General features: G+C 45.2%; 91 protein-coding genes and 2 tRNA genes. 51 read left to right on the forward strand and 42 right to left on the reverse strand.

Translation table 11 applies throughout. The features are described from left to right. Positions 1-4 precede the first annotated feature (4 nt). Positions 5-78, reverse strand: a tRNA-Asn gene (locus ACRD7A_RS09715). Positions 79-118: 40 nt separating this feature from the next. Next, positions 119-192: transfer RNA gene (locus ACRD7A_RS09720), tRNA-Asn, on the reverse strand. A gap of 151 nt (positions 193-343) precedes the next feature. On the opposite strand from ACRD7A_RS09720, the gene ACRD7A_RS09725 reads away from it, so the two are divergent. The 6 genes from ACRD7A_RS09725 to ACRD7A_RS09750 all read left to right on the forward strand — a co-directional run bounded on the left by ACRD7A_RS09725 (position 344) and on the right by ACRD7A_RS09750 (position 9,671). Then, the gene (locus ACRD7A_RS09725) at positions 344-1,324 is read left to right on the forward strand and encodes an adenosine kinase (RefSeq protein WP_430811657.1); all 981 of its coding nucleotides are present in this window, start codon (positions 344-346) and stop codon (positions 1,322-1,324) included. Positions 1,325-1,425: 101 nt separating this feature from the next. Next, a complete protein-coding gene (gene kbl, locus ACRD7A_RS09730; protein ID WP_430811658.1) occupies positions 1,426-2,616 on the forward strand; it encodes a glycine C-acetyltransferase in 1,191 nt (396 codons plus the stop codon). A gap of 312 nt (positions 2,617-2,928) precedes the next feature. Continuing rightward, positions 2,929-4,926, forward strand: a complete 1,998-nt coding sequence (locus ACRD7A_RS09735; protein ID WP_430811659.1) for a DUF4954 family protein — start codon at positions 2,929-2,931, stop codon at positions 4,924-4,926. A gap of 18 nt (positions 4,927-4,944) precedes the next feature. Then, complete coding sequence (gene nagB, locus ACRD7A_RS09740) at positions 4,945-5,751, forward strand: glucosamine-6-phosphate deaminase (RefSeq protein ID WP_430811660.1); 807 nt, start codon at positions 4,945-4,947, stop codon at positions 5,749-5,751. 126 nt (positions 5,752-5,877) lie between these two features. Then, positions 5,878-7,713 (forward strand): glutamine--fructose-6-phosphate transaminase (isomerizing), encoded by a 1,836-nt coding sequence (glmS, locus tag ACRD7A_RS09745; RefSeq protein ID WP_430811661.1) that lies wholly within the window; start codon positions 5,878-5,880, stop codon positions 7,711-7,713. Between the two features lie 362 nt (positions 7,714-8,075). Beyond that, entirely contained in the window at positions 8,076-9,671 is a 1,596-nt protein-coding gene (locus ACRD7A_RS09750) for a sulfatase (protein ID WP_430811662.1), read from the forward strand. Between the two features lie 127 nt (positions 9,672-9,798). On the opposite strand, the gene ACRD7A_RS09755 is transcribed toward ACRD7A_RS09750, so the two are convergent. Continuing rightward, a complete protein-coding gene (locus ACRD7A_RS09755; protein ID WP_430811663.1) occupies positions 9,799-11,856 on the reverse strand; it encodes a M16 family metallopeptidase in 2,058 nt (685 codons plus the stop codon). A 75-nt stretch (positions 11,857-11,931) separates the two neighbouring features. Then, positions 11,932-13,263, reverse strand: coding sequence for a M16 family metallopeptidase (locus tag ACRD7A_RS09760; RefSeq protein WP_430811664.1), 1,332 nt, complete (start codon positions 13,261-13,263; stop codon positions 11,932-11,934). A 315-nt stretch (positions 13,264-13,578) separates the two neighbouring features. On the opposite strand from ACRD7A_RS09760, the gene ACRD7A_RS09765 reads away from it, so the two are divergent. From ACRD7A_RS09765 to ACRD7A_RS09825, 13 genes are all read left to right on the forward strand, one after another. After that, entirely contained in the window at positions 13,579-14,094 is a 516-nt protein-coding gene (locus ACRD7A_RS09765) for a DUF6452 family protein (protein ID WP_430811665.1), read from the forward strand. After that, positions 14,069-14,755, forward strand: a complete 687-nt coding sequence (locus ACRD7A_RS09770) for a DUF6048 family protein (protein WP_430811666.1) — start codon at positions 14,069-14,071, stop codon at positions 14,753-14,755. The genes ACRD7A_RS09765 and ACRD7A_RS09770 overlap by 26 nt, the downstream gene beginning before the upstream one ends. Before the next feature lie 9 nt (positions 14,756-14,764). Then, a complete protein-coding gene (locus ACRD7A_RS09775) occupies positions 14,765-15,703 on the forward strand; it encodes a glutaminase (RefSeq protein WP_430811667.1) in 939 nt (312 codons plus the stop codon). A 10-nt stretch (positions 15,704-15,713) separates the two neighbouring features. Then, a complete protein-coding gene (locus ACRD7A_RS09780; protein WP_430811668.1) occupies positions 15,714-16,148 on the forward strand; it encodes a DUF417 family protein in 435 nt (144 codons plus the stop codon). Between the two features lie 46 nt (positions 16,149-16,194). Then, a complete protein-coding gene (locus tag ACRD7A_RS09785) occupies positions 16,195-16,776 on the forward strand; it encodes an LOG family protein (RefSeq protein ID WP_430811669.1) in 582 nt (193 codons plus the stop codon). Positions 16,777-16,839: 63 nt separating this feature from the next. Continuing rightward, complete coding sequence (locus ACRD7A_RS09790; RefSeq protein ID WP_430811670.1) at positions 16,840-17,874, forward strand: DUF4271 domain-containing protein; 1,035 nt, start codon at positions 16,840-16,842, stop codon at positions 17,872-17,874. Positions 17,875-17,922: 48 nt separating this feature from the next. Continuing rightward, positions 17,923-18,672 carry a uroporphyrinogen-III synthase gene (locus ACRD7A_RS09795; protein ID WP_430811671.1) on the forward strand — a complete coding sequence of 250 codons (750 nt, stop codon included), beginning with the start codon at positions 17,923-17,925 and terminating at the stop codon, positions 18,670-18,672. A gap of 67 nt (positions 18,673-18,739) precedes the next feature. After that, positions 18,740-19,141 carry a ribonuclease P protein component gene (gene rnpA / locus ACRD7A_RS09800; RefSeq protein ID WP_430811672.1) on the forward strand — a complete coding sequence of 134 codons (402 nt, stop codon included), beginning with the start codon at positions 18,740-18,742 and terminating at the stop codon, positions 19,139-19,141. Next, positions 19,131-19,400 carry a membrane protein insertion efficiency factor YidD gene (gene yidD / locus ACRD7A_RS09805; protein ID WP_430811673.1) on the forward strand — a complete coding sequence of 90 codons (270 nt, stop codon included), beginning with the start codon at positions 19,131-19,133 and terminating at the stop codon, positions 19,398-19,400. The genes rnpA and yidD overlap by 11 nt, the downstream gene beginning before the upstream one ends. A 169-nt stretch (positions 19,401-19,569) precedes the next feature. Further along, positions 19,570-20,937: an NAD-dependent succinate-semialdehyde dehydrogenase gene (locus ACRD7A_RS09810; RefSeq protein ID WP_430811674.1), complete on the forward strand. Its 1,368-nt coding sequence runs from the start codon at positions 19,570-19,572 to the stop codon at positions 20,935-20,937. Positions 20,938-20,969: 32 nt separating this feature from the next. Next, positions 20,970-21,458, forward strand: coding sequence for a regulatory protein RecX (locus ACRD7A_RS09815; RefSeq protein WP_430811675.1), 489 nt, complete (start codon positions 20,970-20,972; stop codon positions 21,456-21,458). Then, positions 21,439-22,836, forward strand: coding sequence for an LPP20 family lipoprotein (locus ACRD7A_RS09820; protein ID WP_430811676.1), 1,398 nt, complete (start codon positions 21,439-21,441; stop codon positions 22,834-22,836). The genes ACRD7A_RS09815 and ACRD7A_RS09820 overlap by 20 nt, the downstream gene beginning before the upstream one ends. Before the next feature lie 13 nt (positions 22,837-22,849). Further along, positions 22,850-23,239: a rhodanese-like domain-containing protein gene (locus ACRD7A_RS09825; protein ID WP_430811677.1), complete on the forward strand. Its 390-nt coding sequence runs from the start codon at positions 22,850-22,852 to the stop codon at positions 23,237-23,239. A gap of 118 nt (positions 23,240-23,357) precedes the next feature. Here the strand turns inward: ACRD7A_RS09825 and ACRD7A_RS09830 are convergent, their stop codons facing one another. The 7 genes from ACRD7A_RS09830 to galE all read right to left on the reverse strand — a co-directional run bounded on the left by ACRD7A_RS09830 (position 23,358) and on the right by galE (position 31,635). Then, positions 23,358-25,172 (reverse strand): methyl-accepting chemotaxis protein, encoded by a 1,815-nt coding sequence (locus ACRD7A_RS09830; RefSeq protein WP_430811678.1) that lies wholly within the window; start codon positions 25,170-25,172, stop codon positions 23,358-23,360. A 185-nt stretch (positions 25,173-25,357) separates the two neighbouring features. After that, positions 25,358-27,169, reverse strand: a complete 1,812-nt coding sequence (locus tag ACRD7A_RS09835; RefSeq protein WP_430811679.1) for a methyl-accepting chemotaxis protein — start codon at positions 27,167-27,169, stop codon at positions 25,358-25,360. Positions 27,170-27,644: 475 nt separating this feature from the next. Beyond that, positions 27,645-28,697, reverse strand: a complete 1,053-nt coding sequence (gene rfbB / locus ACRD7A_RS09840; protein ID WP_430811680.1) for a dTDP-glucose 4,6-dehydratase — start codon at positions 28,695-28,697, stop codon at positions 27,645-27,647. Between the two features lie 120 nt (positions 28,698-28,817). After that, entirely contained in the window at positions 28,818-29,315 is a 498-nt protein-coding gene (locus ACRD7A_RS09845) for a hypothetical protein (protein ID WP_430811681.1), read from the reverse strand. Between the two features lie 43 nt (positions 29,316-29,358). Continuing rightward, positions 29,359-29,898 (reverse strand): hypothetical protein, encoded by a 540-nt coding sequence (locus ACRD7A_RS09850; protein WP_430811682.1) that lies wholly within the window; start codon positions 29,896-29,898, stop codon positions 29,359-29,361. A 190-nt stretch (positions 29,899-30,088) separates the two neighbouring features. Further along, entirely contained in the window at positions 30,089-30,439 is a 351-nt protein-coding gene (locus tag ACRD7A_RS09855) for a DUF5684 domain-containing protein (protein WP_430811683.1), read from the reverse strand. A 167-nt stretch (positions 30,440-30,606) separates the two neighbouring features. Beyond that, positions 30,607-31,635, reverse strand: coding sequence for a UDP-glucose 4-epimerase GalE (gene galE, locus ACRD7A_RS09860; protein ID WP_430811684.1), 1,029 nt, complete (start codon positions 31,633-31,635; stop codon positions 30,607-30,609). Between the two features lie 491 nt (positions 31,636-32,126). On the opposite strand from galE, the gene ACRD7A_RS09865 reads away from it, so the two are divergent. The 6 genes from ACRD7A_RS09865 (at position 32,127) to ACRD7A_RS09890 (ending at position 36,362) form a co-directional block, all read left to right on the forward strand. Beyond that, positions 32,127-33,050, forward strand: a complete 924-nt coding sequence (locus ACRD7A_RS09865) for an HU domain-containing protein (RefSeq protein ID WP_430811685.1) — start codon at positions 32,127-32,129, stop codon at positions 33,048-33,050. A gap of 191 nt (positions 33,051-33,241) precedes the next feature. Then, entirely contained in the window at positions 33,242-33,790 is a 549-nt protein-coding gene (locus tag ACRD7A_RS09870; RefSeq protein WP_430811686.1) for a hypothetical protein, read from the forward strand. Positions 33,791-33,976: 186 nt separating this feature from the next. Continuing rightward, positions 33,977-34,378, forward strand: a complete 402-nt coding sequence (locus ACRD7A_RS09875; protein ID WP_430811687.1) for a GFA family protein — start codon at positions 33,977-33,979, stop codon at positions 34,376-34,378. A gap of 9 nt (positions 34,379-34,387) precedes the next feature. Continuing rightward, the gene (locus ACRD7A_RS09880; RefSeq protein ID WP_430811688.1) at positions 34,388-35,287 is read left to right on the forward strand and encodes a hypothetical protein; all 900 of its coding nucleotides are present in this window, start codon (positions 34,388-34,390) and stop codon (positions 35,285-35,287) included. 144 nt (positions 35,288-35,431) lie between these two features. Beyond that, complete coding sequence (locus ACRD7A_RS09885; RefSeq protein ID WP_430811689.1) at positions 35,432-35,626, forward strand: hypothetical protein; 195 nt, start codon at positions 35,432-35,434, stop codon at positions 35,624-35,626. Positions 35,627-35,654: 28 nt separating this feature from the next. After that, positions 35,655-36,362, forward strand: a complete 708-nt coding sequence (locus tag ACRD7A_RS09890) for an SIMPL domain-containing protein (RefSeq protein ID WP_430811690.1) — start codon at positions 35,655-35,657, stop codon at positions 36,360-36,362. Between the two features lie 86 nt (positions 36,363-36,448). Here the strand turns inward: ACRD7A_RS09890 and ACRD7A_RS09895 are convergent, their stop codons facing one another. Then, positions 36,449-37,486: a nuclear transport factor 2 family protein gene (locus tag ACRD7A_RS09895; RefSeq protein ID WP_430811691.1), complete on the reverse strand. Its 1,038-nt coding sequence runs from the start codon at positions 37,484-37,486 to the stop codon at positions 36,449-36,451. 211 nt (positions 37,487-37,697) lie between these two features. Between ACRD7A_RS09895 and ACRD7A_RS09900 the strand changes: the two genes are divergently transcribed. After that, a complete protein-coding gene (locus ACRD7A_RS09900) occupies positions 37,698-39,512 on the forward strand; it encodes an AMP-dependent synthetase/ligase (RefSeq protein ID WP_430811692.1) in 1,815 nt (604 codons plus the stop codon). 133 nt (positions 39,513-39,645) lie between these two features. On the opposite strand, the gene ACRD7A_RS09905 is transcribed toward ACRD7A_RS09900, so the two are convergent. From ACRD7A_RS09905 to lysS, 4 genes are all read right to left on the reverse strand, one after another. Further along, positions 39,646-40,224 carry a DUF2179 domain-containing protein gene (locus tag ACRD7A_RS09905; protein ID WP_430811693.1) on the reverse strand — a complete coding sequence of 193 codons (579 nt, stop codon included), beginning with the start codon at positions 40,222-40,224 and terminating at the stop codon, positions 39,646-39,648. Between the two features lie 215 nt (positions 40,225-40,439). Next, complete coding sequence (gene pgi, locus ACRD7A_RS09910) at positions 40,440-42,089, reverse strand: glucose-6-phosphate isomerase (protein WP_430811694.1); 1,650 nt, start codon at positions 42,087-42,089, stop codon at positions 40,440-40,442. 107 nt (positions 42,090-42,196) lie between these two features. Continuing rightward, complete coding sequence (locus tag ACRD7A_RS09915; RefSeq protein WP_430811695.1) at positions 42,197-43,192, reverse strand: NAD(P)H-dependent glycerol-3-phosphate dehydrogenase; 996 nt, start codon at positions 43,190-43,192, stop codon at positions 42,197-42,199. Between the two features lie 86 nt (positions 43,193-43,278). Continuing rightward, entirely contained in the window at positions 43,279-45,000 is a 1,722-nt protein-coding gene (lysS, locus tag ACRD7A_RS09920) for a lysine--tRNA ligase (RefSeq protein WP_430811696.1), read from the reverse strand. A gap of 195 nt (positions 45,001-45,195) precedes the next feature. On the opposite strand from lysS, the gene ACRD7A_RS09925 reads away from it, so the two are divergent. From ACRD7A_RS09925 to ACRD7A_RS09990, 14 genes are all read left to right on the forward strand, one after another. Next, a complete protein-coding gene (locus tag ACRD7A_RS09925; RefSeq protein ID WP_430811697.1) occupies positions 45,196-45,822 on the forward strand; it encodes an HAD family hydrolase in 627 nt (208 codons plus the stop codon). A 68-nt stretch (positions 45,823-45,890) separates the two neighbouring features. Next, a complete protein-coding gene (locus ACRD7A_RS09930; RefSeq protein ID WP_430811698.1) occupies positions 45,891-46,715 on the forward strand; it encodes a hypothetical protein in 825 nt (274 codons plus the stop codon). A gap of 4 nt (positions 46,716-46,719) precedes the next feature. Next, positions 46,720-48,738, forward strand: coding sequence for a helix-hairpin-helix domain-containing protein (locus tag ACRD7A_RS09935; RefSeq protein WP_430811699.1), 2,019 nt, complete (start codon positions 46,720-46,722; stop codon positions 48,736-48,738). A 51-nt stretch (positions 48,739-48,789) separates the two neighbouring features. Further along, positions 48,790-49,236: a C-GCAxxG-C-C family protein gene (locus tag ACRD7A_RS09940; protein WP_430811700.1), complete on the forward strand. Its 447-nt coding sequence runs from the start codon at positions 48,790-48,792 to the stop codon at positions 49,234-49,236. After that, a complete protein-coding gene (locus tag ACRD7A_RS09945) occupies positions 49,236-50,450 on the forward strand; it encodes an exonuclease SbcCD subunit D C-terminal domain-containing protein (protein ID WP_430811701.1) in 1,215 nt (404 codons plus the stop codon). The genes ACRD7A_RS09940 and ACRD7A_RS09945 overlap by 1 nt, the downstream gene beginning before the upstream one ends. A gap of 3 nt (positions 50,451-50,453) precedes the next feature. After that, positions 50,454-54,017 (forward strand): AAA family ATPase, encoded by a 3,564-nt coding sequence (locus tag ACRD7A_RS09950; RefSeq protein WP_430811702.1) that lies wholly within the window; start codon positions 50,454-50,456, stop codon positions 54,015-54,017. A 398-nt stretch (positions 54,018-54,415) separates the two neighbouring features. Then, entirely contained in the window at positions 54,416-54,928 is a 513-nt protein-coding gene (locus tag ACRD7A_RS09955; RefSeq protein ID WP_430811703.1) for a YfiR family protein, read from the forward strand. A gap of 23 nt (positions 54,929-54,951) precedes the next feature. Then, positions 54,952-57,408 (forward strand): TonB-dependent receptor plug domain-containing protein, encoded by a 2,457-nt coding sequence (locus tag ACRD7A_RS09960; protein ID WP_430811704.1) that lies wholly within the window; start codon positions 54,952-54,954, stop codon positions 57,406-57,408. 190 nt (positions 57,409-57,598) lie between these two features. Next, positions 57,599-59,149 (forward strand): glycine--tRNA ligase, encoded by a 1,551-nt coding sequence (locus ACRD7A_RS09965; protein WP_430811705.1) that lies wholly within the window; start codon positions 57,599-57,601, stop codon positions 59,147-59,149. Between the two features lie 311 nt (positions 59,150-59,460). Further along, entirely contained in the window at positions 59,461-61,956 is a 2,496-nt protein-coding gene (locus ACRD7A_RS09970) for a YfhO family protein (protein ID WP_430811706.1), read from the forward strand. A gap of 12 nt (positions 61,957-61,968) precedes the next feature. After that, positions 61,969-62,457, forward strand: coding sequence for a deoxycytidylate deaminase (locus ACRD7A_RS09975; protein ID WP_430811707.1), 489 nt, complete (start codon positions 61,969-61,971; stop codon positions 62,455-62,457). A 33-nt stretch (positions 62,458-62,490) separates the two neighbouring features. Further along, a complete protein-coding gene (locus ACRD7A_RS09980) occupies positions 62,491-64,107 on the forward strand; it encodes a S41 family peptidase (protein ID WP_430811708.1) in 1,617 nt (538 codons plus the stop codon). A 169-nt stretch (positions 64,108-64,276) separates the two neighbouring features. Next, positions 64,277-64,537, forward strand: a complete 261-nt coding sequence (locus ACRD7A_RS09985; RefSeq protein ID WP_430811709.1) for a DUF4834 family protein — start codon at positions 64,277-64,279, stop codon at positions 64,535-64,537. A gap of 136 nt (positions 64,538-64,673) precedes the next feature. Beyond that, positions 64,674-65,354 (forward strand): hypothetical protein, encoded by a 681-nt coding sequence (locus tag ACRD7A_RS09990; RefSeq protein ID WP_430811710.1) that lies wholly within the window; start codon positions 64,674-64,676, stop codon positions 65,352-65,354. Here the strand turns inward: ACRD7A_RS09990 and ACRD7A_RS09995 are convergent, their stop codons facing one another. From ACRD7A_RS09995 to ACRD7A_RS10010, 4 genes are all read right to left on the reverse strand, one after another. Continuing rightward, entirely contained in the window at positions 65,355-66,605 is a 1,251-nt protein-coding gene (locus tag ACRD7A_RS09995) for a DEAD/DEAH box helicase (protein ID WP_430811711.1), read from the reverse strand. Positions 66,606-66,847: 242 nt separating this feature from the next. Next, entirely contained in the window at positions 66,848-68,674 is a 1,827-nt protein-coding gene (locus ACRD7A_RS10000) for an ATP-binding protein (protein ID WP_430811712.1), read from the reverse strand. 185 nt (positions 68,675-68,859) lie between these two features. After that, a complete protein-coding gene (locus ACRD7A_RS10005) occupies positions 68,860-69,888 on the reverse strand; it encodes a radical SAM/SPASM domain-containing protein (RefSeq protein WP_430811713.1) in 1,029 nt (342 codons plus the stop codon). Next, positions 69,875-70,894 (reverse strand): OmpA family protein, encoded by a 1,020-nt coding sequence (locus tag ACRD7A_RS10010; protein WP_430811714.1) that lies wholly within the window; start codon positions 70,892-70,894, stop codon positions 69,875-69,877. Before ACRD7A_RS10010 ends, ACRD7A_RS10005 begins: the two co-directional genes overlap by 14 nt. Positions 70,895-71,195: 301 nt before the next feature. On the opposite strand from ACRD7A_RS10010, the gene dxs reads away from it, so the two are divergent. Together dxs and ACRD7A_RS10020 are read left to right on the forward strand one after the other, a co-directional pair. After that, positions 71,196-73,100 (forward strand): 1-deoxy-D-xylulose-5-phosphate synthase, encoded by a 1,905-nt coding sequence (dxs, locus tag ACRD7A_RS10015; RefSeq protein WP_430811715.1) that lies wholly within the window; start codon positions 71,196-71,198, stop codon positions 73,098-73,100. A 476-nt stretch (positions 73,101-73,576) separates the two neighbouring features. After that, complete coding sequence (locus ACRD7A_RS10020) at positions 73,577-74,014, forward strand: hypothetical protein (RefSeq protein ID WP_430811716.1); 438 nt, start codon at positions 73,577-73,579, stop codon at positions 74,012-74,014. Between the two features lie 314 nt (positions 74,015-74,328). On the opposite strand, the gene alaS is transcribed toward ACRD7A_RS10020, so the two are convergent. Further along, entirely contained in the window at positions 74,329-76,965 is a 2,637-nt protein-coding gene (gene alaS, locus ACRD7A_RS10025; protein WP_430811717.1) for an alanine--tRNA ligase, read from the reverse strand. Between the two features lie 123 nt (positions 76,966-77,088). Here alaS and ACRD7A_RS10030 point away from each other — a divergent pair, with 123 nt between their 5' ends. Further along, complete coding sequence (locus ACRD7A_RS10030) at positions 77,089-78,063, forward strand: M23 family metallopeptidase (RefSeq protein WP_430811718.1); 975 nt, start codon at positions 77,089-77,091, stop codon at positions 78,061-78,063. A 170-nt stretch (positions 78,064-78,233) separates the two neighbouring features. On the opposite strand, the gene ACRD7A_RS10035 is transcribed toward ACRD7A_RS10030, so the two are convergent. Together ACRD7A_RS10035 and ACRD7A_RS10040 are read right to left on the reverse strand one after the other, a co-directional pair. Next, a complete protein-coding gene (locus tag ACRD7A_RS10035) occupies positions 78,234-79,340 on the reverse strand; it encodes a C1 family peptidase (protein ID WP_430811719.1) in 1,107 nt (368 codons plus the stop codon). Positions 79,341-79,510: 170 nt separating this feature from the next. Next, positions 79,511-80,908 carry an aminopeptidase P family protein gene (locus ACRD7A_RS10040; protein ID WP_430811720.1) on the reverse strand — a complete coding sequence of 466 codons (1,398 nt, stop codon included), beginning with the start codon at positions 80,906-80,908 and terminating at the stop codon, positions 79,511-79,513. Positions 80,909-81,954: 1,046 nt separating this feature from the next. Between ACRD7A_RS10040 and hutU the strand changes: the two genes are divergently transcribed. Further along, positions 81,955-83,964 (forward strand): urocanate hydratase, encoded by a 2,010-nt coding sequence (hutU, locus tag ACRD7A_RS10045; protein WP_430811721.1) that lies wholly within the window; start codon positions 81,955-81,957, stop codon positions 83,962-83,964. A gap of 410 nt (positions 83,965-84,374) precedes the next feature. Here hutU and ACRD7A_RS10050 read toward each other — a convergent pair whose 3' ends face one another. The 5 genes from ACRD7A_RS10050 to ACRD7A_RS10070 all read right to left on the reverse strand — a co-directional run bounded on the left by ACRD7A_RS10050 (position 84,375) and on the right by ACRD7A_RS10070 (position 90,021). After that, positions 84,375-85,913 carry a T9SS type A sorting domain-containing protein gene (locus tag ACRD7A_RS10050; RefSeq protein ID WP_430811722.1) on the reverse strand — a complete coding sequence of 513 codons (1,539 nt, stop codon included), beginning with the start codon at positions 85,911-85,913 and terminating at the stop codon, positions 84,375-84,377. Between the two features lie 376 nt (positions 85,914-86,289). Beyond that, positions 86,290-87,717: a hypothetical protein gene (locus ACRD7A_RS10055; protein WP_430811723.1), complete on the reverse strand. Its 1,428-nt coding sequence runs from the start codon at positions 87,715-87,717 to the stop codon at positions 86,290-86,292. Positions 87,718-87,807: 90 nt separating this feature from the next. Beyond that, on the reverse strand, positions 87,808-88,572 hold the full coding sequence (locus ACRD7A_RS10060) for a zinc ribbon domain-containing protein (RefSeq protein ID WP_430811724.1): 765 nt from the start codon (positions 88,570-88,572) through the stop codon (positions 87,808-87,810). Between the two features lie 4 nt (positions 88,573-88,576). Next, on the reverse strand, positions 88,577-89,671 hold the full coding sequence (locus ACRD7A_RS10065) for a Nif3-like dinuclear metal center hexameric protein (RefSeq protein WP_430811725.1): 1,095 nt from the start codon (positions 89,669-89,671) through the stop codon (positions 88,577-88,579). 11 nt (positions 89,672-89,682) lie between these two features. Beyond that, entirely contained in the window at positions 89,683-90,021 is a 339-nt protein-coding gene (locus tag ACRD7A_RS10070) for a MerR family transcriptional regulator (RefSeq protein WP_430811726.1), read from the reverse strand. Between the two features lie 321 nt (positions 90,022-90,342). Between ACRD7A_RS10070 and ACRD7A_RS10075 the strand changes: the two genes are divergently transcribed. Beyond that, the gene (locus tag ACRD7A_RS10075) at positions 90,343-91,461 is read left to right on the forward strand and encodes a CapA family protein (RefSeq protein WP_430811727.1); all 1,119 of its coding nucleotides are present in this window, start codon (positions 90,343-90,345) and stop codon (positions 91,459-91,461) included. 67 nt (positions 91,462-91,528) lie between these two features. On the opposite strand, the gene ACRD7A_RS10080 is transcribed toward ACRD7A_RS10075, so the two are convergent. The 7 genes from ACRD7A_RS10080 to ACRD7A_RS10110 all read right to left on the reverse strand — a co-directional run bounded on the left by ACRD7A_RS10080 (position 91,529) and on the right by ACRD7A_RS10110 (position 97,366). Further along, on the reverse strand, positions 91,529-92,956 hold the full coding sequence (locus ACRD7A_RS10080; RefSeq protein ID WP_430811728.1) for a sodium:solute symporter: 1,428 nt from the start codon (positions 92,954-92,956) through the stop codon (positions 91,529-91,531). 147 nt (positions 92,957-93,103) lie between these two features. Beyond that, positions 93,104-93,490, reverse strand: coding sequence for a hypothetical protein (locus tag ACRD7A_RS10085; protein ID WP_430811729.1), 387 nt, complete (start codon positions 93,488-93,490; stop codon positions 93,104-93,106). 98 nt (positions 93,491-93,588) lie between these two features. Beyond that, positions 93,589-94,620 (reverse strand): ACR3 family arsenite efflux transporter, encoded by a 1,032-nt coding sequence (gene arsB / locus ACRD7A_RS10090; protein WP_430811730.1) that lies wholly within the window; start codon positions 94,618-94,620, stop codon positions 93,589-93,591. A 78-nt stretch (positions 94,621-94,698) separates the two neighbouring features. Beyond that, positions 94,699-95,118: an arsenate reductase ArsC gene (locus ACRD7A_RS10095; RefSeq protein WP_430811731.1), complete on the reverse strand. Its 420-nt coding sequence runs from the start codon at positions 95,116-95,118 to the stop codon at positions 94,699-94,701. A 19-nt stretch (positions 95,119-95,137) separates the two neighbouring features. Next, entirely contained in the window at positions 95,138-95,476 is a 339-nt protein-coding gene (locus ACRD7A_RS10100) for an ArsR/SmtB family transcription factor (protein WP_430811732.1), read from the reverse strand. 124 nt (positions 95,477-95,600) lie between these two features. Continuing rightward, positions 95,601-96,686, reverse strand: coding sequence for a tryptophan--tRNA ligase (gene trpS / locus ACRD7A_RS10105; protein WP_430811733.1), 1,086 nt, complete (start codon positions 96,684-96,686; stop codon positions 95,601-95,603). A gap of 233 nt (positions 96,687-96,919) precedes the next feature. Beyond that, complete coding sequence (locus ACRD7A_RS10110) at positions 96,920-97,366, reverse strand: YqaA family protein (protein ID WP_430811734.1); 447 nt, start codon at positions 97,364-97,366, stop codon at positions 96,920-96,922. 226 nt (positions 97,367-97,592) lie between these two features. Between ACRD7A_RS10110 and ACRD7A_RS10115 the strand changes: the two genes are divergently transcribed. The 4 genes from ACRD7A_RS10115 (at position 97,593) to ACRD7A_RS10130 (ending at position 101,073) form a co-directional block, all read left to right on the forward strand. Further along, on the forward strand, positions 97,593-97,937 hold the full coding sequence (locus tag ACRD7A_RS10115) for a PadR family transcriptional regulator (RefSeq protein ID WP_430811735.1): 345 nt from the start codon (positions 97,593-97,595) through the stop codon (positions 97,935-97,937). Next, positions 97,934-98,908 carry a PspC domain-containing protein gene (locus ACRD7A_RS10120; RefSeq protein ID WP_430811736.1) on the forward strand — a complete coding sequence of 325 codons (975 nt, stop codon included), beginning with the start codon at positions 97,934-97,936 and terminating at the stop codon, positions 98,906-98,908. The genes ACRD7A_RS10115 and ACRD7A_RS10120 overlap by 4 nt, the downstream gene beginning before the upstream one ends. A gap of 36 nt (positions 98,909-98,944) precedes the next feature. Beyond that, positions 98,945-100,426 (forward strand): PspC domain-containing protein, encoded by a 1,482-nt coding sequence (locus ACRD7A_RS10125; RefSeq protein ID WP_430811737.1) that lies wholly within the window; start codon positions 98,945-98,947, stop codon positions 100,424-100,426. Between the two features lie 161 nt (positions 100,427-100,587). Further along, entirely contained in the window at positions 100,588-101,073 is a 486-nt protein-coding gene (locus ACRD7A_RS10130; RefSeq protein WP_430811738.1) for a DUF4252 domain-containing protein, read from the forward strand. 153 nt (positions 101,074-101,226) lie between these two features. On the opposite strand, the gene ACRD7A_RS10135 is transcribed toward ACRD7A_RS10130, so the two are convergent. From ACRD7A_RS10135 to rsgA, 6 genes are all read right to left on the reverse strand, one after another. Then, positions 101,227-102,237, reverse strand: coding sequence for a beta-ketoacyl-ACP synthase III (locus tag ACRD7A_RS10135; protein WP_430811739.1), 1,011 nt, complete (start codon positions 102,235-102,237; stop codon positions 101,227-101,229). 360 nt (positions 102,238-102,597) lie between these two features. Continuing rightward, on the reverse strand, positions 102,598-102,783 hold the full coding sequence (gene rpmF, locus ACRD7A_RS10140) for a 50S ribosomal protein L32 (RefSeq protein ID WP_212188993.1): 186 nt from the start codon (positions 102,781-102,783) through the stop codon (positions 102,598-102,600). Positions 102,784-102,791: 8 nt separating this feature from the next. Continuing rightward, entirely contained in the window at positions 102,792-103,343 is a 552-nt protein-coding gene (locus ACRD7A_RS10145; RefSeq protein WP_430811740.1) for a YceD family protein, read from the reverse strand. Positions 103,344-103,436: 93 nt separating this feature from the next. Continuing rightward, a complete protein-coding gene (locus ACRD7A_RS10150) occupies positions 103,437-104,591 on the reverse strand; it encodes a sensor histidine kinase (RefSeq protein ID WP_430811741.1) in 1,155 nt (384 codons plus the stop codon). 63 nt (positions 104,592-104,654) lie between these two features. After that, positions 104,655-107,456 carry a response regulator gene (locus ACRD7A_RS10155; protein ID WP_430811742.1) on the reverse strand — a complete coding sequence of 934 codons (2,802 nt, stop codon included), beginning with the start codon at positions 107,454-107,456 and terminating at the stop codon, positions 104,655-104,657. A 28-nt stretch (positions 107,457-107,484) separates the two neighbouring features. Further along, the gene (gene rsgA, locus ACRD7A_RS10160) at positions 107,485-108,414 is read right to left on the reverse strand and encodes a ribosome small subunit-dependent GTPase A (protein WP_430811743.1); all 930 of its coding nucleotides are present in this window, start codon (positions 108,412-108,414) and stop codon (positions 107,485-107,487) included. A gap of 294 nt (positions 108,415-108,708) precedes the next feature. On the opposite strand from rsgA, the gene ACRD7A_RS10165 reads away from it, so the two are divergent. After that, positions 108,709-111,714 (forward strand): PAS domain S-box protein, encoded by a 3,006-nt coding sequence (locus ACRD7A_RS10165; protein WP_430811744.1) that lies wholly within the window; start codon positions 108,709-108,711, stop codon positions 111,712-111,714. Positions 111,715-111,716: 2 nt separating this feature from the next. Here ACRD7A_RS10165 and ACRD7A_RS10170 read toward each other — a convergent pair whose 3' ends face one another. Next, the gene (locus ACRD7A_RS10170) at positions 111,717-112,238 is read right to left on the reverse strand and encodes a CvpA family protein (RefSeq protein WP_430811745.1); all 522 of its coding nucleotides are present in this window, start codon (positions 112,236-112,238) and stop codon (positions 111,717-111,719) included. Positions 112,239-112,401: 163 nt separating this feature from the next. On the opposite strand from ACRD7A_RS10170, the gene ACRD7A_RS10175 reads away from it, so the two are divergent. Next, complete coding sequence (locus ACRD7A_RS10175) at positions 112,402-114,951, forward strand: beta-N-acetylglucosaminidase domain-containing protein (protein ID WP_430811746.1); 2,550 nt, start codon at positions 112,402-112,404, stop codon at positions 114,949-114,951. Positions 114,952-115,343 lie beyond the last annotated feature (392 nt).

A 115,343-nucleotide genomic window follows, 5' to 3' on the forward strand; every position in this document is an offset into this window, starting at 1 on the left:
GAAGCTCCCCAGGTAGGACTTGAACCTACGACCTACGGATTAACAGTCCGCCGCTCTAACCAACTGAGCTACTAGGGAAAATAATGTGTTGTGAAGCTTTCGTTTAAGCTTTTTAAAGCTCCCCAGGTAGGACTTGAACCTACGACCTACGGATTAACAGTCCGCCGCTCTAACCAACTGAGCTACTAGGGAATTTTTTATCTTTCAATAAGTTTTGAACTCCTTTTTTGGGGAGGCATTTTCCTCAAATGCGTTGCAAAACTATAAGGAATCTTCAAATTATCCAATATCTTTGCGTAAAATTTTTCGAATAAAATTACATCGTGTCATTAAATGTTTAAGTATGAGTAGTGTATTAGGATTAGGAAATGCCTTGGTAGATATATTAGCAAAGCTGGATGACGATCAATTACTGGCTGAATTGAATTTACCCAAGGGTAGTATGCAATTGGTTGATGAGTCTGCAGCCAATAAGGTAAAGGCAGCTACTGCTCATATAAAAAAGCAACTGGCCAGTGGAGGGTCTGCGGCCAATACCATTCATGGGCTGGCCAGCTTGGGTGTTAAAACCGGTTTTATTGGTAAGATAGGCAGCGATGAGTTGGGCCAGGTCTTTAAAAAAGATATGACGGACCATAATATTACGCCGCACCTGCTTGAGTCACCCACCCAAAGTGGGCATGCCAATGCGCTGATCAGTCCGGATTCGGAACGAACTTTCGCTACCTTTTTGGGTGCGGCCATTGAGCTGTCGCAGGATGATATCGTTGACGAGTTATTTCAGGGCTATCAGTACTTTCATGTAGAAGGGTATCTGGTACAAAATAAAGCCTTGATTGAAAAGGCTTATAAGATGGCCAAGGCCAATGGTTTAATTACAAGTCTTGATTTGGCCAGCTTCAATGTGGTGGAGGACAACCTGGAGTTTCTAACCAACCTGGTACACAATTATGTTGATATTGTTTTTGCCAATGAAGAGGAGGCGAAGGCTTATACGGGTAAGGAAGGTGAAGAGGCCTTGCATCAACTGGCTCAAGGCACCGAGGTGGCTATTCTTAAGCTCGGTAAGGAGGGATCGATGATTAAGCGCGCAAGCGAGTTAGTTCGTGTAGGCATTATTCCCGCCCAAAGCATCGATACAACAGGTGCCGGTGATTTATATGCTGCTGGTTTTCTGTTTGGTTTGTTGCAGAATTTGCCCTTAGATAAGTGTGGACGTATCGGATCTATCCTTTCAGGACATGTAATAGAAGTAGTAGGTCCAAAGATGAGTAAAGATAAATGGGCTGACATTCATGGCCTTATCAACGAAGAGCTGAATTAACACGCATAAAAAATTATGGTTTTTATCATTGTTCATTAACAAGGAGGGCTGTAATTTTGTGGGCAAATTGGAAAATTAAACTGTTTAATAAATAAATTATCATGTACGGTAAATTTCAGGATTTTTTGAGCAAAGAAATCGAGGCCATCAAGGAGTCGGGTCTCTATAAGAAGGAGCGCATTATTACTACGCCGCAGGGGGCTGAGATAAATGTTCAGGGGGGTGAGCCTGTATTGAACTTTTGCGCAAATAACTATCTTGGTTTGTCGTCGCATCCGCGAGTTGTAAAGGCAGCTCAAAAGGCTTTAGATACGCATGGATATGGTATGTCTTCAGTGCGTTTTATTTGTGGTACACAAGATATTCACAAGCAGCTGGAAGCCAAGATTGCCGACTTCTTCGGTATGGAAGATACCATACTTTATGCGGCTTGTTTTGATGCTAACGGAGGTGTTTTTGAGCCTTTGTTCACAGCGGAAGATGCCATCATCTCCGATGAGCTTAACCACGCTTCTATTATCGATGGCGTGCGTTTGTGTAAGGCCGCTCGTTATCGCTATAAGCATGCCGACATGGCAGATCTTGAGGAACAACTAAAAGCTGCTCAGAAACAGCGTTTCCGTATTATCGTTACCGATGGTGTATTTTCTATGGATGGAGATATCGCCAAGCTGGATCAGATTTGTGACCTGGCCGATAAATACGATGCACTGGTAATGGTGGACGACAGTCACTCTTCAGGTTTCATAGGCAAGACAGGTCGGGGTACGCATGAATATCACAACTGCATGGATCGTGTAGATATCATTACCGGAACCCTTGGTAAGGCGCTGGGTGGTGCCCTGGGTGGTTATACTACCGGAAAGAAGGAGATTATCGACATGCTGCGTCAGCGCTCACGTCCTTATCTTTTCTCTAATTCTTTGGCGCCTTCAATTATTGGTGCGGCTTTGGAGATTTTCGATATGTTGACTGAGTCAACTGACTTACGCGACAAAGTGATTTCAAACGCTGAGTACTTCAAAACAAAGATTGTGGAGGCCGGATTTGATATTAAGCCAACAGAGTCGGCCATTGTGGCACTGATGCTTTACGATGCCAAGTTATCGCAAGAGTTTGCCGCCCGTTTGTTAGATGAAGGTATTTACGTTATTGGCTTCTACTATCCTGTAGTACCCAAAGGCCAGGCTCGTATCCGTATTCAGATTTCGGCTGCTCATGAACAACACCACTTAGATAAAGCCATTGCAGCTTTCGTTAAGATTGGTAAAGAGTTGAATGTAATTAAGTAATTTCATCGTCATACGGTGGACGAAGTAATATACAGTGAAGGGTGTTTCGAGAGAGGCTCCCTTTTCTTATTCACTGGCACTTAAGATCTGATGTGCAGCCAGTAATTAGTGAGTAAGGATCATTCCATAGGAATATAGAGGTGTTTCATAAGTATAAGGGCTTTTGTTTGTGACTAATTAGACTTTCTAAACCTTAATTTTTTCGAAGCTTACTTACGATTTTATTGTACTTACCTTTTTTTTCGTTGTCAGGGTGTTTTTGTGGTAAATTCTTTTTTACATTCGTTAATAATTTATCACAACCCATAGATAATGAATGATTATCGCACCCTGAGTAAAAAGGAAATTGAAATACTTGAGCAACGAAATTGCCTGTGCGCCGATTGGCAGTTGGTGGAGGTTAAAGATGGTTTTTGTCCCGAAAACCTCCGAAATGTGAATCTTTCGGGACGCATAAGGTTAGGTGTTTATAATCGTAGCTTTTCCTTTGCCGGCGGAGTGGAGAAGAAAGCTGGTATTTCTAACGCAACTTTGCACAATTGCATTATCGATTCTGATACATATATTAATCAGGTTAAAAATCACATTGCCAATTATCACATTCATTCCAATGTTGTTATCGAAAATGTGGATTCTATTATTACCGAAAAGGAGAGCTGCTTTGGCAACGGAGTATTGGTATCGGCACTGAATGAGGCAGGCGGGCGCGAGATCGCTATCTACGATGAGCTATCGGCTCATACGGCCTATATAATGGCCATGTATCGCCACCGTCCTAAGGTGATTGAGGCTCTTCAGCTTCTGATTGATCAATATAAAGGTGGGGTGTGTTCGTCAATGGGTACTATCGCTGAAGGTGCACGACTCATTAACTGCCGCACGATAATTGATGTGAATATTGGCCCTTATGCTCATATTGAAGGGATTTACCGCTTGTGCAACGGAACAGTGAATAGTTCGTTAGCGGCGCCCAGTTATTTTGGCCCCGGTGTTATTGCCGAGGATTTTATAGCAGCCTCGGGAGCTACACTAAGTGACAGTGCTCTTGTGTCAAAGTGTTTCATCGGGCAGGGCTGCGAGTTGAGCAAGCAATATTCGGCCGAAAATTCCGTGTTCTTTGCCAATTGCCAGGGTTTTCATGGCGAGGCATGCTCGGTGTTTGCCGGTCCTTATACGGTTACACATCATAAATCCACCCTGCTGATCGCTGGATACTTTTCTTTTATGAATGCGGGTAGTGGCTCTAACCAAAGTAACCATATGTATAAGCTGGGGCCCATTCATCAAGGTGTGGTGGAACGTGGCTCTAAAACCACTAGTGATTCCTATGTGCTTTGGCCGGCTCGCATCGGGGCCTTTTCTCTGGTAATGGGTCGGCACTATCGCAATCCTGACACTTCACAACTTCCTTTCTCCTATCTCATTGAGAATAAAGATGAGAGCATATTGGCACCGGGTGTTAACCTGCGCAGTGTGGGTACCATACGCGATGCCCGTAAGTGGCCCCGGCGTGACAAACGGAAGGATACGCGGCTGTTGGACTTTATCAATTTCAATCTTTTAAGTCCTTTTACTATTCAGAAAATGATCAATGGTAAAAAGGTTTTGAAAGAGCTGCGTCAATCTTCGGGTTTCACATCCGAATACTACATGTATAACAATGTAAAAATAACAAATGACTCATTAAAGCGTGGCATTGAGCTATATACCATTGGAGTAATAAAGTTTTTGGGCAATGCGCTGATAAAAAGGCTGGAAGATGTTATCTTTGTTTCTTTAAGTGAATTAAGGAGTAGCCTTTCAAAAACTTCCGATTATGGCAATGGGGAGTGGATTGATATGGCCGGACTGTTGGTTCCCAAGGAGCGGGTAATGACCTTGCTTGATGACTTGCAGAAAGGTGACATTACGGAGCTGGAGCAGCTTAACAAGCGCTATGCTGCCCTGCACGATAATTATTTTGAGTACACTTGGTCGTGGTGCCTCAGGGTGTTTAAAGAAGAGTTTGATCTTGATTTTCAAACTGCCCGCGTGGATCAGATCATGGCCTTTGTGGATCAATGGAAAAAATGTGTCATCGATTTGGATAATATGTTGTATGCCGACGCTCATAAGGAGTTTACCTTGAAAACACAAACGGGCTTTGGTATCGATGGCTCGGAGGAAACACGTATACTGGACTTTGAACAGGTGCGTGGAGAATTTGAGAAACATCCATCAGTGCAAGACATCAGTAATCATATTCGGGAAAAAAGCAGGCTGGCCGAGGAGCTGAAGGAAAGGCTTATCCTCTTGGAACAAAGAGAATAAACCAAAAAATAGATTACTATGCGATTAATTATCGAGCCTGATTATCAGCAGGCATCAGCGTGGACAGCGAGTTACATTGCACAAAGGATTAATAAGCACCAAGGCGACAAGCCTTTTGTGCTGGGTTTGCCAACAGGCTCATCGCCACTGGGAACCTACAAAGAGTTGATTCGCTTGAATAAGGAAGGAAAAGTATCCTTTAAAAACGTGGTGACCTTCAACATGGATGAGTATCGTGAGATACCCCGTGAGCATCCGCAGAGTTACTACACTTTTATGTGGAATAATTTTTTCAGCCACATCGATATTAAAGCCGAGAATACCAACCTGCTGGATGGTCAGGCCGAAGACGTTGAGGCAGAGTGTCAGCGTTATGAAGATAAGATAAAGGAGATGGGTGGTATCGACCTATTTTTAGGGGGTATTGGCCCCGATGGTCACCTGGCTTTTAATGAGCCGGCATCATCATTAAGCTCCAGAACGCGGGTTAAAACGTTAACCTACGATACCATTTTAGCGAACTCTCGTTTCTTTGACAATGATCCCAATAAGGTGCCAAAAACTTCACTTACCGTGGGTGTGGGTACTGTGCTGGACGCCAAAGAAGTGTTGATTATCGTGAATGGCCATAGCAAAGCAAGGGCTTTGCAACATGCTGTAGAAGAAGGAGTCAATCATATGTGGACCATCAGTGCGCTGCAACTGCACCCCAAGGGTGTTATCGTATGCGATGAAGCAGCAACGCACGAATTGAAAGTGGGTACCTATAGTTATTTCAAAGACATTGAAAAAGATAACTTAGCCCCCGAAAGCCTTTGGAAATAACATTGCGGACACTTGTTCGTAAGCTTATTATACACATTTGTTTGAAGAGGAACGCCTATGGTGTTCCTCTTTTTTCGTCTCTGCCGCCTTGTAATGATGCGTTTATAATAAATTAACTCGATAACTATGTGTGGAATAGTAGCTTATATTGGCGGGCGTACCGCGTATCCCATTATTGTAAAAGGCTTACAGCGGCTTGAGTACCGGGGCTATGACTCAGCCGGACTGGCGTTGATTAACAGCGATGTGAATGTGTATAAATGTAAAGGTAAGGTGAAAGACCTGGAACTGCATGCCAGGGGTAAATCCATAGTTGGTACCATTGGCCTGGGGCATACCCGCTGGGCTACTCATGGCGAACCCAGCGACGACAATGCCCATCCGCATATTTCACAAAACGGAAAGTTCATTGTGGTGCATAACGGTATTATCGAGAATTATGCCCACCTTAAAAAGGAACTGGAAAGTCGCGGTTATACTTTTAAAAGTGAGACCGATACTGAAGTACTGGCGAACCTTATCGAGAATATATATTTAAGCAAGGAGGTGAATGCTGAGATGGCCGTTCGTTTAGCACTGACGCGCGTAATTGGCGCCTATGGACTGGTTATTGCCTGTGCCGATGATAAGGAACGGCTAATCGCCGCCCGTAAAGGCAGTCCATTGGTGATAGGGGTCGGTGAGAGCGAGTATTTTCTGGCCTCTGATGCCACGCCCATCGTAGAATATACCGATCAGGTGATTTATATGAACGACGAGGAAGTAGCCATTATTAGCAAAGATAAGATTAACCTGAAAAGCATTCAGAATGATGCGCTCAAGCCTCGTATTCAGAAAATAGACCTTACTATTGATGAGATTGACAAGGGTGCCTATGATCATTTTATGTTGAAAGAGATCTATGAACAGCCCATCTCCATAGCCGATACCTTTCGGGGTCGCATATCCATGGATTACTCAAAAATTTTTCTGGGTGGTATTATGGATGTACTGCCTCAGCTGACGCAGGCGCCCCGTATCATTATTGTTGCCTGTGGCACCTCGTGGCATGCCGGTCTGGTAGGCGAATATCTATTTGAAGAGTTTGCCCGTGTGCCCGTCGAGGTGGAGTATGCCAGCGAGTTTCGCTATCGCAACCCGGTGATTAATAAGGGGGATGTAATTATTGCCATTTCGCAGAGTGGTGAGACGGCGGACACTTTGGCTGCCATTAAGATGGCGCGTGAGCAGGGAGCTATTATTATAGGAATCTGCAATGTGGCAGGTTCGTCCATACCCCGCGAAACGGATGCCGGTGTTTATACCCATGCCGGTGTAGAAATTGGTGTAGCTTCCACCAAGGCCTTTACTTCGCAGGTAACCGTGCTTACCATGATGGCATTGTTGCTGGGTAGGAATAGGGGTAAGCTGGATGCGGAGGACTATAAAATGCTAATTGCTGAGTTAACGCAGGTGCCCGATAAAATACGCACAATTCTAACCGGTGAAGAGGCAATACGCAATATTGCGGCTAGCTACCAGGACGCGACCAATGCCTTGTATCTTGGGCGAGGCTGCCTTTTTCCTGTGGCTCTTGAAGGAGCGCTGAAACTTAAAGAGATTTCCTATATCCATGCCGAAGGATACCCGGCGGCGGAGATGAAGCATGGCCCCATCGCGCTCATTGACGAGAATATGCCGGTTTTTGTGCTGGCCACTAAGGATAATTCCTATGAGAAGATAGTGAGTAATATTCAGGAGGTGAAAGCCCGTAGCGGTAAAGTTATCGCCATCGTTACAAAAGGCGATGAGGTGATTAAGAAAATGGCGGATTATGTGATTGAGGTACCCGACAGTCACGAGGCCGTGGCACCTTTGCTTACCTGTGTGCCCTTGCAGCTCATTTCCTATCATATTGCTGTTATGCGGGGCTGTAATGTTGACCAGCCGCGTAATCTGGCAAAATCTGTTACCGTGGAATAGCAGGCAAAGGCGTTGTAGATACACGGTGCAATTCCATTAAAAATCAAACACCTTGTGCCATTATAATATTATAGCGCATCAATAGCTCTGTGCTTTGTACAGGGCTATTGATATATTTAGCCCTTTTAGGATTACTGTAGTAATAATCACGAATGTAGTTTAATTTGAATAGCGCTGGATGTAATCCGGGGGCATATTAAAACGATATTTTTTTGAACACTGATGGAATTCAATCTTTAAATACGATGGCCTTGGGAAGATACAGGGTGAAAAAGATAATTATAAAATATATTTGTATCACGATGTATCAGTGGATGCCCTTAACAGGCGTCCGCATGTTGAATATTAAATTTTATAATAGAATGAATTTCAGAAATCTAAAAGTTGCACTGATTGGCCTTTCTAGTCTTTTGATAGCCTGCTCTCCAAAGACAGACAAAATGCAGTCTCAGCCTAACGTTTTGTTTATCCTGGCTGATGATCTGGGTTATCGTGATTTAGGCTTTATGGGTAGCGATTATTATGAAACGCCCAACCTTGATCAGTTGGCTCGTGAAGGCGTTGTCTTTACCAACGGTTATGCCGGTTGTCAGGTTTGCAGCCCGTCCAGAGCGAGTATTATGACGGGTAAATTTCCGGCGCGTCATGGCATTACCGACTGGATTGGAGCTCCTTCGGGTGAAAATTGGCGCAATATTGGTCGTTACAATAAATTACTGCCTGCCGAATATGAGCATGCCTTACCGGCTGCCTACACAACTTTACCGGAAGCTCTGAAAGAAGCCGGCTATACAACTTTCTTTGCGGGTAAGTGGCACTTGGGTGGTGAAGGAAGCTGGCCGCAGGATCATGGTTTTGATGTTAATATTGGCGGTTGGCATGCAGGGAGTCCTATCGGTGGCTATTTCGATCCTTACCAAAATCCAAACCTGCCAAACCGCAAGCCGGGCGAGAACCTATCAATGCGTTTGGCCAGGGAGACCGTTGATTTCCTCGCTAAAAATAATTCGGATGAAACCGGACAGCCTGTATTTGCCTTTCTGTCATTTTATGCGGTGCACGGCCCTATTCAGACCACCCCTGAAAAGTGGGCAAAATATCAAGCGAAAGCCAAAGCGAAGGGGCTGGCCGAAAAAGCTTATGAGATGGGGCATTTCTTACCTATCCGTCAGGTACAAGATAATCCGGTATATGCCGGATTGGTGGAAAGCATGGATGATGCCATTGGCTATGTTACAGCTTCTTTAAAAAAGATGGGCCTGGACGACAACACCATTGTGATTTTCACATCAGATAATGGCGGAGTAGCCTCTGGTGATTCGTATTCAACTGCCAACTTGCCTTTGCGTGGGGGTAAAGGCTATCAATTCGAAGGTGGTATCCGCGAGCCTTATGTGATAAAAGTACCGGGTATGGAGCGAAGTGTGTCGAGCTGTGATGTGCCGGTTAGCGGAACTGATTTTTATCCGACTATTCTGGAGTTAGTGGGGGCCGATCTTCGACCCGAAGCGCATAACGATGGTGTAAGTCTTGTACCCTTGTTAAAGGGTGAGCGCATTGCGGAGCGTAGTTTGATTTGGCACTATCCTCACTATGGTAACCAGGGAGGAGAACCTTCGTCTATTATCCGAAAGGGTGATTGGAAGCTGATTTACTATTATGAAGATGAGTACATAGAGCTTTATAACCTGGGTGAAGATTTGGAAGAGCAATATAACCTGGCGTCGCGTCATCCTGAAAAGGCGACGAGCTTACAAAACGAATTGTTCACTTATCTGGATGAGGTGGGTGCGCGTTATCCACAAAAAGATCCTCAGTATGATGCGGAAAAGGAGCAGGCTTATCTGAAGGGTGTGCATGAGCGTTTCATGCCGCAATTGGAGCAGCAGCGTTTACGCTACCTTAATGATGATTACGAGCCCAACAGTAATTGGTGGGGAAGTAAAGTGAATGACTAAATTACGGTAAGATTTTCTGGTAGTTTATTACACGAATATACATATAGAGAGAGGGTGTCCGGCCGGTTTGGCCGAGGACACCCTCTCTTTTTTTAGCAATCTATAAACTATCAATCTAAAACAAATCTTACAAGGCAAATATACTGTCTTCGATGCCTTCGTTCACCGCTATGCTTTCGTAGGTGATGTCGAAGGATTGTGGCCCAACCGACTGGCTTAGTTTATTTGGAAATTTCACTCCTTTTACGGTGATGTATTCGTTGTAAGTAGTGGCTACGCTTCCCTGGGGACTCGTGCTTACCTCTTTCACCTTCAGTCCGCTTTCCCGACTATAGTATACGGTTTTATCCTGACCTGCCGGACTGGTTACTTTCATCTTCACAACATCCTGTCCATCCACATTATCGGCACCCAGGAGTTCCAGCTGGTATCCCAACTCGGCAAATTTTGTTTCAGGGAACAATACTGATTCGGCTTTCATACTTTCCAGCATTTCACCTTCTATCATTTGCTCGCCCATGGGACTTACTACTTTGGCTGCTTCGCCGTTAAATACCTGTTTCGACATGAGGTTGCCCTGCATATAGGTTTCAACACACTGGTGATTGGGTCGTCGGCTGTACATTTTCATACTCAGCGGCATTCCCTGCACATTCATGCTGCCTTCCATTGTGTAATCGGTAACAGCGGCAAGCGCATCGGCACCTCCCAGGGCAGCTATGTAGCGGTCAATCACCTTCTCAGCTGTCAGACCGGCCGGCAGAGGCAGTGCCTTTACAATATTGCCATAAAAATCATACATCTCTACTTTGCCGTCCCTGGCAAATTGTGTCAGGGCATTCTTCATGTTGGGTACATCGCCCACTGCCAGTATGAGTGCACGATCGGGTGTGATGTACTTCTCAGCCATGGCCTTCACGTCGGCCGGTGTTACGGCGTTGAGTCGCTCCAGGTAGGTGACGTAATAGTCTTCGGGTAAATTATATTTCTGAATGTTGAGGGCAAAGCGTGCTACCGTAGCAGGGTCTTCCAGCGATCGAGAGAAGCTGCCTGTTAAAGCATTTTTTATCATCTGTAAGTCTTCCTCGGGAACCAGCTCCGTGCGCATGCGTTCCATTTCATAAATAATTTCGGTGAAGGCACTGTCGGTGACGCTGGTGCGCACATTGGCGCCTGCATTAAAAGAACCAATGAGCTCATCGGATTGCAGGGAAGAATAGGCACCATAGGTAAAGCCTTTATCTTCGCGCAGGTTTTGAAACAGGCGGGCACTGAAAGATCCACCCCCCAATACCTGGTTCATCACGCGGGCTTTAATAGCATCAGGATGACCGGGTTTCAGATCAATATTGTATGACAGTGAGATGGTGGATTGGGTTGAGCCGTCTTTGTTGGCTACTACTACGCGGGGTTGGTCGAACAGAGCCGGTGTGGCATAATTGTGTGATGGCACTTCCTTTGCTTCCCAGTCAGCAAAATATTTTTTTGCCTGTTTCTTGGCCTCCTTAACGCTGATATCGCCCACAATAATCAAATAGGCCACATTGGGTCTGAAATAAGTGTTGTAGTATTCTTTCAGATCTTCAACCTTAATATTGTTCACGGTCTCATCGCTTAATACTTCTCCGTAAGGATGGTTATTGCCATAGCGCAGCACATTTTTAATGTTGTTAGCAATAGCTTTGGGATCATCCTTTTGCGACTTAAGGCTGGTCAGCAATTGCTTTTGTGCCTTGGCCAGCTCTTCATCAGGAAAAGAGGGGTTGTACAGCACATCAGTCATCACATCCAGTAGTTCGGTGGAATGTTTCTTCAATGAACTGGCATACAATCCTTTGTTGTTTGATCGGAGGGTGCCGCCAATAAAATCGATTGCTTCATCAATCTCTGCTTTGGTTTTAGAGGCGGTGCCGCTGGTCATCAAATCGCCGGCAAGACTTGTGTAACCCACCTTATCGCCTTCCAGAATTGGATCAATATCGAGCGATAGAGAATAGGATACCACCGGTACTTTGTTGTTTTCAACAACAAATACACGAAGGCCATTCTTCAGCATGAAGGAGGCCGGCTGTCCAATGTTCACTTTGGGGGCAGGCCCCGGCTTGGGAGGCGTGCTTCTATCGAGTTGGGCGTTTATATTAAAAGCAACCAATAGTGCTAATAAAAATAAAACTGATTTTTTCATTCTAATAGTTTTTGTAACGATCGGCAGACGACCGCTTGTGTTCTTTAAATTCAATACTTCCAGGCTTGCCATGATTTAGTTTTGCTGTGACTTGGGCAGATAATACAGCACTACACGGTTGTCGTTCACAAAGTATTTATTGGCAACGCGGCGGATGTCTTCTCGGGTAACCGCCAGATATTTGTCCAGCTCGGTGTTAATGAGGTTTGTGTTGCCAAAATAGGTGTAGTTGGTGGCCAGGTTTTCGGCACGGCTGGCCAGTTTTATGTTTGATTTCACAAAGGTGTTCTCAAACTGGTTGAGCAGTTTTTGATATTCCCTCTCTGAAATGAGCTCCTTGCGCACGCGGTTCACTTGTTCATCCATAGCTGACTCCAAATCGGCACAGTCCACACCCATATTGGGTAGGGCAATGGCAATGGCTACGCTTGGATCCTGAAAGGGTAAAGCAAAGGAGCTTACCTCCAGGGCTTTTTGTTGCTCGTCAACCAGGGATTTGTATAAACGAGAACTTTGACCGCCGGATAGCAGTGTTGACAGCATATCAAGGGCATAGTAATCATCGGTGCCCATGGCGGGTGTGCGATAGGCATGCAGTATCAGGGGTAGCTGAATGTTGTCGAAAATAGTATCCCGCACCTCGCCGCCTAATGGAGGCTCTGTCATTGTGGGGCGATAGATGTTATCATTGCCTTTGGGTATGTCAGCAAAGTATTTGCTTACTAGGGCTTTAGTTTCCTCCAGTTCAATGTCGCCGGCAATCACCAGAGCTGCGTTGTTGGGTACATAAAACTCCTCGTAGAAATGCTGAAACTCCTCATCTTTAGCGGCTCGTATATGATCCGGATCGCCGATGACTGTCCAGCGGTAAGGGTGTTCTGTAAAGGCACGACTCATGGTTTCCTGCAATAAGGTGCCATAAGGGCGACTGTCAACCGTTTGTTTCTTTTCCTCAATTACCACCTTCTTCTGTGTCTGAATGCCGATGGAGTCGACTTTGGCATGTAGCATGCGCTCCGACTCAAGCCATAAGCCCATTTCCAATTGGTTGGAGGGCAAAATTTCGTAGTAATAGGTACGGTCGTTGGAGGTGTTGGCGTTAAGGGTGCCACCTGCCCTTTCAACGAAGTTAGAGTATTCGCCACGTGGAATGTTTTGTGTGCCTTCAAACATAAGGTGTTCGAAAAAGTGTGCGAATCCGGTACGTTCAGGGTTTTCATTCTTAGAACCCACATGATACATCACTGAAACTGTGACGATGGGCGTAGAGCGATCCTGATGCAGAATCACGTGAAGACCATTGTCCAGATCGTATTCCTCAAAGCTTATTTTGTTGGATTGGGCCTTCGTAAGTCCAATACCGGCAAAAAATAGCATAAAAGCCAGTAGCAAAAATTGGTTCTTCATATTCGTATTTTGATTTTAATTCTGTGCGCTCCCGAGCAATTAGCAGGCCTAAGTGTGTAAGGTATACATATTCAGTAGTTAAAGATAGTAGTAAAGGAGTGAGGTGTGTACGATAATGGACAAGCGTCTGTTCGTTTGCGTACACTATCGTGTTCTTTGTTAAATAAATAATTTTTTTGGAAATGTAGTCGCTTTCTGCTTCCTTCCTGTTATTTTTGCAGCAATGCCTCTCATATTAACAAACACCCTTTCTATGAAGTGGTTCGATTAAGTGAGGGTAGTTTTCTGTCAATGTGTTTGCAAAGGCAGCTGCGTATGATGAAGATAAATTATTTTGTGATGATTCAAAAAATATGGGTGCCCTTGAGCCTATTACTTATCCTGTTTTGCTCCTGCGATGAGAGTAGCTTGTGTTTATCGGGCCAGAGTGCCATACAGGTAGGTTTGTACTCTGCTGCTTCGGGGCAGGAGCGCGATACTACCCTCAGTGGTGTTTACTTGTGGGGTTATGATGATCGGACCCAGGAGGATAAAGCACTGGCCATTGATAGTGTTAGGTTGAGTGCGATGTTTATGCCAACAGATATTAACCGTGACAGTACTACCCTGATCTTTCGCGAGAAGACCGTGGCCAGCGATGTGTCTGATACGCTTTTGTTCATTTATCAGCGTGAGAGGGAATATATTTCCGGCGACTGTGGATTTACCTATAACCTGACGCTAGACACGGTGATTCACAGTTTCAACCTGATCGATTCGGTTGTTATTAGTTATCCTTCGGTTGTTTATAACGAAAATCTTGAAAATGTTAAAATATATATTGAGCCTTAGTCTTGTTTTACTGGGTAGCATTGTGGAGGCACAAAAGGAAGAGGGTGTAACTTCCGGAGCTGAGCAGGCGGCTATTAATAAGGGCAAACCCGGCCTTTCGGTGGGCATCGATCTGGCTCCCTTTATCACACATTTCTTTGCCGATGAGCGCTTCGGTGTGGAGGCTACTGCCCGTTATGCGATTAATAGAAAATGGCAGGTGGCAGCCGAGTTGGGTTACGAGAATGTTGATTACAGCAGTGAAAAGATGGACTACCAGTCTGATGGTAGTTTCATCCGTGCCGGTATAGACTATAACGTGTTTAAAGTGCAGGAGCTGGGTAATAACGACAATATACTCGTGGGGGTTCGTTATGCCATGGCCGTGCAGGAGCATAGTTGTCCGCGTTATACCATAAGCGAAGAATATTGGGGTGATTACGAGGGTTCCTTCGGTTCTTCAACTGTCAACTCTCACTGGGCCGAGTTTGTATTCGGTCTTCGTTCGGAGGTGCTTAAGAATTTTTATCTGGGATGGACGGTACGTCTTCGATCCATTATTAATGTGGGGGCAGACGATGGACTCGAGCCCTATTCAATACCTGGTTTTGGTCGTCGCGACAGGAGCATGAACCTGGGTTTTACCTATACCATTGAATATCATTTGCCTTTTAAAAAATAGGAGGATGGCATGCAGATAACTACGGCAGATACAACCGATTGGCAGGCGGTAATTGAATCTATCGCCCAGGAAGTAAAACCTCTTTTGGCAAGAGGGACGGTAGCGGATTATATTCCTGAATTGGGAACGGTAGATGCCGGGCGATTTGGTATGTCGGTATGTCTGCTGGATGGTCGTATATTTCATACGGGCGATGCGCACACCAAATTTTCTATACAAAGTATTTCAAAGGTATTTAGCCTTACCAAAGCTTTTGCAAGGCTGAAGGAGTCCTTGTGGGAACGGGTAGGAAGGGAGCCTTCGGGCAATCCCTTTAACTCACTGATCCAGCTGGAGCACGAAAACGGCAAGCCACGCAATCCCTTTATCAATGCGGGAGCCATTGTAGTGGCCGATTGTGTGGTGAGTAATACCCTGGATGCCATTAATGATACAATCGATTTTGTGCGGGGGCTGGCCGGCAATAAAAACATCTATATTGATCATGCCATGTTTCGTTCCGAGAAGGCCTACGGGCATCGTAATGCTGCGCTGGCCCATTTTATGAAGAGCTATGGCAATATTGAGTCGGAGGTGGAAGAGGTTCTCGATCTATATTTCGGACAATGTGCCATCTCAATGACTTGTGAGGATGTGGCCCGCGCCTTTTTGTTTTTGGCCAACCATGGTACACATCCCTTAAATGGGAAGCAGTATCTTACAGCGAGTCAGGCCAAACGATTGAACGCTTTGCTATTAACCTGTGGCACCTATGACGCAGCCGGCGATTTTGCATTTCGTGTGGGCATGCCGGGTAAGAGTGGCGTAGGAGGTGGTATTGCCGCCATCATACCGGGCTTGCTGTCAGTGTGCGTGTGGAGCCCGGGATTGGATAAGCATGGAAACTCCAAGGCGGGCACTAAGGCGCTGGAGTTGCTCACCACCAAAACGGGGATCTCAATTTTCTAATCAATACTTTATGCTTTCACAGAGTTTGAAAAAAGTCGGACATTTTATTTTTCGCTATGGACTGGCCATTGCTTTTATTTGGTTAGGTCTGATGAAGCTGAAAAACATGGAGGCTGATTATCTCAAAGAATTGCTAAAGCAATCTTCTTTGTTCAGCTGGATGCTCAAATACATTACCTCCTATACCTTTTCGTTGATAATAGCCTACACACAAATGACTGTTGGCGTGATGCTGGCGCTTAAGCCGGTGGCTCGAAAAGTATCGTTCTGGGGGGGAGTGGTGGCTTGCGTGCTTTTAATCGTAAGTGTATCGGCTCTTTTTACCTCTTCTTATGTGTGGCAACCACCCTATGGTTTCCCCGATTTGTCTAAGTTTGGTCAAAGCTTGTTGAAAGATATCGTTTTGTTGGGTGCCGCATTATGGTGCACAGGTGATTCAGCCTGATGACTGTATGTAAATAAATAGTAAGATTGAATAAAATAATTTCTGTATGAAAAATGTAAGTGTATTTTGTGCTTCAAGCCCTAAAGTGGATACCTGCTATTTCGATGCTGCCGAAGGCTTGGCGGAAGCTCTTGTAAAAGCCGGTTTAGGTGTTGTATATGGCGGTGGCGGCCTGGGTTTAATGGGTGCACTGGCCGATCGTGCGCTGGCACTTGGCGGAAAGGTTAAAGGCATTATACCGCATTTTATGGTAGAAGTTGAATGGGAGCACAAAGAAGTTAAAGATATGCTGCACGTGCAGGATATGGCAGAACGTAAAAAGATGCTGGTGAGCGAGAGCGATGCGGTAGTGGTTCTGGCAGGCGGAGTGGGTACCTTGGAAGAGTTGTTTGAAGTGCTGTCGGCAAAAAAGCTGGGGCAAATAACGCATCCCATCATCTTGGTAAATACCAAAGGATTCTTCAACCCTTTACTTGATATGTTGCAGAAGATGATTGATGAGAATTTTATGCGTCCCGAGCATGGCAATTTACTGCATGTGGTGGATACGCCCGATGCTGTTTGTGAGGCACTGAAAAACCTGCCGGAATGGAGTTCTACAGCCCTCGAGTTTGCAGCTGTTAAGTAAGTACGTGTTTTAGGTGCTAGGGGCGACTTCACTTTTTTAATTACTTTTGTGCAAATGCAATTCATGCGGGAAAACACATACACATATCAGGATCAGCAGACAGTGCAATTGGAGCAAGGGCTTAAGCATGATAGCCTGGCTACAAGTACGCAGCTGCGGACGGCTATCAAGCCGATGGAGGCCGTAAAGCCCCGTTTTGTGCAATCTCCGCGTGTGATAAAACCGCAATATCGCCATTGGACCTCCCAGGATTCTGTTTTCTTCAACCTAAAGGCTGCAACAGCTAATGATAAGGCGGAGCAAGTTACGTTTGCATCTCCCGCACCAGAGTCTCAGGTATTAGTTACACCTAAACAAGCTGATGTACCGGTCAAACCGGCCGCCGAGTTACCACGCGAATCGTATCGCAGCATCAGCGTTCCGGCTCCTGTAACGATCCGACAAGCCACACCTTTTGAAGGGTCCAAAGACTGGCTGTCGGGCTTTATTTTGCTGGCCTTGCTTATTGCAGGCTTCACAAAGTTATGGGCGGGTAAGTATCTTAACGAATTGTTTTCATCGGTTCGTTATCAGCAGTCTGCTACACGCCTGTTTTCAAGCTTTAATATGCAGAATGAGAAACCGGCATGGGCACTGACGGTGCTGTTCTTTTTAACGACTGCCCTGTTAGTGTTTGAATTTGCCATGCTGGGAGGCAGGCAGCCCGAACGTCTCAGTTCATTCTTATTCTTTCTGCTGGTTAATGCCGGCGTTATGGGATATTTTTTTGCTAAAAATACGCTTTACTACTTTGTAGCCGCTGTCTTTGATGTACAGCCGGCAACTAAAGAGTATTTGTTTAATGCCAATATGTTAAGTCGTGTGTTTGGCGTAGTGTGCCTGCCCATTGTTAGTGTAGTACCCTTTATGGATGTGGTGTCGGCCACAATGCTGCTCAAAGGTGGTTTAGCACTATTTATTGTGATGTACATTATCCAATTGCTTCGGGGTGCAAAAATAATTTTACACAGCCCGCTTTCAATATTTTATATGTTTTTGTACTTTTGTGCCCTAGAAATTTTACCCTTGTCAATACTAATTAAGGTAATGATATACTAGGGAATAGTAAATGAGGTAAAGGTTTAGTTGAATTTAAATTGAAAAACATTGAAGATTAAAAGAATCCTGGTTTCACAGCCCAAACCCTCAACACCCAAATCCCCCTACTTTGATTTGGCTGAAAAAAGCAATCTGAAGATTGACTTTAGACCTTTTATTCAGGTAGAAGCGGTACCAGCAAAAGAGTTCAGGCAGCAAAAGGTGAGTATCCTTGATCACACGGCGGTGATCTTCACAAGTCGTACGGCCATTGATCACTTCTTTCGCATTGCTGAAGAAATGCGCATTGCCGTTCCCGACTCCATGAAATATTTCTGTATCTCAGAAGCCACTGCCTTCTATCTGCAGAAGTACATTGTTTACCGGAAGCGTAAGATCTTTCATTCCACCGGTAAGTTTGCTGATTTGGCGGATGTTGTTAAAAAGCACAAAGATGAGACTTTCCTTGTGCCTTTGTCAGATATTCATAAGCAGGAAATACCTACCTTGTTAAACAAGACTAAGGTGAAGTATTCAAAAGCTATTCTTTATCGTACAGTCAGCAGCGACTTGAGCGATCTGAAAGATGTGAATTATGATGTGTTGGTATTTTTTAGCCCTTCGGGAATTGCTTCATTAATGCAGAACTTCCCCGATTTTGTGCAGAACGACACTAAGATTGCTTCTTTTGGACCGGCCACTGCTAAAGCTGTAAAGGATGCAGGACTGCGTCTGGATATTCAGGCACCCATGCCCCAGGCTCCGTCAATGACCATGGCCTTGGAGCAATACATCAAGAAGTATAACAAAGGAAAATAAAAGATACGGCCGTAGGCTGGCTAATCCTCTTTGCCACTGGCGAAGAGGATTTTTTATCTATTACACAATGACACAACGATGCACGCTAAAGAAGCAAGAGCGGCTATGTAGCCGAACGCTTATTCAAACGCTGTTTGATCAGGGACAATCGTTTGTGAAATATCCTTTCAGAGTCACTTATTTGTCCCTGGAGAGTGATGCAGACAAGGCAGTGCTTCAGATGCTGGTGAGCGTATCCAAAAGGCGTTTTAAAAGGGCTGTTAAGCGCAATCGTCTTAAGCGTTTATCGCGCGAGGCCTATCGTTTGAATAAACATGCTCTGGCTGATCAGGTGGAGGCCTCCGGTAAAGGGCTGGCCGTCGCCTTTATTTATCTGCCAAGTGAGATGCTCGATTATAAAGCCGTGGAAAAAGGCATGAAGAAAGCTCTAAAGAAGCTGCAACAAGAAACCGCCGACCATGAGAAATAACAGCGTCAGTGGTTTATTGAAGGCCGTAATCAATGGCATGCGTTCCTTGTTAGTGGCGCAGCTGTTACTGCCTGTTAAACTCTATCAGTGGTTTATATCGCCTGTTCTGGGGGCATCATGTCGATATACACCCACCTGCTCGCAGTACACCATAGAAGCCCTCAAGAAGCATGGACCCTTCAAAGGGCTTTACCTGGCACTTAAGCGCATCCTGAGCTGTCATCCCTGGGGTGGCCATGGTCACGATCCTGTACCTTAGCAAGGGTCGCTATTCCACTGTTTACGAATGATTAGCCTCGATAGCCCGTCTGTTGGTTACTTCGTTCACGCTTTCTCTCATCCATCTCCTCCGTTAAAAAGTATGGGCCCGATTTTTTGGTTCGTATTTTTCGCTGTACTTTTAAGCAACTTACTTAATAACGAGTATCATGTTTTTGAAAAGTATAAACCCGGCCACGGGTGAGGTCATTCGATCCTATGAGGAATTTCATAGTGGAGATATTGATAAGGCAGTAGGCGATAGTGATCGTGCCTTTCAGCAATGGCGAAATGTTCCATTGGATGAGCGCAGCCGACTTTTAAAGGCAGCTGCCGGCATTTTGCGCGATAAGCAGGAGGGGCTGGCCTTTAATATTACAGTGGAGATGGGTAAATGCATTGTTGAGGCGCGTGCTGAGATTGCCAAATGTGCCGGGGTGTGCGATTACTATGCCGATCGGGGTGCTGAATTTCTGAAACCGGAGATGATTGAAACGGAGGCTCAACTTTCGTATGCCGCCATGCGTCCTTTGGGACCCGTACTCGCTATTATGCCCTGGAATTTCCCTTTTTGGCAGGTTTTTCGCTTTGCGGCGCCTGCCCTCATGGCTGGTAATGTATGTTTGCTCAAACATGCATCTAACGTGCCGGGATGTGCCCTGGCCATTGAACAGGTATTTCAGGAAGCCGGGTTTCCCGCTGATGTTTTTAAAGCCTTACTCGTTAGAAGCAGTCGGGTGGAGACCCTTATTGCCGATCGCCGCGTTAAAGCGGTAACCCTTACCGGCAGTACACCTGCAGGCAGGGCAGTTGCTGCTGCGGCTGGTAAATACCTAAAAAAATGTGTATTGGAGCTGGGGGGCAGCGATCCTTATCTAATATTAGAAGATGCTGATTTGCCAAGTGCCGTGGAGGCATGTGTGGCAGGTCGCATTCTTAATGCTGGTCAGAGTTGCATTGGGGCGAAACGGTTCATTGCTGTTGATAAAATTTATGACGAGTTTGCAGCTCTTTTCACCGAGAAGATGCAAGCCATTACCTATGGCGACCCCTTCGATGGCCGTTGCAACATGGGGCCTTTGTCGCGTTTTAAATTTCGCGAAGATATTCACATGCAGGTAGAAAACAGCCTTGATAAGGGTGCTCAGCTACTGGTGGGTGGTGTTCTGCCAGAGGGCGACGGAGCCTATTATCCCGCCACGGTGTTGGGCGAGGTGCGGCCTGGTATGCCTGCATATCACGAAGAATTGTTTGGGCCCGTAGCTGCCCTGATACGTGCTGCCGATGAGGACGATGCCATTCGCATAGCCAATGATACGGCCTTTGGCCTTGGCGCTGCGGTTTTTACCCGCGATATTGAACGGGGACGACGCATTGCTGAGGAAGAGCTGGAAGTAGGTTGTGGCTTTGTCAATGATTTTGTGCGTTCTGATCCGCGTCTGCCCTTCGGGGGTGTTAATGAAAGCGGCTACGGGCGTGAGCTCTCTCATTACGGGATGAAGGAATTTATGAATATTAAATCGATATATGTAAAATAGTCTTGGTGTTCCAAGGCTAAAAGAGGGATTCAATGGATTATCGTCAGGCCATCAATAAGGCGGCAGCCCTGTGCTCGCGTAAGGAGTATTGTAGCGGTGACATACGCAGTAAGTTGCAGGGTTGGGAATTAAGTGATGAAGAGGTGGAAAACGGCTTGCGCTGGCTGGTGGATGAAAAGTTTATTGATGATGAGCGTTTTGCCGGGTATTACGTACGTGATAAATTCATTTTTAACGGATGGGGACGCATTAAAATACGCTATCATTTGCGGGCTAAAGGAATAGATAACTCGCTTATTGATGAGGCTTTAATGCAGCTTAATGAGGCGGACTATGCCGTAAAGCTGGCAGAGTTATTGCAAAGTAAAAGGCGGCACATTAAAAATAAAGATGTTTGGCAAACCAAAGCAGCGCTGCTGCGTTTCGCACAGTCGCGTGGTTACGAGCCTGATCTGGTATTTAGCGCCATCGACCAAATATTAACAACACAAGCCGAAAACCATGATGATGAAACAATCTAAACTTACACTGCTGGCCCTTGTGGCACTTTTTATATTTCCCCTTGGGGCTTTAGCTAAAAGAAAGCCGGCCTGGGTGAAGCAAAGACCCAACGACCCGGCTTATTATATCGGACTGGCCACCGTGGCAAAAAGCGGATCGGCGGTCTCCTACCGTCAGGTAGCCCGTGATGCAGCCCTAAAACAGATGAGCAGCGAGATAAAAGTAAGTATCTCCTCCAATTCAGTGTTGCACAAGCTGGAGAGTGACGCGGATTATAAGGAGGCCTATGAGTCTAAGGTACAGGCATCGGTGCAGCAAACCCTGGAGGGTTACGAGGTGTTGACCTGGGAAAATCGAAAAGAGTACTGGGTAATGACACGCCTATCGAAAGAAAAGTATGCACGCGCGCGTCAGATGAAGCTGGACAGAGCCAAGATGATGGCGAGTGCCTATTTATCGGATGCCCGGAAGGCACTTTCTGGAAACGATGCTTATTCGGCTTTAAACTATCTGGCCAAAGGGGTAATCAGTCTTCGTAATCACCTGGAGGAAGACCTGAACCATAAAACAGTTGATGGTACTTATAATGTGGGAACTGCACTTTTTAGCACTATACAGGATGTGTTGCGCCGTATTGAATTGGTGCCGGTTCAACCCCGTTACCAGATTCGTTTTTCGCAGAAACTAACTGTTCCCATTGGTTTACACGCTTATTTGCGCGATACCAATGGTAGCCGGCATGCCTTGACGGGGCTGCCGCTTAACGCCGCATTCTCCAAAGGAGAGGGGCTATTATCCTTGCAACATCAAACCGATGCCAGTGGTTATACGGCAGTGTCTGTTACCCGCCTGCTTTCTAAGCGCAAGATGCAGGAAATTACTGTGGCTCTTGATTTTAGTACGGTGGTTAATGCTGAAAGCGATCCAGAAGTAAGGCACTTGCTTAGTGTTTTCTTTCCGCAGAAGCAAATGCCCACTGTGGGTATCAGCATCGAAGTGATGAAATCGAAAGCCTACCTATTGAGTACGGAAACTGTTTTTGGAGCAATGGATCAGAAGGGCGTGTTTAGCGGCATGTTAAAGACTGAGCTGAATGAGAACTTTTTTACTTTTACTAGCAATCAGGAGGAGGCGGATTTTGAAGTGACGATCAATACCAACTTTGTTGCCGGCGATGAGCGCAAAGGGCAAGGATATGCTGTTTATACCGTATTTGCCGATTTAAGTATTGGTATTAAAGATGTAAAGGCACAGACTGAGATTTTTACGGATCAGCTGAATGGCATAAGGGGCATGCGGCCTGGAAATTTCGAGTATGCGCTTAAAGATGCCCGTATTAAGCTGATTAATGCTTTTCAACAAGAAATTGAGCCACGACTTGAGCAGGTGGATATGTAAACTATAGTAGGAAATGAGTGTGATGAAGAATGGATGGGTTTGGGTGATGATGGTTATGTTTTGGGTGATGACCGTAAAGGCCCAAAGTCCTGACAGGATTAATGCAAGGCGTTTTTATTCACTGATGCAGCAGCATCCAAAGGCTTTGCTTGTGGATGTGCGCCCTGCCGAGAAGTATAGGGATTATCGGATAAAAGGGGCTTTGCCAGCGCCGGAAAAAAAAGATTTATTGCAGTTGGTAAATATAGTGCCTACGAACGATACTATTTTTCTTTATTGTGAAAAGGATATCCGTACCGGCGCGGCAGCAGCAATACTCGACAGTTTGGGTTATCAACATCTGTATGTCCTCAAAGGTGGCCTCATGAGTTGGCGAAGGAATGGTTACCCCATAGAACATTAGGCAGTGCGATTTTTAGGGTAGTTATTGAATTGGAGTAATTCATGGTAATAAAATAACGGGCTGCATCATTTTTGACGCAGCCCGTTTTATCTTGGAGTTTTCAGTGTTTCACCATAGCTTACTCTTCCACCTTGAAGAAACTGATTACTTCATTGAGTTTTTGCACCTCACGGAAGAAGGACTCGGTGAGCTCCGAGATGTTGTCGGCCGCATCCGCATTGCCTTGCGACACCCCGTCCAGTTCCAGAATGGCATTGTTAATCTGTTTGGATCCTTCGTTCTGTTCCAGGGAGGCGGCCGATATTTCAGCTACCAGGTTATAGGCCTTCTGGATATCGGGGACCAGGCTTTCGAAGATGCTGCCGGCCTTAATGGCGGTGTCTACACCCATCTGAGCTTTCTCACTGATGTCGTTGGCCGACTGACGGCTGCGCTCGGCCAGCTTGCGTACTTCGGCGGCTACCACTGCAAATCCTCGTCCCTGCTCCCCGGCACGAGCAGCTTCTACTGCAGCATTCAGCGAGAGTATATTGGTCTGCATGGCTATTTCATCAATGATTTGAACTTTCTCGGCAATGGTTTTGATGCCTTCCACAGCTTGCTTCACAATGTCGCTTCCATTGGAGGTGTCCTTAAAGGCTTGTGACATAATTTGCTCTGTCTGCTTCGAATTATCAGCGTTCTGACTGATGTTGGCACCCATCTCTTCCATGGAGGCCGATACCTCTTCTGTGGATGAGGCCTGTTGCATAGAACGAGATGACAGCTCGTTGGCTGAATCGGTTAGCTTGGCTCCACCATTGGTGATGAGCTGCGCAGTGAGTTTAGCCTGGGCGATAACACTGCCAATGCGTTCAATCATGGTTTCAAAGGTGCTGGCCAGTTGACCGATCTCATCGTGACGGGCACTCAAAGTAGCATCAATATCTACCTTAAGCTGACCTTGTGCCAGTGCATTGGCCACTTTGTTGATCTGTAGAATGGGGCGTGCCAGTGAGTTGGCAATAAAATAGGCCAGGGCTAGGGCCAATGCCAGAAAGATGCTGCCGATCACCACCGAGAAGTTACGGATGGGGTGGAGCATGCTTACCAGCTCAGCGGTAGGCACGGCCATTACTATTTTATGACCGGTGTTGCCAATGTTCATATAGGCCAGCTCATGATTGGCATCCTTCAGGGTATATTCGCTAATCAGACCGGTGTTGTCGTCATTAATAATTTTTTGTGCACCCGTTCCAATGATGGCCTCCAACGACTGGTTAGTGTCGGCATTGTGCTGGGCTATTTTAACCTGACCCTTACCGTCAATGACCCATAAGTCGGCTCCTTGGCTAAACTTACGACTTGTTAGTATCTGTGCCAGTTCGTCGATGTTAATACCTACACCGGCGGCCCCAAGTGGATTGTTGATGTCGCCCATGAGCACGTTGATAAAAAGGGCTGTTTTATTGAGTTGGGCATTAAAATCAAGATTAGCTTCCAGCTGTTGTCCACTTTTAATAAAGTTATAAAACCAGCTATCATCCTCCTCATCCTGATTGAGTTCATCAGCTAGGATGAAGCCGTTAGTATAAAAATTGTTGGTTAGAGCGCTGGCGGCAAAAGCAATCTCGTAGTCGAGGTCTGTGACCATCTGATCCAGCTTCGATAAATTCATTTCTTTTAATTCGTCATTGGCCTCACGATTTGTAAACCAATTGTTGAGTGTTGGATCTGCCGCCAGCGCTAGTGATGTTTCAATGGCTTTTTCAAATTCGGCGCGCAAATCACTTTGTGATGCTTCCAAAAAGGCGTGCAACTGCTGCTCGCGTATGTCTTCTGTTAGCGTGCGGCTAATGGTTAAATAAAAGGTGAGGCTGATAGCTGCTATCACCATAAAAACGACAGACCCAAAGAGTAGTATAATCCTGGATCGGATGCTGTTAAACTGCATACAACAAATATTATGGCCAAATTGACCGGTTGTTAATAAATGGATAATCTTCCGTGTGTGCGGATTTAGACTATGCTGTGGGTATCATTTGGCAGGGAATAAGTCGGGATACGCTTAAGCCCCAAAAAAGTTATGCTATTATTTCAAAAAAAGTGCTTGAACTGATAATATTTGAGGCTGAACATTTATTCCACTTTAAAGAAACTAATTACCTCGTTGAGTTTTTGTACCTCGCGGAAGAAGGATTCGGTGAGTTCCGATATCTTATCGGCAGCATCGGCATTGCCTTGTGCAACGCCATCGAGCTCTAAAATGGCATTGTTAATCTGTTTGGATCCTTCGTTCTGCTCCAGAGAGGCAGCCGATATTTCTGATACCAGGTTATAGGCTTTCTGAATATCAGGCACCAGTTTTTCGAAGATTCCGCCGGCTTTAATGGCAGTATCTACTCCCAATTGAGCCTTCTCACTGATGTCGTTGGCCGACTGACGGCTGCGTTCGGCAAGCTTGCGTACTTCGGCTGCCACCACTGCAAATCCACGCCCCTGCTCACCGGCACGTGCTGCCTCTACGGCGGCATTCAGCGATAGGATATTTGTTTGCATGGCTATTTCATCAATGATCTGTACTTTTTCGGCGATGGTTTTGATGCCTTCCACAGCTTGCTTCACAATGTCGCTACCGTTGGAGGTGTCCTTAAAGGCCTGCGACATGATTTGCTCTGTTTGTTTTGCGTTGTCAGCGTTCTGACTAATGTTGGCGCCCATCTCTTCCATGGAGGCCGATACCTCTTCGGTGGAAGATGCTTGTTGCATGGAACGAGACGAAAGTTCGTTGGCAGAGCCAGTGAGCTCGGAACCACCATTCGTGATGAGTTGCGCCGTTTGTTTAGCTTGTGCAATCACACTGCTAATGCGGGTAATCATGGTTTTAAAGGTGTTGGCCAGTTGACCGATCTCATCCGGCCTGGAACTGAGGCCTTCGTCAATTTCCACTTTAAGCTCACCTTGTGCCAGTGCATTGGCTACCCTGTTAATTTGCAGTATGGGACGTGCCAGTGAGTTGGCAATAAAATAGGCCAGTGCCAGCGCCAGCACAAGGAAAATAATGCCAATCAGTACAGAGAAATTGCGTATTGGGCGGAGCATACTTACCAGCTCTTCGGTGGGCACTGCCATTACAATCTTATGACCGGTATTGCCAATATTCATATAGGCCAGTTCATTCTCCGTATCTTTCAATTCATACTCGCTGATCAGCCCGTTTTTATTATCACTAATAATCGTAAATGCCCCTTTACCAATGATATTCTCCAGAGGCTGGTTGGTATGCGTATTATGCTGGGCTATCTTAATCTTTCCTTTACTGTCGATGACCCATAAATCGGCTCCTTCACTAAACTTGCGTTGAGTAAGTTTTTGTACAAGCTCGTCAATGTTCATTCCAACACCGGCTACTCCCTGGGGTTTATTGGGGTCGCCCATTAGCACGTTAATAAAAAGACCTGTTTTTTTAAGGTTTTCGTCATAATCCAGGTTGGCTGATACGTGTTGTTGGGCTGCAAGGCAATTGAAAAACCAGCTGTTATTGCTGTCGTTGGGATCCAGGATAGTGTTGAGATGCTCATCCTGCGTCCAGTATTCATTGGTTTGTGCGTTTACGGCAAAGGCATTGATGTAGTTTAAATCTGTTGTGAGTTGCTTAAGCTTGCCAAGGCCGAGTTGTTTGAGTAGTTCATTTTGCTCGTTTTGGCTGAACCATTTCATTAATGTGGGATCGGCTGCCAGCGCCACCGATGTTTCAATCGCCCGTTCAAATTCGGTTCGCAAATCACTCTGTGATGCCTCCAGATAGGTGTGCAGTTGTTGCTCCCTGATATCCTTAGTAATTGTTTTACTAATGGCGATGTAAAACGTAAGGCTAATGGCTGTGATGACCATGAATACGACTGTGCCAAATAATAGCAAAATGCGTGAACGGATACTACTGAACTGCATACGATAAATGTTGCGACAGGTAGAGACCTGTCTTGTTATACACCCCTAATTGTTAATCCCCTTTGCCAAACTAACCGTCTTTTCAAGCTTGGAAAAGGCATTTCCTGGTCTTCCGGCAATGGGCAATCTTACGCCCAAATCGCGAATTGGTTATAATAATTGTAGAATTTATCTAAAATTAATCAATTAAGTTTTGAAAATAAAGTATTTGCTATCTATCAGATTAGCAGTAGAATAATTGACTACATTATTCTGTTGTGTGTTTGTTCAGGTGTGAATTAGGAGTGTATTTGGCATATTAGCCTCTATGGATTTATGCAAATGCATGGCCGTTAAAAAACTGCTTTGGGTAATCTATTCAGCGCGCTTCGTTTTGATATATGCAAAAAAAAGTGACAGCCTACTAACGCATCATGTAGCTAGGCTATCACCTTTTCTATGAGGGTAATTATATGTTATGCTCTTTGTCTTTTTTCTATCTTTCGTTGTATTGGGTCTGATAATATTTTTCGTAGTCGCCCGACAAGATGTTATTCAGCCATGTTTCATTGGCCAGGTACCAATCCACGGTTTTTTCAATGCCTTCTTCAAATTGTAATGAGGGTTCCCAGCCCAGTTCCTTCATCAGCTTGTCGGAGTCAATGGCATAGCGCAGGTCGTGTCCGGCCCGGTCTTTTACAAAGGTGATAAGCTTGGCCGATTCACCCTTTTCACGTCCCAGTTTGGTATCCATTACCTCACATAATTTATAAATCAGCTTGATATTGGTCCATTCGTTGATGCCGCCAATATTGTAGGTTTCGCCCTTTTTGCCACGATGATAGATCATGTCAATGGCACGGGCATGGTCCAGTACATATAGCCAGTCGCGAATGTTTTCACCTTTTCCATAGATGGGAATGGGTTTGTTGTTTTTGATGTTGTTAATGGCCAGGGGAATCAGCTTTTCCGGAAATTGGTTGGGGCCATAGTTGTTGGAGCAGTTGGAGATAACCACCGGCATGCCATAAGTATGGTGATAGGCACGTACCAGGTGATCAGAACTTGCTTTAGAAGCGGAGTAGGGGCTGCGTGGGTCATAGGCTGTTGTTTCGGTAAACAGACCTGTGGCACCCAGGGAACCATATACTTCATCGGTCGATATGTGATAAAATAATTTATCCTCCATATTATCTTTCCAGCTGCTTTTGGCGGCATTCAGTAGATTAACGGTACCCAGTATATTGGTTTTGATAAATGCCAAAGGGTCGCTTATGGAACGGTCAACATGCGACTCGGCGGCCAGGTGTATCACACCATCGAAAGCGTGTTGGCTAAACAGCTTGTCCATGGCATCGGCATCGGTTATGTCGGCTTTGATAAAATGGTAGTTGCTGTTGTTTTCAACATCCTTCATGTTTTCCAGGTTACCGGCATAGGTAAGTGCGTCCAGATTGTAGATTTCGTAGTTGGGGTAGTTGGTTACGAAAAGGCGCACCACATGTGAGCCAATAAATCCGGCACCGCCGGTAATCAATATTTTTTTCATATCTCGCGTTTCATGATGTAAGGCAAAAGTATTAAGATAATTGTCAAGATGCAAAAGAGGCTATCTCACCTGAGATAACCTCTGTACTTAGTTGTAAATGGGCAATATTTTCAAAAAATTTTATAAAGAACCCATTGTGTTATCGCTTTTTTCAGTTGGTTTTAGGCGTTTAAATAAGTAACGTGTTATATAGATGCCGCTGTTGTCGTCCTTACCGCCATAACTTTCTACTCCGGTATTAATGAACGCCAGATCCCATCCGTTTTCAAGCATCTCATTGATTTTTGAAGTCAATAAAGCATCATTTGAGGCAATGTTTTGAAAACGAATTCCACCAATGTTAAAAAAGTTAAGCATTTTTGTTTCGTCGTAGTTTTTAATGCGAATCTCCTGACGATCACTTTTGTTTCTGTCGCCCTTCTCTTCTGTTTGTGTCGTTGTGAATTCCCGGTAGTCTACTTTTGTGTCAGTTGAAATTAATCGTGATCTACCAACTCCATTAGGGACGATTGATTCTATGCTTGTAATAATTTTCACCTCATATTGTGGAGCTACCTGGGCGTTGGATGTAAGTGTAATAGAGGCAAGAGTAAAGATTGTAAGTAAGATTTTTTTCATTGTACTTCGTATTTATCGGTTCTTATGTATAGCTGTTTGATACTTAACTAGTGACTTTTCTGAAATAATAGCGTGTCATGAAAATGCCATTGGGGTCGTTTTTGCTATTACCTCCTTTGGTATCCAGCATCATTTTCATGCCCATTTTTAAAAGTTCTTTTTTTACAGAGAGAGTAGCCATTTTACTCTCAACGCCAGTAGAAACAAAAAATAGTTCCCATCCCTTGTTGAGCATGTCATTTATTTTTGAGGTAACGATGGCGTCATTGCTGGCAACGTTCTGAAATCGAATGCCGCCTTCATTATATAGATTAAGGAGCTTGGTCTCTTCATAGTTCTTAATTCTGATATCTTGTCGATTGGCTTTGTTGCGGCTTCCCTTACTTTTTGACCGGGAAGAAGTAAATTCTTGATGGTCAACATCCAGGTTTGTAATGATCATTCTTGAGCGTCCTGTGCCACTTGGAACAAGTGACTCGACACAAGTGAGTACCTCCACCTGGAAGTTCGGTTGTTGAGCCCGTGCAGCGAAATTTTGCCAAGCCAACATTAAAGAGAGGAGTAGGGTGATTGATTTAATCATCGTTATTAGATTTTATAGTAATTAGGATTGGTAAAAGTATTACTCATCCTGTTTCATAAAATTTAATTTTGATGAACGGGTGTTTATTGTGGGTAAATATAATTCAAAATGAAATTATGAGGCTGGTACAAAAATATTAGAGGCTATCTCAGGTGAGATAGCCTCTAATATTTTTTGTGTGCTTGTATTACTATGCGCCTGCCGGACCCTTATATTCAGCATCGCCAAAGCCGAGTAGAGGGTAGAAGATAAACGGAAGGAATAACAAACCAAGTGTGAAGCCTGCGCCTTTTCCAAAGCTCTTGGATAGCAGGTTAATCATCCAAATGGCAAAAATTAAATTAATGCCCGGAATGAAAAACAGGAGCAGCCACCATCCGGGTTTACCTATTATATCCAGTAATACGATGATGTTATATATGGGCACAATATACGCCCATCCTGGCTTCCCAGCTTTCTCATAAGTTTTCCAGCCACTGGCAATTACTAAAACAATGACTGCCAGATAAAGGAGGCCGCCGAATACACTAATGCTTTCCATTATAGAAATTTTTGTTAATTAGAGATAGTGACATGAGTCACATTGATTGTATAATATTCTGTAAAAATACGAAAAAGCTGTCAGTAGGATACCAACAGCTCTTATTTTATTTCATTACTTGCCTGTTTTATGTGTTGCAGGCTTGTGTGCTATGCAGACGATTGTGCTTATTTCAGGCCTCTTACATTCTTTTCCCAGGCCCAGGCCGAGGCTAAAGTTTCTTCGAGGGTTTTTTCTGCTTTCCAACCCAGCTCATTATTGCCGTATGTTGTATCGGCCCATATTTTTTCAATATCACCGGCACGACGGTCTACAATTTTGTAATTTAAGTTAACGCCGGTTACTTTAATAAAGGCTTTTACCAATTGCATCACTGAGTAACCCGATCCGGTACCCACATTAAAATACTCGTAGTTGTCTTTTGACTTACCATTAAGCATGCGGTCGATGGCTACCACGTGTGCTTTGGCCAGATCCACTACATTAATATAATCGCGAATAGCGGTGCCATCTTCTGTATCATAGTCGTCGCCAAAGATGCTTAGTTCATCGCGCAAGCCGGCTGCTGTTTGCGTGATAAAAGGCACCAGGTTATTGGGTACGCCTACCGGTAGCTCTCCGATAAGTGCCGTAGGGTGCGCGCCAATAGGGTTGAAATATCGTAGGGCAATGCAGTTAATGGCTTCGTTGGCCTTGCAATAGTCGCGCATAATATCTTCACAGATGGCTTTGGTGTTACCGTAAGGCGACTCGGCTTCTTTGCGGGGTGTCTGCTCGGTTACCGGCAGCACGTCGGGCTGACCGTAAACGGTACATGACGAAGAGAATACCATGTGAGGAACCTGATACTTGTTCATGCACTCCAGCAGATTCATCAACGAGCCCATGTTGTTACGATAATATTCAAGGGGTTTCTGTACCGATTCACCCACGGCCTTGAAGGCAGCGAAATGGATGATGGCGGCTATGTCTGAATATTTTTTGAAAAAAGCATCGGTCAAATCTCTTTCCGATAAGTCGAACTGCTCAAATGCCGGACGTATGCCGGTTATTTTTTCAATGTTATCCAATACCTCAATCTGCGAATTGGACAGGTTGTCAACGATAACAACATCAAAACCTCTTTCCTGAAGTTCTACTACCGTGTGCGAACCGATATATCCCGTTCCGCCGGTCACTAAAATTTGCTTTGCCATTGGTGTAGCTTTTTATTAACCTGTATGCACTTTGCTCAGGTTGAACACACAAACAGGAGCATGGCTTACGTTTAAGCATCCTATACACTCGTCACTTATGTGTTCCATCGTTAAACGAGCTGTAAAAATACGAAATCGAATTTAATGCAGGTGGCAAAATACTTTCTAATTTCATGGGTACGGTAATTAATAAAAGTTAAAAGTACTTTTAATATTTCTGGGCAAGACGCCCAGCCATCTACTTCAGTATTTGTTAATAAGATTCAATTGAAGGGTTTTGCTTAGCTTTTGTAGGGGATTTATTAACAGGTAAAGGAATTACTTATTCACAGCAAGGGTTAGGATTGCATTCACTAAATTAGTATCTTAGCGATGTTTTATAGGCTTAGTGTTAATAAGATAAGTCATTATCAACCAAAAGCTAACACCTTGTTAACAGGTGTTGAAACAAAGTTAATATTGTCCGTTGTGGTTTTACTAATTTTGCAGGTATGACAACAGTTGCTCAACACATATCGAATTTATTATACACACATGAGTGTGTGATTATACCGCACTTAGGTGCGTTGGTATCGACTACAGTCAGTGCGCGTATCGATACCGAAACGAATCGCTTTATGCCTCCCTCGCGTGAAATTGGTTTTAATCGTAGTTTGTCGCATAATGATGGTTTGCTGATCAGCACGCTGTCGCAGATAAATGGCCTTAGTTATGAAGCGGCAAGGCAGAGCGTGGATGCTTTTGTTAATGATTTGACGGCGCGCATCGATCGTGGTGAGGTGGGACGTATTGATAAGGTAGGTAGCCTCAAGAAAGATGCCCTGGGTAGTTTGCAGTTTGTGGCCGATAGCTCCGAAGCCTACCTTCCGGAGGCTTTCGGACTGAGTAGTTTCCACTTTACACCCCACGTAACGCCGCAAAAGCTGGTGAGTGAGAATCGGCAGGTGCGTCGCCTACTTCAGCCGGTGGGCTTGCGGCAGATTGCTGCCACCGTGGCCATGGTGGTGGGGTTATTTGCTATCTCACAGTCCCTGGACAATCCGCTGCGTCAGCATAAGGTAAATGCGGCGAGCACGATGCCACTGATTTGGCCTGCTTCATCTGCGATTGAGACTTCGCCGGTGGAAGTGGAGACCACTAGCGTGAGCACTGCCGTAGTTGAAGAAGAGGCTCCGGCCGCAGAGAATATTTATTACCTGATTGCAGGTAGTTTTAAAACGGAAAATCAGGCAAGCCGCTTTCTGCGCATCGTACATGAGATGGGCGAGGAGCAGGCCTTTGTGTTGGCTAGTCCCAATAATCGTTACCGTGTGGCCATTAATGGTTACAGCGATAAAGCAAATGCCGTGAAGGAGTTGAATGCTTACCGCGGCAAAGAGGGTTTTAAAACCGTGTGGGTGCTGACACAGCGTTAAGGAAGTTTGTACTTAAAATAGAAAGGCCGTTTCGGATTACATTCCGGGCGGCCTTTTTTCTTGCTTAAGAAATTGGGGAGAGTGCTACGGGCGTTTGTGTAAAATAACAATAATTTTGTATATTTGCTTGTGCTAGTTGCTAAATTTATACAATGTTAGGTTAAGATATAATTAATTTAAAATATTTAAGAATGAAATTGCGTTTGTTACAATTTGGTCTGGCTGCGTTAGCGCTTTGCTTTTTTAGCAGTTGCGATAATGATGATAATGAATCTGTTGCTGACTCAGTCAACTATATAAAAGTTGCAGAAGAGGAGTATGAGCTTGAAAGCGGTACGTTATTATATGTAGAAGAAACAAGTACACAAAAATACCTGTATGATATTTCTATTACTTCAGAAGGTATACTTGTTGATAAAGCGGATGCAAGTGGGTTGTACCATAAGGGGAATGGTAGTGTTGTATGGTTTACTATGGAATCTGAAAGTAAGGAAGGTATTTTGGCTGGCACTTATGAAATTGGGGATGCCTTTGTTTCGCATGCAGCATATTGTATGGATTGGTTGGATGAGAAATATGATACCGACGAGAATATGTGGGTTAGTATAAATACTGGAAGAATAAGTGTTGATATTAGTGGCGATGTCTATGAAATAACATTAATTGGTGCCGATGCCGAAGGCAATGATGCCAAATGTTACTATAAAGGGAAGCTTCAGTTTTATAGCTTAGAGAACTAAAACAATGAGCCTAACATTGTTTTTTATTCGTGGTGTCAACTAGCATTTATCATATATTGTTTTGTAGCTATAGCTTTCTCTTGTCTGGTTTAACTTTTTACTAAGCAGAAATTAAGTAAGCGTTCGGTATAAAGTTATTAGGGATGTATAAATGTCAATATATTTATTGAAAAATTGATTAGCGCTATGGAGTACTTGGGTTCTTGTTTGTGCAGGGGAAGTAAATTTAAAGTAGTAGGCAACTTCGAATGTTTTTATTTATGCCATTGCCGTTATTGTAGGAAGGATACAGGATCGGCTCATGCTGCCAATTTATTTTCTACCACTGCTAAACTGGTTTGGATAAAAACCGAAACTGAAGTTAAATCTTTTCAAGCTCCCAAAAGTAACCATATAAAAGCCTTTTGTACAAATTGTGGTTCGCCCTTGCCCAATTTGCAAATGGAAGGTAAACTTTTAGTTGTGCCCGCCGGGTGTTTAGATACAAAGTTGGAACAACGACCGGATGCACATATTTTTATTTCCAATAAAGCAAGATGGGATGAGTCGCTGGAAGAAATATGTAAATTTGAGCGTCTCCCCGAATAATTATTGGCAATGAATGGAAAGTATTTTATATGGATATTATTGACAGTCATTTGTTTGTCTTGTCAAAATAGAGCTGAGAAAAAATCAGCTTCAAAGCAAAAGGTGCCGCTTAGTTTAAGTGATCAACTTAAATTGATATCCCCTGTTATAGTTCAATCTCCAAATTTCGATGGGAGTATTCTGCCGTCGTTGGGGCGAGCATTTCCAATACTTAAATTTGCTTCAAAGAAAAGAAATCAAATTACAGATGAGCAAGATTGGTTTGTGCAAAACCAGATTTCCTTGCCTATCTATAAGGTTCCTAATCAAATAAGAAATATCAGTGGCAATCTTCCAAAGGGCATTCCACTGCGCTATAAAGGATATATTATAAGTGATGGTTTTAAATATGACACCTATAATATTTTTTTTTATGGCGTGAATTTTGGTGAAAAAAGATTTGCAATGGTTACAGATGGGGCAAATAAAGAACTTAAGCACTTTTTAGATTTTGAAAATTTCAATTACGCACCTAAAACTAAAATAGGGGATGAAGATTTCGTATTTCAGTCCATACAATGGGCAAGCATAGAGAATAACGTATTATTTATTTCTCATGGCCACCCTACTTATGCAAAAAGTACTTATGGCAAAAATGCATACATATCAGCTATAAATCTGGAGAATTACGAAATTATCTGGACAAGCGAGCCGTTAACCTGTAATTCAACATTTACAATTGTTGATAGCACCATAATATGTGGCTATGGATTCACTGCCGAAACAGATTATCTTTTTGTGCTTGACAAGCATACGGGCGCCAGGGTTCAAAAAATTAGAATTGATAAGGGACCAAGCTATGTCATTCAAAAAGGAAATAAAATATTGGTTAGGACCTATGACTTAGATTATGAGTTTCATCTAAAATAATTGTTGTGAGTATTGTTTTTCATCGATCGCATCAATCATAAATGCCAGGGCGAACCATCAAGGTGCAAGATGTTGCAGCGGTTTGATGAAATTTGATTTTTTACAATCGATCACTATCCGCAAAAAAATGTTAACTTTATGCTTATGTGTAAGTATAGAAACATCCTTATAATTATTGCCTTAGCGCTCATCGCAGTGAATGTAGCCTTTATCGATTATGGTGATCTAAGCTGGTCGGTGAATAAGGGCAGTTACCTGGGAATAGTCTCCATGGTCTTGTTAATCATAAGCATGGTACTCTCCAATCGGCATGAGGAAAGGCACAAAGATCAGAAATAATATAAGCACACACATCAATACACTTCTTATGAAGAACTTAGATTGGATAAAAGCAGCGATGTTGTCAGTGGCGCTGTTAGGCGCTGGTTACTTTGTGGGTAACATGCACAAAACAGGGAAGAAGTATGACCGCTTTGTGCAGGTGAAGGGTCTCTCAGAGCGCGAGGTAGAAGCCGATCTCGCTGTATGGCCTATTAATATAAACCTAGCCGGAAACGATCTGGTGGCTCTAAAAAAGAAAATTGAGGCACAGAATACGCTTGTGTATGACTACTTTTTAAAGCAAGGCTTTAGCGATACAGAGCTGAGTAAAGGCGTTACCACCATTAACGATGCCCATGCCAATCCTTATAATAATGCTCAAAATAGAGCATTTCGTTACATTGCCAAGTCGGAGTTTACGGTGCGCACTGGCGATGTGAAAAAGCTACAGAAGGCTTTAGGAGAATCACTGGAGTTGATAGAAAAAAACATATTGCTCAGTTCAAAAAATGACTGGCGACCCATTGAATACATCTTTACCGGACTAAATGATATTAAGCCTTCCATGATTGAGGAAGCCACCAAGAATGCCCGTAAAGTCGCTGAAAAATTTGCCCGCGACTCAGATTCTGAGGTGGGTGAAATCAGAAAGGCCAATCAGGGTTTGTTTACCATTAACGACCGTGACTATAACACGCCTGAGATAAAGATTATCAGGGTGGTGTCAACCATTGACTTTCAGCTTAAGAATTAGAAGGTTATTTAAGCGAAATTATTTAATTTATCGGATGACTAAACGTATTAGATACCTTAGTCATCCGATAAATTTTGTGACACGCTCTACTCATTTTGTGGTGGAAAGGAAGGATCAACGGCACTGCGGTAGTAACTGCGAAAGCCAGTCACGGCCTCACTCAGGTCAGGAATCCCCAGCATTACATCTCCCTCGGTATAATAATCGCGCGAGTAATATATATTAGAGGTGCCTTCAACAAATTTAACAATCGACATACCGGGTGCCGAGAAGGAGGCTCCGTTAAACTCCCCACTCATGGTCCAGGTAGCCATATACACATCGTTCACCAGTGTTTCATCCTCCACTGTGGTAATCAGGTTGACTGAACCTTCAAACAGACGTGCCAGAAAAGCCGCCATGGTCTCGGATCCATCTATGCTGACGATGGGATCGCGATAGGCGTATTCGGTACTAAGCATTGGCAGGATATTCATCCAGTTTTCCGCATTTATTTCAACCAGATTTCTGGCCACTGTAAGCTGATCGGTACTAAAGAGTGTTTGTGTACTTTTTAACTGGCTTTTAATGGCAGAGGAAGGAGGTGCAAACGGACACTCAAAGGTAGGATCTACTGCACAGCGGTAATAGGTTCTGAAAGCACCAATGGCCTCATCCAACCCCGGTATGGTTACCATTATGTCACCTTCGGAATAATAGTCTCGTTGATAGTAAACCAACTCTGAGTTGGGCATGAATTTAAAGATGGAGATACCACGGGCCTCGTAGGGTACTTCGAGAAAATCGCCTGACATGATCCATGTTGCACAGTAGGTATCGCCGCTCAGGGTTTCGTCTTCCACTATGGTTACAAGGTTGGGTGAGGCCTCTTTAATCAGGCGATTAAGAAACTCGGTCATGTCTTCAATGCCGTTGATGTCAACGATGGGATCATGGTACTCAATATCGTCAGTGTAATAGGGAAGAATGTCATCCACATCGGGGGCTTGCACTTCAAGCAGGGCACGGCCTATGGTCATTCTTTTCTCATAAAGATTAGGAGTGTCGTCGTCTGAACAGCCGGGCGCAATTAGAAGTAGTATCAGACCAAGAAATAGCGTGTAGGCTTGGATAAATTGCTTCATGTTTCATCTTTTTGGAGGTGAATTCATTGTTTTCCCATACAATTTACTTCAAAATATAATTAATGGAAAGTTTAATGGAGATATATTTTCTTGAGCTCTACAGTCTTGTTAGTTATTGAAAAACAGCGATATACAGGGTGGTGATTGAACTTTTAAAAAAATTATATCTTTGTCGATCGAATTTGAGTGGAAAATCCAACAAATCAGATTTATGGAGATAAAAAGGACTTTTGATTTACTTGCTAACCTGAAGCAAAACATCAAGAAAGACGATATACTATGTGCCAAGCGCAATGGCGACTGGGTGAAGTTTAGTGTGCAGGAATATGGCGATCAGGCTCGTTCATTTGGTTATGGCCTGATGGCCAAAGGCTTTAAGAAAGGTGATAAGATTGCCACGGTGTCGAACAACCGGCCTGAGTGGAACTTTGTGGACATGGGTATGTCGATGATTGGCGTAGTACATGTGCCTATCTATCCCACTATTTCCGATGAGGAGTATCGCTACATACTTGAGCACAGCGAAGCGCGAATGCTTTTGGTGTCAGACATAGTGCTTTACCGGCGCCTTAAAGAGATAGCAGCCGACATTGACAGTATCAAAGAGATTTATACCTTCAACGATATTAAAGGGGCACCCAATTGGAGTGAGATCATTGAGTTGGGTGAACAGGAACGCAGCCTGCGTAAGGAAGAGTATAGAGCAATACGCGCCGGCATTAGCGAGGACGACCTGGCATCGATTATCTATACCTCCGGCACCACGGGAAATCCCAAGGGGGTAATGTTGAGTCATAAAAACTTCATCAGCAATATGAAGGATGCATTAGATCGTTATCCGCTAAATCAATCCGATCGTATTTTAAGCTTCCTGCCGCTGTGTCATGTTTACGAGCGAATGATCAACTACCTGTATCAGTATAATGGTTGTAGCATCTATTATGCCGAAAATTTGGGTACCATTGCCCAGGATTTGAAAGACATACAGGCCAATGCCTTTGTTACGGTTCCGCGTGTTATTGAGCGCATCTATGATAAGTTGGTGTCGCGCGGTAATGATCTGTCGGGCTTGCAAAAAGCCATTTTTTTCTGGGCCATGAAGCTGGGCGAGCGTTATCGTGTTAACGGTAAAAACTATCCTTTGTATGCCTTTAAGCTAAAGCTGGCTCGTAAGCTGGTGTTCTCAAAGTGGCAGAAGGCCTTTGGTGGTAAGCTGCGTTTTGCTGTAAGTGGAGGTGCTGCCTTGCAACCCCGCCTGAGTCGTTTGTTTTTTGCGGCCGGCATTCCCCTGATGGAAGGTTACGGACTTACCGAGACGGCACCGGTGATTGCCTCCAACCACACAAGTAGTTCGGGTAACCTGATGATTGGCACGGTGGGCACGGTGTTCGACAGCGTGGAGCTGCGCATTGAAGATGACGGTGAGATATTGGTGAAAGGCCCTAATGTGATGATGGGCTATTACAAAGACCCCAAAACTACTGCCGAGGTGATCAACAAGGAGGGATGGTTTCATACCGGTGATATTGGCACGCTTATCAAGGGTAGATTCTTAAAGATTACCGATCGTAAAAAAGAGATGTTTAAGCTTAGTAATGGCAAATACATTGCGCCTCAGGCCATAGAAAACCTGCTGAAGGAGTCGGATTTTATTGAGCAGGCCATTATTGTGGGCGAGAGTGAGAAATACGCCGGCGCCTTGCTGTCGCCCAACTTTGAATTCCTGCACCTGTGGGCGCACGATCATAAGGTTCATTTTCGCGATAATCAGGAGTTGATACAGCATGAAAAGGTGACGGCTGTTTTCCGTAAGGAGGTAATGCGCTTCAATAAGATGATTGGCAAGCACGAAGAGGTGAAGCGTTTCCGCCTGGTTCATGAGGCCTGGACGTCGCCCACCGGCGAGTTGTCGCCCACACTAAAACTAAGGCGCAGAGTGATTTATAAAAAATATGCTGATGTACTGCGCGATATGTATAACTACGACGAGCACGAAGAGAATAAAGGATCCATTAAGTTCAGTTAAGCAAACGCCGCACATGCCTGAGAATTAGAAGCAGTCTCAGGCGGCGGGATGGGGATCGTTATCGACTTAAACAATATCTCAAACACAATTGGATAGCCTCTTATTATTGATCAAATTTTGGAGGATGAGGCGCTTACTTACCCTTGCGCAGGGGTACTGGATTTTTCTGTGCCAGATGGCGTGTTCTGAACACCCCTGAATTGGCCAGTCGTATGTCTTCCAGGGTGTAGAAGGCCTTGGGGTTAAACTTTTTAATGATTCCGGTTACCTCCGGTAAATCCTTGCGCTTGAGCACGCAATAAATAATATTTACATTGCCCTTACTGCCGTGGGCATTTAGGTAGGTTACTCCGTAGCCTGCCTCGCTTAGGTTTTGTATTAGGTAGGTGCCGGGTTTTTGGGTGACAATTTGTATATTTACATAACCCAGTGCCAGCCGCTCTTCAATTTTCAAGCCCACATAATTACCCATGGCAAAGCCGCCTGCATAGGCCACAAAGTACAGCCAGTTATCCAGGTTCTGCATGATTTTTGACATGGCAAGTAGCCAAATGAGTATCTCGAAGAAGCCCAGTATAGGTGCCAATATCTTTAGCCCTTTTGAAATAAACACGATGCGCAGGGTGCCAATGGTTACGTCGGCCACCCGCGAAAGGAAAATCAGCAGGGGAATGGCAATGTAGGTCACGGTAAAGCTATCGATGGTGGCCATGGTATTTGATCTTGTGTTGGTAAAGTGTTTAACAGAAAAAAATCAACCTCTATCAGGGGATGAAATTAAGAAAAAATATACTGCCTTGCAGCCTCGACCCGGAAAGTAATTTCAAGATCGTAAAACGGTATTAAAAAAGGCCCTGGAATTGCTTCCAAGGCCTGCTTTATACTGTTAGTCGTCTCTGTACTGACTACTTTCGGCTAAGTAATTTATTATTTACGCATGGCCTTATAAGCATTCACCAGACCATTGGTAGAGGCATCGTGCGAGCTTACCTCGTCATCATTCTGCAGCTCGGGCAATATGGCATTGGCCAATTGCTTACCCAGCTCAACACCCCACTGATCAAAGCTGTAAATGTTCCAGATAATGCCCTGAACAAATATCTTATGCTCGTACATGGCGATAAGGGCACCCAGCGTGCGAGGGTTCAGTTCCTTCATCAGAATTGAGTTGGTGGGTATATTGCCCAGGAATACCTTGTAAGGCAACAGTGCCGCAATCTCTGCCTCTGACTTACCGGCTGCCTTCAATTCAGCGCTCACCTGTTCCTCAGTTTTTCCCAGCATCATGGCTTCTGTCTGTGCAAAAAAGTTAGCGAGTAACTTAGGATGATGATCGCTCAGTGGGTTATGGCTCTTGGCTGTGGCCATAAAATCGCAGGGAATCAGCTTGGTACCCTGGTGTATCAGCTGGTAAAAAGCATGCTGGCCGTTGGTGCCGGGCTCGCCCCACAGGATAGGTCCTGTCTGGTAATTTACACGTTCCCCATTGCGGTCAACGTACTTACCGTTACTCTCCATATTGCCTTGCTGGAAATAGGCTGAGAAACGGTGCATATACTGATCGTAGGGTAGTATGGCTTCTGTTTCGGCGCCATAGAAGTTATTGTACCAGATACCAATCATGGCCAGTATCACCGGTAGGTTCTTATCAAAAGCGCTGGTTTTAAAATGCTGATCCATGGCATGGGCACCTTCCAGTAGCTCGCGAAAATTGTCGAAGCCAATGCCGCAGGCAATGCTCAATCCAATGGCCGACCACAAGGAGTAACGACCTCCCACCCAGTTCCAGAATTCGAACATATTGGCGGTGTCAATGCCAAAGGCTGATACGGCTTCGGCGTTGGTTGACAGTGCTACGAAGTGCTTGGCTACGGCAGCCTCATCCTGGGCAGCCTCCAGAAACCACGATTTGGCTGAGTTGGCATTGGTCATGGTCTCCTGCGTAGTAAAGGTTTTAGAGGCAATGATGAAAAGTGTGGTTTCCGGATTAACCACTTTCAAGGCCTCGGCAATGTGTGTACCATCCACATTGGATACAAAGTGCAGGTTTACATTCTTCTTATAGGGTTTCAGCGCCTCGGTCACCATTAGGGGACCCAGGTCAGAACCACCAATGCCAATGTTCACAATGTCGGTAATGGCTTTGCCGCTGTATCCTTTCCATTCGCCGGAAATGATTTTCTCCGAGAAGGCCTTCATCTGATCCAGCACTTGGTTAACGGCAGGCATCACATCTTCGCCATCCACCATTACAGGTGTATTGCTGCGGTTACGCAGTGCAGTGTGCAGCACGGCGCGTCCTTCGGTTACGTTAATGGCCTCGCCGGCAAAAACACTGTCAATGGCACTTTTCAGTCCACATTCCTCAGCCAGTTGAAGCAATAAGCTCATCACCTTGTCATCGATGCGGTTTTTGGAGTAATCCACCAGGATGTCTTCAAAACGCAAAGTGTATTTTTCAAAGCGCTGATTATCCTTGGCAAAAAGATCTTTTATATGCGTGCCCTCGAACTGGGCATAATATGCCTCAAGTTCTTTCCACGCCTTTGTGGTTGTGGGATTAATACCTGGTAACATGTTAGTTGTATTTGTTTGTTTGTATTGATGTCTTTTTGATAAGCTGTCAGCCAATGGCTGATAGCTATTCGCTCGTTGCGTAATCTGCAGGCTTTCTAAGGGCTCTTTTATCGAAGATGTTCCGTCAGCAGGCGTATCTCCATGGAAGGCGATATCTTTTCATAGATAATATTATACACCGCCTCACAGATGGGCATGTTTACCTTGTATTTATCGTTTATCTGGTGGATGCTCTTCACCCCGTAATAACCTTCAGCAATCATCAGCATCTCCATCTGTGCATATTTAACCGAGTAGCCTTTGCCAATCATGGTGCCAAACATGCGGTTGCGGCTAAACTGCGAATAAGCGGTCACCAGTAGGTCGCCCAGGTAGGCCGAACTCTTTATGTCGCGTGTGATGGGGTGCACAGTATCCACAAAACGCTTCATCTCCTGTATGGCATTGGATATAAGTACTGCCTGAAAATTGTCGCCATAACCCAAGCCATGGCAAATACCCGATGCTACCGCCATAATGTTTTTCAGCACTGCGGCATATTCGGTGCCATAAATATCATCTGATATGGTGGTCATGATATAGGGGGTCTTCATCAGACCGGCAAAAGCACGCGCTCTTTTAATGTCTTGGCAGGCAATGGTGAGGTAGGAGAGGCGCTCCAAGGCTACCTCTTCGGCGTGGCAGGGACCACTGATCACCCCAATGGAGGTGGTGGGTACCTCATATTTCTGTGCGAAATATTGGCCGATAATCAGATTTTCATCGGGCACCAGACCTTTAATGGCCGATACTACAAACTTATCGTGCAGCGGCTCTGTCAACTCTTCCAGTGGTACCTTAATAAAGGCCGAAGGAATAGCGAAGATAAGAATATCAGACTGGCGTACAATTTCGTTGATGTCATCGGAGAAGTTGATCCGCTCGGGATTAAACTCAACACTGGTAAGGTAGTTGGGGTTATGCTTACAGCGCTTAAAGGTGTCGATATGATCCCGGTTGCGAAAGTGCCAGTTGATGGATGGAACATTGTTTAATAGCATTTTAGCAATAGCGGTTGCCCAGCTTCCGCTACCGATAATACCTACCTTCGATGACTCATCCATAAATTCTAAAGTTTTGATTAAAAAATAAAAATAAGACAAAAAAGGGAACATTGCCTTCTTTGTCTTATCCGTTTTACTATAATTTATTAAGCTAACCAGGCGGCTACATCATCCTGCGAAGGATTTTTCAAGCCTAGTTTATTCTTTTTGTTATATCCACAAAGATCCTGAAACAATTTTGAAGGTTTTGTTTCCTTGAGAGCATCCACTTTGCTAAAGCCGATCTTACGAATCACTTCTACCCATTCGGGGGCAATGCCCAGCTCGGTGAATTTCTCATCGCTGTCGGGCACAATGCGTTTCTCGGGTCGCATCTGCGGAAAGAATAGTACATCCTGAATGGAGTCCGAGTTGGTCATCAGCATGGTAAGGCGGTCAATGCCAATACCCATACCCGATGTGGGGGGCATACCATATTCGAGGGCACGCACAAAGTCATGATCGATAAACATAGCCTCGTCATCACCTTTTTCCGACAGGCGCATCTGCTCCTCAAAGCGCTCTTTCTGGTCGATGGGGTGGTTCAGCTCCGAGTAGGCATTACAAATTTCCTTGCCGTTCACCATCAGCTCAAAACGCTCGGTGAGTTCCGGATTATCGCGGTGGCGCTTGGCCAGTGGCGACATCTCAACCGGGTAGTCGGTGATGAATGTGGGTTGTATGTAGTTGCCTTCACACTTCTCGCCAAATATCTCGTCGATGAGTTTACCTTTACCCATGGAGTCGTCGATCTCAATCTCCAGCTCGCCACACACAGCACGCAGCTGCTCTTCGTTCATGCCCGACACATCAATGCCGGTGTGTTCCTTAATAGCATCGAGGATGGAGATCCGCTTGAAAGGACGCTTGAAATCAATGGTTTTATCACCCACCTGAAGGTCGGTTTTACCATGCAGGTCAAGGGCAATTTTCTCCACCATCTCTTCGGTGAAGTCCATCATCCACTTATAATCTTTATAGGCCACGTATATTTCCATCACCGTAAACTCGGGATTATGGGTACGATCCATTCCTTCGTTACGGAAATCTTTGGCAAACTCATACACACCATCGAAACCCCCAACGATTAATCGTTTCAGGTAAAGCTCGTTGGCAATGCGCAGGTACAATGGAATATCCAAGGCGTTGTGGTGCGTAATAAATGGACGTGCTGCAGCACCACCTGGTATGGACTGAAGGATGGGTGTTTCCACCTCCAGGTAACCCCGCTCGTTGAAGAACTGACGCATGCTGTTCATCAGCTTGGTGCGTTTGATGAATACGTCTTTCACACCCTCGTTAACAATCAGATCAACATAGCGCTGACGGTAGCGTAACTCGGGGTCGCTAAACGCATCGTACACCTTACCATCTTTCTCTTTAACGATGGGCAATGGCTTAAGCGATTTACTTAATATGGTCATTTCCTGCACATGAAGCGTGGTTTCGCCCATCTGCGTTTGGAAGATAAATCCTTTAACGCCAATGATATCACCAATGTCCAAAAGCTTTTTGAACACGGTATTGTAAAGTGTTTTATCCTCGCCCGGACACATATCGTCGCGGTTCAGATAAATCTGTATGCGTCCTTCCGCATCTTTTAATTCGGCAAAGGAAGCCTTGCCCATGATGCGGCGGCTCATGATACGACCGGCTATCACCACCTCTTTCAGGTTATCTTTCGCCGGATCAAATTCCTGTTTTATCTCAGTTGACAGATGAGTGGTTTTAAATTCTGCTGCCGGATATGCGTTAATACCCAACTTGTTTAGCTCCTCTAAACTTTTTCGTCTGATAATCTCCTGTTCGCTCAGTTCCAAGGTACTCATTCTATTAATCTATTTTTAGAACATTACTAAAATGACAGATTCATCTGCCAACCGTTATATTTTCGCTTATAAAAAGAGAAAAAAGTTTTGCAAAGATAATGGTTTTCATGGAATTTGGCATTTTGCTTATTATATCTTCGTCAGATGTGCGGTAAATTAACGATAAGGGCTACATTTGTTAAAAACAATTCCGATATGTGCACCATTGATTTTTCCAATATTGACGCTTATTTATTTGATTTAGGCGGTGTTATTGTTGATATAAGTCCGCAGGCTGCCATTGATGCCTTTGCTGCCTTGGGGCTTAGCGATTTGGAGTCGCAGATAACACACGGTCATCATCAGGGGCTTTTTAAGCGTTATGAGTTGGGTGAGATCAGCACCGAAGGTTTTATTGATGCGGTGCAGCGTCTGTTGCCGCAAGCAGCGGATCCGCAGCAGATTGTCGCTGCCTGGCAGGCCATGTTGGTAAACCTGCCCAGTGAACGCGTAGCATTGCTGGAACGCCTGGCAAAAAAGCGCCCCGTTTATTTGCTGAGCAACACCAACGAATTGCACCGCAAGGCCTATGTGAGCATGGCCAAAGGTTATGATAATGTTGAAAAGGTCTTTACCAAAGCCTACTATTCCTATGAGATAAAACGGAGTAAGCCCGATGTGGCTGCTTTTAATTATGTGTTGGATGATGTTGTTATACCGCCGCATCGTATTCTTTTTCTGGATGATGCGCCCCTAAACCTGGAGGCTGCTGCCAGCCTTGGTTTTCAAACGTGTAAGGTGGATGCACAGCAAACTATCATTGATATTTTCAACGAAATATAAGCGTGGCAGGGTAAGATGCTTGACTTTGCGGCCTGGGCTTAATAATTTTATTGATCAATCAATAAAAGATGGTCAAAAAGGTCTCAATAGTCAGTTGTTTGCTCACTTGTGTGTTTGTCCTGTCGGCGCAGGTTTCTGACTATGATGGTCCGGTGAACACTGCCCTGGGGCACACAAGGGTATTCGATGAATCGGTATGGGCAGGTTTGAACAATGTGAGTAACCTTGCACATCACAGCCATCTTTCATTGGGCGCAGGCTACCAGTTGCGTTTTAACATGACGGAGCTTAGTACCCGTGCTGCAGTGCTTACCTGGCCTACGCAATATGGAGTGTTCTCAGGCCTTGTTCTGCAAAGTGGTTATTCAAAGAGTAATATCACAAGGGCAGGTGTTTCTTACAGTCGCCTTTTTGGAGACTTTCTCGCCGCTGGTCTTCAGTTTAATTACCTCACTCATCAGGTGCAGGGAGCCCGCAGTGGCAATGCCGTATACACAAGCGCCGGCCTTCTTTTTAGTATTACCCCCAATTTAGATGGCGGCATATTTGTGCATAACCCCGAGCAAGGTAAACTTAACTATGGCGATGAACGCTATGCCTTACCCACCTTTTTTAATGCAGCTTGTCGCTTCCAGCCCTCATCACGTATAATGCTGGTTTTGGAGGTGGAGAAGGATTTGGATAATGATGTGGCCTATAAGCTAGGCTTACAATTGGGTTTCCTCGATCGTTTATTTGTCAGGGGCGGCATCAATGCACAGCCGGTGGAAATGACCTTTGGTGGCGGCTATGAGCTGGGCGGGCTGAGCATCGATGTAGGTTTTGCCCATCATCAGCAACTGGGACTTACCTCGGGTGCCGGAATAAGTTATCGTTTCAACAAAAAACGATGATGCGATGCGGCGTTTTATATTAATAACAATAGTAGTATTAATGGCTTTTACGGGTCGGGCACAGCAAGTGGACGATCTGCAGAAGATGATGGCCGATATGGTAGAGGCCATGGCCGGGCAGCAACCCTTAAACGCCGATTATGAGGAGCTGGTGAATGATTTGATTCGTTTGAGCCAGCATCCGCTCAATCTAAATAAGGCTCAAAAAGAAGACCTGGAGCAGCTTTTCTTCCTCAGCGATTATCAGATCGAAAACCTCTTATATTATCGCTATGTCAATGGGCCGCTCTACTCCGTTTATGAGTTGCAGGCGGTGGAGCAGATGGACAGCATGACGATCGCCTATATGCTGCCTTTTGTGGAGGTAAAACCTTTGGAATATAAACGTAAAATGCGCGTTTATGGCAATGTGATGGGACGTTGGCAAAGCACGGTGCAGAAACCCCAAGGGTATCGGCCAAAGAATGATAGTGTGGCACCGGCTTACGTGGGCGATAAGGCAAAATGGATGTTGCGTGGGCGTGTTTATTTTGGCGACCGTGCCGAGGCCGGCTTTACCCTGGAGAAGGATCAGGGAGAAAAAGCCTTCCCTCACTATTTTCCGGCTGCCGATTTCAGTTCCGCCTTTGTGCAGTTCAGCAAACCATTGCCATTTATCGATATCTGGATAGTGGGAGACTATCGTTTGTCATTCGGTCAGGGGCTAGGCGTATGGACCGATATGGCCTTCTCTAAATCCACCGAAACCAATCAGCTGCGTCGGCGTGCTCGGGGGGTGAGGCCTTACACCTCGGTCAATGAGAGTTCTTTTCTGCGGGGCACCGCCGTAACTTTTCGTTATGGGCGCTGGTCCGTGTCGCCCTTTGTGTCCTACAAGAAGCGCGATGCCGCCCTGCCACCCGACAGCCTGGATGCTGAGATTGGTGCCTTGCGCGAAACAGGGTATCATCGTACCGCAGGTGAAGTAGAAGGACGATATACCATCAATGAAACGGTTTATGGCACACAGCTGTCCTGGCAAAATCAGCTGCTTCATCTGGATGCCGGTTATGTCAACTGGCAGGTAGATCAGCCCATAGCTCCCAAGGATCATCTGCGCGATAAATACCGGTTTAGCGGTGATAAGCAGACAACGGCCTGGCTATCGCATTCTCTTTTTCTGAACCGGCTGATGGTGTTTGGCGAGGTAGCCGTGCAGAGTCAGGGCGAATACGGTGTATTTCAAGGCCTCACCTACAATGCCGGCAGCGATGTGCTTGCCTCCCTGGCTTATCGACGTTACAGCAAAGGTTATACGGCCATCTTGTCCAACCCTTTTTCAGAGTCATCGACCCGTGGTGGTGAATCAGGTGTGTTTGCCGCCATAAGCTTTAAGCCCGCCGCCGGTCTGACGCTTAAGGCCTACGCCGATATTTTTCGCTATGCCTGGTTACGCTACAATGTGTATCGTCCTTCCGAAGGTTTTGAATGGTTTTCGCAGGCTGATTACCGCATCAATGCACAGCATACCATGTACCTCAGGTATAAATCAACCCAGAAAGCCATTAACAGCAGTCATAGTAAAACGGTATATGAGGTGGTGGATTATCAGAAGGAGAATGTGCGTTTGTTTTATGCTTTTCAGCCCAATGAACAGTGGCGATTTCAAACGCAGCTGGAGCAAAGTTTCTATCGTCGCCAGGAGCGCAGTGAGGGCTGGATGGCTTTTCAGGACATCCGGTATAAGCATGATGATTTTCTGTCGGCATCCTTACGCTATGTTTTCTTTGCCATTGATGATTATGAGAGTCGCATCTACAGTTACGAGCCCGATGTGCTTTATGCTTTTACCATACCGGCCTATATGAACAGGGGAACGCGGCTTATTTTTAATATGAATGTGTCGCTTTTGAAAAATCTGCGTATTTGGGGACGCCTGGCGCATACGAGTTATGCTAATCGTGATGATATCGGGTCGGGGTATCAGCGTATCGATGGTAATCAGTTAACTGAGTGGAAGGTGCAATTACAGTATCGATTCTAACAAATCATTACGAATCATTTATTATTTTTACGAATCTCAAAAACCTCTGCAATGGAAACGAAAATAGCAAAAGCCATTGAAGCCTTTTACAATGGGCGTAACTGTGCACAGTCGGTGTTATGTGCTTATCTTGACACTCTTCACTTTGACGAGCCGCAGGCCATGGCCATGGCACTGGGTTTTGGTGGGGGCATGGGTAAGATGCAGACTACCTGTGGAGCGGTTACAGGGGCCTACATGGTAATGGGTTTGCGCAATACACAGGTGATAGATGATGAGTTAGTGCGGAAAAAGGAGACACCCCGCATGATGCAGCTTTTTCGCGATCGCTTTCGCGGATACCATCAAACAGACCAGTGCGTGCACCTTATTGGCTGCGACTTGCGTACAGTGGCCGGCCGGCAATACTTCAAAGATCATCACTTGAAGGACAAGGTCTGCTCAAAGTGTATTACTTCAGCTATTTCCATCCTTGAGGATCTTTTTAAAATTGAATAATGAGAATATTACATACTTCTGACTGGCACATCGGACAGAAACTACATGGCTACGAGCGGGAAGATGAGCATCGTTTGTTTTTCCAATGGCTTAAGCAGTTGATTAATGAGCAGTATATTGATGTTTTGTTGGTGGCCGGCGATATTTTTGATGTGGGCTTTCCGTCTAACAATGCACTGAAATTGTACTATAATTTTCTTACTTCGCTGATTGACTCGCATTGTAAGCAGGTGATTATTACCGGTGGTAATCACGACTATATCAGTACCCTGGAGGCGCCTTCGGAAATACTGGCAGCTTTGAATGTTAGGGTGGTTGGCGGTGCCCGTGAGGAGCTCGCCGATGAGCTGGTGATTATAGACGGACAGGATGACACGCGTTGTGTGGTGGCTGCTGTGCCTTTTTTACGGGATAAAGACCTGCGTCAGACCGTAGCGGGTGAGTCATATGCCGACCGTGTTAATGCCATGAACCAGGGAATTGTAAAGCATTATGAGGCAGTCGCTGAGGAGGCTCGTGCATTTGACTGCCCGGTGATTGGCATGGGCCATCTGTATGTGCAGGGTGCCGGACTGTCGGATAGTGAGCGCGATGTGCACATCGGTAACCTGGCCGGCTTGAGTGTTCAGTCTTTCCCTGCTTCCTTCGATTACATGGCGCTGGGGCATATTCATCGTCCACAGAAACTTAATGAAGAGGGTACCATACGTTACTCGGGCTCGCCACTGCCGCTCAGTTTCTCCGAGCGAAGGGATAATAAGCAGGTGATACTGCTGGATGTAGAACGCAGTGGCGTAGAGGTCATTAGAGTGATTGGGGTGCCCACCTGGCGACGATTGGTTTCTTTTAAAGGCAGCTATGCCGATGTGGCCGAAAAGGTGCAACAGTATCAGGGAGACAACGAGCTGGATGACTGGGGCGAGGTGCAGATAGAAGAGGCGGTGATGGATACAAGTTTGCGCAGTTCTTTTGATGAGCTGGTGGAAGCAAGTAATACGGCCGATAACCGTCTGCAAATAATTAAACCTACCCTGCGTTTTACCGGAGCAATTCAGGATGATGAGCCAAGAAGCACCGACTCTCTCAATGACCTGCAGGTGGAAGATGTTTTTCAACGCTTGATGGACAGCCGACAGGTGGTGAACCAAAGTCAAGTACAACAAACATTTTCCGAACTTATGGACAGCCTTTATCATCAGGGCGAAAACGATTAATGCATGCAATTACTGAAGTTATATATCAAGAATCTGAACTCGCTGAAAGGTGAGCATACTATTGACTTTTGCAATGGCGCACTGGGTCACACCGGATTGTTTGCCATCACGGGACCGACGGGTGCCGGTAAGTCTACTCTGCTGGATGCCATTACCCTGGCTTTATATAACCAGACGCCGCGGAGTGGTGCTGTATCAAAAAATGACATTGCCCAGTTGGGTAGTATCATCACGCGCAATACCAACGAATCGTGGGCTCAGCTCGATTATCAGATTGCTGATGCCACCTATCGCTCGCAGTGGGGCATATCCCGAAACCGTAACGGTAACCTGCGCGATTATTCGCTGGTGTTGTCAAAGCAAGACAGTGATGGTAGCTTTGTGCCACTCGATATTGGTCGGGCTGCGGTGCCACAAGAAAATACCCGCCTTATCGGACTTAGTTTTGATCAGTTTTTACGCTCCATATTATTATCGCAGGGCGATTTTGCCCGTTTCTTAAAGTCCAATGCCAACGAGCGAGGTGAATTGCTGGAGAAGATTACCGGCACCGGTATTTATCGTCGAATAGGGCGTAAGTGTTTTGAGCGCTGGCGCGATGAACAGGAAAAACTTAAACACCTGAAGATTCAACTGGAGGGCATTGAGATTATGTCGGATGAGGAATTGGCAACCCTTAGGGATGAGGTAGCACAGATGAATACACAGTCGACTCAGCTGGAGAGTGCCATCACTCAAGGGCGGCAACAGTATCAGTTATTGAAGGAATATGCCGCATTGCAGGAAAGTCTGAAGGAAATGGAGGTAAAGCAGCAGGAGCTAACCCGGCAAAAAGCAGCTTTTGCCAGTGATGAGCAGCGCTTGAGTAGGCACGCCAAGGTATTGCCTTTAAAGGTTGATTTGGAGGCACTGCAATATCAGAAAAAAAGGCTCGATGAAATTGAGAAAGAGTGCAATGAAACCACGGAGGCACTGAAGTCCGTAAAAACCGAAACGAAACTTACCCAACAGGAACTGAAAGAACTTGGGGCACAGCAAAAACAGCATGCCAATAAACGGGATGCTATGGCACCAAAGATCAAACAATGTCGTCAGCTTGATGAAAATATTCGGGCGCAGCAAGGGGCCATCAGCCGGCAAAAAGAGACCTGTGACGAAGAGGGAAAGGTTATTGAGAAACTGCATAATGCGGTGAAGAAGCTTGCCTTGGGAATCAGTGAGCAGGAGCAGGCGCTGAGTGCAGTACAGACTTTTATCAACAAAAATAAACATTATGAACCGGCTGGTGAGCAGCTGCCCTTGATGCGGCAGCAAAGAGAAACTGTTCTTAGCAGTGATAAGGCTTTTGAGGATAAGCTGCAGGCCCTTGAGCCTTCGCCAACGCGGCAATGCCTGATGGACTACCCTTCTTCTCGTGAGCGTGCCCGTCTGTTGGATGAGGCCATAGGGCAGAGTGAGCAGTTTATCCGGGAAAAATCTCACCTACTTAACAACGATCAGCGGAATGGCGAACAGCGACAGGAGGAGCTAAAGCAATTGCAAAAACAGTTAAGGGCTGTTGAGAAGCTGATAGAGACCCTGATCGAGCAAAAGTCCCTGGAAAAGGAAGTAAATACGCTGGAACAAAATATGACCGACAGTATCGCTGCCCGGAGTGTTTGTGTAGCTGAGAGAAAAACGCTAAGTCAAGCGCTGGAGATGAACCAGAAATATCTGGACGAGTTGAATAGCCGCCGTCAGCGTGAATTACTGGAGGCAAAATACGAAGATGCACGTCGCCTGTTGAAACCCAATGAGGCCTGTCCTCTGTGTGGTTCTGATCAGCATCCTTATGTGGAGCACTATGAGAACAAGGTTGATGAAACGAGTCTACTTCTGGAAGAGCGAAATGAAGAGGGTAAGCAATTGAAAGAGAAGGAAAGACAGTTGATAGAAAAGTCAACGGCATTCAGTGCATCCATCGAAAGTAGTGAGCGGGAAGCAAAACGACTGGCGGAAAGGAAAGTACTTTTGAGTGCTACTCTCGAGCGGGTTCTTCCTGAGAGTCAATTAATGGCCGAACAGCTCAATGATGAGCTTTTACCTGAAAAACGGGAGGATTTGCTGAGTCAGATTAAGAAGGCTGAGGAGCAGATAAAATGGCACGAACGCTTGAGTGTTGCGCGGGCGCGTAATAAAGAATTTGTAGCGCTTCGCGAACAGCTGCTCACGCTTTTGACTGCCAAAGAGCTGTTGGAGCAGCTGCTAAAGCCTTATGGAGCAGGTAGTGATGAGAACTCGCTATCGGCAGATATCAAAAGTATAGAGCGATCGTATCAGCAACTTAAGAAACAGCAGGAAGAGCAGCAAGGTATAGAAAAAGCTTTGGTGGCCATGCAAGCCGATTGGAAGGCACAGAGTGAGCAGTTGAAAACGCGCCTTACAGGTTTTGCCCGATGTGATGCGGCATTAAAAGAAATGAATGGGCAGCTGGAGAATCTGGTTACTCAGCGAAAGGAATTGCTGGGTACACAATCGTGCGATGAGCTTGAACAGGAGCTGAAAAATGCGGCAGATAAGTTGCAAAACGAGGTGCAGAATAAGCAGCAGGTGCTGAGTGGTTTGGAGACACTGATAGCAAGTCATGCAGAGCGTCTGGCGACGAATGAGAAGCTGTTGGAGAAGCAGGCGCAAAATTATAAAGTTGCCGGAGAGCAGCTTAATATACAACTGCAGGAGCGTGGTTTAGGGGGAGTGGAGCAGGCTCGTGAGGTTTTGCTCGATGATGAGGAGGTAAGTAAACTGGAGCAAAAAAAACAGGCATTACAGAATGCCGAAACCACGCTTAATCATAGCCGGCAGGAGCTCAATAGAGCGGCAGAAAAGCAGCGCCCTGAAGTGCTTAAAATTGCCAAATCCAGTGAGTCTTTGGCCAATGAAATAAAAGAGAAGGAGCAAAGCCAGAAAGTCTGCCTGGGGAAAAAAGGTAGCCTGGAAGAGCGCCTGAAGGCCGATGCGCTGAACAAAGCAAAACAGGCCGAGAAGGTTCGTTGTATTGCCGAGCAGGAGAAGGAACTGGGTCGTTGGGATGCCCTTAGTCAGCTAATCGGTGATGCCACCGGTAATAAGTTTTCGCGTTTTGCTCAGGAGCTAACCCTTCAGCAGGTTTTGCACTTGGCCAATGGACATTTGAAAAGGCTGAGTGACCGCTATCGTGTTAAGCATGTGAGGGCTGATCGCCTGGATGAGCTTTTTGTAATCGATCGCTACCATGGCGATGCACAGCGATCGGTGAAAACACTATCGGGCGGCGAGAGTTTCCTGGTCAGCCTGTCGCTGGCCTTGGGCTTGTCCGACCTGGCTGGGCAAAATACCGTAATCGGTAGTTTGTTTATCGACGAGGGCTTTGGTACCCTGGATCAGAATACATTGGATGTGGCACTGTCTGCTTTGGAGCGCCTTCAGAGCGAATCAAACCGTACCATTGGTATCATCAGCCATGTGCCGGCTCTGAAAGAACGTGTAACTACGCAGATAGAGCTTAGTAAAGATGCTTCAGGATATAGTACCTTAACCATAAGGAGTTAGATTCTAGAAAGTTCATTGTGAACATAATTTAGTGATTGAGAGTCAGTGGTTTTAGGGCTTTTTTTGAATAATATGTGCGCATTGGCAGCTGTTATTCGTCATAAGTTATGGCTTTTTTATCATATTTTTTTGGCCAATAAGTCCGAACGATCTACTTTCGCGTCCTGTTAGAAGGTCAATATTTTGGGGAAGATCATTGACCTCGGACGATATACTCATTGGGATTAACGGATAATGGATGCCATCTGTGTAAACAGCAGCATCGGACAACTACTTATAAGTGGTTACCAATGGGATTCTTATGTCGTTAATTTCAGAACTATCGCTGGGGTGCATGATCGTACCATTACATTGATGCTTTCTGCAAAGCAATGTAGTATGTTTAACAAACTTAAAAGATGAGAAAAAGAATTTTGCTGCTATGTATTTTATGCATAGGCCTGGCGATGGGTAAAGCGAAGGGGCAAACGGCTACTTTTAAAGCGCTGTTTTTGTACAACTTTACCAAAAACATTGATTGGCCGGCTTCGCAAGGGTCAAAAGAATTGATCATTACGGTGTTGGGTGATGACGAAATTAGTGCCGAATTGGGGAAGATTGCCAAAGTGAAAAAAGCGGGCAATAAAACCATTAAGGTACTTTCAGTGAACAGTCTAAAAGAGATCAGGCAAAGCCACATTCTCTTCGTGGGATCGGCCAAGAGCGGGCTGATGAGTACGCTAAGCTATGAGCAGCGGGATAAGCCGGTGTTGATTGTGGGCGATAAGAGCGGACTGTGTAAGCAGGGTGCCGGTATTAGCTTTATGACTGTTGATGGTAAGCTGCGCTATGAGATTAGTCCCTCGTCCATTGCTAAGCATCAACTGAAAGTTACCCAGAAAATAATTAGTTTGGGCATTGAAGTCCAATAGCAACAACTATTAAAGTCCTAGAAATGTTAAGAACAAAGTCTTTTATTTCCATAATGTTTTCACTAGTGCTTAGCCTAAATGTGTTGGCGCAGGAAGGTGAAAACACCACTCTTACAAAAGAGAAAGTCCTCTCCATGACTACTGAAGAACTTAGTGCCTTGCCTCTTGAAGATTTAATGGCAGCTATTGATGTGGTTGGGGTATCCTCATTAGAGGAGTTGTACGAATTATTATTAAACAAAGATGTGACGTCGGCTTCGAAAGCTGAGGAAAGCCTGTTTGACTCACCTTTATCAACAACCGTGCTGTCGCACGACCAGATACTTGCCTCAGGAGCAACGTCTATTGAGGAAGCTTTGCGATTGGTACCGGGCTTAATTGTGCGCGAAAAAACCAATGGCAACTTCGACGTTCATATTCGGGGTAACGACAATCTGCCTGCAAAAAACATGACCTTATATTCTGAAAATATGAATACCCTGGTGATGATTAACGGGCGTCCGGTATTTAACTACTCGCATGGAGGAACTCTTTGGGAAACCTTACCGGTTAGCTTTGAAGATATCGATCGGATTGAAGTGGTGCGTGGACCGGCCAGCGCTCTTTATGGTCCGAATGCTTTATCTGGGGTGATCAATATTATCACTCAAGATATTACAGATGATTCGCCCATGCTAAGCGGAAACGTGCAGGCGGGTAATTTAAATACCCTTATTGGTGACATCGCCTTCCGTGAGAAAATAAATGAGAAATGGAGCCTGGGAATCACCGGTAATTTTGAAACCAGAGACCGCGAACGCGAAGAGCTTTTGATTTACGATCGCGATAATTCGCAATATACATTAGATGGCAAGCCAGTTGAACCAGGTTACTTTTCAGTTGGTGAAATTGACCGCCTGATGAACGGAATATTGCCCGTATGGCCTCCATATGATGTGAAGGATCAACGTTATGATGTCTATAAATCGTTTCCAAATCCTGAATTGGCAAAAGAACGCAAAGGCGTTAATGCCTATTTAGATTTTAAGCCGGGAGAAAGCACAACCATTAACATCATGGCAGGGCACCAGCAGTCGCAGGCCATTACATCGAGCATGGGCGATGTGCCAACGCCTTATACAACCAAAGAAGCATCTACATCGTATGTGGATGTACGAGCCAACCATAAGGGCCTCAATCTGCAAGCCAACTACAATGGTGGAACCATCGACTACATGTTGGGCAATGAGGGGTTTGAGCTCGATAATGAGCAGTTTAATATTCAGGCCGAATATGACTGGAATTTGGGTAAAGTGAATGTGCGTCCGGGTGTGAGCTATCAGTCCATGTCATATGACGATTCCAAACACATTGCCAAGTGGGGTAACGGCTACCTAAATAAGAAGCAAACGATTAATATTGTAGCCGGGAGTGCCCGCTTCGATTATCGCCCCTTTGATAAGCTGCGACTGGTAGCTGCTCTGAGAGCTGAGAAATACAATCAGCCAGATGATGTATATGCTTCCTGGCAGTTGGTGGGTTCCTATAAATTTGATGATAATAGAATTATTAGGGCGGTTTATTCCAGAGCTAATCAGTCCAGCTTTTTAGTTAACACCTACTCCAACTACACCTGGAACATCGTCAACCTGCCTCACCCACGTGTTATGCAGTTCGATGGGAATCGTAATCACGATTTAAAAACCATGGATATGTTTGAGTTGGGTTATCGCACCCGTCCATCCAAAAGCTTATTGGTGGATATTGAGGCCTTCTACAATATCTCGAAGGGTTTTGGAGCTTTACTCCCTGTTTATAGTGATGTTAATATAGACAATGCATTGGATGTTATTGGCGACCCAACTGGTGAAACAATGCCAATTGCAGCGCCCGATTCGGTAAATATTCGCTATGCTAATCTAGATATGGAATCGAAACAATTAGGTGCGAGTATAAATATTGACTGGGTAGTTTCTGAAAAGTTGGTAGCACATGGTCACTTAACTCTGCAGCAAACGAAATTGGATAATTACATGCCTTATAACCGTAATGAGTTAATCGGTTATTTAGCCGTTGATGCCACGATGAGTGCATTAACTGATCTGGGGAATCAATTGGCAGATGGAGAGATTTTGCCAGGAGACGTTCCTGCAGTTGTTAAAGGAGAGTCTTCGTCCTGGCCAACTGATACAATGGATGACTATGAACACAAAGCCACCCCATCATATTTTGGCGGTTTTTCATTAACCTATCGTCCTTGTAATAAGCTGGAAATATTCCCACAAGCATACTTCTATGGCAATCAAACTTATGAGGGACAATACACCACAGAATCAATTAATGGTAAATTCCTGCTAAATGCCAAGGTGAGCTATAAAGTCAGCGAAAACCTCAAGTTTTATGTGAATGGACGCAATATCCTGAATATGAAAGGTCGCGAGTTTGCTTATATGGATGAGATACCGGGCATGGTGCTGGGCGGCCTCAATTTTAGATTCTAAACACTGAATAGACAGATTAATAAGCGGGGATGCAGTCATTCAAGATTGCATCCCCGCTCTTTTGTGGGCAGATGAGAGTAGAAGGATTTCCTTACTTACTAAATTTCAACTATTTTTGTCCGGCCTTTGACGAATACCTTTTTTTGAAGAGGCCACTTATTAACAATGACAATCAGATAAAATATATAATATGGCACAAGAGGACGTTTTTAAGAAACTGGTGGCTCACTGTAAGGAGTACGGTTTTGTATTTCAATCGAGCGAAATCTATGATGGATTGGGCGCGGTATACGACTACGCACAAAATGGTGTTGAGCTAAAAAATAACATAAAAAAATATTGGTGGGATGCCATGGTGCTGCTCCATGAGAATGTGGTGGGTATCGACTCGGCGATTTTTATGCACCCCACTACCTGGAAGGCCTCGGGCCACGTGGATGCCTTTAACGACCCTCTGATTGATAATAAAGACAGTAAAAAACGTTATCGTGCCGATGTGTTGATTGAGGATCTTATCCAGAAGTTTGAGGAGAAGATTAATAAGGAGGTGAAAAAAGCAGAGAAGCGCTTTGGCGATAGCTTTGATAAGCAGCAGTTCCTGGAAACAAACCCCCGTGTATTGGCCAATCAGAAGAAGATTGATGAGGTACATGCCCGCTTTGCAAAAGCCTTAAACGACAACGACCTGGAGGATTTACGCCAGATTATTATCGATTATGAAATTGCCTGTCCCATTTCCGGCACTAAAAACTGGACCGATGTGCGTCAGTTTAACCTGATGTTTGCCACCGAAATGGGATCCACCGCCGATGGTGCACAAAAAATCTACTTACGTCCGGAAACGGCACAGGGTATTTTTGTCAATTACCTGAATGTGCAGAAGACTGGTCGCATGAAGCTGCCGTTTGGTATTGCCCAAATTGGAAAAGCCTTCCGTAACGAGATTGTGGCCCGTCAGTTTATCTTCCGTATGCGCGAGTTTGAACAGATGGAGATGCAATTTTTTGTGCGTCCCGGCGAGGAGATGAAGTGGTTTGAGTATTGGAAAGATGCGCGCCTGCGCTGGCACAAGTCGCTGGGCATGGGCGAGGAGAAGTACCGCTACCACGATCATGAAAAATTGGCGCACTATGCCAACGCAGCTACCGATATAGAGTTTAAAATGCCATTCGGTTTTAAAGAGGTGGAGGGTATCCACTCACGTACCGATTTTGACTTGTCGCAGCACCAGGAGTTCTCAGGTAAGAAAATTCAGTATTTCGATCCTGAGCTGAACAAGAGCTATGTGCCTTATGTAGTGGAGACCTCCATTGGTGTGGATCGTATGTTCCTAAGTATTATGGCCGGTGCTTATAACGAAGAGGAAGTTGAGGGTAAAGACGGAAAGATAGAAACCCGTGTGGTATTGAACTTGCCACCAGTGTTGGCACCTGTTAAACTAGCGGTGCTACCTCTGGTTAAAAAAGACGGACTGCCCGAAAAGGCACGTGCCATTATCGATGAGTTGAAGTTTGATTTCAATTGTCAGTACGATGAGAAAGATAGTATCGGTAAACGCTACCGTCGTCAGGATGCCATTGGTACACCTTTCTGCGTAACGGTTGATCACCAGTCGCTGGAGGATGATACGGTGACTATCCGCCATCGCGATACCATGGAGCAGGAGCGTGTGAAGATTGCCGAGCTGCAGGGTATCATTGGTAAGAAAGTAAGTATGCGTGAGGCCTTCAAAAATTTGTAAATAAGTTTTTCAGGTCGGCGGCGGTTAAAGTCACCTGCCATTATGATATCGCCCGGTTGATGATTCAATCGGGCTTTTTCTTTTAATAGAATAATCCGGAAAATATGCCCGGACCACAAATAAGGAACGCGAACTGACCCTTTCCTTTGCCGGAGATTTTGTACTTTTTTTGCTTGTCCTGGTTTGGAGGGGTGCCGAAGGTCTCAAGATCTGTTAAAGTGTAAATCCCTTTGTCCTGAGCCAACAGACCTATTTTTTCGTATTCCGATTACATTGCGTATTTTCACAAACTGAATAATAAATACTTTACCATGTTTGACAAATTGAAAGGTTATATACCCTATCTGGGTGCTTTTGTCTTATTTATCATTTTAAGTTTTGTGTATTTCTCGCCTGTGCTGGAAGGTAAAAAATTACCCCAGCTGGATAATACGCATGCCAAGGCCATGTCCAAAGAGTTAAAGGACCATGAGCAGGAAACCGGCCGAAGAGCCATGTGGACCAACTCCATGTTTGGTGGCATGCCGGCCTATCAGATAAAAGGCGATGCCAGTAAAAATATTTTTAGCTATCTGAATAAGGCCACGCGCCTGGGGCTACCCTACGAAACGGTGGCCATCGTTTTTTTATACATGTTGGGCTTCTACCTTTTGCTTTTAAGCATGAAGGTCGATCACTGGCTTAGCGTCATTGGAGCCATCGCTTTTGCTTTTGGTTCCTACAACCTCATAATTATTATTGCCGGTCACATTACTAAAACCTATGCCATTGCCCTAATGGCGCCGGTGGTTGCCGGGGTGCTGTGGTCCTATAACCGGCATCGTTTTATTGGGGGTGTTATTACGGCAGTTGCACTGGGTATGGAAGTGGCTTATAACCACGTTCAGATAACCTATTACCTGGCTTTTATGGTGGCTTTTATTGTGTTGGCGCAAGGTGTTTATGCCATTAAAGAGAAAGCTGTTAAGCCCTTTCTGCAAAGTAGCGCAGTACTGCTGGTGGCTGTCATGCTGGCCATATTACCCAATATAACCAACCTTTGGACGACCTACGAATATGGTCAGTACTCCATTCGTGGTGCCTCAGAGCTAACACCGCAAGACAGCGAGAAGGATCAATCGGCCGGATTGGATGTGGATTATGCCTTTGGCTGGAGTTATGGCATGCACGAAACATTAACGTTGCTTATTCCCAATGTGGTGGGGGGTGAGTCGGCACCGTTGGCCAATGCCGAGGCGGCCATGCAGCAGGTGGATCCGCGCCTGAAAGAGTATGTGGGACAGTCGAGTCAGTACTGGGGCGGTCGTGTATTTACCAGCGGTCCCGTGTACGCCGGCGCTTTGGTTTGCTTCCTGTTTTTTATTGGTGCCTTTTATTATAAAGGAAAGGAGCGTTGGTGGCTTATCGCTATTACCGTGCTTAGTATAATGCTGGCCTGGGGCAAGAATTTTCCGGCCTTTAACTATTTCATGTTCTATAATTTCCCGCTCTATAATAAGTTTCGTACGGTGGAGATGGCTTTGGTGCTAGCTTCCATGGTTATGCCATTGCTCGGTTTTTTAGGTTTAAAAAGCTTGTTGGATAATCCTTCACTCATTACAAAAGACAGTAAGTGGTTTGCCATTGCCTTTGCCCTTACCGGAGGTGTTAGTTTGGTGCTCGCTCTTTTTCCAACATCTTTTTACACTTTCCTGTCGCCTATGGAAGCGCAGCAGATTGGTGCTCAGATAAGACAGGGGGGCGATCAGGTGCAGATGTTTCAGGTGCTCGAAAGCAGTCTGATTGCTGCCCGTGCGGCATTGATGACGGCCGATGCATGGCGTTCCTTCGTATTTATCCTATTGGGTTCGGCATCTTTATGGTTATTTGCCAAAGGTAAGCTGCAGAAGCGTTATTTGATTTGGGGTATGGCCATACTGGTATTAGTTGATCTGTGGGGTGTTTCAAAGCGTTATCTCAATAACGATGATTTTGTGACTTCGTCGACAGCACGAAAAGAGTTGGCGCAGTCCAAAGCTGATCAGGCCATTCTAAAGGACAAAGACTATTACCGTGTTTTCCCTATCTATCGCGATCCCTTCAAAGATGGTTTTACACCTTATTGGCATAAGTCGGTGGGTGGCTTTCATGGTGCCAAGTTACGCCGCTTTCAGGATTTGGCCGATCGTTATCTGATTAACGACTGGCAGACCCTGATGCAGGTGCTGCAATCGGCTCAAACACCTGGCGACCTAGAGCTGGCACTGGAGAAGATGCCGGTACTTAACATGCTAAATGCCAAGTACATTATTTATAACCCTGGTGCAGACCCCATTTTTAATCCTTCCTATATGGGCAATGCCTGGTTTGTTAATGGTGTAAAAACGGTATCCGATGCCGATGCTGAGATTGCCGCCCTTGGCGAAACCGACCTGAGAGCTACAGCTGTGGTTGATCAGCGTTTTATGGATAAGGTGCAGGGTTATGCCACTGATTCGGTACAGGGGCACATTCGTTTGACCCATTATGAACCTGATTACCTGATTTTTGAATCCAGTACGCCACAGCAGCAGCTGGCTGTTTTTAGTGATGTATACTACGAGAAGGGCTGGAAAGCCTACATCGATGGTGATGAGGTGGATATTATCAGGGCCAATTATCTTTTACGGGCGCTTATGGTACCGGCTGGTCAGCATGATATTGAATTCCGTTTTGAGCCTTCTTCCTTTGCTATAGGTCAAACGGTGGCGGGTATCAGCTCATTGTTGGTATTGTTGCTCATCATGGGTGCTATCATAGTTGTAATACGTCAGAAAAAAGGATATTAGGAAACAAAACGCATGGACGCACAAAATAATACAACAAGCAAAAAGCAATTTTTACTGGATCAGCGCTATCTGGCCATGGCACGCATATGGGCGCAAAACTCCTACTGCAAGCGCCGTCAGGTAGGTGCCATTATTGTTAAGGACAAAATGATTATCAGTGATGGCTATAACGGTACGCCCTCGGGTTTTGAAAATGAGTGTGAGGATTGTAATAATCAAACTAAGTCGTATGTGCTGCACGCCGAGGCCAATGCCATCACCAAGGTAGCACGTTCCAATAATAGCTCCGACGAGTCGACCCTGTACGTTACTGCCTCGCCCTGCATAGAGTGTTCCAAGCTGATTATTCAGGCCGGTATTAAGCGGGTGGTCTTTGCCGAAAAATACCACAATACCGAAGGACTGGATTTGCTGGAAAGAGCCAATATTGAAGTGGTGCATATTCAGGATGAACTGATTAGCCTTGAAGATGGTTTAATTATAGGGAGCACACCGAAATAAGCAAGTAGTTAAGAATTTGAAAAAACGCATAACATGATGCAATCAAATACACGCAGACAAATATTTATGCCCTTTCTCTTTGCCCTTCTGGTAGCACTGGGGGTATTTATTGGACGTAATTTTATGAGTACGCCAATGGGCAAAGGAAACCCATTGATGATTTATCCGCAGGCCAATAAATTGGATGCCCTGATGAATCTGATTGAAGAGGAGTATGTGGATACGGTGGATCGACAGGCCATAGAAGAGCGTATTATCCCCGAGATACTGAAGGATCTGGATCCGCACTCGGTGTACATACCTGCCAAAGATCTGAATAAAGTGAACGAGGAGTTGCAGGGTAATTTTGGGGGTATTGGCGTGCAGTTTAGCATGCAGAATGATACGGTGATGGTGATACAGGTGATTCAGGGAGGACCGTCTGAGAAAGTAGGTATTCTGCCCGGCGACCGTATTGTGGCAGTTGATGATTCCACTATTGCCGGCATTGACCTGCCCACCGATGAGGTGATGAAGCGCTTACGCGGTGAGATGGGTACCGAGGTGAAGGTGGGGATTTTACGTCGCCCCAATAAAGACTTGATTGATTTTAACATTACACGCGGTAGCATACCGATCTATAGTGTGGATGTAAGCTACATGGTAGATGAAACCACCGGTTATATCAAGGTCGACCGTTTTGCTCAGAATACCTATCAGGAGTTCCTGACGGCGCTGGCCAAGTTAAAAGCCAATAATTGCCAGAATGTAATCATAGACTTTAGAGGCAACTCGGGTGGATTACTTGATGTAGCCATCCGTTTGTGCAACGAATTTTTGCCGGCCAAAGACCTGATCGTTTATACCGAAGGGAAAGCACAGCGTCGTCAGAATGTACATGCCAACGGAGCCGGTACCTGTCAGGATACCAAAGTGATTGTGTTGATCGATGAGTTTTCAGCCTCGGCCAGCGAGATATTTGCCGGTGCTATACAGGATAACGACCGGGGGCTGGTGATTGGGCGCCGTTCCTTTGGTAAAGGTCTTGTGCAGCAGCAAATTCCATTACCCGATGGTTCAGCACTGCGTCTTACCGTGGCGCGCTATCATACACCCAGCGGACGCTGTATTCAGAAGCCTTATGACCAGGGTGTGGATGACTACTATGAGGATTTGTACAAGCGCCTTGAGCATGGTGAGTTCTATAATCAGGACAGCATACACTTCGATGATGCGCTGAAATACACTACCAAAAATGGACGTATCGTCTATGGCGGCGGGGGCATCATGCCCGATATCTTTGTGCCCCGCGATACCTCAATGATCAGTGATTATTTTGTGCGCTTGCGCATGAATGGTATCATGTATCGTTATGCCCTTGAATATACCGATAACAACCGACAGAAACTGGAAACTTTGAATACTGCGGATGAGATTGAGAAGTACCTCGATAAGCAAAATTTATTGCCCGATTTCCTTCGTTTTGCCAAAGATAAGGGTGTGAAATTTAATCGTGAGCAATATAACTTGTCGCGCGACCTGATTGCCATAGAGATTAAGGCCACCATCGCACGTAATATTATAGATAACGAAGGATTCTTTCCCATATTCCATAAGGTGGATGATGTGTTTCAGCGGGCGGTTAAAGAGGCGGCGCTGATGACAGACTAAGGGTAGGTTTGGGAAGTGCCATTTTAATTTATCATTAAGGAACGGTTCTTTTATCAGCGCCTTGTGCCAGAGAACCGTTCCTTAATACTTTTACCGTCGTTTTGGCAGCCATGTGGCTTTAGCACGGTTATTGCGAGTTGATCATGTGTTTGACTAAAAATTATGACTTATGCTAGTTGGTCTTTTTAAAACCATATTCTTTCTAATAACCTTCTATTATCTCTTTAAAATCATTGGTCGTCTACTGCTTCCTTATCTTATGAAGAAAGGACTGGAACGTATGCAGAGCCAGCAGGGTGGGACTTATTATCAGCAGCGCAGTCGTACCCCCGAAGGTGAAGTGAAAGTGCAAAAAAATGCCCGTCAGAAGGGGACTAAGATTGTGCCTGAGGAGGAGGGCGAATACGTGGATTTCGAAGAGCTTAATTAAGCTGTTATTGATTTCGTATTTCAATCGACAGGTAGCCTATTTCGTGATACTTTGTGTTTTTCATGTCCTCAGGATAGGGACATATTGGCATGGTTGTTGTTAAAAAACAGCAAATTAACCCAAAAACATCTAAATCATGAGAATTCTTATTTTTATCCTTTTTAGCCTGGCTACCGGGCTGTGTTATTCACAAGCCGTTATAAGCGGATCGCTTGAAGAACTATGGTGGGATTTTAAAGGCGAGCAAATTAAAGATGGAAGTCATCAGTATGCCAGCTACAAAGGAAAGCCTTATATATTGGAGACTACAGATGCTGCGATTGTGCTGGATAAAAATAAAAGGGTAGAAGGCCTAACCATCCGTTACAACGTTTATAATGATCGGATGGAGTTAAAGAACGGAGATGTTTATTATAATATTTCCCTTGATGAACGTGTTCAGGAAGTTCATCTTGATGACCATCAATTTGCGGTAATGCGCTTCTTAGCGGGTAAAAGCAAAGCGCAGGGGTATTTCGAAACCATACTTAAAGATGAGAAGTGTAGTTTATTTTTACGGCATAACATGCTATTAAAAGAAGCTGAGCCTGCCAAGCCCTTTCAGGAAGAACGACCGGCAGAATTTAAGCAGCAGGCCGCAACGTCATTTATCCGATTAAATACCGACTATTTGGTCCCTGTTTATAACAAAAAGGATTTTTTAAACCTGATACCCGATAAGCAGGCACAAGTAGCCCGTTTCATAAAGAAACAGAAATTGAAATTTCGCAAGCCTGAAAGTGTACGCGAGTTGGTTGAGTACTACAACTCCTTGTAATTATTTACGTTTTTTCTTGGCACGTTTCTTTTTGATGGCCATAAACTCAGCTTCATCCTCCTCGGCCTGACGCATCAGCGTTTTCCAGTCGGCATGCGTTTCAGTTGAGAAATCGATGGTATCGGCGTATTCATCATGGTCTATTTCAGTAACATGAATAGGATGGCCGGTATACTTTTCGATGGCCTCAAGCAAGGGTTTCTCTTCCTCGCTGCAAAAGGCAATAGCAGTTCCTTTTTGTTTACCCCGTCCTGTACGCCCTACTCTGTGAACGTAATTTTCAGGTTGTTCGGGTAAGTCGTAATTTACTACAATATCTACGTTGGGTATGTCAATGCCACGGGCACTCACATCAGTGGCAATCAGTAGCTTTACTTCTCCATCCTTAAACTGCTGCATAGTGGCATCCCGTTGCTCCTGCGATTTGTCGCTGTGAATGCTTACGGCTTCTATTTTTAAGCGTTCCATGGCTTTTAGCACGCGTTCGCAGCGTACTTTGGTGCGTACAAAGGCCAGTATCTTCTTATCTTCGTTGGCACGAACGATGCGCTCCAGGAAAAAGCGTTTGTCATCCATTTTGATGAAGGCTACCGAATGGTCGATGTTTTTCGCCACCGGGTTTTTAGGCGATATCTGAATGCGTATGGGACGACGTACCAGCGAATAGGCCAGTTTCTTAATTTTCTGATCGATGGTGGCTGAAAAGAAGAGGGTCTGTCGGTTCTTAGGCAGGTATTTAATAAGGTCTTGTATGTCTTTATAAAAACCCAGATCCAGCATATGATCTGCTTCATCGAGTACCAGCATTTCTGCATTGTACACTTTTACTACGCCCTGATTGATGTAGTCGAACAGGCGTCCGGGAGTAGCAACCAGCACATCGGTACCTTTCTTAAGACGCTCCACTTGTTCTGTTTGGTCGACACCGCCGTAGATGGCGGTAAACTTCAAGGCGGTGTTTTTGCCAATCTGCTTGAATACATCGGTGATCTGACGTGCCAGTTCGTGGGTTGGCACCATTACAATACAGCGCACGCCGTCGCGATTCTTACGTTTTTTTTGCAGTAGCTGAAGAATAGGAATCACAAAGGCGGCTGATTTGCCGGTACCGGTTTGTGCAATGGCCAATACATCTTCTCCTTCGAGTATGGCCGGAATGGCCTTAAACTGTATGTCGGTAGGGCGCTTGTAGCCCAATTGGTCAATGCTTCGGGTTATTTTTTCGTGTAAACCAAACTCTTCAAATTTCATCTGCTGTGTATTTTTGGCAAAGATACGATTAAATGTAAGAATGATGGCAGTATGAACTCAGCCAATCAGCGCAAACGCATTTAATCTTTAATAAATCTTTCAGTCCGTTGATAGGCCTCCTAAAATTCAGTTGCAAAAGGAGTTGGAGTGCTCTCTTTTCAAAAGAGGAGTGCCACGTAGTAGGAAGGAAGATGTTGTTAAATGCATTCAGGCTGTATTGTCCAATACAGAGTTGCTGTGCTTTATTGCCCATTGCCCGGCACATAGCGGTTGATGGTCGAAAGCAGGTCCTCGTAGCCAATGGGTTTGGCAATATAATCATCGCATCCGGCGGCCCGGGATTTTTCTTTTTCTTCGCTCATGGCATAAGCCGTTTGGGCAATGATCGGAGTATTTTTGCTCAGGTTTTTTATTTCGCGGGTGGCTGTGTAGCCGTCCATCTGTGGCATTTTAATATCCATCAGCACTAGGTCGATGCCGCTAACGCGCTTAAACACATCCACGGCTTCCTGCCCGTCGCGTGCCCATATGAGGCTGGCATTGGACAGCGCCAGTGCCACTTCAATGTAACGGAAGTTATCCTCTTCATCCTCGGCCACCAAAAAGGTTTTTCCCTCCCAGTTATAGTCTCTGTGGTCTGTTGCCTCATCATCCGTCATATCAGCTGTCAGCGCCAGTCGATGGTAGGGTAGGGTGAAGTAAAATGTGGTACCCACCAAGGGTTCCGACTCCACCCATATATCACCACCCATTAGGGTTACCAGGTGTTTGGCGATGGACAGACCAATGCCGGTTCCTCCATACAAACGCTCTTTGTCGCTGTTGAATTTCGAAAAGCGTTTGAAAATCTCATTTTCTTTGCCCTTGGGCAGTCCTATGCCGGTATCTTTTACATAGAAGCGTAAGAACTGATCGTCCTCTTGGGTATAACCAAATTCCACGAAGCCCCTTTCGGTGAATTTAACGGCGTTGCCTACCAGATTTACCAGTATCTGCCTAAGACGGTGCTCATCGGTGAGGATACGTATGTTTTTATCGCTCACACCTTCTTTCAGGTAAATCTTAAGGTTAAATATCCCACGGCGTTTGATGTCATCCAGAAACGATTCATACACCTGCATCATAATATTGTGCAGTTTACAGGGTGCGTTCTTAATCTGTAGCTGGCCGCTGTCTATCTTTGATATATCAATAATATCTTCCACCAGTGTCATCAGGTTCTTGCCGTTGATGCGTATCAGATTAACAAATTCCTCTTTCTCGCCAGGACTGATATCAGGGTGCGACAGTAGGTTGGAGAAGCCCAGGATAGCGTTCATCGGCGTTCTTATCTCGTGCGACATGTTGGATAGGAATGAGGTCTTCAGCTGATCACTCTCCTCGGCTTTCCGCTTTGCCAGTGCCAGGTCTTCGTGCTCACGACGCAGCAAGCGCCTGTATCGCGTCTCTTTTTCCAGGTTGAAAATTAGACCCTTCAGTAGGCTTATTAGGGGCAGTAGCGTGAGTAGGGTTATGACCAAAAGTAGCAGTGACGATTGAATGTATTCATCCTGTGAAAGGCTAGTTTTAAACGGTAAATGTAGGAAAGGAGCGTAGTGGATGATGCCGATAACCGTAAGGGTGGTTGCGATGATAAGTACCGACATCCAGGCTCTGTTGGGTCCTACCAAAATTCCTGACAGCAGGGCATTAGCAATCAAAAAGGCATAGCCCAGTGCTGGGCTGCTTGCCTCCAGTAGTAAATAAGCACCAATGAGGTAAAGGAGAAAAAGCAGCCACGACACCCTGAATTTTAAAGGAAGGCTGCGCACGGTAGTGACAAAAACAGCTGAGAAAAACAGGATGGAGGCAAAGATGGTATGTACATAAGCCGCCTGTTTTAGAAAAGACAAGCCGAAATAAAGATAGACAACAAGGCCGATAAACAGAAAGCCCAACGAGAAATAGTGAAATATTCTTTCACGCCAATAGAGCAGACCATCACCCGAACGCAGGGCGGTGGGACCTAACCTCCTTCGTACAAATACATCTAATTTTCTATATAGCCTTGCCCCGGTAACTTTTCCCATAAATCGCTTAAGGCATTAATGCGTATTGGTTAGTCAATGGTTGATTAACGATTTCATGTTAAAGTTAAATAAATATAATATTTAAGCTATTTATTTTGATGAAATTTTGCCCTGCCTTTTATCAATGACTGTCAGGGCCTGACAAACCTTGATTTTGGCATGCGTAGCGGCAGAAGAAGGGGCAATCAGAATAAGTGGGCACCTTCCGGACAGTTGCGACACATCGTAATCTTATGTCGATCATTAAGCACTTGTTGTTTAAATGCTATGCTCCTAGGGCTAAACCATAGCGAATGAAGCGTTTGGTGTTGAAGATTGCCAAAACTGTGTTCCGCATCCTTATCATAACAGCAAGGTGCTAAGCGACCATCCCAGGTTAGGGTGATGGCATGCCATTGACGCCAGCAGCGGTTGTGGGTGGCTTGTTTCATAATATGCTCTTTGGTATCGGCATAGCGGCTGTATCGGCTATTAGTAGGTGCTTGCAGGGTGCCAAATTCATTTAGTTGTGCCGTTTTTATCTCTAGCTTATCAACCCTTAGGGTGCGCGCCAGTTTTTTTATGGCACCTAGCTCATGCTCGTTATGTCTGAATACCAGAAACTGCATGACAACAATGGGGTAGGGTGTGCGCGCCGCTTGTCGTGCCCGTATCACATCAATAATACTTTGTTTAACACGATTCAGTTTTCCACCAATGCGGTATAGTTCATAGCTTTCCTGCGATGCGCCATCTACGGAAAAAATAAGCCGGGTGAGGCGCCCTTCCACCAGCTGACGTGCATTTTCTTTGGTGATGTAGTGCCCGTTGGTTGAGGTGGAAGTGTAAAGTGCATAGCACGAGGCTTCTTTAATCATCTGTCCAATATGCGGATGCATAAAAGGTTCACCCTGCACATACAGGTTCAGGTACATCAGCCGGGGTGCCAATTGTTTCAGGGCATGTCGGTAGTCTTGTAGATCCATCATACCTCTTGGGCGCTTGAGTAGGCCGGTACCCGTGGGGCATTCAGGGCAGTGCAGATTGCAAATACTGGTGGGCTCTATGGCAAAGGCCATGGGGCTTCCGCGCAATACCACCCTTTGTGTAACGAGGCTGTAGAGGTAAGATAGCACCAACTTCGCCGCATTAACGATGCGACGAAGCTTTAGAGTGCGAAGGATTGCCCAGGCCTCCAACAGCCATGTTCTTATGACTCGCCTAAGGCTTAACATTTAGTATTTCAAATACTTCTACCCAACGGGGTGTCAGAATGATTTCGGTGCGTCTGTTCTTCTGTAGTGCCATGGCATCGTTGCCCGTCATGAGGGGCAGGTACTCGCTGCGACCTGCCGCAATAACGCGACTGGCATCAATTTGGCTGTTATTAAGGAGGATGCGCACCACTGAGGTGGCTCTTTTTACGCTCAGATCCCAGTTGTCTTTCAAGGCGCCTTGTCCGTTGTAGGGTACTTTATCGGTGTGCCCCTCCACTAGTATGTCAATATCGGTATGTCGTTCCAGTACGCCGGCAATTTTTTTAAGGGCGTTAACTCCTTGCTGGTTCACTTCGTAACGTCCCGATTGAAAAAGTAGCTTTTCTTCCAACGATACATATAACTTGCCGTCTTTAGTGTGTACCTGTAGCTCATCATCGGCAAAACCGATAAGGGCATCACTGATGGTTCTTTTCAGGTTTTGCATGGCATCATCTTTCTGAGTGAGTAGCTGCTCTAACTCAATGAGACGTTTTTTTTGTGCGTCGAGGGTGGCTTGTGCTTGCGACAGCTCAGATCGTGCCTTTTCCAGGCTTTCTTTCTTGTCATCGAGGGCTTGTTCTGCAGCTATCAGTTCATCTTCGCGTTTCTGCAAATCATTTTGCAGTGCTTGCAGATGCTCCAGTAATCGTCGGTTATCAACATCGTTCGATGAGGCATTTTTTAGGTTTTGAAGTGCCTCGGAATAGCGGGTATTCATGTCATTATAGCGTTGCTGCAGCCGTCTAAGTTCTTTGTCTAATGATGCGGTCTCTTTCTCAAGTGCGGATACCTTATCGCTCATGCGTTTTAGTTTGGCACTTAGTTCTTTGTTTTGAACGCTCAGGCTATTGTTTTCACGGCTGGTTTTGTTGGCTTCCGCTTTCAGTGTTTCATTTTCTGCTTCCAGTGATTGGTATTGCTTTAACGGGACACAGGCCGCCATCAGGGCAAGGGCTAATAAGCTATATAAGACATTTTTCATATGATAGTATTTTCTTTCAATTGCCATATGGAACCCCCAATAAAGTTGATCATCCACTTGTGTGTTAGTTTAGATAATCAAATTGGCATGGTCGTTTCATATTGTATCGCTTAATTTTATTTCAAAGATTGAAAAAAAAGCTGGATCAACAATGCCCTAGTTCCTTATGAAATGCGAAGGGTTCCCGTGTCCCTTCAGAAAATCAAATTCGTGCGTACTTATAAGGTCATTCTTATTATCTTTGCTTCGTTTTTAGATTGTACGAAATACATAATTTTAATCAGCTCATAGAGTTACCAATATGAACGAAGGGTCAAGCCGCTTGTTGGACAAAATCAATTCGCCTGCCGATCTAAAAAAGGTAGAGGCCGAGCTATTGCCACAGGTCTGCGATGAACTTAGAGAATTTATTATTGACGCTTTGTCTTGTAACCCGGGTCATTTTGGCGCGAGTTTGGGTGTGGTTGAACTATCGGTGGCGTTGCATTATGTTTTTGATTCACCGGTGGATAAAATTATTTGGGATGTGGGGCATCAGGCCTACGGTCATAAGATACTGACCGGTCGGCGTGATGTGTTTCATACCAACCGTAAATTTAAAGGCATCAGTGGGTTTCCCAATATTTTCGAGAGCGAGTACGATGCATTTGGAGTAGGGCACTCATCCACCTCTATCTCGGCAGGCCTTGGAATGGCCGCCGCTGCCACGCTCAATAAGGATAAGGATAAGCACGTAGTGGCCGTAATTGGCGATGGCGCTATGACGGCTGGCATGGCCTTTGAAGGCCTGAACAATATGTCGTCGCTGAAATCCAATATGCTGGTGATACTCAATGACAACAATATGGCCATTGATCCGGCCGTGGGCGGTTTCAGCGAATACCTGGTTGACATTGCTACCTCGCAAACCTATAATAAGTTGCGCAGTGAAGCTTTTAAGGTGCTGGAAAAGATGAAGTTGACGGGTCCTCGTTCTAAGGAGATGATTACCAAGCTGAATAACTCGCTTAAAAACCTGCTGACCAAGCAGACCAATATATTCGAAGGACTTAATATTCGTTATTTCGGCCCGGTTGACGGGCACGATATAGATCACTTGCGCAAGGTACTGAGTGACCTGAAAGAACTGCCGGGGCCAAAGGTGTTGCATGTAATTACCAAGAAAGGTAAGGGCTTTAAGCTGGCCGAAGAAAATCAAACCGCCTGGCATGCTGTGGGCGATCGCTTTGATAAGATAACGGGGCAGAGTCTGAAGGTGAAATCATCGGTTCCCAAGCCACCTAAGTTTCAGGATGTGTTTGGGAATACCATTGTTGAGCTGGCTGAGAAGAATGATAAGATAGTTGGAATAACACCGGCTATGCCATCGGGATGTAGTCTGAATATTATGATGGAGAAGATGCCCGATCGAGCTTTTGATGTGGGGATTGCCGAGCAGCATGCGGTAACGTTTTCAGCCGGCCTGGCCATGGAAGGATATACGCCATTCTGTAATATCTACTCCTCGTTTATGCAACGTGCCTACGATCAGGTGATACATGATGTGGCGCTGCAAAACCTGAATGTGGTATTTTGCCTCGACCGTGGTGGATTGGTGGGCGCCGACGGAGCTACCCATCATGGCGCTTATGATCTTTCCTACATGCGAGGCATCCCAAATATGACGGTGGCATCGCCCATGGATGAGGAAGAGCTGCGCCACCTGATGTTTACGGCGCAACTGCCCGATCAAGGTCCTTTTACAATCCGTTATCCGCGGGGTAATGGCTCGCTTATCGACTGGCAGCGCCCCATGAAGGAAATACCTGTGGGAACAGGGCGTCAGCTTAAAGAAGGTGATGACCTTGCCATTATCACCATTGGTCCCATTGGACTTAAGGCGGCGCAGGTAATCGCTAAGAAGGAGCAGGAAGGACTGTCTATTGCCCATTACGATCTGCGTTTTGTGAAGCCATTGGATGAAAACTTGCTACATGCTGTTTTTCAGAAGCACAACAAGGTAATTACCATCGAGGATGGTACCATTGTGGGTGGCATGGGAAGTGCCGTGCTGGAGTTTATGGCCGATCAGGGTTATGCAGCGCGGATCAAACGCCTGGGAATCCCTGATAAATACATTGAACATGGCACGCAAACCGAATTATACGGCGTTTGTGGTTTCGATAAGGAAGGCATTGAAAGAGCCATTGGGGAAATAATGAGATAATTGAATCATAGGTAAAAATAAGCGAGTTAATTGCAAATTAAAAACCTTCCTATAGAATAGAAAGGTTTTGTCGTAATGACATGATCTGAACCTGCAACCCCTTCGTCCCGAGCAAAGTATCCCGCTATTTTTACGTGGCTATATTCTATGTAGTACGTATAACTGATTATTTTACTGCAATTGGCTCGCTTCTTACTAGGTTTATACCGGTAAAATAGGTTTTGATTATCTCTGTGCGATAATCTATGTATTTTTTAAATATTTTTTTATCCCCCTCTACCTTCGTAAAGTAATTAAAACCAAGTCGATATTAGGTTTCGGTATATTGTACTATAATAAATGATTATGAGTAATGATCAGTATCATATTTCTATTCGTAAATACAAGCTTAATTCGTGCTGAAGATATTCAATTTTAATTATTATCATGCTGATAAATAATTTATGAGCATATTTATTATTCTAACTTATTAAAACATGAAAAAGTTAAGTCTGGCAGTAATTGTCATGAGCAGTTTGGTTTTACAATCTTGTGCAACATTATTTGGAGGAGCAAAGTATAATGCTCATTATGAAGTAGAGAATCGACCTAATGCAAAAATTTACGTAAATGATCATAAAGTTTCTGATACCGGAGAAGCTACCACGCTAGAAGCGAGAAATAGATCAGTTTACGTTGAAGTTGTAGATGGTGATTGTAAGGTTAAAAAGGAGTATATGAACGAGCTGAGAGTTGGTTGGTTAATCTCTGATATTGTGATAACTGGTGTTGTACCCTTGGTTGTTGATTTTGCAACAGGTTCTATGTATCGGCCTGTTGAGGGAAGAGGTGTTCAAAAACTTGGTACAGATGATTTCAAATATGTTATCAATATCGATGATGAATGTCCATTAGAAGAGACTGCAAAACAATAAGAATGGCAGTTTTGAATCAATAGCTTGTTTATCAAAGGCATTTAAACTTTTATGCGTAAATTATTAAATGGTCTGTTATCATAGGTTGATGCTATTTTTTGATAAATAAGAAAGCAAAAATGTAAAAAAAGCCACGTGATTAGCGTGGCTTTTTTTAATTAGCATATATCTTTATTGTCGATAGTATTTTTCAACACTGCTATGTGCAAAGGAGTTCTCGAGTATAAATACTATAATGTTCTTCCAGGGGAGTTATTGATTGAAAAAAAAAGCCCGCCATTGGCGAGCTTTTAGATATTTTATATGCGTATAAACTAGCTATCCAACGTATTCTTTACGATGGCCACAGCCTCTTCAATGGCTACATCAAGGCCGGCCAGGTTTTTTCCACCGGCTGTAGCAAAGAAGGGTTGCCCACCTCCGCCACCTTGCATCTTTTTGGCAGCCTCGCGAACGATAGTACCGGCATTCAGTCCTTTTTCTTTTACCAAGGCATCCGAAACCAGAATGGCCAGTTGGGGCTTACCATTGACATCGGCGCCCAGCACAGCTACTACATCATCCAACTCTTGTTTTATCTGAAAGGCCAGATCCTTCAATGAGTTTGCCAGCATAGGTTTCACACGCGTGGCAATGATTTTGATGCCGCCATGTTCTTTAGCGCTGTCTATCAGGTCACGTTTCTCGATGGCCATCATATTTTTCAGCATGCCATCCGTTTGGGCGCTTAGCTTGCTGTTTTCGCTCATCAGGTTCTCGATATTCTTCTTCAGGTTGGCCGGGTTTTTAAACATCTCGCCCAGCTCCTTCAATAGCGCTGATTGTTGATTGATAAACTCCTCAGCTTTTTCACCAGTCACAGCTTCGATACGGCGTATTCCTGCGGCAATCGATGATTCGCCGATGATTTTGAAAAATCCCATCTGACCCGTGGCCTTTACGTGTGTACCACCACACAGCTCTACTGAAGAGCCAAATTTGATGGCGCGCACCAGGTCACCGTACTTCTCACCAAAAAGCGCCATGGCACCCATCTTTAATGCCTCGGCATGGGGTATATCGCGCATTTCTTCTATCGTTATGTTTTGGCGGATCCGTTGGTTAACCAGTTTCTCCACCTGAGCAATCTCTTCACTGCTCACTTTTTGAAAATGTGAGAAGTCGAAGCGCAGATAATCAGGATGTACCAGCGATCCTTTCTGTTCCACATGCTCGCCCAGCACCTCGCGCAAGGCCTCGTGCATCAGGTGGGTGGCAGTGTGGTTATTGGCAGTGTTCTGGCGCGCTGTTTTGTTAACAACGGCCTTGAAGCTACCATTGAGTTCGGCGGGTAATTTCTTCGTCAGGTGTACAATAAGGTTATTCTCCTTCTTGGTATCGATGATAGAAACCTTGTCATCGCCCTTTTGAATATATCCGCTGTCGCCTACCTGGCCACCACTCTCGGCATAGAAAGGTGTGATGTTAAATACGAGCTGATACAGCTCTTTATTCTTTTGTTTGATCTTGCGGTAGCGTGTTATAAATATTTCTGCCTCCAGGTAGTCGTAGCCGATGAACTCCTCGTGATCATCGTGTTGCAGTTCTACCCAATCATCGGTTTCAATGGCTGAGGCATTGCGGGCGCGGTCCTTTTGTTTCTGCATCTCGCCCTCAAACTCACGGCGGTTAACCACCAGGTCGTTCTCTTTAAGTATCAGCTCTGTCAGGTCCAGCGGGAAGCCAAAAGTGTCGTATAGCTCAAATGCCACAGCACCGCTTACCACCTTGTAGTCCTTGGCTTTTGTTTCGGCAATAATCTTATCCAACATGCTGATGCCGGTGGCCAGAGTGCGCAGGAAAGACTCTTCCTCTTCCTTGATCACTTTTTCTATCAGTGTCTGCTGTGCTTTTAACTCCGGATAAGCCTCGCCCATGGTGTTAATTAGCACGGGCACCAGCTGATGCACGAAAGCTTCTTTACAGTTTAAAAAAGTGTAGCTGTAACGCACGGCACGGCGTAGAATGCGACGTATTACATATCCTGCTTTGTTGTTTGATGGCAGCTGACCATCGGTGATAGAGAAGGCAATGGTACGCACGTGGTCGGCTACTACACGCATGGCGATATCGGTCTCTTCCTTTTTGCCATATTCGAAGCCCGATAGCTCACCAATTTTTTTAATGATGGGTGTAAACACATCGCTGTCGTAGTTGGATGATTTACCCTGAATAACACGCACCAGACGTTCAAATCCCATGCCCGTATCAACGTGTTTGTTGGGCAGTGGCACAAGCTCGCCGTTGGCCATGCGGTTAAACTGTATAAATACCAGGTTCCATATCTCAATCACCTGATCGTGATCCATGTTTACCAATGACTTGCCATCTACCTTGGCACGCTCGTCGTCGGGTCGCATGTCAATGTGTATTTCCGAGCAGGGGCCACAGGGTCCAGTCTCGCCCATCTCCCAGAAATTATCTTTTTTATTACCGTTGATGATGCGGTCTTCGGCAATCCAGGCCCTCCAGGCTTTGGCAGCTTCATCATCACGCCCCACGTTATCTTCCTGGCTGCCTTCAAATACGGTAACGTAAAGGCGGTCTTTATCAATCTTAAGCACCGAGGTGAGGTATTCCCAGGCCCAGGCAATGGCTTCTTCTTTAAAATAATCGCCAAAGGACCAGTTACCCAGCATCTCAAACATTGTATGGTGATAGGTGTCATGCCCTACCTCTTCAAGGTCGTTGTGCTTACCCGATACCCGCAGACATTTTTGTGAGTTGGTAACACGCTTGCTGTCAGGATTGTTATTTCCTAAGAATATATCTTTAAACTGGTTCATGCCGGCATTGGTAAACATCAATGTCGGGTCGTTTTTTATTACCATTGGAGCCGACGAAACCACTTTGTGCTGTTTCGAATTAAAAAAATCAAGAAAGCTTTTTCTCACTTCAGACGCCGTCATCATATTGCCTAGTTTTGTATTTTCGGAGTTATGTAAATAAAAAATGCCTTGCAAAGTTAGATTATTTAAGTAATTTTGGCTCGATTAGTGCCCAAATTTTCGAATTAAAAGTAAAACATCCGGACTATGTCAAAAGTTAAGTATCGTTATAATCCAGAAACGCTTAGCTACGATAAAATAAATAAAGGTTTTAAATACTATATCTCCCGAGCATCCATTTATTTTTTGTTTGTTCTACTGGTGGGTATGCTTACATACCTCATTTATCCATACGTTTTTAAGAGTCCTCTTGAGAAACGTCTGGAGCGGGAGAATCAGCAGTTACTATCGCAGTACGACATAATGAATAAGAAGCTGGATCAGCTGGAGTTAGTGCTGGAGGACATTGAGCTGCGCGATGAGAATATTTATCGTACCATCTTTCAGGCAGATAGCATCCCCAATAGTATCCGTCGCGCCGGTTTCGGTGGTGTTAATCGTTATCGTCATCTTGAAGACATGGACAATGCCTCCCTGGTTATTTCAACGGCCAAGCGACTCGATGTGGTGATGAAGCAGCTTTATGTACAATCCACTTCTTTTGATGAGGTTATTAATCTGGCCATGCGCAAAGAGGAAATGCTGCGCTGTACACCGGCCATTATGCCCATTGCCAATAAGGATCTTAAACGTACAGCATCCGGATGGGGCTGGCGCATTCACCCTATCTACAAGGTGAAGAAATTCCACGAAGGGATGGATTTCTCAGCACCTAAGGGCACCGATATTTATGCAACGGCCGATGGTGTGGTGTCGAAAATAACACGACAAAAAACCGGTTATGGTAACCGCATCGAGATTGATCATGGCTTTGGATACACAACACTCTACGCTCACCTTACTAAATTTAATGTGCGCAAGGGGCAGCGTGTTAATCGGGGCGATGTAATTGGCTTTGTAGGTAACACAGGAGGTAGTACGGCGCCACACCTGCATTACGAAGTGCATGTGAAAGGTCGTAAAGTAAACCCGCAGCATTATTATTTCCAGGAGGACCTAACGGCTGAGCAGTATGATAAGATGATTCAGATTGCCTCCAACTCTAATCAGACCTTCGATTAAGATGAATAGTTTGGGAATTTAATGCCCATGAACAAAATAAAAAAGCCCTACAGTTGTGGGGCTTTTCTTATTTTTATTCGATTGAGAAACTGTGTTTTCAAAAGAGAAAAGTAATTACTATCCCTGCGCTGTAGCATTGCACTCAAGCGCAACGGGAAGATCGATTTCACTTATTCAAGATTTAGTTTCTTTTTGATCGATTTAGGTATGGCATCTTTATGCACCATGATGGCCACGGTGTGCAAACGCATGTAGCTCTCCGACATGTAAAGGTAACCTTCATAGCCGCCGCGTTCAGTGCCCCAGCTGTTCTTTGTTTTGTAATAAGGCGTTCCGTTTTGGTCTTTGCTCAGGCCGGTGATGTGCATCAGGTGGTCGTCGGTTGATTGCCATGATAGAAAAGCATCCTGACGATCTTCGGCAGTGATCACTTTCTCTTTCTGAGGCGCGAATCCCTTTTCTGTATCCATTGGTACCAGTGCAGCCCCCAGCTTATGAGAGAAAAACTTTTCGCTCACATCGCCATCCCACACAAAGGAATAGCCTTGGGCCAGTGCATTGTTCATAACGGCCATTAGCTCATCCAACGGCAGGTTGTAGTAGTGGTCATCGCTCCAGTTGTCGGGTACCTCCAGGTTAAAAGGCTTATAGTAGGGGTGGTGCATATACGAGGTAAGCTCCACATAATCATCCGCCTCGATGTTCATGCTTTGGGCATATTCCTCAGGCGATTTGCTTTCTATATGATTGGGCAGTGGTCCCATGTAAATATCGAGTATGGCTTCCTGTACCGCATACCATTGGGGCGATGGGCTGGCTTTGCGTCCCTTGATATAGTTATCGAGCAAGGCTTTTTGAGTGCTTGCCAGTTCGCTGTGATTATGGGGTTTGTTGGTGTCGGGGCGCCCAGGATAGGCCGCTTCGGTGGCAATACCATGCTGGCGTACCACATTGATGACATCGTGTGCCTGACCGCCTTGACTGAAATTGCCTTTCCCATGTGCCATCACATACAGGCGCGCTTTTTCAGGGTAGACATGGCGAACGAAATACATCTCTGACAGATCGACTTGAGGACCTCCCTGTCGTATAATCTCTGTTTCGAGAAAGGAGGTGGTGGCGTAGGACCAGCAGGTGCCGGTCTGATCCTGACTTTTAACAGGGGTGGTCTCAAGGTTGTGTACCGGTGTAAATTTAAGGCTGCTCTTTGCCTCCTCTTGTGCTGCTGCGCCCAGACAAAGACCTGCTGCCAAAAGTATTAAAGGTATTCTTTTCATGGTCTATTTTTAAAATTCGTCCAAGTGAGGTAGTCAGTAGAAGGCTACTACTGACCACCATTTTATTATCTGGCAAATGCTTAATTATTTGAATATATAAGCATTGAAGTATAATTCTCTTGTGGTGTGTGAATCGGGTGTATGTCATGCTCCCAACTCATTACTCACCTCTATTTTAGCCCCTCACGCACGGTGGCTTCCACATCATCAACGCTGATGGGGATGCGTTCGCCCAGTATGCGACAACCCGTATCGGTTACCAGTATATCATCTTCCAGACGAATGCCGCCAAAGTCTTTGTAGCTCTCCACCTTGTCGTAGTTGATAAAGTCTTTGTGTTTCTTTTCGGCTTTCCAGGTGTCGATCAGCGCTGGTATGAAATAGACGCCCGGCTCGTTGGTAACACAGAAGCCCGGTTGTAGTGTACGGCCTAATCGAAGCGCTGAGAGGCCAAACTGTGTGCTGCGCTCCATCTCATCCATGTAACCCACCAGGGTATCGTTATAATCCTCCATGTCGTGTACGTCGAGCCCAATCATGTGCCCCAGGCCGTGCGGGAAGAAGAGGGCATGGGCACCGGCAGCAACGGCTGCGTCCACATCACCTTTCATTAGCCCTAAGTCTTTAAGGCCGGCGGCAATAACACGTGCTGCCACCAGGTGTGCTTCTTTGTATGTATGGCCTGGCTTGGTGGCTTCGCGACTGATGTTATTGGCATCCAGCACAATCTGATAGATCTCTTTTTGGCGTTGCGAGAAAGTACCACCCACGGGCGATGTACGTGTGTGATCCGTAGCGTAATGCAATGGTGATTCACTACCGCCATCAACCAATAGGAGGTCACCGGTTTTTAGTATGTTGCCATGGTTGTGGTTATGCAAGGTCTCACCCCGTCGGCTACAGATGATGGGGAAAGATACCATGCCGCCTCCGCTCATGGAGATGCCCTCCATAGCGCCTGTGATGGCTTGCTCCGAGGCACCCTCCTGTGCCATACGCATGGCTGTGGTATGCATTTGATAGGCTACGGCCATCTGGCGCTCCAGCTCTTCTACTTCGCAGGCTTCCTTTACGGAACGTAGCTCAATGCAGGCCTTGGTAAGCTCCAGCGAGGTTTTATCAGCCACTTCGTTATGGCGACAACCCAGCAGGTCGGCCAGCCACATAATGTTCTCACCACGATAGGGCGGGTTGAAATGGATAGGGCGTTTCGACTTTAAGGCAGCGGCAACCATCTTCTCCAGGTCGGACATGGGGCGCGTGTTAGCCACACCTACGGAAGCAGCCTTCTCGGCCATGGTGGGTTGGGGTCCCATCCAAATAATATGACCCAATGTAAGGTCGTCACCAAAGAGGTACTCGGTGTCGTTATCTAAATCGATGATGGCGGCATGATCCTGTAAGTCGAGGCCAAAGAAATACAGAAAGGTACTGTCCTGACGGAAATGATACACATTGTCCTTGTAGTTCATGGGTACATCGCGGTTACCCAGCATCAGTATCAGTCCTGATTCTACTTTTTCGGCCAGGCGTTTACGCCTGTTTATATACGTCTCTTTTGAAAACATAGTGCATTAATTTTTAATAATTGGATTTCAAGATACAGTTTTTAAACGCAAAGGGAAAACGATATTTATCATCTTAGATTGATGAGATGCTTGCTGAGAAGCTATATTTTACCACCTGCTTAAGGCCTGTTTAAAGTTTTCCTGATCCCCATCCCCGCGCCTTTGGCACGGTACTTCCCCTTTTGCTCAGGCAAAAAGGGAAGGGAAAACCCAGTCAGGGTAATTCGTATTTAAAATTCGGCCACGTTGTGCTTGTAAATATTATGTATGGATCATAGGCTCGGCATCTCGTACTTGGCTATTTGTATATAACCCTTTCAGGATTATTGCATTCAAAACCGCGAAGGTGGTTTAATTTGAATAGCCCGGGATGTAATCCTGGGCATATTAGTGGGATATTATTTTGGAATCCTGCCGGGATTCAATCTTCAAATGCGATTACCTTGAAGTCAACGAGGTTTTATCCAGTACACCGAATTCCTGATCCCCATCCCCGTGCCTTTGGCACGGTACTTCCCCTTTTGCTCAGGCAAAAAGGGAAGAGGAAAACCTGGCAGGGTAATTCGTATTTAAAATTCAACCCCACTGTGCTTGTAAATATTATGTATGGATCATAGGCCCGGCACCTCGTACTTGGCTATTCATTTTTAACTCTTTCAGGATTCATTGTATTCAAACCACGAATGTGGTTTAATTTGAATAGCCCGGGATGTGATCCTGGGCATATTAGTGGGATATTATTTTGGAATCCTGCCGGGATTCAATCATTAAATCTGATTTCCTTGCAGTCAACGAGGTTTTATCCAGTATATCGAACTCCTAATCCCCATCCCCACTCCTTTGGCACGGTACTTCCCCTTTTACTCAGGCAAAAAGGGAAGAGGTGATATCAGTGCCTTAAGTAACTTAATAAAACTAAAGTCTGATCGCTAATAGCCAGGGGCTTATTTCCAAAAACTGATTTTGCGCAATTTGTTTTTTGTCATGTAATGAAAATAAATATGCTTGTACTTTCGCTAAAAACAGAACATATAAAAATCGATCAGATGGATACGAAAGCGTTTCAGGCAGCTATTTTAGAGGGGATACCACAAATATTGCCGTTGCCTAAACCCTACGATGGAGGTGTCAACCACGCACCACGGCGTAAGGATATACTCAATGAGGAGGAAAAGAAACTGGCCTTGCGTAATGCACTGCGTTATTTTCCGGCGGAGCATCATGCTACTCTGGCACCTGAGTTTCTGGAAGAGTTAAATACCTATGGTCGAATTTACATGTATCGCCTGCGCCCTGATTATAAGCTAAAGGCGCGTCATTTGGATGAGTTTCCTCACCAATCGCGACAGGCAGCGGCCATCATGCTGATGATACATAATAACCTGGATCATGCCGTGGCTCAGCATCCACACGAGCTGATTACCTATGGTGGCAATGGTGCTGTATTTCAAAATTGGGCGCAGTATCGCCTTTGCATGCAGTACCTGGCCACGATGACCGATGAGCAGACCCTGGTGATGTACTCGGGTCATCCGATGGGACTTTATCCCTCGCATAAAGATGCGCCGCGCGTGGTGGTGACTAACGGTATGATGATACCCAACTATTCTAAACCCGATGACTGGGAGAAATACAATGCGTTGGGTGTTACGCAATATGGCCAGATGACGGCCGGATCGTTTATGTATATCGGTCCGCAGGGTATTGTGCATGGTACTACCATAACAGTGCTCAATGCTGGACGTAAAATATCGGGTGGCAGAAGCGACCTTGCCGGTAAGCTCTTTGTAACAGCCGGACTGGGCGGCATGTCGGGGGCGCAACCCAAGGCGGGTAATATAGCTGGGGTGATCAGCGTTACGGCGGAGGTGAATCCTAAGGCCACACAGACGCGCCACGCACAAGGATGGGTGGATGAGGTGATTGATGATCTGGATGCCCTGGTGAAACGCATAACGCAGGCGAAGGCTGCCAAAGAGGTGGTATCTATCGCCTATCAGGGTAATGTGGTGGATGTGTGGGAACGCCTGGCTGAGGAGGATATCAAGGTGGATCTGGGTTCTGACCAGACTTCGTTGCATAATCCGTGGGCCGGGGGTTATTATCCGGCAGGACTTAGTTTTGAGGAAGCCAATATGATGATGGCTGATGATCCGGCCTTGTTTAAGTCCAAGGTACAGGAGAGTCTGCGTCGTCATGTAACAGCGGTTAATAAATGCTGCAGCAAGGGTATGTATTTTTTTGATTATGGAAATGCCTTCCTGTTGGAGTCGAGCCGTGCCGGAGCCGATATACTTGATGAGAATCAGAAATTCAAATATCCCTCGTACGTTCAGGATATCATGGGACCCATGTGCTTCGACTATGGCTTTGGTCCTTTCCGCTGGGTATGTGCCAGCAACGATCCCGAGGATCTGGCTGTCACCGACCGTATTGCCACCGAGGTGTTGGAGGAGCTGATGCAGGAGTCGCCCGTTGAGATACAGCAGCAGATGGCCGATAACATACTATGGATTAAAGAGGCCGGTAAGAATCAACTGGTGGTGGGTTCGCAGGCGCGCATCCTGTATGCCGATGCGGAAGGACGCATGCGCATAGCTGCGGCCTTCAACAAGGCCATTGCCGGGGGGCGTATCAGCGGACCTGTGGTGCTGGGGCGCGATCATCATGATGTGTCGGGTACCGATAGCCCTTATCGCGAGACTTCCAACATTTACGATGGCTCACAATTTACTGCCGACATGGCCGTACAGAATGTTATTGGAGACGCCTTCCGCGGCGCTACCTGGGTGTCGCTGCACAACGGCGGCGGCGTAGGATGGGGCGAAGTGATCAACGGGGGCTTTGGCATGGTGCTCGATGGTAGCGATGAGGCACATCGTCGACTCACCAATATGCTTTACTGGGATGTGAATAACGGTATCTCGCGCCGTAGCTGGGCGCGTAACGAAGGGGCTGTTTTTGCCATTAAGCGTGCCATGGCCGCTAACCCAAAGCTGAAAGTAACCCTTCCCAATATGGCCGATGATCAACTGATCGAGGGGCTATTTGAGTGATGGAGGATGTTGAGTTGTTACTAAGTGTTGGGAATTGAAATAAAAATTTTCTCGTAAAGAGCGCTAAGAATGAAAAGCCCAAAGAGCGCAGTGTTTTCAAAATAAAGCCGTCTCTTGTAATTCTGCCTTTTAAAGCGGAGGCTGTAGCAAAGGAATGTAGCTTAATAGCCAAACTGCTTTTCCAGCTACGTTCCTTGCTTTGCACAGTGCTGTATTTTTGGGTTAGTGGGCTCGCATCTTGCTTTACATGGCGCTTATTAAGCTGCGATCCCTGGAGGGTAAATGCCTGTGCTACCTTTTCCAAAGTTTTAAACTTTGGAAAAGTTTGAGCACTGCATAAAAAAAGCTGTCCGGCATATTTGTCGGACAGCTTTACTATTGTTTCAACGAAAACTCTTATTCCTTCGGTATTATTTCTTAATGACCTTAAGGGTTTTGGATGTACCATCTACAAAGTCAATCTTCAGTATGTAAAGACCCTTGGCTAAATCGGCAGTGTTAATACGCTTACTGCCCGAAGCATCGCGCTTCACCATTTGTCCTGCCGTATTCACCAATACCGCTTGCTGTATGGCCTTTGTGGTGCTGATAAATAATTCCTTGTTGAAGGGGTTGGGGCTAACTATCACCTTCGCTGTTTCAGCATCTTCAATGCTTGTTGAGGTGTCGTCAACGCCGGAAACATATATTCCTGTAACTTCCCATGTGTTTGTTGTAGTTGCAGAGGATGTGTAAATGAATGCAAAGTAAACATTACCAGACAGCGTACTAATGTCAACTATAGTTCGTTTAAAGTCCCAACTACCAGGCGAAAGTTCATAATTAGGTAGAGTTGTCCATGTGGCAGTGGATGGGTCACCTAAACCATTATAGTCAGTTGAATATTTAACCACTAAATTGTCGAAATAATTGTTTACTGCAGTTTCGAACTCGATTGTTTCGTTTTTCGTATTGTCAAGATTGATAGCTGGTGATATTAACCAATCTTCGTTATCAGCACCTGCGCCATTGATCATGGCAAAAGTAGTACCGCTGTAACTTCCATAAGTCCATACTTCCGCACCGCTAGCAGAAATGGCTTCAAAGCTGCCCAATGTACCGCTACCAAAGTCTTCCCAAAAAACTTCTGTATCGTGTCCGGTAATGGAAAAAGTAGCGTTCGATTCATCATACAAACTTGTATTGTCAGCATCAACAATTCTTACTTTGTAACCATCCCAAGTCCATGCATTTGCCGGTATAGTGAAATCATAAGTGCTATTGACAGCCGGAATATTGTCTGTTATTTTTTCCCAAGACATATCGCTGGTCCATACTTCAAAATAGACATTACTAACGCCAGTGCTATTCCATGCAAGTTGTATTTGTTCACCGGCAGTGTAACTTTCACCACCGTTTGGTGCAGTAACCTCAAGTGTTCCAACGGCTGACCAAAGTTCAAACCCTCCATCTGTTATAAGGTTGGAGCCTCCATTTTCTGTGTATCTTGCATTGTCAACATAGACAGTTGCTGAGTTTCCATTGGCTGCAAAGCCAGGGCTTGAATCATAAAAACGTAATCTGATTTGTGCTGTTGTTGCACCGCTTGGCACTGTGCCTGCATATTCCAAGGTTTGCCAATTGGCATTATCTTCCGAATATATGTTCTGGTAGTCGTTGCCAGAGCTCCAAATGATAACCATTCTTACGCGGCCTGCATCGGTATTGTCCAGTACATCTAGTTTGTATGAAAAGGGTGCATCAGGTGTTACATTAAAAACTTCAGACTCCACATCTTGATTAGATGTACTGGTCCAAGTCACTTTGATGGAAGTATTCCCTTCAGTTTTTTCTACAGTTTCCTTTTCTACCATAATGGAAGAGGTCGCAACAGTCCAGTGTTCCAATTGGGAGTAAGATTCGATAAGGAAAGCAGTGCAAATAATACATAAAAGTAAAATCTTTTTCATAACAATCATTTTAGGTTAAAAGTAAATTAGTAAACAATACAAATATATAACAAAAACAAGTTATAAAAGAAAATGATAAAAACCTAATTGTTAAGTATATATTAAGTTTTTACAGACTGTCGGGTCGCACAGGCGAAGTGCGTGTCTCCTTATTGTATGTAGGGCACGTAGCGTGTAGGGTAGCGCTTATGATAAGCGTTACTGAAGGATGACTGCTTAACTGCATGCGGGTAGAGCGATCAATAAGTTTTTAAGGAAGGGTTCTCGTTCGTAATACGCCAATAAAGAACCGTTCCGTAAATGCATTCTGAACTTTCTTCTGGTAACTAAAGGTGCGATCCTGAAAATACCTTGTTTGTTAATTTTGTGTTATCAACTAAGGGTGCAAGTCGACTATTTTTTGGGCGATACTCTTTTTATAGGCACCCGTATTTAGGGCTTCGGCCTGTTGTAGGTAATGGAGGCAGGCAGTTGTGTTGTGGTAAATGTGCAAGTGTATTTTTGCCGCTTCCAGGGCTGAGTAGGGACCTATGTAGCGGGTGTCATCGCCTGTGAGGGCAATCACCCGGTCGTAATGACTTAGGGCTGTTGCGAAGTGGCTCAACTGTTGTTCTATTTGTGCGCTTCGGTAGTAATGTTCTGCCCGGTAATAGTTGGTGAGTGCATTGGAATTGTTTTGTGTAAGCCGAGTCTGTGCCTGTTGGTAGTATCCTCCATCGTAGAGTAAGCGTGCTTGTAACAGCTTGGGTGGTGTTTGGGCCAGGGACTCAGCCTCTCTTTTTGCCTGTTTGTCGTTGCTTGTGGGTAGCTGTGTGGCCTTCTTAATTCTAGTAATCAAGCTATCGCGCATTGTAGCTTGCTCGTTCAGATGATGCCAGCGGGCACGGCGCAGCAGGGCATCGGTTTGAAAGGATTGGCCCGTATAAAGCTGCGCAAATCGTTTAAGGTCGTGGATGCCGTCTTTGTTTTGTGCATTAAGGAGCAGTCGTCCGCGGGCATAGTGCAGCAGGGGGAAGTACTCAAAGGCAGTAGCCGGGCAGCTGTCGAGTAGGGACAAGCCTTCGTCACCCATGCGGTGGCTAAAGGTGAGCGAGGCCAATACAAAGGTAAGCAGTGGCGACTCCGCAGCATCGGTCTGCCTTATTTGTTCTTGAATAAAGCTTGTATCGGGTTCGCCAAATTTCAGCTGACAATAGTTCAGCAGCACGCGGGCTTCCAGGTATTCCCCCTTGAGTTTGCGGCAAGCTTTGGTATTGTTGCTAAGCAGGGTAAATCCTTTATCGTTATCGCCCTTCATGCCCAATAGCCCGGCCCAAAAGCGGAATTGCCGGGGTATGCGGCTAAATAATACCTCGAAGAGGCCTTTTAGTTTGTTGTATTGAATGGGGTAGGGGCTCTGTTTGATATTGCTAAACTGCCGATGGGCACGGTAAAAGTTGCGTGCACCCTCCGTAAAGGCGCCGAGGCTCCAGTGCAGCAGACTTTGCTGTATCAGCAGCGTGCTGTGCATAAGGGAATAGCGGGGCTTTTCGTTGTACCTTTGTTCAAAGGCATCTAATGCCTTGGTAAATTCAAGTGCAAGGTAATGGTTTTCGCTACCTTGATAAGCAATAAAGAGAGCGTATAAATGCAGGTAGTCCTCCTCAATGCTGTCAGGCTTATTGCTAGGGTCTATTTGCTTTAGCGGCTGTTGATAGATGCTGTATAGCTTATCTTGTCCGGTGTTGGATAAAAAGGGGGTTACCTGTGCCCCAAGGATGCCGTGCAGGCTAAGTAATAGGAGAAGGGTAAGGAGGTGCTTCATACTGTTTATTTGTTATAAAAATAGCAAAAGGCACCAATAAAAACAGCCGGAACGTGTCCGGCTGTTATCAATATTGTTGAAAGTGTATTGCTATTCTTCATCACCAATGGCACTATCCACAAGGATACGACCGCAATACTCGCACACGATAATTTTCTTGCGCGAAGCTATATCCATCTGACGCTGTGGCGGAATTTTGTTGAAGCAACCTCCGCAGGCATCGCGCTCAACGGTTACCACCGCTAATCCATTGCGGGCATTCTTACGGATGCGTTTAAAGGCCACCTGTAAACGCTCGGGTATGATGTTGATAATCTCTTCCGATTTTTTTATCAGGCGTTCTTCTTCAACCTGTGTCTCGCCCACAATCTCTTCCAGCTCTTTCTTCTTGGCATCCAGGTCGGCCTTGCGCTCATCGATAAGTGATTTTGATGAGGCACTCAGCTCTTTTTTATTTTTCAGCTCAGCGGTAAACTCCTTAATGCGCTTTTCGCACAGCTCAATCTCCAGCTTTTGAAACTCAATTTCTTTGGATAAAGAGTCGAACTCGCGGTTGTTGCGCACATTGCCTTGCTGAGCTTCGTATTTTTTGATTAATAAATCAGCTTCTTTAATCTCGTTTTTCTTACTCAGGATGGCGTCATTTAAGTTTTTAACCTCCCCATCAAGGTTACTCATACGAGTTTCAAGCCCCTCAATCTCATCCTCCAAATCCTGAACCTCTAAAGGAAGCTCACCACGAAGGGTGCGAATTTTGTCAATTGATGACTCTACACTTTGAAGGTCGTAAAGTGCCTTTAGGCGCTCTTCTACCGTCATCTCTTGTGCATTTGCTTTAGAATCTGCTTTTGCCATGCTGTTATAAATAATTTACGGGATTCGTATTCACGTTTGATAAATGGACTGCAAAATTAGAGAATTTTTTTGTAAGTATCTCAAAAAAAACTTCTTTAGTGTATTGTTCGCTCTCAAAATGGCCAATATCAGCAATTAAAATCCGGCCTTCGGCATCGGCAAACTGATGGTACTTGAAGTCGCCGGTGATAAATACATCGGCTTGTGCTCCAATGGCCTTTCCCAGCAGGAAACTGCCCGAGCCACCACAGAGGGCCACGCGCCGTATGCGTTTACCCAAGGGTTGGGTATAGCGCACGCAACCCGTTTTAAAGGTTTCTTTTAGTTGATGAAGGAACTCTATTTCATCCATCTCCTGCGGCAAATCGCCCACCATGCCCAGTCCGGTGGTATTCCATTCGTTGGCCAGTGGATACAGGTCATAGGCCACCTCTTCGTAGGGGTGAGCATTTCTTAGGGCTTTTAAAACCGTACTCTTTCGGTAGGCGGGCAGAACAGTTTCAATGCGCGTTTCTTCCTCGCTGTGTATCTCCCCTTTTTGTCCCACAAAAGGCTTTGTGTTGTCTCCGGCACGAAAAGTGCCTTTGCCCTCGAGGTTATAGCTGCATGCATCGTAGTTGCCAATGTGACCGGCACCGGCTGTAAACAGCGCTTTACGCACGTCATCGGCATGATCGGTGGGCACAAAAGTAACCAACTTCAGCAGGCTTTCTTTTTTGGGTGCCAGTATCTTGCAGTTTTCAAGTCCCAGCTTATCCGCCATCTTTCCGCTCACACCGTTTATTACCGAGTCGGCATTGGTGTGTGAAGCATACAGGGCGATGCCTTTTTGTATGGCTTTGATAACAATGCGCTCGGTGGCGCTGTGACCATTAATTTTTTTTAGTCCACCCAGCATAATGGGGTGATGCGACACCACCAGGTTACAGCCTCGCTCAAGGGCTTCGTCAATTACTTCTTCGGTAATGTCCAGGGTGATCAATACTCCCTTAGCTTCGTCCCTGGCATTGCCTACGAGCAGTCCTACATTATCAAAATCTTCTTTGAGCGCTGATGGAGCAAAATGCTCCAATTCGTTTATTATGGTTTGAATTTGCACGTTTACTTCTGTTAGTCAATGTTATCACGTATCTCCACCAATAAGTCGCGTATGTCTTTTAGTTTCGACACCACCTCGAAGTTATTAACGGTATCGTCGTGATTTTCTTTTAGTTTTTTCTGTGCGCCTTTCAGCGTCATGCCTTTTTCTTTCACCAGGTGAAAAATAAGGTGAAAGTTATCCACGTCTTTGGGTGTAAACAGGCGGTTTCCTTTTTTGTTTTTATGGGGTTTGATAATGTCAAACTCCTTCTCCCAAAAGCGGATTAGTGAGGTTTTGACATCAAACATGGCCGCCACTTCACCAATGGAATAGAACAATCTTTCTACTTTTTGTTCTTTGTAAGGCATGATATTTTATTTACTAGCTGGTTACGGAAAAGACGTATTACAATAATAGCGGTATTTTGGCGAAAAGCCAAATGGTGTGGGGCTATTGTGGTGTTGTTGCGTTCATGGTTGTAAATTGTATAATCAATGAAAACGCTAACATCTGTTGAGGCAACCTCAAGTCCTTCACCTAGGGCGTGGTGATGGTGTGCGTCAAACTGCGTAAATAGTAATTACCAACTGGTCTATTGGAGGCTAAATTCGGTCCTCCATGATTTTACCCTTGTGACAATTTACCATCGTGGTTCAAAATTGTATCTTTAACGGCAAAACAATACAGGTATGTTCCGATTATCAATTATCACAATTATATCCATTGTATTTAGCCTTCATTTACGTGCGCAGCATAGCGATGGATTGTCCTTTATTGGTGTGGGCGATATGATGCTGGGCACCCATTTCCCCGAGGAGCACTACCTTCCACCCAACGATGATCCCTGGCCTTTGCTGGAAGCTGTGGTACCTGTATTTGCCAATGCCGATGTGGTGTTTGGTAACCTGGAGGGTGCCTTTCTGGATGAAGGTGAGGTATTTAAGCGTTGCAAAGATCTGAGTAAATGCTATGCCTTTAAAACACCAACCCGTTATGCTCCTGTATTACAACGTGTAGGTTTTGATTTTTTGAGTGTGGCCAATAATCATATCCGCGACTTTGGCCCGGCCGGCCTGATGACAACACGCCGCTTGCTGGATAGCCTGGATATTGCCTTCGCCGGCCTGGTGGACAAGCCTTCAGTGGTGAAGGTGATCAATGGTAAAACCATTGGTATGTGTGCCTTTGCTCCCAATACGGGAACGGCTAAGATCGGCGATGTGGCAGGGGCTGTGCGCATTGTTGAAGCGCTTGAGTCAAGCTGCGATTATGTAATTGTATCTTTTCATGGGGGAGCTGAGGGGAAGGATCATCAGCATGTTACGCGCGAGACAGAAATGTTCTACGGTGAGAATCGTGGTAATGTGTATGCCTTTGCCCATGCGGTTGTAGATGCTGGTGCCGATATGGTTTTTGGTCATGGGCCGCATGTGCCAAGGGCTATCGAAATATACAATAATCGTTTTATCGCTTATAGCCTTAGTAACTTTTGTACCTATAGCCGTTTTAATATTAGCGGCGCCAATGGTCTGTCGCCTGTGGTGCAGATATGGACCAACAGCGACGGCTCTTTTGTGCGGGGCAAGGTGCATGCCTTTCGCCAGCAGCGTGGCCATGGTACCTTTTATGATGCGGGCAAAGCGGTGGTGTATAAAATGCGCGACCTTACCCGAATGGATTTCCCGGAGCTTAACCACCGTCTTGTATTTGATGATGATGGTGATTTTTATATGCCCTTTGAGCAGATTTTGCAGACGCGCGGACTTGATTTGCCTGTCATTACAGTGGCTGTTCCTTCGCTATTATAGCCGGAACAGTACAGAATGCCTGCATGATTTCTTTTCCTGCTTAAATACCAAACAGGAAACTATTGCATTAAGGCTTTCGCTTCCTGATCAGCAAAAGGCCGATGAAGGTGATTAGCCCGTTATATATCAGCTTTTCGAATCCCATGGTGAAATGAGCATCCAGAAAGCCAATGATAATTGGTGAGACCAGTGCGATGAGGGGCACCCAGGCATCGCGCAGCTTCCATTTGGTGAAGAGTCCAAAGGCGTAAAGACCCAACAGTGGTCCGTAAGTATAGCCGGCCAGGTTAAATACCGTGCTGATTACGCTGTCGTTGTTAAAGGCTTTGAAGATAAGAATAACGACGGCTAGCACCAGGCTAAAGGCAATGTGAACACGGAAACGGGTCTTCTTGGCTTTTTCTGCACTTTTCTTTTCCACATTCAGTATGTCCACCGAGAATGAAGTGGTGAGAGAGGTGAGGGCCGAATCAGCACTGGAATAAGCGGCTGCTACCAGCCCCAGCATAAAAAAGATGCCAACGACCTTGGGTAGATAGCCTCCTGTGGCAATGATGGGAAATAAATCGTCGTTGCTGGCCGGTAATGGAATGCCCTGATTGGCGGCAAACATAAACAGCAGCACCCCCAGGCTTAGGAACAAGAGGTTGACGGGCACAAAAGAGAGGCCATACCAGTGCATGTTTTTCTGTGCGTCTTTCAGGTTGCGGCAGGTCAGGTTTTTCTGCATCATATCCTGATCAAGCCCCGTCATTACTATGGTGATAAAAGCGCCGGAAAAGAATTGCTTCACAAAATGCTGTTTCGACGACCAGTCTTCAAACTCAAATACCTGCGACAGGTCACTGCCGGCAACAGCTTTGATCATGCCGCCAAAAGAAAGGTCAAGGGTTCGTGCAACCACCACCACGGTGATGCCCACGCTAAGCAGCATAAATAGGGTTTGTAGGGTATCGGTCCAGATAATGGTTTTGATACCGCCCCTAAAGGTGTAGAGCCAGATGAGTAATATGGTGACCAATACGGTGATTTCAAAAGATATATTGAAGGCATTGAAGACCGTTATTTGCAGTACGTTGGCCATCAGGTAGAGGCGGGCGGCAGCGCCAATGGTGCGCGACAGGAGGAAGAGAGCAGCACCGGATTTATAAGACCAAAAGCCAAAGCGATCTTCCAGGTAAGTATAAATGGAAGTGAGGTTCAGACGGTAGTAAAGGGGGAGTAAGATGTGGGCAATTACCAGATAACCCAGAAAATAACCCATTACCATTTGCATGTAAGTGAGCCCTGTTGAGCCGACCCATCCGGGCACCGAAATAAAGGTAACGCCCGACAGAGAGGCGCCAATCATGCCAATGGACACAATGTACCAGGGAGACTGCTTATTGCCCCTGAAAAAGGTATCGTTATCAGCTTTTTTACTGGTTACAAATGAAATCAGGATGAGTAGGCCGAAGTATCCGCCAATGATAGCTGCAATGTGTGCTGGATTCATCTTATTAAGGATTTGTTCGGCACGAAGATAAAAGATTACCCGGAAAGTTTGTATGACAAAAGTAGGTAATATTAATCAGTGGGGATGTAATTGCTGCGTCATCAAAGCATTTTGATGATTATTTTGGAAGTATTACATGTCATACATCTACAGTCCCCGGCGATCGGCTACAATCATCAGGGCTTCTTCACGAATAATTACGGGCGGGTTAATCTGACGGATCTGCAGGCTCTTAAGCCATCCGGCTACCTCACGCTCTTTCAGGGTAAACAGAATCTCGCGAAACTGTTCAATCTGCTCGTCAGTATAACTTGTGGCAGCACGTCCGGCATAGCTGTCCAGCTCTTCATCCTCGTAATATTCTGCTTTGTCGCTGCTACTTAGTAAGCTGTCGGCTTCGCACACCTCGTGTGCCCCACAGCAATCGTCAGCAATCACCACAGGTTCTTCATCCTGCTCGCCTTCTTTGGACTTTCGGGTAAAAATGAAAGCCACAATTAAGGCTACTACTATAGCTCCCAGTAAGTAAATCATGCTGCAAAAATATAAATAAGTCAGAAGTTATTGGTCAGTAGTCAGTAGTTTAACATTCTTTACCACTGACTACTGACCCTTAATCAACAGTTTATTATTTAATACTTCCATTTGTTAGCCAGGGCTACCAACGAAAGCATAACGGGTACTTCAACCAGCACGCCAACCACGGTTACGAGGGCAGCAGGCGACTGAAGACCGAATAGGGCAATAGCCACCGCCACGGCCAGTTCAAAAAAGTTACTGGCACCAATCATGGCGGCCGGTGAACATACCGCGTGTGGTAATTTTAGCTGGCGACCGCTTATCCAGGCAATAAAAAAGATAAAGTAGGTTTGAATAATCAGAGGCACCGCAATGAGCAGGATGATAAAGGGCTGACTGGTGATGTTATGCCCCTGAAAGGCAAATAAGAGCACCAGTGTGGCCAGTAGGGCAAAGATGCTAAGCGGTTTAAATTTTGGTAAAAAGCTTTCGGTAAACCAGGTCTCTCCGCGCCTGCGAATGAGTGCGCGATTGGTTAGGGTACCGGCCAATAGGGGTACCACCACAAAAATAACCACGCTGCTTACCAGCGTATCATAGGGGATGATCACATTAGTAATGCCGAGCAGTAAACCCACCAAAGGAACAAAGGCCACCAGAATAATCAGGTCGTTAACAGATACCTGCACCAGGGTGTAGTTGGGGTCGCCATTGGTCAGGTACGACCATACAAAGACCATGGCCGTGCAGGGAGCAGCCCCTAAAAGAATAGCACCGGCTATGTATTCCCCGGCCTGCTCCGGTGCAATAAATGCTCCGTATAATTTTGTAAAGAAAACCCAGGCGAAAAAGGCCATGCTGAAGGGTTTAATCAGCCAGTTAACGATCAGTGTCAGGATAATGCCCTTGGGGCGTTTCCCCACATTTTTGATGCTTGAGAAATCGACTTGCAGCATCATGGGGTAAATCATGAGCCACACGAGTAGCGCCACCAGAATATTAACGCCTGCAATTTCAAGGCCGCTGAGGAGGCTTACAGTTTTGCCAAAGAAATGGCCGATTAAAATACCTGCGCTTATACACAGCGCTACCCAAAGGGTGAGATATTTTTCGAAGAAGCCGATTTGTTTCTTTTCTTGTGTCATAACGAAGAATTACAAAGCGAAAAGCCCGATGGTCGCAAAAGGCTATGCATCAGGCTGATCAACGTTTTTAGCTTTACATTATTTTTTAATATTCTCGGTATAAAACTGGAAGAAAGCCTCCTTGATTTCATCGCGAACCCGGTGAAATTCACTCATGATAAATTCTTCGCTTCCCTGGGCATGAGACGGATCATCGAAGCCAATGTGGACACGGTGCTTCACATCGCCTGTAAAGGCCGGGCATGATTCATTGGCACCGCCACAAACGGTGATTACATAGTCCCATTTCTCATTGAGGTATTTATTGACTGAATCGGAAGAATGGCCGCTGATGTCAATACCAATTTCCTGCATCACCTCAACGGCTTTGGCGTTTAACTTACCCGATGCTTCGGTACCGGCTGAATATACTTCGATGTTTTTATCAAATGACTGTAAAAAGCCATGGGCCATTTGGCTGCGGCAGCTATTGCCGGTGCATAAAATTAAAACTCTCATTGTGTTGTTTATTAATCTATTAACATTTGTTTTGTTGAAGGGGCAACTCGTTTAGGCAATTGCAGAAGCTAAGGCCTTGTGCCTGAAGTTGCTCTATGCCTTTGGGATTGAGGCAATAGTTGGTTTTTGCTCCGCATGTAGTGCCCTTAATAAGACCGGCTTTCTTTAGTTCGGTGAGGTGTTGCTTAATGGTTGTGCGGCTTAGGGGTATAATTTCCGACAGATCGCCTGAGTAGCAGGTATTGCGTGCGCCTAAAAACTGAAGTATTTGCAGGCGCGCCGGGTGACCCAGGGCTTTAAACAGTTGGGCCAGATCCTGCAATTGATCTTCAAAAAGTTCTGTTTTGGCTTGTGACATGCTTTTAATTTTGACGTAAAAATACGTCAAATCAAAATGACGTAAAAATACGTCGCGTTAATTTTTCGTTAATAAAAAAAGGGAAGCCAACGCTTCCCTCATCTTTATACTTTTTTGATCTGCTTTAGATATTCATGTTCATGGCAGCGCGTACCTCTTCCAGTGTGTTTTGCGCCATGTTGCGCGCTACATCAATGCCTTCGCGCAGGATGCTTCTCACAAAATCATGATCATTTTCGAGCTGTGTGCGACGCTGACGGATGTCTTTAAAATGCTCATTAATGGCCTCGGTAACTACCTGTTTAAGCTTACCGGCGCCCTGATCGCCTATGGCTGCTGCCAGTGTCTCGGGTGACTGCCCTGAGGCAAGGCCGGCAATACGCAGTAGGTTGGCTACCTCAGGACGGTTGATGGGGTCGTAAGTGATCAAACGTTCTGAATCAGTTTTGGCCGACTTTACCGCTTTCATGGTTTCGTCTTCTGTAGCTCTTAACATGATGGTGTTGTTACGGCTCTTGCTCATCTTCTGGCCACCATCCAGCCCTAGTATCATGGGTGTTTCACTTAACAAACCAGTTGGTTCTCTGAAAACACGGGCTTTAAATTTCTTGTTGAAGCGCTTGGCAATATTACGTGTCAGTTCAATGTGGGGCAGCTGATCTTTACCCACCGGCACCACATCGCCTTTACAGAACAAGATGTCGGCCGCCTGATGAACCGGGTAGGTGTACATGCCTGCATTAATTACATTTTGCCCCGATGCCTGAATCTCTTCCTTAATGGTTGGGTTTTTGCTCAGTTCAGCGTTGGATACCAGCGACAGGAAGGGTACCAATAGTTGGTTTAGCTCCGGAATATGGCTGTGCGGAAATATGTGCGTTTTAAACTGATGCGGGTCTAGCCCACATGCCAGGTAGTCGATGGTTAGCTCCAGTACATATTTCGAAATGTCTTTAAATACATCCCTGTCGGTAAGTACCTGATAATCGGCAATTACAATATAGGTCTCAACGCCTAAGTTTTGCAGGCGCACACGGTTGTGCAAGGAGCCAAAATAGTGGCCAATGTGAAGGTTACCGGTGGGGCGGTCGCCCGTTAATACACGGTGTTTACCAGGATTAATTTGCAAGTCTGCTTCCAATGCCTTACTCTTCTCAACGGCCCGTTCAAACGATGCGTTGATTGCTTCAGTTATATTTTCTTCTGCCATCTGGACTTATTTAAACAACGATATGTAATCTAATTTCTTAATAAAGAGCTGCAAAAATGGCGAAAATTGTGATGACTTGAAAATTATTTAAGTGGGAAGTACTTTAACTTAGGCTCAAGAACCGAGATGATTAATATGGAGTAAGATAAAAAATATGATGCAGATGACTGCTTATAATTTCGCGGCGACTAGCCTTTTCTGCTGTATCAATACTTTTATAACTTACTACTTCTTTACCGAAACCAATTGATGATTTCAAGGGTGAGAAGTGCCCAAATAGCATAACGCATATGTTTACCAATCAGCATGCCAAAGGCAGCCAGCCATACATTTACTTTTAGCAGGCCCAGCAGTACGGCAATAACATCGCCAATGCCCGGTAGCCAGCAGAAAAAGGCAATCCACATTTCTTTACCGGCAATGCGCTTTTGTGTTTTCTCAATTTGACTTGGGCGAATACGCAGATATTTCTCTATCCACTGGGTTTTGCCCAGATAACCCAGTCCGTAGGAGCTCATACCCCCCAGCCAGTTGCCCAGGGTGGCCAGTGTAAGGCACCAGTAGAGGTTGTAGTTGGAAGCCAACATACCCGAGAGGAGAGCCTCCGAGCTAAAGGGTACCACTGTGGCCGCCAGAAAGGAGGCCAGGAAAAGTGCCAAATATCCTGATTCAAATAGCATTGATCTTGTTTTAGCCTGCAAAAGTAAGAAAATTAAGGGTTTGGCAAGATTTTTTTTCGCGCTGCATCCGTTTATTGGTGCGGCTTTTGAAGATTGAGTTGAGTATTCACTAGAAAAAATATGGTACTATGTATTGCATAGAACCATACAATGACCGTATATTTGTAATGCCTAATTCATTGTTTAGGATAGTATTTTGAATGTATAACTTTATAAACCGGAGATAATGAAAGTAGAAAATGCCAAAGCGCAAATGCGGAAGGGGGTACTGGAATATTGTATCCTGCTTATTTTGTCCAAGGGCGATGCCTATGCCTCCGACATCATTAAGCAGCTGAAAGAGGCCCGTATGATTGTGGTGGAAGGCACGCTGTACCCGCTGCTTACGCGCCTTAAGAACGCTCAGCTGTTGAGCTATCGCTGGGAAGAATCAACGCAGGGGCCACCGCGTAAATATTACGCACTGAGCGATGATGGAAGAGCTTTTCTGGGCGAAATGGATGCCTCGTGGCAGGCACTGGTCAGTGCCGTTGAACTGATACATCAAACCAATAAAGAAGCTGAGTCATGAAAAAAACAGTAAGTATAAATATAAGTGGGCAAATGTTTTATATCGATGAGGATGCCTACACTCGCCTAAGGGCTTATCTCGATAAGATTGAAACTACTTTCCGATCGCAGGATAGTGGTGATGAGATTATTGCGGACATTGAGAGTCGCGTGGCCGAAATATTTAATGAGCGGATTGATAAGGAAGCGGGTGTTGTTACTCTTGAAATGGTTGATGAGGTGATTGCCACGATGGGAGAGCCCGAGCAGTTCGACGAGGGAGAGTCCGATGAAAAGAAAAGTTATACGCCGCCAAACACATTGGTGTTTCGCAAGCCTAGTCGCCGTTTCTACCGCGATGTTGATAACCGCGTGCTCGGAGGTGTGTGTGCCGGTATAGCTGCTTATTTTGGTATTGACGTTACCCTCGTTAGAATACTCACGGCACTTTTTATTATCTTTACGGGTGTGGGTTTACTCATCTATCTCATTCTGTGGATTGCCCTACCACCGGCGCGCACCACGGCGCAAAAGCTACACATGCGCGGCGAGCGTATCACCATTGAAAACATAGAGCGCAGCATCCGTGATGAGTATGATGAGGTGCGCAGGAAGTTTGGCACTTTTAAGGAGTCGGCCACCTATAAAAAGGGTCAGAGTTTTTTCAGTCGTTTTAGCAAAGGCGATAAGTCGGCCTTGCTGATTGTTGTAGCTATTGTGGGCGGCTGGATGCTCTTTAATATGCCACAAGCAGGTAGTTTTATGCATGCTCCAATGGCTGTATTCACAGGTTTTTCGCATCATGTAGTACCTATGTTTAGTCATATCTTTTTCCCGGGTGCACTTACTCTGGTACTGGTGCTTTTGGTGATTGGACTTGTTTTTAAAACCATCCTGAAAATCGTGTTATACCTTATTGCATTTATCCTGCTGGGTAGCTTAACCCTTAAAGTTCTCTTCTGGATGTTTGGCGGGTTTATGCTCGTGTGTTAATTGCAAATATTATTTACCCTAAGTGATTATTTAACCATGAATAAAACAATTAATATCAACCTGGATGGCTTTGCCTTTAAAATTGAAGAGGACGCCTATGAGCGCCTTAAGAATTACCTGGACACCCTTAAAGAACGTTTGGGTGAGGATGGGGAAGCACAGGAAGTGATAACTGATATAGAAGCACGCATAGCCGAGCTGTTTCAGTACAAATGTGCGGGGAGCACCATACAGCTGGCAGCCGTGAATGAGATTATTGATACCATTGGCGAGCCCAATGATATTGTGGATGAAGAGGAGGCAGCAAATGCTGATGCGAAAGGATCGTCTTCCACCATTTATGACAGTAAGAAAGCCCTCTATCGCGATCCTGATGATCGTATCTTTGGAGGAGTATGTGCCGGATTGGGTGCCTATTTTGATGTGGATCCGCTGGTGTTTCGCATCATCGCCGTGGTGACTGCCCTGATGAGTTTTGGCGTGGTAGCTTTCATTTATGTGGTGCTGTGGATTGTGATGCCCAAGGCGCAAACATTGGCGCAACGCATGGAGATGCGGGGAGGCATTACTTTTAATACTGTGAGTGACAATATTAAGGAGGAGTATGCTGCCGTAACCTCACGATTTAAGGCTTATAAAAACAAACCAAGTTATAAACGTATGCAAAACAAAGCGAATAAAACAGGTGATGCCATGGCCAAAGGCCTGTATCAGCTTCTGAATATCTTTGGGATAATTCTGGGCGTAGGCATCGTTATATGGAGTGTGTTGTCAATTATGGGTCTGGTAGGTTTTGTTGCCTTTAAAGATACACTTCTGAGTCTGGCACTAACTGACGGCAATCATTTTATTGCATCCATTCCCGATCGTTTCTTGTCGCAGATGGATCAAAATCTAATGATGGCTGCTGCCCTGCTGGTAATTGGCATTCCTTTTATTGTGATTCTTTATCTGGGCTTAAAGTTGATTTTCCGTTTTAATAGCCATGGCAAGGTAGTCGGCACCTCTGCTCTTATACTTTGGTTGGCTGGTATTGTACTGGTCTTTTTCACCGGCATTCGTATTGCCCGCAGCTTTGAAGAAACAGAAACATTGAGTGAGCAACACGCTCTGAAGAGTACCACAGCTCAAACCATTTACCTTCGCCCCAGTGAGGTGAAGCAGCACGGTGCAGAGCGCGATTTTCTGATGGACATGGATCCGCTTAGTGCCTACTCCGAGGACGGTGCCTTTAAGGTGGAGGGGCGACCTATTATCAATATTCGCCGGGGCGATGATTTCGCGCTGAGTATTGATCGTCGTGCCCGTGGCCTCAATGATGAGGATGCAGCTTTTAATGCGCGGAACACAAGCTATGAATGGACGCAAAAGGATTCAGTTATATACCTGGATCGTAGCTTTAAGATTGCCGATGAGGCTCTGGTGCGGCAGCAGCGTGTGATTGTAACTATTCAGATACCCTATGGCAAGAGTCTGGAAGTGAGTCCCTACCTGGATCGCTTTATTGATGAGTATTAGTTAGTGGTAAGTTGTGAGAGAAGAGATGAGCGATGAGTAGAGAGTTATAAGAGGTGAAGAGTAAGGTTGATTTGCAGGGGAGTGCTCATACAATTCATCAACGAAAAAAAAATGGTGTTATCAAATAATGTAATTTGCTGTTGGTATAAAAATAAGAAAACATGAAACAATTTTTAGCAATAACAATTATCGCTGCATTTTCATATAGTATGAGTGCGCAGAGTCGTCATTCTGATCGCTTATTTGAGAAGATGGCACTGAAACCCGGCATCACTCTTATGTCTTTCTCTAAAGCCATGCTGGAAGCCGTTAATCTGAATTTTGATGATGATGAAAAGGGCGAAGGCAATGTAAGTGGCGATCTTACCGAGGTGAAGCTAATGATTTACAATGCACCTGAAAATGAAGAAAGCATCGACTTTAAAGAGCTTACATTGAACTATCTGCCGCTGAGTCGCTATGACAAAGTGGAAGAGGATGAGCCGGATGAGGATGTTGATATCAGAATATTACGATCCGGAAGAAAGGTATCAGAATGCCATATCCTGTTTCAAGGGGAGACCAACGGTGTTTTGCTGTCTTTCTTCGGTAATTTTAAGTTGGATGATGTGGATGAGCTGGCCGAAAAGATGGATAGTTATAAGTAGGGGGGTAGGTACTAGCTGTTAGGTATTAGCTGTTAGGTATCAGGTGCTGGTTTATATGGATGGCTTTACGCGCAGCGCCTGAGATTATAAAAAAAACGGAGTAGCCACTGGCTACTCCGTTTTTTTGAGCTGATCGTCAATGGGTCAGCTATATTATTTGGCATACTTATCACCGTCGTAGCCCCACTTAATATAAATTGAGCCCCAGGTAAAGCCGGCACCGAAGGCAGCCAGCACAATATTATCGCCTTTTTTCAGTTGCTTCTCCCATTCCCACAAGCATAGAGGGATAGTAGCCGAGGTGGTGTTGCCGTAACGCTCAATATTGATCATTACTTTCTCTTTGGCCAGGTTCATGCGCTCTGCTGTAGCACCAATGATGCGCAGGTTAGCCTGATGTGGCACCAGCCAGTTAATGTCTTCATGTGACAGGCCGTTGCGCTCCATAATTTCCACCGATACATCAGCCATTTTTGAAACGGCATGCTTAAACACGTGCTGTCCTTCCTGGTAGATGTAGTGCATTTTGTTGTCAACAGTTTCGTGTGAGGCCGGATATACCGATCCGCCGCCCTTCATGTGAAGGTGTACACGACCAAAGCCATCGCTTTTAAGGATGCGGTCGCGGATACCGATTTCTTCTTCTGTCGGCTCAAGTAATACGGCTGTACCGGCATCACCAAACAATACGCAAGTTGTGCGATCGGTATAGTCCACGATGGACGACATTTTTTCGGCGCCCACTACAAGTATTTTTTTCTTAGCACCCGATTCGATGAAGCGGCTGGCTACATCCAAACCATATATAAAACCAGAGCAACCTCCATTAATGTCAAAGCCGTGGCCGTTTTTAATACCGCATTTGTCGGCAATAATATTGGCGGTTGCCGGGAATGGGTGGTCGGGCGTAACAGTGGTGCAAATCACCAAGTCAATCTCTTCCGGTTTCACCCCTGTCTTTCTGAAAATATCCTTCACGGCCTCAGCACCCATGTCTGAAGCACCCAGGCCTTCGCCTTTTTGGATGTGACGCTCTTTAATACCCACGCGGGTCATGATCCACTCGTCGGTGGTATCTACCATTGTACTTAACTCCTGATTATCCAGTATATAATCAGGCACGTATGCACCAACGGCTGTAATAACTGCACTGGTTTTTTTCATTTGATGTTCAATTTTTTGCTTGCGCTTTGCGCAGCAGCAGATTGGAAACTTAATCGAATTAATAATTCACTCCCGAACTACTTCTTTCTTTGTCTCCGTATCTTTCAATAACCTGCAAATGGCACCACACATACCATCTGCTAAAATTAATACTCTTCTAAAATATTTCTAAAGAAATGCTCAATATGAGCGAGTACAAAAGTAAGAAAACCGAAATAGTAAACAAATGATTTGAAAATCTATATGGCTTTAAGCACTTAAAGGTCAGTGTCTGTTTGGAAAAGGGGAGGATTGGGGCTAAACAAAATTTGCCCTCAAATTTCTTTGAGGGCAAATTTTATTGAATGCGGATTCAATAAACTATGCTGTTACTTCTTTTTCTACAGCTAATTTTCCACGGTAATAACCGCACTCACCACATACTGTGTGTAACTTAACAGTAGCACCACAGTTTGAACAAACGCCCAAGGCAGGTGCAACTGCTTTGTAGTGTGTTCTTCTTTTGTCTCTTCTCGTTTTCGAGATCTTTCGCTTAGGATGTGCCATTTTTCAACCTATTTATTTGATTTATCAACTAAATTTTTCAGAGCCGCCCATCGCGGATCCGTATCATCGTCCTGTTCCTCCTCCGTTTCTTCGTCAACCAAATAATCGTTCAGTTGATTTAGCATCTCAGCATCACAGGTAACGTTGCCATCTTCGTCTTCAGGGTGCAGGTGTCTGATTGGTAAAGCTACGCAAATAAGTTCGTAGATTAACTGCGCCACATTAACCGCGTGTTCATTATGTGGTAAAACAATAATCTCTTCCGTTGGTTCGTCATATTCCTCACCAAATTTGATATACACCAGTGAGGTGTTACTCAATGGAATGGTTAGTGTTCCCAGGCAATTGTCGCAAATGGTCTCCACCTGACCTTCAATCGTAAAATTCAAGCTAAACAGGGCCGAGCTTTTACTTAGTTCGACACAGGCTTTTAGCTGTCCTTTTTCTACCAGTGGCTGTTCAAACAACGCAAAGAATTCGTCACCTATTTCATAGTTAAACAGGTGTTTGCCTTCTTTCAATCCCTTAAATGGAATACTGTAGTTTTTCAATCTGTCCACTTTTCCCTTTCTAAAAACTGTGCAAAAGTATAAAATAAACCCAAGTAAGAAAAGGAATGTGCTTTTTTTTGTTTGTTAATAAGTCATAATGTTTCAGGCTTTTGGTAGACTTAACCTAAAGGTGGTGCCTTTGCCGGGAATCGACTCTTTAACAAATAGTTTGCCGCCATGATAACCTTCAATGATGCGGCGTGCCAGGGAAAGGCCGAGCCCCCAGCCCCTTGGCTTGGTGGTGTATCCTGGTCTGAATATAGTTTTAAATTGATTGCGCGGAAGACCTTTGCCTGTGTCGCTAATATCAACAAGTACATGACCGTTGGTTTGTTGTATGGCAATGTGTATGCTGCCTTTACCCTTGATGGCATCGACCGCATTTTTGCAAAGGTTCTCGATTACCCACTGAAACAGTACTTTATTGATATTCACCATCAGATAGGGTTCCCTGCCGGTATCTATTGTTATATTTACGTTGGAGGCCGTGCGGCGGCGCAGGTAATCGATAATTTCATCGATGGCCAGTATCAGGGGCTGCTCGCTTAACTCGGGTTTGGCACCTATTTTTGAGAAGCGATCGGTAATTACTTGAAGGCGGCGGACGTCTTTCTCCAGTTCAAGCGCCAGTTCACTGTTTTCCTCTTTCAGCTTTAGTAGATCGACCCATCCCAGCAATGATGAGGTAGGGGTACCCAGCTGATGAGCTGTTTCCTTAGACATGCCCACCCATACCTGATCCTGCTCGGCTTTGCGTGCTCCATTAAAGGCAATGTATGCAATGGTAATGAATAAGCCTACAATGGCCAGCTGTATAATTGGGAACCATCCCAGTTTTTTAATGAGTATGGAGTCGTCGAAATACAAATACTGACGCTCGTTAGGTCCCAGATCAATGACCAAAGGCTCCATTCGCGCCATCAGGCGTTTCAATTCTTTTTCTATGGCGGCCTTCTCGTTGCCTTCAGGTAGTTGCAGGTTACGGTGCGAATTAATGGTGGAGTCAGCATCAATAATGATAATGGGAATGGTTGTGTTTTGGCTGATGATTTCCAGTGTGAGCGCCAACTCATCTTCACCGGCACCGCTTTGGGTAATCTGTTTGATTGCCTGCATCCATATCTCCACACTTTTGCGCTCTTTTTCTTTGAGTTCGCTCGTGAGGTTATCGGTATAGATAAGGGTGAACAAGCCTATGGTAACAGCTGCAATGAGCAGGAATAGTTTCCAGACGCGTTTGTGGGTGTAAAAGTTCATTGATGATTACATTGATGTGTTGCATTACTAACGCAGCTAAGGTGGTTTTATTACTGATGATGTTTAGACATTGCACCATTTGGCAATCATTCGCGAGAGGTCTTCTACTTTTGTCGGTTTGGTGATGAAATCGTCCATGCCGGCCTTTAGTACCTCTTCGCGCTCCGATTCCTCAACACTGGCGGTGAGGGCTATTATCGGGCATGTCACCTGGTTGCGTCGCATTTGCTCAATGGCTTGCAATCCGTTCATACGCGGCATTAGTACGTCCATAAAGACTATGTCGTAGGGATTGTTCTGTGTCTTTTCGAGGGCTTCGATACCATTATTGGCAATGTCTATCTGATGACCTATTTTTCCAAACAGATTGCGTGCAATACGTTGGTTTAGCACATTATCTTCGGCCAGTAATACTCTTAGGGGTTCCCTTTCGCTATCAGGGAGTGCGGGTCTGGGTGTTTCCACATTGGGAAGGAAACGCAGGATAAATTCGGTTAATTGCTTTAGCTCAATGGGTTTGCGCAGATAGGCATCGACGCCCAATTGCTTGGCCAGTGAAGTGTTGCAGGGCTCAAAATCGGAGCTCTGCAGCAGGATGGGCATGCGCTTATGCAGGCGGTGGTTGTATATGTTTTGCAAGAAATCAAGACCGTTAAAATCCGGTCGCTGATCCACAATAAGTAGGTGGTGCTTACTGTCGGTGCGTATAATGTCGATGCTTTCGTTGGAGGGAGGTAGTATTTTATAGTCGATATGCAGCGAGTCGAGGTTCTTCATTAGGATATTTACATGCATGGGTTCATCGCTGATAATGAAAGCACGTACTTTTTTTAAAGATGTGATATGGCTGTAGTTATAATGCTTTTGCTGTGTTTTAGCTTTAAAAGGCAGGGTAAAAGTAAATTCGGCCCCTGGCTGTTGTGGGTTATCGGAGATGCCCGATGGACTGTTAACCTGTATATCTCCCCCCATCATATTAATCAGTTGTTTTGAAATAGTGATGCCCAGGCCGCTACCACCGTACTTGCGTGTAGTGCTCTCGTCCTCCTGTGAGAATGAATTAAAGATACTCTCAAGTTTATCGGCATGTATGCCAATGCCCGTATCTTTGATGGAGAACAGAATGGCAGGTGAGCCGTTTAGATTTTTACTTTCCTTGATGCTAAGGTGTATCCGGCCTTCTTCAGTAAATTTAATGGCATTGCCCAGTAGGTTGTTAAGTACCTGGCGCACGCGTATGGGGTCTCCGATGTAGTTTTCAGGAAGGTTTACAAAAGTATTCCAGGTAAGTTGTATGTTTTTTTTATGCGCACGGGGCAGAAAAGCATTAATGGATTGTTCCACCTCCTCGTGCAGGTTAAAGGGCACTGATTCGATTTCAAAACGGCCTGCCTCCATTTTTGAGAAATCAAGTATGTCATTGATAAGTGCCAGCAATGTGTCGGCCGATCGTTTGACAACGCTCAGTAGTTTGCGGTCGTGGTTATCTTTTTCCGAGGTAAGTAAAATATCGGTCATGCCAATGATGCCATTGAGGGGTGTGCGTAACTCGTGGCTGATATTGGCAATAAATGTGGATTTAGCTTTGTGGGTCAGCTCTTCGTTCTTACGCTCATTTTCCAGCGATGATACCTCTACAAAAACCTGAATGGTATAGCGCTCATGCAAAAGATAGAAAGGGATTTGATCGTGCAGGATGACGGACTCTTCGTTATTCTTGCTCTTAAGAATATATTTATTCGATTGGTTGGAATAGGATGTTTTGTCAAGCCTTATCTTGTTTTCAAATAGAATTTCATCACGCGCAATGCGGCCTATCAATTGATCTTCGTCAGTAAAAGCAAAGAGTCTTAATGCTGCTTTGTTCACCTGTCTTATGCGGTTGCTGCTATCCATTAATACTACACCAACCGGCATGTAATATACCATTTTACGAAGTGCTTCTTCTGATTTCTTTATGGCTTCACGGTCTTTTAGGTAGCGATGTTGGTAAAGGCTAAAGATGAATAGTATAAGGCAGATAATAATTAGGGATATACCACCTACCAGGAATGAGTAGCGAACAATGGAAGCCGTAATAATTTTGAGGGGCATAGAAAATGCCAGATGGTAGCCAATGCCATTGAGGTAAAGACGACTGAATACCGTGAGTACTTTTGTTGACCGATTGTTAATCATTAGCTCATGCACTGAAGCATACCAGTCTTTTTCAATACCGCAATGAGTGGCATGATCCATAAGAGGAGTAAAATTGGGGGCGTGAAGGGTATTATATACCACCGTGCCATTAGGTTTTACTACCCATTGAAAATGAATGTCCTCTAGATGGAAGTTGTGAAATACCGACGTGAAAAAGGCATCCAGATCCATATCGAAGCGCACATAGCCTACTATATTATCATCATCGAGCAATGGTTGAAGGTATATAATGCTTGTGCCCTGTGGATTAATCAGTACGTTGGCCGATCGTAGGTCAATGTAATCGTTGCTGTTAAATGCAGAGATGAAGGTGCCATTCTCGGCTCGTTGCAGCTCAAAGCTGTTGCCTTTAACGTCATACACTTTTAGTTGACTCAGGTGTTCGCTAAAGCTGGTGTATAATATTTCAAGGCGTTTTTGTACCTCAATGTCTTTGCCGCCCTTTGTAAACAGTTTGCTGAGTTCGTTTTGTGCAATCAGTATGGAGATGCTGGTGTTGGTTTTGTTTGTAAACTGGCTGAGTTTATCGCGCACCATCACCGACTGCTTGTGAAGTATGTCCTTTTGCATATTGAGTTGCCAGTGATAGGTATCAACATAGTAATAGACGTTGGCGGTTATCAAGAAGGCAATGCTGATAAATGCTATGACATAAGCTTTTCTCATGTTTTAAAGGTCTCAAGATACAGGATTTTCACCTGTATTTCTCGTTCCGATCCAGTAAGATGCTCAGGTAGCTTTCGTAACGCGAAAGGGCTATGTTCCCTTTTTCTACGGCGTTTTTCACTGAGCAGCCCGGTTCGCTGTAATGGCTGCAATTATTAAAACGGCAATCTTGTGAATATTCAAATATCTCTTTAAAGTAATGGTATAGCTCCTCTTTCTCAATATGGATCAGACCGAAGCCTCGTATGCCCGGTGTATCAATAATATATCCGCCAATATTGAGCGGATGCATCTCAGCAAAAGTGGTGGTGTGCTTACCCGCGTGATGGAGGGCTGATATTTCCGCTGTCTTCAGATTGAGCTCGGGCTCTATACGGTTAATCAGCGTGGATTTACCCACACCCGAATGACCGCTTAATACAGTGATTTTATCCTTCAACAATGCTTCTACCTCGCTTAAGTCGCTTTGTTTTTTTGCCGACACGGCAAGGGTAGGGTAGCCAATGCCCTCGTATAAGTTACGCCACTCTTTCAATGTGGCCTGATGCTTATTGTCGTAGCGGTCGGTTTTATTAAATATTAGGGTAACGGGTATGCCGTAGGCTTCGGATGCCGCAATAAAACGATCGACAAATACGCGGGAGGTCATGGGGTAGTTAATGGTGACGATCAATACCGCCTGATCAACATTGGCGGCTAGTATGTGCGATTCTTTGGACAAGTTGGTGGCCTTGCGGATAATGTAATTCTTACGTTCTTTAATTTCTGATATTACGCCTTCGCCAGCCCCATCGTCATCAAAAACAACCTGATCGCCCACTGCCACAGGATTTGTACTTTTAATGCCCCGTAGGCGTATTTTACCACGAATGCGGCAAACTGTTACTGCCCCGTCTTCGGTGAGTACGGAGTATCTGCTGCCGGTAGATTTTATTACTAAACCGTTCTGTTGAACCATCCAAAATTCATTTTCTTCAAAAATACATTATTGAATCCAAATATTCTTAATGTCAGGCTTATCTTTTTATTCTGCGCCTAAAGGCCGTTTTATAAAGCATCCATATTTAGTCGGTAATATGCTTGCCTGGCTCATTTTTATCATTTTATTTTTATCATTTTCACGCATGTATTGATGAATAGTTCTGATTTTTACACCAACGGCCTTGTTTTGTTTAGTAAGGTGTGTGTTTATGGTACTTAAATATCTATTTTTGTAGTATTGCATTGATCAACGAATCAGATATTTAACCCGGTGAGCATAAACAAGGAACAGCTACTATTGGCCGAGAATACCCGCCTGAAGCGCATGATGAAGCGGATGTACGAGGGAATGTGGGGTGGGCCCTTTCATCCCGACACGAAGGATAAAGCTGTATCCTCGGGTTATCTGCCGCTTTACTTGTCCTCTTTATTGGCGCGTGATAAGGCCATTGAACAACGCATCAGCGAGGCCTTAGAGGCCTTGGGGCGATTTGCCGATGTAAGCCGCATCTATATCTTCGAAAACCATGCTGATGAGCTTACCTTTTCTAATACTTACGAATGGTGTAACGAGGCGGTGCTACCCGCAAAAGAGAGTCTTCAAAAGCTTTCGTATGATAATTTTAAGGCCTGGAAGCAGATATTAATAGATGATGGTTATTTAAAGGCAAGTGACATACACACATTGCCTCGCGAAATCACCGAAAAACTTGCTTCACAGGGTATCCAATCGGTGTTGGCCTACCCCTTGTGGGTCAAAGAGCGTTATTATGGCTTTATTGGCTTTGATGAATGTAGCTTTCAGCGCGAATGGCTACCCCACGAAACAGATCTGTTGCAAATGGCCTCGCGCCTTATCGCTCATGCATTTGAACGCGAAGAGGTGGCATCTGACTTGCGAAGGAGCCACGCTGAGATACTGAATGTAAATCGTGAACTGGCGGATAAGGAGCAATTCCTGCAAAACTTATTGAGTTCTGCGCCCATCGGTATTATTCTTGTAAAAGATCACATTATTCAATATGTGAATGATGCTACCATGAAACAGTCAGGATACAGCAAGGATGAGCTGGAGGGTGAGTCGCTTGCTAATTTGTATTATGAGGGTAAACGCAATCCGGCGGAGGTGCAACAATTCTATGATGACATTGACCGGCTAGGTGTTGCCAGTCTTGAAGCGCGAATGCGGGGTAAGGATGGTGGTGAGATGGTTATTCGCGTATTGGGAACAAGGGCACCCAAGGGCAATGGTGATAATAGTTATCTGCTAATTGGCGAGGATGTTACGCAGGTGAAGAAGACCGAAAATCATCTGCGCGAAAGCGAAGAGCGTAACCGTAAGCTTATTGAAGCCACTATTGATGGTATTTTTATTATCGATGAGCAAAAACACATTGTTTATGCCAATATGTCGGCTTGCGAAATGCTCAATTATTCCCATGAGGAGATTTTTAAGCTGTGCATCAACGATGTATTTCCCAATACCACTTTTGTGGAGGGTTTTATTGATACACTTGGGAGGGTGAAGAAGGGTGACGATTATAAAGGAGATACGCAATTGATAGGTAAGGAAGGTCAGGTGCTGCATGCCGAGATTTATGTTACCACCCTTAACCTTGAAGGTAAGCTACACTATTATGTATCGGTGCATAATATTACAAAGCGTAAAAATAATGAAGCCTCCTTGCGCAGTAGTGAGCAGAAGTTTAGGGCGCTCACTGAAAATTCGCGCGACCATATTCTGCGCATCAATAATCACGCTGAGTTGTCTTTTTGTAACGCTGCCTTTTTGAAGGATTTTGAGCTGGATGAGCGTAGTTGTGTAGGGCATAAGCTAAAATCCATCAAGGCATTGCCCAAAGAATTGGTGGAAGGTTTAATGGTAGCCGTTGATCATGTACTAGTGGCGTGCTGCTCTTCCACTGTAGAGATAGAATATCGTTTTAAAGATACTATACGCACCTTTGACTGGACCCTAACCCCGGAAACAGACAACAGTCATATCTCATCTCTTCTGATTGTGGGACGTGACTATACTCAACGGAAGAAAGCTGAGCAGGAACTGTTGGAGGCCAAAGAAAAAGCAGTGGGTGCCGATAAGCTGAAGTCAGCTTTTTTGGCCAACATGAGTCACGAGATACGCACTCCTCTTAATGCCATAGTGGGCTTTACCAATCTCCTGAAGGAAGAGGGCATATCGGAAGAAGAGAAGACAGAGTATATCGATATTGTTAATAAAAGTTCGGAGAACCTGATGGATCTTATTAATGATATTGTTGATCTGGCTAAGATAGAGAGTGGTGAGTTGAGCCTGGAAAAAGAGATGGTGAATATTGGGCAATTGATGAGTGAGTTGTATCATATTTATCAGAAGCGCATGGCCCTCGACCAAAAAAATCATTTAAAATTTTATCTCAACCTGCCCGATAACGAGGTTGAACAGTCGCTTAACTGCGATCCTCGTCGGGTGCGTCAGGTGCTTAATAATCTGCTGGCTAATGCCTTTAAATTCACTCAAAAGGGATTTATAGAGTTTGGCTATACAACCAATGATCATGAGCTTCGTTTCTATGTGCGCGATACCGGTATTGGCATTCCAGGACTTAAGCAGTCGTTTGTTTTTGAGCCTTTCCGACAGGCCGATGAAAGTACTTCCAAGCATTATGGAGGTACCGGTTTGGGATTGTCTATCTGTAAGCGATTAGTATCGGCCCATGGCGGTTCCATTGGCCTTGTTTCGGAAGAGGAGACCGGATCTGAATTTTACTTTACGCTGCCCCTGCAGAAGACACCTCTTGCCTCCAAAAAAATTATGGAGGAAGTGTCCGAGGGGAAGAAACGACCCGCGGGGGACATAAGTGTGGAAACCTGTGTGGTGACGCGCGCCAATTATACCTGGCCCAATAAAATGATGTTACTGATAGATGCCACCAGTACGGCTCAACTGCAAATGCGCAAGGTACTGGATCGTACACGCATTACGTTAATATCGGCACGTACACAAAAGTCGGCACGCGAGCTGCTGCTCAAGCGCAATGATATTCATATTGTACTAATGGACCTGGAAATGCCGGGTCTGGAGCTGTCAAATTTTATTTCGGACATTCGCCAACTCGGCATTTATGTGCCTGTTATCGGACAAACCAGCAAGCCGCTCTCTGAGGAGGAGCGAAACCGATACCTGCGCATGGGTTTTAGCAATGTGTTTCAGAAGCCCGTGGATGCCGATCGTCTTTTGCACGCCTTTAACGAGGCGCTGAGTGGTGTCCCCGTGTAATGCTATACATCAATGCCTTTACGGGCACTGTCAATCTGCTCTCTTACATCATCAAACTGAAGGTAGGGAAATACCGAGGGGGCTATGTTGCGCAGGGGCTCGTACAGGTGCGATGATTCTTTCTCTGACTCGGGAATTATGCTATAGCTGCGCGCAAAACTATCCAGTATGGCAATCACCACACTAATAATAAAGGCATATTTGAGCACACTGAAAATAGCACCCAGCACGCGGTTAATCATGCCCAGGGCAATGGCGCTCACTAGTTTGTCTATTGCTTTGGCCAGTAAGTGAATACCGACGACAATAAGAATGAAGGTGCATACAAAGGCGATGATGCCAATATAGGATGAGTCGATGTGTTCACTGAGAAATGATTCGGTGACGCTACTGAACCTTATGGCACCGAACAACCCCAGCACCAGGGCTGCTAAAGATGAGAGTTCAATGATTAAGCCGTTTTTTAGGCCTTTTATTATGGCCAATATCAAAATGATACCGGTGATAATGTCGAAATAATTCATCTGTTTAAGCTTAGCAGAATTTTCTCTTTGTTATGTTCTTGTTTACCGCTCTAAAATTAGGAAAAGAATTCAGATAATTCTTTATTTTTGGCATCTTGCCACCTTAATTAAGCCCTAAGCATATAATTTGCAATTATTAAATTCTATTATCAAATACACAAACATGATTCAAAAGTTTTTTTTACGTACTTGCTATGCCCTTTGCCTAAGTCTATTCTTGGTGGGCAGTGTTAAGGCAAGTGAGCATCAGGCTGTTTATCCTACGCCCCAAAAAGTAAAGGGGCAGGGCGATGAATTTGTTGTTGCTAAAGGAGCTGCCAAGTGGAAAATTGGAAAAGGTGTTGACGCCAATACCGTAACATTATTAAAGTCTCTGCTCGATGGACTCCAAGTAAATGTGGTGGCCGGTACTGCCGACGATAAAAAGATGGGCGGCTATGATATACCCGAGGCCGCCGAGGGTTATTACCTGAAGGTATCACCAAAGAAAATTGTTTTGGCCGGACGCGACGCTCGAGGTGTGTTCTACGCAGGGCAAACACTTCGTCAGCTGATGAATCAAGGCGGCGATGAAGTGCGTATGCCAAGCCTTGAAGTGCAGGATTGGCCCGATGTGGTTTATCGTGGTACGGTGGAAGGTTTTTACGGTAAGCCATGGAGTCATACCAACCGGCTCAGTCAGTTGCGTTTTTATGGTGAGTATAAATTAAACACCTATATCTACGGTCCCAAAGATGATCCCTATCATGGATTTTCTGACCAATGGCGCGAGCCTTACCCTTCTGAAAAAGCGCTTGAGATTAAGGAGCTGGTGGATGTGGCACGTGCTAACCATGTTAATTATGTGTGGGCTGTTCACCCTGGACGTGACATTCATTGGAACGATAGCGATGGCGACGGTATCATCGACGACTTTGTGGCCTGTAAGAACAAGTTTGAGTTGATGTATGATTTGGGTGTGCGTTCTTTCGCCGTATTCTTCGATGATATTTCCGGTGAAGGTACCGATGCCCGTCGTCAGGCCGAGATGTTGAATTACCTGAATGCCAATTTTATTCGTCAGAAACCTGATGTTACCTCGCTGATAATGTGTCCCACGCAGTATAATCGTGCCTGGTCGGGAGGCGATTACCTGGATATATTGGGTAACGAGCTGGATAAGGATATTGACATTATGTGGACTGGTAATTCGGTGTGTGCCGATATTACCCGCGAAAGCATGGACTGGATTAATGCCCGTATTAAACGCAAGGCTTTTATCTGGTGGAACTGGCCGGTGAGTGACTATGTGCGCACGCGCCTTTTGCTGGGACGCACCTACGGACTCGATGTAGATAATAAGGGTACCCTATCGGGTTTTGCCTCCAATCCTATGGACAAGCCGGAAGCTTCTAAGATTGGCCTGTTTGGTGTGGCTGACTATACCTGGAATATGAAAGGTTTTGAGTCAGAAGCATCATGGAAAGCCGGTATTCAGCGACTTTTCCCAACACTGGCTGAGCCCATGCTATGCTTTGCCTCACATAACAGTGACCAGGGACTTAATACGCACGGTTACCGCCGCGAGGAATCAGTAGCCATACGTCCTGCCATGGAAGCTTTTCAAAAGGCTTATTTGGAAGACGGTAATATCGACCCAAAGGCTTATATGGCCATAGTTAAAGCTTTTGATGAAATGGCTCAGGCCGGTAAAACACTGCGCGAAGAGTTGCCTACTGTTAACCCCGCCTTTTATGAAGAGACACGTTTTTGGATTGCCTCCTTCGAGGCCTTGGGACAGGCGGGACAAAAACTGATGGCTGCTCTCATCGACCAGGATTTAACACCTAAAGCACGTTTGGAAGCCATTAATCATACCTTGTCGCAGCTTTATCAAATGGACGACTTTAGCCGCCAGCAGAAGAAGTCAGGTGAGCCCGATCCATGGGCTAAAGGTTGCGAGACGGCAGCCACCGTGGTTACGCCTTTTGTAAAAACCCTTCTGAACCATGAAGCGGCCGCTTTCTATACTGCGGTTTCGGGTAAGGAGCGTTCGGCCAATGATGCTGCCGCAGACTATTACCGTGTGTTCACTAATGTGGATGCTTTGCAGGCAGCGCAGGTAACACGCGAAGGTAAGTATGTGCGCATCAATCCGATGCTTGAGGTGATTGGTCTTCAGCCCGGAAAGTATGTGGGAATTACTTTGCCCGAGGGAATCTTTGCCAATTATGTGCATCTGCGCCTGGGTAACGATCAGGTTGCTGCACAGGGTGTTGTAGAGGTGTCAGGCGACGGCCAAAGCTGGAAAGCTATCAAAACCACTAACAAGGAAGATAATATGCAGGCGCGTTTGTCGGTTAAAGATCAAGTGCGTTATGCCCGTTTGAGAAACACATCTGACAGCAAGCTGGAAATCAAAATTGATCTGTTTAAGCTGGATGTGCCGGGTGAGGCCCGTGTGAATGCGCCCGCCATGATGTACGACGGTGATATGGATACTTACTTTGCTTACCAGGAAGATGAGCCTTTGGTAATTACCTGTCCTGAGCAGTCATCCGCTCATTTTGTCTATATAATGGGTGACTTTGAGGGTGCCACGGTTCATTTTACCGATGGCAGCAAAGTGGCCTACTCTAAGCTAAGCAATACAAACGACAAAACGATTGCTAAAATCAGCTTTGAAAGTGTTGGCTCAACAATGTATATACATGAAGTGATTTGGGGGAAGTAATTTTTTTGTAAGCGAATTTTTAAATGGGGGAATATCCATAATTTGAGTTACTAACTTATGTTTTTGGGTGGTATTCATATCTTTGGATATTCCTCTTTATTAGCCCTAGTATATTGTTGGAGCACATGCTGCTACTAAGCTCAGCAGTTTTGTTAATACGCTTTATCAATTTTCTTTTCATATTTAACCCAAGGCAAATTGTCATGTGGGAGTGCTTCCCACCCTGACCAGCTATCGCGCGTTGTCGCAGATTCTCGGATGTAATTCATTTCTTTTTTACTGCCGTTTAGTAGACTTCTCTCATTTCTAAATATTGGCCGGAAAGTAAGTCGGATGCTTCTCTTTAGAAAATATCTAGCCGTTTTTCTCTGTTTATGTAACCGGCGTAACAA

This window comes from Carboxylicivirga longa (assembly GCF_050589825.1).
Taxonomy (GTDB): domain Bacteria; phylum Bacteroidota; class Bacteroidia; order Bacteroidales; family Marinilabiliaceae; genus Carboxylicivirga; species Carboxylicivirga longa.

What these genes read in the sequence shown, in the direction of transcription:
- ACRD7A_RS09725 (WP_430811657.1), top strand. Translation starts at nt 344, where the DNA reads ATGAGTAGTGTATTAGGATTAGGAAATGCCTTGGTAGATATATTAGCA.
- kbl (WP_430811658.1), top strand. Translation starts at nt 1,426, where the DNA reads ATGTACGGTAAATTTCAGGATTTTTTGAGCAAAGAAATCGAGGCCATC.
- ACRD7A_RS09735 (WP_430811659.1), top strand. Translation starts at nt 2,929, where the DNA reads ATGAATGATTATCGCACCCTGAGTAAAAAGGAAATTGAAATACTTGAG.
- nagB (WP_430811660.1), top strand. Translation starts at nt 4,945, where the DNA reads ATGCGATTAATTATCGAGCCTGATTATCAGCAGGCATCAGCGTGGACA.
- glmS (WP_430811661.1), top strand. Translation starts at nt 5,878, where the DNA reads ATGTGTGGAATAGTAGCTTATATTGGCGGGCGTACCGCGTATCCCATT.
- ACRD7A_RS09750 (WP_430811662.1), top strand. Translation starts at nt 8,076, where the DNA reads ATGAATTTCAGAAATCTAAAAGTTGCACTGATTGGCCTTTCTAGTCTT.
- ACRD7A_RS09755 (WP_430811663.1), bottom strand. Translation starts at nt 11,856, where the DNA reads ATGAAAAAATCAGTTTTATTTTTATTAGCACTATTGGTTGCTTTTAAT.
- ACRD7A_RS09760 (WP_430811664.1), bottom strand. Translation starts at nt 13,263, where the DNA reads ATGAAGAACCAATTTTTGCTACTGGCTTTTATGCTATTTTTTGCCGGT.
- ACRD7A_RS09765 (WP_430811665.1), top strand. Translation starts at nt 13,579, where the DNA reads ATGATGAAGATAAATTATTTTGTGATGATTCAAAAAATATGGGTGCCC.
- ACRD7A_RS09770 (WP_430811666.1), top strand. Translation starts at nt 14,069, where the DNA reads ATGTTAAAATATATATTGAGCCTTAGTCTTGTTTTACTGGGTAGCATT.
- ACRD7A_RS09775 (WP_430811667.1), top strand. Translation starts at nt 14,765, where the DNA reads ATGCAGATAACTACGGCAGATACAACCGATTGGCAGGCGGTAATTGAA.
- ACRD7A_RS09780 (WP_430811668.1), top strand. Translation starts at nt 15,714, where the DNA reads ATGCTTTCACAGAGTTTGAAAAAAGTCGGACATTTTATTTTTCGCTAT.
- ACRD7A_RS09785 (WP_430811669.1), top strand. Translation starts at nt 16,195, where the DNA reads ATGAAAAATGTAAGTGTATTTTGTGCTTCAAGCCCTAAAGTGGATACC.
- ACRD7A_RS09790 (WP_430811670.1), top strand. Translation starts at nt 16,840, where the DNA reads ATGCGGGAAAACACATACACATATCAGGATCAGCAGACAGTGCAATTG.
- rnpA (WP_430811672.1), top strand. Translation starts at nt 18,740, where the DNA reads ATGACACAACGATGCACGCTAAAGAAGCAAGAGCGGCTATGTAGCCGA.
- yidD (WP_430811673.1), top strand. Translation starts at nt 19,131, where the DNA reads ATGAGAAATAACAGCGTCAGTGGTTTATTGAAGGCCGTAATCAATGGC.
- ACRD7A_RS09810 (WP_430811674.1), top strand. Translation starts at nt 19,570, where the DNA reads ATGTTTTTGAAAAGTATAAACCCGGCCACGGGTGAGGTCATTCGATCC.
- ACRD7A_RS09815 (WP_430811675.1), top strand. Translation starts at nt 20,970, where the DNA reads ATGGATTATCGTCAGGCCATCAATAAGGCGGCAGCCCTGTGCTCGCGT.
- ACRD7A_RS09820 (WP_430811676.1), top strand. Translation starts at nt 21,439, where the DNA reads ATGATGATGAAACAATCTAAACTTACACTGCTGGCCCTTGTGGCACTT.
- ACRD7A_RS09825 (WP_430811677.1), top strand. Translation starts at nt 22,850, where the DNA reads ATGAGTGTGATGAAGAATGGATGGGTTTGGGTGATGATGGTTATGTTT.
- ACRD7A_RS09830 (WP_430811678.1), bottom strand. Translation starts at nt 25,172, where the DNA reads ATGCAGTTTAACAGCATCCGATCCAGGATTATACTACTCTTTGGGTCT.
- ACRD7A_RS09835 (WP_430811679.1), bottom strand. Translation starts at nt 27,169, where the DNA reads ATGCAGTTCAGTAGTATCCGTTCACGCATTTTGCTATTATTTGGCACA.
- rfbB (WP_430811680.1), bottom strand. Translation starts at nt 28,697, where the DNA reads ATGAAAAAAATATTGATTACCGGCGGTGCCGGATTTATTGGCTCACAT.
- ACRD7A_RS09845 (WP_430811681.1), bottom strand. Translation starts at nt 29,315, where the DNA reads ATGAAAAAAATCTTACTTACAATCTTTACTCTTGCCTCTATTACACTT.
- ACRD7A_RS09850 (WP_430811682.1), bottom strand. Translation starts at nt 29,898, where the DNA reads ATGATTAAATCAATCACCCTACTCCTCTCTTTAATGTTGGCTTGGCAA.
- ACRD7A_RS09855 (WP_430811683.1), bottom strand. Translation starts at nt 30,439, where the DNA reads ATGGAAAGCATTAGTGTATTCGGCGGCCTCCTTTATCTGGCAGTCATT.
- galE (WP_430811684.1), bottom strand. Translation starts at nt 31,635, where the DNA reads ATGGCAAAGCAAATTTTAGTGACCGGCGGAACGGGATATATCGGTTCG.
- ACRD7A_RS09865 (WP_430811685.1), top strand. Translation starts at nt 32,127, where the DNA reads ATGACAACAGTTGCTCAACACATATCGAATTTATTATACACACATGAG.
- ACRD7A_RS09870 (WP_430811686.1), top strand. Translation starts at nt 33,242, where the DNA reads ATGAAATTGCGTTTGTTACAATTTGGTCTGGCTGCGTTAGCGCTTTGC.
- ACRD7A_RS09875 (WP_430811687.1), top strand. Translation starts at nt 33,977, where the DNA reads ATGGAGTACTTGGGTTCTTGTTTGTGCAGGGGAAGTAAATTTAAAGTA.
- ACRD7A_RS09880 (WP_430811688.1), top strand. Translation starts at nt 34,388, where the DNA reads ATGAATGGAAAGTATTTTATATGGATATTATTGACAGTCATTTGTTTG.
- ACRD7A_RS09885 (WP_430811689.1), top strand. Translation starts at nt 35,432, where the DNA reads ATGTGTAAGTATAGAAACATCCTTATAATTATTGCCTTAGCGCTCATC.
- ACRD7A_RS09890 (WP_430811690.1), top strand. Translation starts at nt 35,655, where the DNA reads ATGAAGAACTTAGATTGGATAAAAGCAGCGATGTTGTCAGTGGCGCTG.
- ACRD7A_RS09895 (WP_430811691.1), bottom strand. Translation starts at nt 37,486, where the DNA reads ATGAAGCAATTTATCCAAGCCTACACGCTATTTCTTGGTCTGATACTA.
- ACRD7A_RS09900 (WP_430811692.1), top strand. Translation starts at nt 37,698, where the DNA reads ATGGAGATAAAAAGGACTTTTGATTTACTTGCTAACCTGAAGCAAAAC.
- ACRD7A_RS09905 (WP_430811693.1), bottom strand. Translation starts at nt 40,224, where the DNA reads ATGGCCACCATCGATAGCTTTACCGTGACCTACATTGCCATTCCCCTG.
- pgi (WP_430811694.1), bottom strand. Translation starts at nt 42,089, where the DNA reads ATGTTACCAGGTATTAATCCCACAACCACAAAGGCGTGGAAAGAACTT.
- ACRD7A_RS09915 (WP_430811695.1), bottom strand. Translation starts at nt 43,192, where the DNA reads ATGGATGAGTCATCGAAGGTAGGTATTATCGGTAGCGGAAGCTGGGCA.
- lysS (WP_430811696.1), bottom strand. Translation starts at nt 45,000, where the DNA reads ATGAGTACCTTGGAACTGAGCGAACAGGAGATTATCAGACGAAAAAGT.
- ACRD7A_RS09925 (WP_430811697.1), top strand. Translation starts at nt 45,196, where the DNA reads ATGTGCACCATTGATTTTTCCAATATTGACGCTTATTTATTTGATTTA.
- ACRD7A_RS09930 (WP_430811698.1), top strand. Translation starts at nt 45,891, where the DNA reads ATGGTCAAAAAGGTCTCAATAGTCAGTTGTTTGCTCACTTGTGTGTTT.
- ACRD7A_RS09935 (WP_430811699.1), top strand. Translation starts at nt 46,720, where the DNA reads ATGCGGCGTTTTATATTAATAACAATAGTAGTATTAATGGCTTTTACG.
- ACRD7A_RS09940 (WP_430811700.1), top strand. Translation starts at nt 48,790, where the DNA reads ATGGAAACGAAAATAGCAAAAGCCATTGAAGCCTTTTACAATGGGCGT.
- ACRD7A_RS09945 (WP_430811701.1), top strand. Translation starts at nt 49,236, where the DNA reads ATGAGAATATTACATACTTCTGACTGGCACATCGGACAGAAACTACAT.
- ACRD7A_RS09950 (WP_430811702.1), top strand. Translation starts at nt 50,454, where the DNA reads ATGCAATTACTGAAGTTATATATCAAGAATCTGAACTCGCTGAAAGGT.
- ACRD7A_RS09955 (WP_430811703.1), top strand. Translation starts at nt 54,416, where the DNA reads ATGAGAAAAAGAATTTTGCTGCTATGTATTTTATGCATAGGCCTGGCG.
- ACRD7A_RS09960 (WP_430811704.1), top strand. Translation starts at nt 54,952, where the DNA reads ATGTTAAGAACAAAGTCTTTTATTTCCATAATGTTTTCACTAGTGCTT.
- ACRD7A_RS09965 (WP_430811705.1), top strand. Translation starts at nt 57,599, where the DNA reads ATGGCACAAGAGGACGTTTTTAAGAAACTGGTGGCTCACTGTAAGGAG.
- ACRD7A_RS09970 (WP_430811706.1), top strand. Translation starts at nt 59,461, where the DNA reads ATGTTTGACAAATTGAAAGGTTATATACCCTATCTGGGTGCTTTTGTC.
- ACRD7A_RS09975 (WP_430811707.1), top strand. Translation starts at nt 61,969, where the DNA reads ATGGACGCACAAAATAATACAACAAGCAAAAAGCAATTTTTACTGGAT.
- ACRD7A_RS09980 (WP_430811708.1), top strand. Translation starts at nt 62,491, where the DNA reads ATGATGCAATCAAATACACGCAGACAAATATTTATGCCCTTTCTCTTT.
- ACRD7A_RS09985 (WP_430811709.1), top strand. Translation starts at nt 64,277, where the DNA reads ATGCTAGTTGGTCTTTTTAAAACCATATTCTTTCTAATAACCTTCTAT.
- ACRD7A_RS09990 (WP_430811710.1), top strand. Translation starts at nt 64,674, where the DNA reads ATGAGAATTCTTATTTTTATCCTTTTTAGCCTGGCTACCGGGCTGTGT.
- ACRD7A_RS09995 (WP_430811711.1), bottom strand. Translation starts at nt 66,605, where the DNA reads ATGAAATTTGAAGAGTTTGGTTTACACGAAAAAATAACCCGAAGCATT.
- ACRD7A_RS10000 (WP_430811712.1), bottom strand. Translation starts at nt 68,674, where the DNA reads ATGGGAAAAGTTACCGGGGCAAGGCTATATAGAAAATTAGATGTATTT.
- ACRD7A_RS10005 (WP_430811713.1), bottom strand. Translation starts at nt 69,888, where the DNA reads ATGTTAAGCCTTAGGCGAGTCATAAGAACATGGCTGTTGGAGGCCTGG.
- ACRD7A_RS10010 (WP_430811714.1), bottom strand. Translation starts at nt 70,894, where the DNA reads ATGAAAAATGTCTTATATAGCTTATTAGCCCTTGCCCTGATGGCGGCC.
- dxs (WP_430811715.1), top strand. Translation starts at nt 71,196, where the DNA reads ATGAACGAAGGGTCAAGCCGCTTGTTGGACAAAATCAATTCGCCTGCC.
- ACRD7A_RS10020 (WP_430811716.1), top strand. Translation starts at nt 73,577, where the DNA reads ATGAAAAAGTTAAGTCTGGCAGTAATTGTCATGAGCAGTTTGGTTTTA.
- alaS (WP_430811717.1), bottom strand. Translation starts at nt 76,965, where the DNA reads ATGATGACGGCGTCTGAAGTGAGAAAAAGCTTTCTTGATTTTTTTAAT.
- ACRD7A_RS10030 (WP_430811718.1), top strand. Translation starts at nt 77,089, where the DNA reads ATGTCAAAAGTTAAGTATCGTTATAATCCAGAAACGCTTAGCTACGAT.
- ACRD7A_RS10035 (WP_430811719.1), bottom strand. Translation starts at nt 79,340, where the DNA reads ATGAAAAGAATACCTTTAATACTTTTGGCAGCAGGTCTTTGTCTGGGC.
- ACRD7A_RS10040 (WP_430811720.1), bottom strand. Translation starts at nt 80,908, where the DNA reads ATGTTTTCAAAAGAGACGTATATAAACAGGCGTAAACGCCTGGCCGAA.
- hutU (WP_430811721.1), top strand. Translation starts at nt 81,955, where the DNA reads ATGGATACGAAAGCGTTTCAGGCAGCTATTTTAGAGGGGATACCACAA.
- ACRD7A_RS10050 (WP_430811722.1), bottom strand. Translation starts at nt 85,913, where the DNA reads ATGAAAAAGATTTTACTTTTATGTATTATTTGCACTGCTTTCCTTATC.
- ACRD7A_RS10055 (WP_430811723.1), bottom strand. Translation starts at nt 87,717, where the DNA reads ATGAAGCACCTCCTTACCCTTCTCCTATTACTTAGCCTGCACGGCATC.
- ACRD7A_RS10060 (WP_430811724.1), bottom strand. Translation starts at nt 88,572, where the DNA reads ATGGCAAAAGCAGATTCTAAAGCAAATGCACAAGAGATGACGGTAGAA.
- ACRD7A_RS10070 (WP_430811726.1), bottom strand. Translation starts at nt 90,021, where the DNA reads ATGCCTTACAAAGAACAAAAAGTAGAAAGATTGTTCTATTCCATTGGT.
- ACRD7A_RS10075 (WP_430811727.1), top strand. Translation starts at nt 90,343, where the DNA reads ATGTTCCGATTATCAATTATCACAATTATATCCATTGTATTTAGCCTT.
- ACRD7A_RS10080 (WP_430811728.1), bottom strand. Translation starts at nt 92,956, where the DNA reads ATGAATCCAGCACACATTGCAGCTATCATTGGCGGATACTTCGGCCTA.
- ACRD7A_RS10085 (WP_430811729.1), bottom strand. Translation starts at nt 93,490, where the DNA reads ATGATTTACTTACTGGGAGCTATAGTAGTAGCCTTAATTGTGGCTTTC.
- arsB (WP_430811730.1), bottom strand. Translation starts at nt 94,620, where the DNA reads ATGACACAAGAAAAGAAACAAATCGGCTTCTTCGAAAAATATCTCACC.
- ACRD7A_RS10095 (WP_430811731.1), bottom strand. Translation starts at nt 95,118, where the DNA reads ATGAGAGTTTTAATTTTATGCACCGGCAATAGCTGCCGCAGCCAAATG.
- ACRD7A_RS10100 (WP_430811732.1), bottom strand. Translation starts at nt 95,476, where the DNA reads ATGTCACAAGCCAAAACAGAACTTTTTGAAGATCAATTGCAGGATCTG.
- trpS (WP_430811733.1), bottom strand. Translation starts at nt 96,686, where the DNA reads ATGGCAGAAGAAAATATAACTGAAGCAATCAACGCATCGTTTGAACGG.
- ACRD7A_RS10110 (WP_430811734.1), bottom strand. Translation starts at nt 97,366, where the DNA reads ATGCTATTTGAATCAGGATATTTGGCACTTTTCCTGGCCTCCTTTCTG.
- ACRD7A_RS10115 (WP_430811735.1), top strand. Translation starts at nt 97,593, where the DNA reads ATGAAAGTAGAAAATGCCAAAGCGCAAATGCGGAAGGGGGTACTGGAA.
- ACRD7A_RS10120 (WP_430811736.1), top strand. Translation starts at nt 97,934, where the DNA reads ATGAAAAAAACAGTAAGTATAAATATAAGTGGGCAAATGTTTTATATC.
- ACRD7A_RS10125 (WP_430811737.1), top strand. Translation starts at nt 98,945, where the DNA reads ATGAATAAAACAATTAATATCAACCTGGATGGCTTTGCCTTTAAAATT.
- ACRD7A_RS10130 (WP_430811738.1), top strand. Translation starts at nt 100,588, where the DNA reads ATGAAACAATTTTTAGCAATAACAATTATCGCTGCATTTTCATATAGT.
- ACRD7A_RS10135 (WP_430811739.1), bottom strand. Translation starts at nt 102,237, where the DNA reads ATGAAAAAAACCAGTGCAGTTATTACAGCCGTTGGTGCATACGTGCCT.
- rpmF (WP_212188993.1), bottom strand. Translation starts at nt 102,783, where the DNA reads ATGGCACATCCTAAGCGAAAGATCTCGAAAACGAGAAGAGACAAAAGA.
- ACRD7A_RS10150 (WP_430811741.1), bottom strand. Translation starts at nt 104,591, where the DNA reads ATGAACTTTTACACCCACAAACGCGTCTGGAAACTATTCCTGCTCATT.
- ACRD7A_RS10155 (WP_430811742.1), bottom strand. Translation starts at nt 107,456, where the DNA reads ATGAGAAAAGCTTATGTCATAGCATTTATCAGCATTGCCTTCTTGATA.
- rsgA (WP_430811743.1), bottom strand. Translation starts at nt 108,414, where the DNA reads ATGGTTCAACAGAACGGTTTAGTAATAAAATCTACCGGCAGCAGATAC.
- ACRD7A_RS10170 (WP_430811745.1), bottom strand. Translation starts at nt 112,238, where the DNA reads ATGAATTATTTCGACATTATCACCGGTATCATTTTGATATTGGCCATA.
- ACRD7A_RS10175 (WP_430811746.1), top strand. Translation starts at nt 112,402, where the DNA reads ATGATTCAAAAGTTTTTTTTACGTACTTGCTATGCCCTTTGCCTAAGT.